The organism is Arthrobacter sp. 01L42 (assembly GCF_056400005.1).
This window is the reverse complement of the sequence record NZ_JBFTSL010000015.1, coordinates 1-114,871: the sequence shown is the minus strand read 5'-3', so window position 1 is coordinate 114,871 and position 114,871 is coordinate 1. Positions and strand designations below refer to the sequence as shown.

General features: G+C 68.1%; 97 protein-coding genes, 1 tRNA gene and 2 riboswitches. Of the genes, 49 read left to right on the top strand and 49 right to left on the bottom strand.

Going from position 1 to position 114,871, the window contains the following annotated elements:
• Positions 1-496 precede the first annotated feature (496 nt).
• The 4 genes from AC1DN2_RS14260 to AC1DN2_RS14245 all read left to right on the top strand — a co-directional run bounded on the left by AC1DN2_RS14260 (position 497) and on the right by AC1DN2_RS14245 (position 6,042).
• Positions 497-979: a hypothetical protein gene (locus AC1DN2_RS14260; protein ID WP_476850797.1), complete on the top strand. Its 483-nt coding sequence runs from the start codon at positions 497-499 to the stop codon at positions 977-979.
• Between the two features lie 425 nt (positions 980-1,404).
• Complete coding sequence (locus AC1DN2_RS14255; protein WP_011776355.1) at positions 1,405-1,692, top strand: HU family DNA-binding protein; 288 nt, start codon at positions 1,405-1,407, stop codon at positions 1,690-1,692.
• Between the two features lie 220 nt (positions 1,693-1,912).
• On the top strand, positions 1,913-4,087 hold the full coding sequence (locus AC1DN2_RS14250) for a bifunctional copper resistance protein CopD/cytochrome c oxidase assembly protein (protein WP_476850796.1): 2,175 nt from the start codon (positions 1,913-1,915) through the stop codon (positions 4,085-4,087).
• Entirely contained in the window at positions 4,084-6,042 is a 1,959-nt protein-coding gene (locus tag AC1DN2_RS14245; RefSeq protein ID WP_476850795.1) for an NHL domain-containing thioredoxin family protein, read from the top strand. Before AC1DN2_RS14250 ends, AC1DN2_RS14245 begins: the two co-directional genes overlap by 4 nt.
• Positions 6,043-6,148: 106 nt before the next feature.
• Here AC1DN2_RS14245 and AC1DN2_RS14240 read toward each other — a convergent pair whose 3' ends face one another.
• The 4 genes from AC1DN2_RS14240 to AC1DN2_RS14225 form a co-directional block, all read right to left on the bottom strand.
• Positions 6,149-7,141 (bottom strand): hypothetical protein, encoded by a 993-nt coding sequence (locus AC1DN2_RS14240; RefSeq protein ID WP_476850794.1) that lies wholly within the window; start codon positions 7,139-7,141, stop codon positions 6,149-6,151.
• A 134-nt stretch (positions 7,142-7,275) separates the two neighbouring features.
• Positions 7,276-9,021, bottom strand: coding sequence for a helicase HerA-like domain-containing protein (locus AC1DN2_RS14235; protein ID WP_476850793.1), 1,746 nt, complete (start codon positions 9,019-9,021; stop codon positions 7,276-7,278).
• A 49-nt stretch (positions 9,022-9,070) separates the two neighbouring features.
• The gene (locus tag AC1DN2_RS14230; protein WP_476850792.1) at positions 9,071-9,775 is read right to left on the bottom strand and encodes a type 1 glutamine amidotransferase domain-containing protein; all 705 of its coding nucleotides are present in this window, start codon (positions 9,773-9,775) and stop codon (positions 9,071-9,073) included.
• Positions 9,776-9,845: 70 nt separating this feature from the next.
• On the bottom strand, positions 9,846-10,715 hold the full coding sequence (locus tag AC1DN2_RS14225) for an aldo/keto reductase (protein ID WP_476850791.1): 870 nt from the start codon (positions 10,713-10,715) through the stop codon (positions 9,846-9,848).
• 178 nt (positions 10,716-10,893) lie between these two features.
• Between AC1DN2_RS14225 and AC1DN2_RS14220 the strand changes: the two genes are divergently transcribed.
• Entirely contained in the window at positions 10,894-11,694 is an 801-nt protein-coding gene (locus AC1DN2_RS14220; RefSeq protein ID WP_476850790.1) for a glycoside hydrolase family 25 domain-containing protein, read from the top strand.
• A gap of 133 nt (positions 11,695-11,827) precedes the next feature.
• A complete protein-coding gene (locus AC1DN2_RS14215) occupies positions 11,828-12,817 on the top strand; it encodes an LLM class flavin-dependent oxidoreductase (protein WP_223915098.1) in 990 nt (329 codons plus the stop codon).
• Positions 12,818-12,836: 19 nt separating this feature from the next.
• Here the strand turns inward: AC1DN2_RS14215 and galK are convergent, their stop codons facing one another.
• The 8 genes from galK to AC1DN2_RS14175 all read right to left on the bottom strand — a co-directional run bounded on the left by galK (position 12,837) and on the right by AC1DN2_RS14175 (position 23,875).
• Complete coding sequence (galK, locus tag AC1DN2_RS14210; RefSeq protein WP_476850789.1) at positions 12,837-14,075, bottom strand: galactokinase; 1,239 nt, start codon at positions 14,073-14,075, stop codon at positions 12,837-12,839.
• Positions 14,072-15,253: a galactose-1-phosphate uridylyltransferase gene (gene galT / locus AC1DN2_RS14205; RefSeq protein ID WP_476850788.1), complete on the bottom strand. Its 1,182-nt coding sequence runs from the start codon at positions 15,251-15,253 to the stop codon at positions 14,072-14,074. The genes galK and galT overlap by 4 nt, the downstream gene beginning before the upstream one ends.
• 1 nt (position 15,254) lies before the next feature.
• The gene (locus AC1DN2_RS14200; RefSeq protein ID WP_476850800.1) at positions 15,255-17,480 is read right to left on the bottom strand and encodes an alpha-galactosidase; all 2,226 of its coding nucleotides are present in this window, start codon (positions 17,478-17,480) and stop codon (positions 15,255-15,257) included.
• 104 nt (positions 17,481-17,584) lie between these two features.
• Positions 17,585-18,403, bottom strand: a complete 819-nt coding sequence (locus AC1DN2_RS14195) for a DeoR/GlpR family DNA-binding transcription regulator (protein WP_079550600.1) — start codon at positions 18,401-18,403, stop codon at positions 17,585-17,587.
• Positions 18,404-18,412: 9 nt separating this feature from the next.
• On the bottom strand, positions 18,413-20,533 hold the full coding sequence (locus AC1DN2_RS14190) for a beta-galactosidase (RefSeq protein ID WP_476850787.1): 2,121 nt from the start codon (positions 20,531-20,533) through the stop codon (positions 18,413-18,415).
• A gap of 2 nt (positions 20,534-20,535) precedes the next feature.
• Complete coding sequence (locus AC1DN2_RS14185; RefSeq protein WP_476850786.1) at positions 20,536-21,504, bottom strand: carbohydrate ABC transporter permease; 969 nt, start codon at positions 21,502-21,504, stop codon at positions 20,536-20,538.
• Positions 21,501-22,451 (bottom strand): carbohydrate ABC transporter permease, encoded by a 951-nt coding sequence (locus tag AC1DN2_RS14180; RefSeq protein ID WP_476850785.1) that lies wholly within the window; start codon positions 22,449-22,451, stop codon positions 21,501-21,503. The genes AC1DN2_RS14185 and AC1DN2_RS14180 overlap by 4 nt, the downstream gene beginning before the upstream one ends.
• Positions 22,452-22,558: 107 nt before the next feature.
• The gene (locus AC1DN2_RS14175) at positions 22,559-23,875 is read right to left on the bottom strand and encodes an ABC transporter substrate-binding protein (RefSeq protein ID WP_476850784.1); all 1,317 of its coding nucleotides are present in this window, start codon (positions 23,873-23,875) and stop codon (positions 22,559-22,561) included.
• Positions 23,876-24,114: 239 nt separating this feature from the next.
• Here AC1DN2_RS14175 and AC1DN2_RS14170 point away from each other — a divergent pair, with 239 nt between their 5' ends.
• On the top strand, positions 24,115-25,446 hold the full coding sequence (locus AC1DN2_RS14170) for a hypothetical protein (protein ID WP_476850783.1): 1,332 nt from the start codon (positions 24,115-24,117) through the stop codon (positions 25,444-25,446).
• A gap of 200 nt (positions 25,447-25,646) precedes the next feature.
• A complete protein-coding gene (locus AC1DN2_RS14165; protein ID WP_476850782.1) occupies positions 25,647-28,274 on the top strand; it encodes a trehalase-like domain-containing protein in 2,628 nt (875 codons plus the stop codon).
• 30 nt (positions 28,275-28,304) lie between these two features.
• Here the strand turns inward: AC1DN2_RS14165 and AC1DN2_RS14160 are convergent, their stop codons facing one another.
• The 5 genes from AC1DN2_RS14160 to AC1DN2_RS14140 form a co-directional block, all read right to left on the bottom strand.
• Positions 28,305-29,447, bottom strand: coding sequence for a GmrSD restriction endonuclease domain-containing protein (locus AC1DN2_RS14160; protein WP_476850781.1), 1,143 nt, complete (start codon positions 29,445-29,447; stop codon positions 28,305-28,307).
• A gap of 151 nt (positions 29,448-29,598) precedes the next feature.
• Positions 29,599-30,729 carry an FAD-dependent oxidoreductase gene (locus AC1DN2_RS14155; RefSeq protein ID WP_476850780.1) on the bottom strand — a complete coding sequence of 377 codons (1,131 nt, stop codon included), beginning with the start codon at positions 30,727-30,729 and terminating at the stop codon, positions 29,599-29,601.
• A 67-nt stretch (positions 30,730-30,796) separates the two neighbouring features.
• Complete coding sequence (locus AC1DN2_RS14150) at positions 30,797-31,723, bottom strand: AEC family transporter (protein WP_018774009.1); 927 nt, start codon at positions 31,721-31,723, stop codon at positions 30,797-30,799.
• Between the two features lie 106 nt (positions 31,724-31,829).
• A complete protein-coding gene (panD, locus tag AC1DN2_RS14145; protein WP_028275366.1) occupies positions 31,830-32,258 on the bottom strand; it encodes an aspartate 1-decarboxylase in 429 nt (142 codons plus the stop codon).
• A 92-nt stretch (positions 32,259-32,350) separates the two neighbouring features.
• On the bottom strand, positions 32,351-33,301 hold the full coding sequence (locus AC1DN2_RS14140; protein WP_476850779.1) for a LysR family transcriptional regulator: 951 nt from the start codon (positions 33,299-33,301) through the stop codon (positions 32,351-32,353).
• Between the two features lie 142 nt (positions 33,302-33,443).
• Between AC1DN2_RS14140 and AC1DN2_RS14135 the strand changes: the two genes are divergently transcribed.
• Positions 33,444-34,907: an amino acid permease gene (locus AC1DN2_RS14135; RefSeq protein WP_476850778.1), complete on the top strand. Its 1,464-nt coding sequence runs from the start codon at positions 33,444-33,446 to the stop codon at positions 34,905-34,907.
• A gap of 255 nt (positions 34,908-35,162) precedes the next feature.
• Entirely contained in the window at positions 35,163-38,717 is a 3,555-nt protein-coding gene (locus tag AC1DN2_RS14130; protein ID WP_476850777.1) for a proline dehydrogenase family protein, read from the top strand.
• Between the two features lie 132 nt (positions 38,718-38,849).
• On the opposite strand, the gene AC1DN2_RS14125 is transcribed toward AC1DN2_RS14130, so the two are convergent.
• A complete protein-coding gene (locus AC1DN2_RS14125; RefSeq protein WP_476850776.1) occupies positions 38,850-39,245 on the bottom strand; it encodes a hypothetical protein in 396 nt (131 codons plus the stop codon).
• Positions 39,246-39,485: 240 nt separating this feature from the next.
• Positions 39,486-40,340, bottom strand: coding sequence for a LysR substrate-binding domain-containing protein (locus tag AC1DN2_RS14120; RefSeq protein WP_476850775.1), 855 nt, complete (start codon positions 40,338-40,340; stop codon positions 39,486-39,488).
• A gap of 140 nt (positions 40,341-40,480) precedes the next feature.
• Here AC1DN2_RS14120 and AC1DN2_RS14115 point away from each other — a divergent pair, with 140 nt between their 5' ends.
• Positions 40,481-41,878 (top strand): MFS transporter, encoded by a 1,398-nt coding sequence (locus AC1DN2_RS14115; RefSeq protein WP_476850774.1) that lies wholly within the window; start codon positions 40,481-40,483, stop codon positions 41,876-41,878.
• A gap of 16 nt (positions 41,879-41,894) precedes the next feature.
• Here the strand turns inward: AC1DN2_RS14115 and AC1DN2_RS14110 are convergent, their stop codons facing one another.
• From AC1DN2_RS14110 to AC1DN2_RS14100, 3 genes are all read right to left on the bottom strand, one after another.
• Positions 41,895-43,055 (bottom strand): N(5)-(carboxyethyl)ornithine synthase, encoded by a 1,161-nt coding sequence (locus tag AC1DN2_RS14110; RefSeq protein ID WP_476850773.1) that lies wholly within the window; start codon positions 43,053-43,055, stop codon positions 41,895-41,897.
• Complete coding sequence (locus AC1DN2_RS14105; RefSeq protein ID WP_018774018.1) at positions 43,052-43,201, bottom strand: hypothetical protein; 150 nt, start codon at positions 43,199-43,201, stop codon at positions 43,052-43,054. Before AC1DN2_RS14105 ends, AC1DN2_RS14110 begins: the two co-directional genes overlap by 4 nt.
• A 90-nt stretch (positions 43,202-43,291) precedes the next feature.
• A tRNA-Gly gene (locus tag AC1DN2_RS14100) sits at positions 43,292-43,365 on the bottom strand.
• A gap of 415 nt (positions 43,366-43,780) precedes the next feature.
• Between AC1DN2_RS14100 and AC1DN2_RS14095 the strand changes: the two genes are divergently transcribed.
• Both AC1DN2_RS14095 and dcd read left to right on the top strand, forming a co-directional pair.
• Positions 43,781-44,227: an SRPBCC family protein gene (locus tag AC1DN2_RS14095; protein ID WP_476850772.1), complete on the top strand. Its 447-nt coding sequence runs from the start codon at positions 43,781-43,783 to the stop codon at positions 44,225-44,227.
• 78 nt (positions 44,228-44,305) lie between these two features.
• Entirely contained in the window at positions 44,306-44,881 is a 576-nt protein-coding gene (gene dcd, locus AC1DN2_RS14090; RefSeq protein WP_026538211.1) for a dCTP deaminase, read from the top strand.
• 88 nt (positions 44,882-44,969) lie between these two features.
• On the opposite strand, the gene AC1DN2_RS14085 is transcribed toward dcd, so the two are convergent.
• The 3 genes from AC1DN2_RS14085 to AC1DN2_RS14075 are packed head-to-tail and all read right to left on the bottom strand — an operon-like array spanning position 44,970 to position 48,093.
• Positions 44,970-46,166, bottom strand: a complete 1,197-nt coding sequence (locus AC1DN2_RS14085; RefSeq protein WP_028275381.1) for a cation:proton antiporter — start codon at positions 46,164-46,166, stop codon at positions 44,970-44,972.
• Between the two features lie 5 nt (positions 46,167-46,171).
• Complete coding sequence (locus AC1DN2_RS14080; RefSeq protein ID WP_028275382.1) at positions 46,172-46,654, bottom strand: cation:proton antiporter regulatory subunit; 483 nt, start codon at positions 46,652-46,654, stop codon at positions 46,172-46,174.
• Between the two features lie 38 nt (positions 46,655-46,692).
• Entirely contained in the window at positions 46,693-48,093 is a 1,401-nt protein-coding gene (locus AC1DN2_RS14075; RefSeq protein WP_223915192.1) for an MFS transporter, read from the bottom strand.
• A 225-nt stretch (positions 48,094-48,318) separates the two neighbouring features.
• On the opposite strand from AC1DN2_RS14075, the gene AC1DN2_RS14070 reads away from it, so the two are divergent.
• Genes AC1DN2_RS14070 through mnhG form a run of 6 tightly spaced genes read left to right on the top strand, consistent with a single transcriptional unit; the run spans position 48,319 to position 54,714 of the window.
• Complete coding sequence (locus tag AC1DN2_RS14070) at positions 48,319-51,375, top strand: Na+/H+ antiporter subunit A (protein WP_476850771.1); 3,057 nt, start codon at positions 48,319-48,321, stop codon at positions 51,373-51,375.
• Positions 51,372-51,893 carry a Na(+)/H(+) antiporter subunit C gene (locus tag AC1DN2_RS14065; protein WP_230009245.1) on the top strand — a complete coding sequence of 174 codons (522 nt, stop codon included), beginning with the start codon at positions 51,372-51,374 and terminating at the stop codon, positions 51,891-51,893. Before AC1DN2_RS14070 ends, AC1DN2_RS14065 begins: the two co-directional genes overlap by 4 nt.
• Positions 51,890-53,518: a Na+/H+ antiporter subunit D gene (locus AC1DN2_RS14060; protein ID WP_476850770.1), complete on the top strand. Its 1,629-nt coding sequence runs from the start codon at positions 51,890-51,892 to the stop codon at positions 53,516-53,518. The genes AC1DN2_RS14065 and AC1DN2_RS14060 overlap by 4 nt, the downstream gene beginning before the upstream one ends.
• On the top strand, positions 53,515-54,060 hold the full coding sequence (locus AC1DN2_RS14055) for a Na+/H+ antiporter subunit E (protein ID WP_028275387.1): 546 nt from the start codon (positions 53,515-53,517) through the stop codon (positions 54,058-54,060). The genes AC1DN2_RS14060 and AC1DN2_RS14055 overlap by 4 nt, the downstream gene beginning before the upstream one ends.
• On the top strand, positions 54,057-54,335 hold the full coding sequence (locus tag AC1DN2_RS14050; RefSeq protein ID WP_018774043.1) for an MrpF/PhaF family protein: 279 nt from the start codon (positions 54,057-54,059) through the stop codon (positions 54,333-54,335). The genes AC1DN2_RS14055 and AC1DN2_RS14050 overlap by 4 nt, the downstream gene beginning before the upstream one ends.
• 31 nt (positions 54,336-54,366) lie before the next feature.
• Positions 54,367-54,714 carry a monovalent cation/H(+) antiporter subunit G gene (gene mnhG / locus AC1DN2_RS14045; RefSeq protein WP_476850799.1) on the top strand — a complete coding sequence of 116 codons (348 nt, stop codon included), beginning with the start codon at positions 54,367-54,369 and terminating at the stop codon, positions 54,712-54,714.
• 73 nt (positions 54,715-54,787) lie between these two features.
• Here the strand turns inward: mnhG and AC1DN2_RS14040 are convergent, their stop codons facing one another.
• Complete coding sequence (locus AC1DN2_RS14040; protein WP_223915203.1) at positions 54,788-55,051, bottom strand: DUF4235 domain-containing protein; 264 nt, start codon at positions 55,049-55,051, stop codon at positions 54,788-54,790.
• A 39-nt stretch (positions 55,052-55,090) separates the two neighbouring features.
• Positions 55,091-55,636, bottom strand: a complete 546-nt coding sequence (locus AC1DN2_RS14035) for a heme-degrading domain-containing protein (RefSeq protein ID WP_476850769.1) — start codon at positions 55,634-55,636, stop codon at positions 55,091-55,093.
• Positions 55,637-55,823: 187 nt separating this feature from the next.
• Positions 55,824-55,967: riboswitch (TPP riboswitch) on the top strand.
• A gap of 66 nt (positions 55,968-56,033) precedes the next feature.
• On the opposite strand from AC1DN2_RS14035, the gene AC1DN2_RS14030 reads away from it, so the two are divergent.
• The 5 genes from AC1DN2_RS14030 (at position 56,034) to AC1DN2_RS14010 (ending at position 62,094) form a co-directional block, all read left to right on the top strand.
• Positions 56,034-56,681: an ECF transporter S component gene (locus AC1DN2_RS14030; RefSeq protein WP_028275391.1), complete on the top strand. Its 648-nt coding sequence runs from the start codon at positions 56,034-56,036 to the stop codon at positions 56,679-56,681.
• A gap of 28 nt (positions 56,682-56,709) precedes the next feature.
• Positions 56,710-58,374: an ABC transporter ATP-binding protein gene (locus tag AC1DN2_RS14025; RefSeq protein ID WP_476850768.1), complete on the top strand. Its 1,665-nt coding sequence runs from the start codon at positions 56,710-56,712 to the stop codon at positions 58,372-58,374.
• Positions 58,371-59,174 carry an energy-coupling factor transporter transmembrane component T family protein gene (locus tag AC1DN2_RS14020; RefSeq protein WP_476850767.1) on the top strand — a complete coding sequence of 268 codons (804 nt, stop codon included), beginning with the start codon at positions 58,371-58,373 and terminating at the stop codon, positions 59,172-59,174. The genes AC1DN2_RS14025 and AC1DN2_RS14020 overlap by 4 nt, the downstream gene beginning before the upstream one ends.
• Before the next feature lie 160 nt (positions 59,175-59,334).
• Positions 59,335-60,858 carry a UDP-N-acetylglucosamine 1-carboxyvinyltransferase gene (locus AC1DN2_RS14015; RefSeq protein ID WP_028275394.1) on the top strand — a complete coding sequence of 508 codons (1,524 nt, stop codon included), beginning with the start codon at positions 59,335-59,337 and terminating at the stop codon, positions 60,856-60,858.
• 51 nt (positions 60,859-60,909) lie between these two features.
• Positions 60,910-62,094: a glutamate--cysteine ligase 2 gene (locus tag AC1DN2_RS14010; RefSeq protein ID WP_476850766.1), complete on the top strand. Its 1,185-nt coding sequence runs from the start codon at positions 60,910-60,912 to the stop codon at positions 62,092-62,094.
• Between the two features lie 37 nt (positions 62,095-62,131).
• On the opposite strand, the gene AC1DN2_RS14005 is transcribed toward AC1DN2_RS14010, so the two are convergent.
• From AC1DN2_RS14005 to AC1DN2_RS13995, 3 genes are read right to left on the bottom strand one after another with little or no spacing between them, the layout of a single operon-like run.
• On the bottom strand, positions 62,132-63,340 hold the full coding sequence (locus tag AC1DN2_RS14005; RefSeq protein ID WP_476850765.1) for an O-succinylhomoserine sulfhydrylase: 1,209 nt from the start codon (positions 63,338-63,340) through the stop codon (positions 62,132-62,134).
• Positions 63,341-63,760 (bottom strand): rhodanese-like domain-containing protein, encoded by a 420-nt coding sequence (locus AC1DN2_RS14000; RefSeq protein ID WP_476850764.1) that lies wholly within the window; start codon positions 63,758-63,760, stop codon positions 63,341-63,343. It abuts the gene before it with no gap.
• Positions 63,757-64,065: a DUF1737 domain-containing protein gene (locus AC1DN2_RS13995; RefSeq protein ID WP_230008543.1), complete on the bottom strand. Its 309-nt coding sequence runs from the start codon at positions 64,063-64,065 to the stop codon at positions 63,757-63,759. Before AC1DN2_RS13995 ends, AC1DN2_RS14000 begins: the two co-directional genes overlap by 4 nt.
• A 27-nt stretch (positions 64,066-64,092) precedes the next feature.
• A riboswitch (SAM riboswitch) is annotated at positions 64,093-64,206 on the bottom strand.
• Positions 64,207-64,524: 318 nt separating this feature from the next.
• Between AC1DN2_RS13995 and AC1DN2_RS13990 the strand changes: the two genes are divergently transcribed.
• Positions 64,525-65,478: an ATP-grasp domain-containing protein gene (locus AC1DN2_RS13990; RefSeq protein ID WP_476850763.1), complete on the top strand. Its 954-nt coding sequence runs from the start codon at positions 64,525-64,527 to the stop codon at positions 65,476-65,478.
• 72 nt (positions 65,479-65,550) lie between these two features.
• On the opposite strand, the gene AC1DN2_RS13985 is transcribed toward AC1DN2_RS13990, so the two are convergent.
• Positions 65,551-66,519, bottom strand: a complete 969-nt coding sequence (locus tag AC1DN2_RS13985) for an aminodeoxychorismate lyase (protein WP_476850762.1) — start codon at positions 66,517-66,519, stop codon at positions 65,551-65,553.
• Between the two features lie 93 nt (positions 66,520-66,612).
• Here AC1DN2_RS13985 and cls point away from each other — a divergent pair, with 93 nt between their 5' ends.
• The gene (gene cls, locus AC1DN2_RS13980; protein WP_374706716.1) at positions 66,613-68,088 is read left to right on the top strand and encodes a cardiolipin synthase; all 1,476 of its coding nucleotides are present in this window, start codon (positions 66,613-66,615) and stop codon (positions 68,086-68,088) included.
• A gap of 23 nt (positions 68,089-68,111) precedes the next feature.
• Here cls and pabB read toward each other — a convergent pair whose 3' ends face one another.
• The 4 genes from pabB to AC1DN2_RS13960 all read right to left on the bottom strand — a co-directional run bounded on the left by pabB (position 68,112) and on the right by AC1DN2_RS13960 (position 71,891).
• Positions 68,112-70,178, bottom strand: a complete 2,067-nt coding sequence (gene pabB, locus AC1DN2_RS13975) for an aminodeoxychorismate synthase component I (RefSeq protein WP_476850761.1) — start codon at positions 70,176-70,178, stop codon at positions 68,112-68,114.
• Positions 70,175-70,747 carry a low molecular weight protein-tyrosine-phosphatase gene (locus AC1DN2_RS13970; RefSeq protein ID WP_476850760.1) on the bottom strand — a complete coding sequence of 191 codons (573 nt, stop codon included), beginning with the start codon at positions 70,745-70,747 and terminating at the stop codon, positions 70,175-70,177. The genes pabB and AC1DN2_RS13970 overlap by 4 nt, the downstream gene beginning before the upstream one ends.
• A 75-nt stretch (positions 70,748-70,822) precedes the next feature.
• Positions 70,823-71,362, bottom strand: a complete 540-nt coding sequence (locus tag AC1DN2_RS13965; protein ID WP_476850759.1) for an NUDIX hydrolase — start codon at positions 71,360-71,362, stop codon at positions 70,823-70,825.
• A 49-nt stretch (positions 71,363-71,411) separates the two neighbouring features.
• Positions 71,412-71,891 carry a MarR family winged helix-turn-helix transcriptional regulator gene (locus tag AC1DN2_RS13960; RefSeq protein WP_476850758.1) on the bottom strand — a complete coding sequence of 160 codons (480 nt, stop codon included), beginning with the start codon at positions 71,889-71,891 and terminating at the stop codon, positions 71,412-71,414.
• 124 nt (positions 71,892-72,015) lie between these two features.
• Between AC1DN2_RS13960 and AC1DN2_RS13955 the strand changes: the two genes are divergently transcribed.
• The 6 genes from AC1DN2_RS13955 to AC1DN2_RS13930 all read left to right on the top strand — a co-directional run bounded on the left by AC1DN2_RS13955 (position 72,016) and on the right by AC1DN2_RS13930 (position 78,708).
• Positions 72,016-72,951 (top strand): SDR family NAD(P)-dependent oxidoreductase, encoded by a 936-nt coding sequence (locus AC1DN2_RS13955; protein WP_476850757.1) that lies wholly within the window; start codon positions 72,016-72,018, stop codon positions 72,949-72,951.
• A gap of 1 nt (position 72,952) precedes the next feature.
• The gene (locus tag AC1DN2_RS13950) at positions 72,953-73,846 is read left to right on the top strand and encodes an amidohydrolase family protein (protein ID WP_476850756.1); all 894 of its coding nucleotides are present in this window, start codon (positions 72,953-72,955) and stop codon (positions 73,844-73,846) included.
• Positions 73,847-73,853: 7 nt separating this feature from the next.
• Positions 73,854-75,098 carry an acyl-CoA dehydrogenase family protein gene (locus tag AC1DN2_RS13945; protein ID WP_476850755.1) on the top strand — a complete coding sequence of 415 codons (1,245 nt, stop codon included), beginning with the start codon at positions 73,854-73,856 and terminating at the stop codon, positions 75,096-75,098.
• A 69-nt stretch (positions 75,099-75,167) separates the two neighbouring features.
• On the top strand, positions 75,168-75,623 hold the full coding sequence (locus tag AC1DN2_RS13940) for a MaoC family dehydratase (RefSeq protein WP_090952699.1): 456 nt from the start codon (positions 75,168-75,170) through the stop codon (positions 75,621-75,623).
• Positions 75,624-75,669: 46 nt separating this feature from the next.
• Positions 75,670-77,049: an MFS transporter gene (locus AC1DN2_RS13935; RefSeq protein ID WP_476850754.1), complete on the top strand. Its 1,380-nt coding sequence runs from the start codon at positions 75,670-75,672 to the stop codon at positions 77,047-77,049.
• 42 nt (positions 77,050-77,091) lie between these two features.
• Complete coding sequence (locus AC1DN2_RS13930; protein WP_476850753.1) at positions 77,092-78,708, top strand: acyl-CoA synthetase; 1,617 nt, start codon at positions 77,092-77,094, stop codon at positions 78,706-78,708.
• Positions 78,709-78,770: 62 nt separating this feature from the next.
• On the opposite strand, the gene AC1DN2_RS13925 is transcribed toward AC1DN2_RS13930, so the two are convergent.
• The 4 genes from AC1DN2_RS13925 to AC1DN2_RS13910 form a co-directional block, all read right to left on the bottom strand.
• Entirely contained in the window at positions 78,771-79,394 is a 624-nt protein-coding gene (locus tag AC1DN2_RS13925; RefSeq protein ID WP_476850752.1) for a LysE family transporter, read from the bottom strand.
• 49 nt (positions 79,395-79,443) lie between these two features.
• On the bottom strand, positions 79,444-79,995 hold the full coding sequence (locus tag AC1DN2_RS13920; protein WP_476850751.1) for a dihydrofolate reductase family protein: 552 nt from the start codon (positions 79,993-79,995) through the stop codon (positions 79,444-79,446).
• 173 nt (positions 79,996-80,168) lie between these two features.
• Complete coding sequence (locus tag AC1DN2_RS13915) at positions 80,169-80,600, bottom strand: hypothetical protein (RefSeq protein ID WP_476850750.1); 432 nt, start codon at positions 80,598-80,600, stop codon at positions 80,169-80,171.
• Between the two features lie 129 nt (positions 80,601-80,729).
• Positions 80,730-81,545, bottom strand: a complete 816-nt coding sequence (locus AC1DN2_RS13910; RefSeq protein ID WP_243180592.1) for a methyltransferase domain-containing protein — start codon at positions 81,543-81,545, stop codon at positions 80,730-80,732.
• A 141-nt stretch (positions 81,546-81,686) separates the two neighbouring features.
• Between AC1DN2_RS13910 and AC1DN2_RS13905 the strand changes: the two genes are divergently transcribed.
• A complete protein-coding gene (locus AC1DN2_RS13905; protein WP_476850749.1) occupies positions 81,687-83,075 on the top strand; it encodes an APC family permease in 1,389 nt (462 codons plus the stop codon).
• Between the two features lie 15 nt (positions 83,076-83,090).
• Here the strand turns inward: AC1DN2_RS13905 and AC1DN2_RS13900 are convergent, their stop codons facing one another.
• Positions 83,091-83,651 (bottom strand): MarR family winged helix-turn-helix transcriptional regulator, encoded by a 561-nt coding sequence (locus AC1DN2_RS13900; RefSeq protein WP_230010948.1) that lies wholly within the window; start codon positions 83,649-83,651, stop codon positions 83,091-83,093.
• A gap of 229 nt (positions 83,652-83,880) precedes the next feature.
• On the opposite strand from AC1DN2_RS13900, the gene AC1DN2_RS13895 reads away from it, so the two are divergent.
• Entirely contained in the window at positions 83,881-86,103 is a 2,223-nt protein-coding gene (locus AC1DN2_RS13895; RefSeq protein ID WP_476850748.1) for an MMPL family transporter, read from the top strand.
• 25 nt (positions 86,104-86,128) lie between these two features.
• Here the strand turns inward: AC1DN2_RS13895 and AC1DN2_RS13890 are convergent, their stop codons facing one another.
• Positions 86,129-87,091, bottom strand: coding sequence for an NAD-dependent epimerase/dehydratase family protein (locus tag AC1DN2_RS13890; protein WP_476850747.1), 963 nt, complete (start codon positions 87,089-87,091; stop codon positions 86,129-86,131).
• Positions 87,092-87,216: 125 nt separating this feature from the next.
• Between AC1DN2_RS13890 and AC1DN2_RS13885 the strand changes: the two genes are divergently transcribed.
• The 8 genes from AC1DN2_RS13885 to AC1DN2_RS13850 all read left to right on the top strand — a co-directional run bounded on the left by AC1DN2_RS13885 (position 87,217) and on the right by AC1DN2_RS13850 (position 96,277).
• Positions 87,217-88,023: a TetR/AcrR family transcriptional regulator gene (locus AC1DN2_RS13885; RefSeq protein ID WP_476850746.1), complete on the top strand. Its 807-nt coding sequence runs from the start codon at positions 87,217-87,219 to the stop codon at positions 88,021-88,023.
• A 91-nt stretch (positions 88,024-88,114) separates the two neighbouring features.
• Positions 88,115-88,570 carry a hypothetical protein gene (locus AC1DN2_RS13880; protein WP_476850745.1) on the top strand — a complete coding sequence of 152 codons (456 nt, stop codon included), beginning with the start codon at positions 88,115-88,117 and terminating at the stop codon, positions 88,568-88,570.
• A 375-nt stretch (positions 88,571-88,945) separates the two neighbouring features.
• Complete coding sequence (dnaK, locus tag AC1DN2_RS13875; protein ID WP_079550752.1) at positions 88,946-90,808, top strand: molecular chaperone DnaK; 1,863 nt, start codon at positions 88,946-88,948, stop codon at positions 90,806-90,808.
• Between the two features lie 2 nt (positions 90,809-90,810).
• Positions 90,811-91,482, top strand: coding sequence for a nucleotide exchange factor GrpE (locus AC1DN2_RS13870; RefSeq protein ID WP_476850744.1), 672 nt, complete (start codon positions 90,811-90,813; stop codon positions 91,480-91,482).
• 264 nt (positions 91,483-91,746) lie between these two features.
• Positions 91,747-92,730, top strand: a complete 984-nt coding sequence (locus AC1DN2_RS13865; RefSeq protein WP_476850743.1) for a DnaJ C-terminal domain-containing protein — start codon at positions 91,747-91,749, stop codon at positions 92,728-92,730.
• 15 nt (positions 92,731-92,745) lie between these two features.
• On the top strand, positions 92,746-93,168 hold the full coding sequence (locus AC1DN2_RS13860; RefSeq protein ID WP_028275425.1) for a heat shock protein transcriptional repressor HspR: 423 nt from the start codon (positions 92,746-92,748) through the stop codon (positions 93,166-93,168).
• Between the two features lie 441 nt (positions 93,169-93,609).
• Positions 93,610-94,008 carry a hypothetical protein gene (locus tag AC1DN2_RS13855; RefSeq protein ID WP_476850742.1) on the top strand — a complete coding sequence of 133 codons (399 nt, stop codon included), beginning with the start codon at positions 93,610-93,612 and terminating at the stop codon, positions 94,006-94,008.
• Positions 94,009-94,114: 106 nt separating this feature from the next.
• The gene (locus AC1DN2_RS13850) at positions 94,115-96,277 is read left to right on the top strand and encodes an elongation factor G-like protein EF-G2 (RefSeq protein WP_476850741.1); all 2,163 of its coding nucleotides are present in this window, start codon (positions 94,115-94,117) and stop codon (positions 96,275-96,277) included.
• Between the two features lie 21 nt (positions 96,278-96,298).
• Here AC1DN2_RS13850 and AC1DN2_RS13845 read toward each other — a convergent pair whose 3' ends face one another.
• Positions 96,299-97,708, bottom strand: a complete 1,410-nt coding sequence (locus AC1DN2_RS13845; protein ID WP_476850740.1) for an aldehyde dehydrogenase family protein — start codon at positions 97,706-97,708, stop codon at positions 96,299-96,301.
• 332 nt (positions 97,709-98,040) lie between these two features.
• Between AC1DN2_RS13845 and AC1DN2_RS13840 the strand changes: the two genes are divergently transcribed.
• Positions 98,041-99,510 (top strand): APC family permease, encoded by a 1,470-nt coding sequence (locus AC1DN2_RS13840; protein ID WP_476850739.1) that lies wholly within the window; start codon positions 98,041-98,043, stop codon positions 99,508-99,510.
• A gap of 147 nt (positions 99,511-99,657) precedes the next feature.
• Here AC1DN2_RS13840 and AC1DN2_RS13835 read toward each other — a convergent pair whose 3' ends face one another.
• From AC1DN2_RS13835 to AC1DN2_RS13825, 3 genes are all read right to left on the bottom strand, one after another.
• The gene (locus AC1DN2_RS13835; protein ID WP_476850738.1) at positions 99,658-100,134 is read right to left on the bottom strand and encodes a hypothetical protein; all 477 of its coding nucleotides are present in this window, start codon (positions 100,132-100,134) and stop codon (positions 99,658-99,660) included.
• Between the two features lie 331 nt (positions 100,135-100,465).
• Positions 100,466-101,437, bottom strand: coding sequence for an AraC-like ligand-binding domain-containing protein (locus tag AC1DN2_RS13830; protein ID WP_476850737.1), 972 nt, complete (start codon positions 101,435-101,437; stop codon positions 100,466-100,468).
• 123 nt (positions 101,438-101,560) lie between these two features.
• Complete coding sequence (locus AC1DN2_RS13825) at positions 101,561-102,151, bottom strand: TetR/AcrR family transcriptional regulator (RefSeq protein ID WP_223917200.1); 591 nt, start codon at positions 102,149-102,151, stop codon at positions 101,561-101,563.
• 118 nt (positions 102,152-102,269) lie between these two features.
• Between AC1DN2_RS13825 and AC1DN2_RS13820 the strand changes: the two genes are divergently transcribed.
• Positions 102,270-104,222: a primary-amine oxidase gene (locus AC1DN2_RS13820; RefSeq protein ID WP_476850736.1), complete on the top strand. Its 1,953-nt coding sequence runs from the start codon at positions 102,270-102,272 to the stop codon at positions 104,220-104,222.
• Positions 104,223-104,231: 9 nt separating this feature from the next.
• Positions 104,232-104,708 carry a hypothetical protein gene (locus tag AC1DN2_RS13815; protein ID WP_476850735.1) on the top strand — a complete coding sequence of 159 codons (477 nt, stop codon included), beginning with the start codon at positions 104,232-104,234 and terminating at the stop codon, positions 104,706-104,708.
• A gap of 36 nt (positions 104,709-104,744) precedes the next feature.
• Here the strand turns inward: AC1DN2_RS13815 and AC1DN2_RS13810 are convergent, their stop codons facing one another.
• Complete coding sequence (locus AC1DN2_RS13810) at positions 104,745-108,149, bottom strand: DEAD/DEAH box helicase (protein ID WP_476850734.1); 3,405 nt, start codon at positions 108,147-108,149, stop codon at positions 104,745-104,747.
• Between the two features lie 196 nt (positions 108,150-108,345).
• On the opposite strand from AC1DN2_RS13810, the gene AC1DN2_RS13805 reads away from it, so the two are divergent.
• Positions 108,346-109,290: a DMP19 family protein gene (locus tag AC1DN2_RS13805; protein WP_476850733.1), complete on the top strand. Its 945-nt coding sequence runs from the start codon at positions 108,346-108,348 to the stop codon at positions 109,288-109,290.
• Between the two features lie 165 nt (positions 109,291-109,455).
• Here the strand turns inward: AC1DN2_RS13805 and AC1DN2_RS13800 are convergent, their stop codons facing one another.
• Positions 109,456-109,983, bottom strand: coding sequence for a COG4315 family predicted lipoprotein (locus tag AC1DN2_RS13800; RefSeq protein WP_476850732.1), 528 nt, complete (start codon positions 109,981-109,983; stop codon positions 109,456-109,458).
• A gap of 186 nt (positions 109,984-110,169) precedes the next feature.
• On the opposite strand from AC1DN2_RS13800, the gene AC1DN2_RS13795 reads away from it, so the two are divergent.
• Both AC1DN2_RS13795 and AC1DN2_RS13790 read left to right on the top strand, forming a co-directional pair.
• Positions 110,170-110,679 (top strand): sigma-70 family RNA polymerase sigma factor, encoded by a 510-nt coding sequence (locus AC1DN2_RS13795; RefSeq protein WP_026538160.1) that lies wholly within the window; start codon positions 110,170-110,172, stop codon positions 110,677-110,679.
• Positions 110,676-111,359: an anti-sigma factor family protein gene (locus tag AC1DN2_RS13790; RefSeq protein ID WP_476850731.1), complete on the top strand. Its 684-nt coding sequence runs from the start codon at positions 110,676-110,678 to the stop codon at positions 111,357-111,359. Before AC1DN2_RS13795 ends, AC1DN2_RS13790 begins: the two co-directional genes overlap by 4 nt.
• A 56-nt stretch (positions 111,360-111,415) precedes the next feature.
• Here the strand turns inward: AC1DN2_RS13790 and AC1DN2_RS13785 are convergent, their stop codons facing one another.
• Together AC1DN2_RS13785 and trmB are read right to left on the bottom strand one after the other, a co-directional pair.
• Positions 111,416-112,222 (bottom strand): DUF1206 domain-containing protein, encoded by an 807-nt coding sequence (locus tag AC1DN2_RS13785; RefSeq protein WP_476850730.1) that lies wholly within the window; start codon positions 112,220-112,222, stop codon positions 111,416-111,418.
• A 102-nt stretch (positions 112,223-112,324) separates the two neighbouring features.
• Positions 112,325-113,281, bottom strand: a complete 957-nt coding sequence (trmB, locus tag AC1DN2_RS13780) for a tRNA (guanosine(46)-N7)-methyltransferase TrmB (RefSeq protein WP_476850729.1) — start codon at positions 113,279-113,281, stop codon at positions 112,325-112,327.
• A gap of 154 nt (positions 113,282-113,435) precedes the next feature.
• On the opposite strand from trmB, the gene AC1DN2_RS13775 reads away from it, so the two are divergent.
• A complete protein-coding gene (locus AC1DN2_RS13775; protein ID WP_476850798.1) occupies positions 113,436-114,671 on the top strand; it encodes an MFS transporter in 1,236 nt (411 codons plus the stop codon).
• Positions 114,672-114,871: the final 200 nt, after the last annotated feature.

The following is a 114,871-nucleotide window of genomic DNA, read 5'->3' as shown; positions in this document are numbered from 1 at the left end:
GGAGGGTGTGGGAGAGTAGGTCACCGCCGGAACACCATTAACGGTCGAGGACCCCCACCACCAGGTGGGGGTCCTCCCGCATTTAACCCCCCTCTCCGGCAGGGCCGGGCCCCCGGCCCCGGAGCCCGGGCCCACGGCCGGCTGCCCCCCGGAGCCCGGGCCCACGGCCGGCTGCCCCCAGGCCGGTCCGGTACACGGCCAGCTGCCCCCGGGCCGGGCCGGTACACGGCCTGCCATAACAGCGGCACCGGGGCCCGCCACGAGCGCCCCACATCCCCGGGCAGCCGGCAGGGCATCCAAGGCCGGTGCCGGCGTCGCCCCCGCCAAGGCATCCCCTCACTGCCCGCCAGGATGCTTCTAAATTCGTCAAGCCGGGTTCTGATAGCGCACCAGCGCAGCGAAAGGACAAACCAGCTCCTTGGAACTGGCCCCTACTTATTAAGTTCCTGGCGTTGTGCAAGTATTAGTCCACTGACCTTGGGGGGGGTGTCCGGTGATGATCACAGGCAAGTTCAAGTACGCCGCTACTACCACAATGCTGGGGCTGATCTGCGTCCTAACAGCCTGTGGCATGGAGGCGCAGCAGTCCTCCAATGCCCAGTCCTCGCAGTCCCCGCAGCATACGGAATTCGGCTCTATCGAGGAAGCCCGCCGAGCCGTTGCCGATGTCATTGGCTGCGAGGAAGCGCCCAAAACGGCCCCAATCATCAATCCGGAGCTGGCCGGTTACACGGCCGAATACGCCGTCTGTTCAAAACGTGTCCAGGTCGAGTGGTTCAAGACCGAAGAGGCCCGAAATGCTGAGCAGCAGCTGTACGCGGACAGCACCCAGCCTTTAGCCATCGTGGAGGGTAAAAACTGGATGGTCGTGGACATGTCCGAGGCACTTCAGGAGTCTCCGAGCGGTAAGGACCTAAAGGGCCTGGCGCAAGAGCTCGGCGGCCAGTTCAAATCCTTGAATGGTGCCAAGCCGTCTTAGAACGCCAAGAGTTAGGCCTCATAAGTACGTGGGAGATTCCCCTCGGAGGCAATACCATGGGTGAGCCACGCCCAAGCCAGGCCACAGCACCAGACTGCCAGCCACTCACAGAGCAGCCGGGTAAAGACTTACAGACCATGGGACGGGTCAGCAGCGGGCAGCGCCCGGGGTGGCTACCTGGCGGCACAAAGTACGCCGGCGGGGACCGCGGCGGAACTCGGTGAAACGGCGCCGACGAGGGGGCTTCCGCTCTCGGCGCAATTTGACGGCGATCGGCGCCCGATTCCAGTGATTTTCCCCAAAAAAGGCCGAAAACACGCGGAATTTGCCACCTCTGAGGCGCCAAGCTGGTAAGTTTTCGAACAGTGGTTTGTACGCATGCCGTGTGCAGGCTCCAAAAATCGTGACCGTCCAGGAGGACATAAATGGCTAAGAACCGTAGTGAACTTGTTGCAGAGGTAGCAGGCAAGGCCGGCACCAGCCAGGCAGCAGTCAACTCCGTGCTCGACGCACTGTTCGAGGTCTTCGAGACCTCCGTCGCCGCGGGCGAGAAGATCACCATCCCGGGCTGGCTCGCCGTAGAGCGCACCGACCGTGCAGCTCGCACCGGCCGCAACCCGCAGACCGGCGAGACCATCCAGATTGCCGCTGGCCACAGCGTCAAGCTGACCGCCGGCTCCAAGCTGAAGGCTGCAGTCGCCAAGAAGAAGTAGTCTTCTTCGCAGGCTTGAAAGGAGCGGCAACCCTCGGGTTGCCGCTCCTTTTGCGTCCCCGGCCAGTCCCCGGCCAGTCCCTAATCGGTCTTAGCCCGGCCGGGCGGCCTTCCCGACCAATCCGCAGTCCTTTGAAGGCCGGGCCGGCCTGGCGGATCCCCAGAGGCCCAGCCGCCGGGGCCGATTCGCTGAGCTAGGCGGCGTAGCGGACAATGGAGGTGTGCCTTCCGCAGTAAATCCCACGCCCACAACCGCAGCGCCCGTTCCCCCCGGGGACGCACGCGGCCCTGGCTCCGGTCCCGCCGGGATTGCCCGGCCTTGGCTGATCGCAGGCCTTGGCGCGTTGTTTATTGGCCTGGTAGCGGCACTTATCTTCTCCGGCGCAGCAGCGGCCCGCGAGGTCTCAGATCCCGGGGCGCTGGTGCGCTGGGGGCTTCCGGTGAGCAAAGCGATCCACAACGTCGCTGTCGCCACCGTGATCGGCGGCCTGATCTTCGCCGTCGGCATCCTGCCGCGAAACAGGAACGGCTCCCGGTCCAAGGAGCAGGACGCCCCGGAACATCCGGCCTTCACCCGGGCGCTGGCCGTGGCAGCGGCCGCCGGCGCCGTCTGGACGCTGTCCGCGATCACCGTGCTGGTCCTGGGCTACGCGGACATTGCGGGGCAGGGCATCTCCGGGGATCCGGAATTCACCCGCTCCCTCGTTTACTTCATGACGGACATCGAAACCGGACGCGCGTGGCTGGCTGTCGTAATCATCGCCGCCGTCGTTACCACCGCCCTGTTCGGAGTGCGCTCCCGCGGCGGCCTGGCACTGACACTGGTCCTTTCGCTGATCGGTCTGGTTCCCGCTGCCCTGATCGGGCACTCCTCCAGCTCCAGCGACCACGAGGGCGCCATCAATTCGCTCGGCCTGCACCTGGTCGGCGTATCGGCCTGGGTGGGCGGCATCATCATGCTCGCGGTCCTCTCCGGGGTCCTGGAGGGCACGGGCGCCGGCGGCCGCACCTCGGGGGCAGCTTCGGGGACTGCAGACATCACCGAGCCAACCCTGCGCCGGTTCTCATCCCTGGCCGGCTTTGCCTTCGCGCTGGTCTTCGCCTCAGGCGTGATCAACGCCAGCATCCGCCTCACCACATGGGCAGACCTCTTCGGCTCGGCCTACGGGCAACTGATCCTGGCCAAGACGGCAGCGGTCCTGGTGTTGGGCGGCATCGGGCTCATGCACCGCCGCTGGGTCATCCCGCAGCTGGGCAACCGCGCCATGGGCAGGTCCGCGCGCCGGGTGCTGTGGCAGTTGGTGATCGTGGAGCTGATCATCATGGGAGCGACGTCCGGGATCGCCGTCGCGCTGGGGCGTTCCGCCCCGCCGCAGCCCACCACTTTCGCCCCCGACGCTTCGCCGGCCTTCATCCTCTCGGGCTACGAGCTGCCGCCGGAACTGACCCCGGACCGATGGCTCACTGAGTGGCGGCTCGACTGGCTCTGGATCGCCGTCGTCGTATTTGGCCTGGTGTCCTACCTCCTCGGCGTACGAAGGGTGCTGAAGCGGGGCGACTCGTGGCCCTGGTTCCGGACGGTCAACTGGGTGATCGGACTCATGGTCCTCACCTACGTGACCTCGGGGCCGCCGTCGGTCTATGGCAGGGTGCTGTTTTCGGCGCACATGATGGACCACATGGCCCTGACCATGGTGGCCCCCATCTTCCTGGTCCTCGGCGCCCCCGTGACGCTGGCACTGCGGGCGCTGACCCCCCGGCGCGACAGCTCCCGCGGCCCGCGCGAGTGGCTCATGATCTTCATCCACTCCAAGTTCTCGCAACTGGTGACCCACCCGCTGTTCGCGGCCGCCAACTTCGCCGGCTCGATCGTGCTTTTCTACTACTCGGACGCGTTCGGCTACGCGATGCGGGACCACGTGGGCCACGAACTCATGAACCTGCACTTCGCCCTCACCGGCTACATCTTCGTGCTCACCATGATCGGCACCGATCCTTTGCCGCGCCGCGCACCGTACCCCATGCGGCTGCTGCTCCTGTTGGCCACCATGGGCTTCCACGCGTTCTTCGGCGTCGCCATCATGGGCGGCACCGGACTGCTGGCCGCCGACTACTTCGGCAACCTGGGGCGGACCTGGGGCCCCGCGGCCCTGCTGGACCAGCAGATGGGCGGTGCCGTGGCGTGGGGGATCGGCGAAGTGCCAACCCTGCTGGTAGCGATCGGAGTCGCCGTGATGTGGTCCCGCTCCGACGCGCGCGAGTCCAAACGCACCGACCGGGCGGCGGACAGGAATAACGACGCCGATCTCACCGCTTACAACGATATGTTTGCCAAGCTGGCCGAGCGCGACGCCAGGCTTGCCGAACGCAATTCAAAGCTGGAAGGACGCTCATGACCGAAACCGTACGCACCCACCTCCGGGTCCGGGCCTCCGAACTGGTGGGCCGCAACTGGCTTAACACCGGTGGCAAGTCCCTGGACCTTGAATCCCTGCGCGGCAAGATCGTGCTGCTGGACTTCTGGACGTTCTGCTGCATCAACTGCCTGCACGTCCTGGACGAACTCCGCCCGCTCGAGCAGCAGTACTCGGATGTCCTCGTGACGGTCGGCGTGCATTCGCCCAAGTTCGAGCACGAGGCCGATCCCGTGGCGCTGGCGGCCGCCGTCGAACGCTACGAGATCCGCCACCCTGTCCTTGACGACCCCGAACTGGACACCTGGAAGGCCTATACGGCCCGGGCCTGGCCGACCCTGGTGGTCATCGATCCCGAGGGCTACATCGTGGCGCACCTCTCCGGCGAGGGCCACGCGGACGGCCTCGCCGTGCTGATCCCCGAGCTGATCGCCGAACACGAAGCCAGGGGCACCCTGCACCGGGGCGACGGCCCCTATGTGGCGCCGGAACCGACGTCGGGAACACTGCGCTTCCCGGGCAAGGCCTTGTTCCTGCCCGCCGGCCGCGGCGTCGGAGGCGCCGGCGACGGCTCGTGGCTGGTGACCGACACCGGCCATCACCGGCTCGTGGAACTCTCTACCGACTTTCAGACCGTGCTGGCCACGTACGGCTCGGGCGAAAAGGGCCACGCCGACGGCAACGCCGCCACCGCCCGGTTCAACGAACCGCAGGGCCTGGTGCTGCTGCCCGAGCATGTCGCCGCGGACGCCGGTTACGACGTCGTCATTGCCGACTCCGTGAATCACCGGCTCCGCGGGCTGTCCCTCGCGGACGGCACCGTCCGGACGCTGGCCGGCAACGGCGTGCAGCGGCTGCTGGAAACCGGCCCGGCCCGCGTGGACGAGGAAGGCGCCGCCTACGGTACCCGGCTCGAGGCGGACCCGCTCGCGGTGTCCCTGAGCTCGCCGTGGGACGTCGTCTGGTCCACCAAGCTCAACGCCGTGGTGGTCGCGATGGCGGGAGTGCACCAGATCTTCAGCTTCGACCCGACCTCCGGGGCCGTAAAGATCATCGCCGGCAACGGCCTCGAAGGGCTCCTGGACGGCCCGGCCGCTGAAGCCTGGTTCGCCCAGTCCTCCGGCCTCGCCGAAGACGCGGACGGCAACATCTGGGTGGCTGACTCCGAGACCTCCGCCCTGCGCAAACTCGTGATTGATGACGCGGGCAGCATCACCGTCGAGTCGGCGGTGGGCAAGGGCCTGTTCGACTTCGGCTTCCGCGACGGACCCGCCGCGGAGGCGCGGCTGCAGCACCCGCTCGGCGTCACGGTGCTCCCTGACGGTTCGGTGGCCATCGCGGACACGTACAACGGCGCAGTCCGCCGCTACGACCCCGCAACGGGCACGGTCTCCACGCTGGCCCGCGGACTGTCCGAGCCCTCGGACGTGATTGTGGACCACACCCAGGTCGCCGGATCCGAGCCGTTGCTGGTGGTGGTCGAGGCCAACAAGCACCAGCTCGTGTACGTGCCCATCCCGAAGGAAGCCCAGCAGGTGGACGAGGGTGCGGCGCAGACCCACCGGCCCAAGAGCCCTGTGGCGCCTGGGCCGCTCGAACTGGCGGTCCGCTTCACGGCGCCCACCGGCCAGAAGCTGGACGACCGCTGGGGCGATCCCACCCAGTTGAAGATCTCGTCCACACCCCCCGAACTGCTGGTCTCCGGAGGCGGGACGTCCGTGGGGCTCCTGCGCACACTGGAGCTTTCCTCCGACGTCCCCGAGGGCGTCTTGCACATCACCGCCCGCGCGGCCGCGTGTGACGGGCCCGAAGACGCCGACGGCGAGATCCCGGACCATGCGGCCTGCCACCTCTACCAGCAGGACTGGGGAATCCCCGTGCTCCTGCAGGCCGACGGAGACACCGAGCTGGTCCTGGACCTGCGCGGAATGGACTGAGCCGCTGCGCCAAGGCTGAGCAGAAGGCTGCCGTCCGTGACCCTGAATCACGGACAGCAGCCTTTTGGCTTTCATCGGGCCTCCGGCCGCGGAGCCCCGGCGGGTACTAGTAGTCCAGCTGCGGCGTGAGCTTGACGGTGTCGCCGTCGATGTCCAGACGGGTCGTGAAGCTGAAATCGTGGACGGAGTCGATGTCGGACACGGCGCCCGAGAACAGATCCTGTTGGCGGGCCTTGATCCGGGCCTTGCCGTCGAGGGGCGCCACCACCCAGCGGCCGCCGAACGGCTCGATGCTGACGCTCGGGTAGTCCGTGATGCTCCAGTCGATGGTCCCGTCCATCACGCGGTTGTTGGTGGCGTGGTAGAACGGGCAGTTGGGCTGCAGCTTCTGCTGCTTGTCGGCCTCGTCCGCGCAGGAGTCCAGGAACTCCTTGACCTTGCCGCTCACGGCCTCCTTCAGGGCGCCCGTGGCCTCGGTCAGCAGGTTCAGCGGGGCCGGAGGCGCGTCCGCGGCCGACACGGTGGCGCGGGTGGCCGGGGCGGAGAAATACTGGCCGTTCAGGGTCGCCTCGTACTCGCCCGGGTAGAAGACTGCGAAGGAGTTGCGGCCGTTGGGCATGTTCACCGGCACGCCGTTGAGGGTGGCCTCGCTGGAGTTGACCACGGTGACGTCCAGGACGGGCAGCTCAGAGGGGACGAAAGACCATTTGTGGAAGAACAGCCACTCGGTGCCGGAGCGCTCCAACAGGAACTCGGTCCGCAACTTGTTGCCGTCGACGGTGTACTCCATGGGCACCATGACCTGATTGGCACCGCGCTCTTCCGCGGCGCCAAGCTTGACGTCGGAGACGCGTGCCGCCGCGGTTTGCAGGGCCGTGCCGTCGAGCATCCCCGGGTTGCTTTGTGGCACGGAGGCGCGCAACAGGCCCAGCGCCTTTTCGCCATCGCCCTTTTGCAGGGCACTCAAATATTCGCGGACTGGCTGCTGGGGCCCGGCAATGGAGTCGTTCACCAGGTTAATCGACACGATGGCCCCGGCGACGGCAAGCATCAGTCCCAGCAGCCACACTGCTGCGATTTTGACCAACGCCTGACTCATCTGCACCATTCTTACGTTACCTGTACCCCACAGGAATCCCGGTGTCACAGTCCGCATCTGTGACGCGGAGCATGGCTGAAGGCCGCCCGGCCCGCGGGCAGGGAACGTTCGGTTGGATGCCGCCGCGGTGATCCCTAGCGGCGGCGGCGTTTGGAGGAAGTGCCGAAGACGCCGCGGAGCAGTTCCCGGCCAAGCTGGGTCCCCAGCGAGCGGGCCATGCTCTGAAGGCCACCGCCCAGGGCCCCCGCGAGTTCGCCGCCAATGCCCCCGCCACCGCCGGCCGGCGGCCGCGCCGGCCGGGGGGCACGCCGCTCGGCCACGTTGTCATCGTCGGGCATCCTGGGCGCCGGCGCGGGGCGGCTGCTGGGGCGGCCAAGGATTTCCTCCTCGATCCGCCGGGCTTCGGCGTCGATGGCGCGGGGGTCCAAACCGCCGCCCTGGGCGGATTCCTGGCTGCCGCCGTCCCGGGCGCCGCCGTGGTGTGCGGTCCCGGCCGCCGGCCCGGTGGCAGCGCCTGTGCGGTCACCGCCTTCGGCGGCGATCTTCTCGTACGCCGAGATGTTGTCGACGGCGGTGCCGTACTTGGGCAGCAGGGCGGAAGCGGCGACGGTGCTGGAGATCAGCTCGTCGGTGCTGGGACCCATCACGGACTCCGGGGCGCGGAGCCGGGTCAGCGCCACCGGGGTCGGCGCGCCCTTCTCATTCAGGACTGTGATGACGGCCTCGCCGATGCCGGCGGTAGTGAGGGTCTCCTCGAGGTCGTAGTCGCTGGTCGGAAAGGTCGAGACGGTGGCCCTGAGGGCCTTGGCGTCCTCCGGGGTATAGGCGCGGAGGGCGTGCTGCACGCGGTTTGCCAGCTGGCCGAGGACGTCGGCGGGGACGTCCTTGGGGGTCTGCGTCACGAAGAAAATTCCGACACCTTTGGACCTGATGAGCCGGACGGTGGTGGTGATCGCATCCAGGAAGGCTTTCGAGGCGCCGTTGAACAGCAAGTGGGCCTCATCGAGGAAGAAGACGAGCTTGGGCTTGTCGAGGTCCCCGGCCTCGGGCAGGTCCTCGAAGAGGTCGGCCAGCAGCCACATGAGGAACGTTGAGAAGAGCATGGGCTTGGTCTGCAGCGTCGGAAGCTCCAGGCAGCTCACCACACCGCGGCCGTCCGGCGCGGTACGCAGCAGTTCGGCGGTGTCGAACTCGGGTTCGCCGAAGAACTTCTCCATGCCCTGCGCCTCGAGCGTGATCAGTTCGCGCAGGATCACGCCGGCGGTTGCCTTGGAGAGGCCGCCGAGTTCCTCAAGTTCGTCCTTGCCCTCGGCCGAGGTCAGGAATTGGATCACGGCCCGCAGGTCCTTGAGGTCGATCAGCTCCAGGTCTTTCTTGTCCGCGAAATGGAAGACGAGCTGCAGGCTGGATTCCTGGGTCTCGTTCAGGTCCATGATGCGGGAGAGCAGGATGGGGCCGAAGGAGGTGATGGTGGCGCGGACCGGTATGCCCTTGCCGTCGCCGCCGAGGGCCAGGAACTCCACCGGAAAAGTCTTGCCGGACCAGGCCTGGCCGATGCTCTCCGTGCGGGCCAGGAGTTTTTCGGTGCCCGTGGCGGCGGTGGCCAGGCCCGAGAGGTCGCCCTTGATGTCGGCCAGGAACACGGGCACGCCGGCGGTGGAAAGCTGTTCGGCCATCATGTGCAGTGTGACGGTCTTGCCCGTCCCTGTCGCCCCGGCCACGAGGCCGTGCCGGTTCATCATCGCGAGCGGCAGCCGGACGGAGGCTTCCTTATGGAGTTCGCCGTCGACGATCGCCGCACCGAGCTCGATCGTCGGGCCGTCCAACGTGTAGCCCTGGACGATCGTGGCGACTTTGTCTGCAGTGGATTTGATGGCCATGCGGTTAGCTTAGCCGGGTCCGGGGTTCCCGGACCCGGCTAGGAGTGGCTTATTCGGCGAGGGCCTTGAGGACCTCCTTGGCCACGTCCTCGCTGGACTGCGGGTTCTGCCCGGTGATGAGGTTTCCGTCCCGCACAACATGAGACGTCCAGGCCGCGCCGTTCTCCACTACCGCGCCCTTCTCCTTCAGGACGTCCTCCACGAACCACGGTGTATTGGGTCCCGTGCCGCCACCCAGCTCCTCCTCATTGGTGAAGACGGTGAGGCGGCGTCCGGCGAAGGTGAACGCGCAGTCGTCGTCCGTGGCGCTCAACAGCCCGGCCGGGCCGTGGCAGAACGGCGCGATGATCTTGCCGGCCGTGTTGACGGCCGTCAGCAGGCTGCCAAGGTCGGCATCCTGGTACAGGTCGGCCATCGGCCCGTGGCCGCCCGGCATCACGACGGCGTCGTAGGCGGAGGCGTCGACGTCGGCCAGCACCAGCGGGTTGGACAGTTCGGCGTCGAGGGAATCGATGTAGCGGCGGAAGCTATCCGCACGGTCCTGCCCACCGGCGGACTCGGCCGCGAGGCTCACCTCATCCACCGTCGGCTTCTTGCCGCCCGGAGTGGCGATGTGCACGGTGTGGCCCGCGTCGAGAAGGGTCCGGTGGGAGACGACGAGCTCCTCGGCCCAGTACCCGGTGGGGTGTTCGCTGCCGTCGCGCATCGTCAGGGAATCGGCTGCCGAGACAACCATCAGAATATTTTTAGCCATGGTGCTGCTCCTGTTCTGCCGGCAGGGCCGGCGGACGGTGGATAAGGTGAAATATGGGAAGCGGCGCGGTTCAGCGGGTCGCTTCGAGTTCCGCATAGGTGGCGTCGTCGAGGACGACGCCGGCGGCGGCCAGGTTCTCTTCAAGGTGCTTGACGGAGCCGGTGCCGGGGATCGGCATCATGACGGGGGACCGGCGCAGAAGCCAGGCCAGCGCCACCTGGGAAGTCGTGGCGCCCAGCCGCTTCGCCGCCTCGTCGAGCGGTCCGCCCGGCCGGGCCAGCTCGCCAGCGGAGATCGGCGCCCACGGAATGAAGCCGATGCCGTTCTCCTCGGCGTACTCGAGGACGTCCTCGGAGCTGCGGTCGGTGAGGTTGTAGCGGTTCTGCACCGTGGAGACGGTGAAGTACTTCCCGGCTTCCTCCAGGTCCTCGACGCTGACCTGGGAGAGGCCGAGTGCCTTGACCTTGCCTTCCTTTTGCAGATCGCGAAGCACGGTGAACTGCTCGTCGCGGTCCACCGTGGGGTCGATCCGGTGCAGCTGCAGGAGGTCGAGGGAGTCGACCTTGAGTTTGCGCAGGCTCAGTTCCGTCTGCTGGCGCAGGTATTCGGGCCGGCCGACCGGAACCCAGACGTTGGGGCCGGTGCGGGTGAACCCCACCTTGGTGGCGATCTTGAGGCCGTCCCGGTAGGGATGCAGCGCCTCGGCGAGGATTTCCTCGCTGATGTTGGGGCCGTAAGAGTCTGCGGTGTCAATGAAGTCGACGCCGAGCTCCACGGCGCGGCGCACGACGGCGACCGCGGCGGCGCGGTCTGCAGGCTCGCCCCAGACGCCGTCGCCGACGATCCGCATGGCGCCAAAGCCCAGCCGGTGGACGGTTCCCAGATCCTTGAGGGCGATCGTGGCGGATTTTTCCGGGTGCTGTGAATTGTCGTGGCTCATAGGAAAGTGAACATCCTCAGTTTGCTGACTATTCCAAGGCTCCCTAACGGGGCATCCCCGCCCGGCGATGCGGGGGCGCCCGCAGGCGTGCGTTCCGGGCATTCCGGCGGCAAAACCTGCGCCGTGGCGGAATTACGCCACCGATTAGCGTTTCTGCGATTTTGCCTTAGACTGTGGCATGCCCAACTCGTTCCCGCGCATCGTGCTGGCCTTTGCCGTGACCCTCGGCCTTGTCCTGCTGGGCGGAAGCCCCGCTTCGGCCGCTACGGCCAGTACCTCGGGACCCGGAATCGATGTGTCCTGGCCGCAATGCGGGAAGACCCTCCCAAAGCAGCCGGCCTTCGCGATCGTCGGCGTCAACCATGGCCTGGCCAACAACACGAACCCGTGCCTGGCAAGCCAGCTGGCCTGGGCCAAGACCGCAAAGTCCCCGGCAGCGACGGCGCAGCCGAGGGTGGCGCTGTACGTCAACACGGCCAACCCCGCCCGGCAGGGGTCCTGGTGGCCCACGTTGAACACCTACAACGGGGTGAAGGTCACGAACCCCTACGGCAACTGCGCCTTGGGGTCGCTCAAAGCCTGCTCCTATATGTATGGGTGGGCCAAGGCGTCCGACGACGCCAAGCGCCGCGGGGTCGGCAACCCGCAGTCCTACCTCTGGTGGCTGGATGTGGAAACGGAAAACACCTGGCAGGCTGACAAAGCCGCCAACGTCGCCGTCCTGGAAGGCATGGCCGCCTACTTCAAGAAGATCGGCGCCCGCGTGGGCCTCTACTCCACCGCCTACCAGTGGGGGGAGATCGCCGGAACCGTGAAGTTCGCCAGCCCGCTGGCAGGTCTGCCGAGCTGGCTCGCTGGAGCGGGATCGGCGGCCGGGGCCAAGGCGAACTGCGCCCGCCCCGGGCTCACCCCGAACAGCCGCGTCTCGATGACGCAGTACATCTCCGGGGGCCTTGACTACAACTACTCGTGCCCCTGAGCCGCCTGCAGAAATATCCCGGGGGCCGCCGTCGTTGACCCCAGTGTGCCCGCGCCGGAAACCCGGTGCCGCCCAGGACCGCAGTCCAAACTCCGGCCCGCACACTGCTCCGCTACGAAAGGCCGGCTTTTCCGTGACTGTTCCGCTTTCCATTCTTGATCTCGCTACCATCGGCCCGGGCCAGACGGCGGCGGAAAGCTTCGCCGGCAGCGTGGCCATGGCGCAGCTCGCCGAGGACCGGGGTTACCGGCGGATCTGGTACGCCGAGCACCACAACATGTCCGCGATCGCCTCGTCCGCCACGAGTGTGCTGATCGCCCACGTCGCGGCCCACACCTCCAGCATCCGGCTCGGCGCCGGCGGCGTGATGCTGCCCAACCACTCGCCGCTGACCATCGCCGAACAGTTCGGCACGCTTGAGACCCTGCACCCGGGCAGGATCGACCTCGGCCTGGGCCGGGCGCCGGGCAGCGACCAGAACACCATGCGCGCCCTGCGCCGCGATCCGATGTCGGCAGACAGCTTCCCGCAGGACGTCCTGGAGCTCCAGGGCTACCTGAGCGGCCCCACCCGCATCCAGGGCGTCGAGGCCACCCCGGGCAAGGGCACCAACGTGCCGCTGTACATCCTGGGTTCCTCCCTGTTCGGCGCCAGGCTGGCCGCCCAGCTGGGCCTGCCCTATGCGTTCGCCTCGCACTTCGCGCCCAACGCGCTGCAGGATGCGGTGGCGGTCTACCGCCGCGAATTCCGGCCCTCCGCGCAGCTCGAGGCCCCGCACGTGATCGCCGGAGTCAATGTCATTGCCGCCGATTCCGCCGCTGAGGCGCAGGCGATGTTCCAGGCCACCAAGCGGGCCAGGGTCTCCCTGTTCTTCGGCAATGGCCGCGTGTTCAGCGACGACGAGGCGGACATGATCCTGGACTCGCCCCAGGGCCAGCACATGGCGCAGATGATGAAGTACTCCGCGGTGGGCACCCCCGAGGCCGTCCTGGCGTACCTCGAGGAGTTCACGGCGCACGCCGACGCCGACGAACTGATCGTGGCGCACCAGAGCACCGGGACCGAACCCCGGCTCCGTTCCGTGGAACTTCTGGCCGACGCCGCCCGCCTCGTGCGGGCATAACGACCTGGGGCCTTCCGGGCTACAGTTCCCGGCGGGCGCCCTCGGACGCGGTGACGGGGAAGATGTGCGGGGCCGCGTATCCGGCCCGGGAGAAGTCGCGGGTAACTCCCGCGGCCACCGTCGCGGCGCCGTCGTTGCGGACCAGAGCAATGGCTGCGCCACCGAAACCGCCGCCGGTCATGCGCGCGCCGATGGCGCCCAATCCCTGCGCGCTGGCCACGGCGAGGTCGAGCTCAGGGGTGGAGATCTCGAAGTCGTCGCGCATGGACTCGTGCGATTCGTTGAGGAACGGCCCGATCGCGGTGGGGCCGGAGGTCCGCAGTGCCGTCACGGTGTCGAGCACCCGCTGGTTTTCCGTGATGATGTGGCGGACTCGGCGGTAGGTCTGTCCGTCGAGCTGTGCCGCGGCGCGGGGAAGATCGTCCGGGCCCAGCGCCCGCAGGCTGCCGACGCCCAGGCGGCGGGCGCCGTCCTCGCAGGAACGGCGGCGGCTGGCGTAGCCGCCGTCGGCATGGGAATGGCTGGTGCGGGTGTCGATCACGAGCAGTCCCACCCCGGCACCGGCGAAGCCGAGGGCAACCGGCTCGGTCGACAGGTTCTGGCAATCGAGCAGGATGCCATGATCGGGCTCGCCAAGGAGCGAGGCCGACTGGTCCATGATGCCGGTGGGCGCGCCGACCACCCGGTTCTCGGCCAGCTGGCCGATCCGTGCCAGTTCAGGCCTGCCCAGCCCCAAGTCCCAGAGATCGTTCAGGGCCAGGGCCACCGCGCATTCGATTGCGGCGGAGGAGGACAGCCCGGCGCCGGCCGGGACATCCGAGGTCAGCGCCAGGTCCAGGCCGGACATCCGGGACGGGACGCCGGAACCGGCTGCTGAACCGGACGCGACGCCGGAACCGGCTGCTGAACCGGACGCGACGCCGGAACCGTCGCCGGCTGCTGCCGCCCGGGACATCGCCCAGGCCACGCCGAGGGGGTACGCGGCCCAGCCGGTGAGGCTATCCGGGTCCAGGCGGTCGAGGCTTACCTCTATGACACCGGGGAAAGAGCTGCTGGTGACCCGGAGCAGACGGTCTGCGCGGACGCGGGCCGCCACCGTGGTGCGCTTGTCGATCGCGATCGGAAACGCGAAGCCCTCGTTGTAATCCGTGTGCTCACCGATCAGGTTGACCCGCCCGGGCGCCGACCACAAGCCGTCCGGCGCGCCCCCAAACTCGCTGGAAAAGTACCCACTTTCCCGTTCAAGGACCTCGTTCATGGCTGGGCTGCTTCCTGTTCTGTTGCTGGGAGTTCTGTACGGAATGGCTCGAGCCCTGGTGTACGCGGTGGCGGCGATGCTGCCTCCATGGCGTCCCGGAGCCGGGCGGCGGCCGTCTCCGGCGGGATGTCCGCGATGAATGCCCCCATCGCGGCTTCCGACCCTGCCAGGTACTTGAGCTTGTCCTCCTCCCGGCGGGGCGAGGTCAGCTGCAGCATGAGCCGGATGTCGTCCCGGTGGGCGTGGACGGGAGCCTGGTGCCACGCCGAAATGTACGGCGTGGGGCTGTCGTAGAGGGCATCGACGCCACGCAGGAGCTGGCGGTACAGCAGGGAGAACTCATCGCGTTCCTCGTCGGTCGTGGCGGCGAGGTCCGGGACGTGCCGGTGCGGGAGGATATGCACTTCCAGCGGCCAGCGCGCGGCAAACGGGACAAACGCCGTCCAGTGCTCGCCCTGGAGCAGCACCCGCTCGGATTTCTGCTCGAAGCTCAGGATGTCCTCGAACAGCGCGCCGCCGTAACTTTCGATCGTGCGGACCAGCTGGGCCGTGCGCGGCGTGATGTACGGGTAGGCGTAGATCTGTCCGTGCGGGTGGTGCAGCGTCACGCCGATCGCTTCGCCGCGGTTCTCGAACGGAAAGACCTGTTCGACGCCGGGCAGCGCGGACAGCGCGGCCGTCCGGTCCGCCCAGGCTTCCACGACCGTGCGCATCCGGGACAGGGGCAGGCCCGCCAGGGAGCCGGTGTGTTCCGGGGAGAAGCACACCACTTCGCACCGGCCCACGGACTGCCGGCTGCGCCCCAGCCCCACCCGGGCGAGGTCATCCAGGCCTTCCGGCGCGGCGGCCCCCGCCAGGTCCGGCCCGAAGGAGGGGGACTTGTTTTCGAAGACGGCGACGTCGTAGAGGCTCGGAATCTCCGACGGATTCTCCGGCGACGCCGGGGCCAGCGGGTCCAGGTGCGAGGGCGGCAGGACCACCCGGTTCTGCCGGGCGGCCGCGATCGAGATCCACTCCCCGGTCAGGGCGTCCTGGCGCATGGTGGCCGTGGGCGGCCGGACCGCCGGCGCGCGGAGATCCTCGCCCCGGTGCGGGGGCAGGGCGGTATCGGCATCATCGAAGTAGATGATGTCCCGGCCGTCGGAGAGCTTGTGGGAGCGTTTCGTAATCTGGCCCATGCTAGGGGTTCCTCACGGGGTGTGCGCTGGTTGCGGCTGGATAGGCGGCCGGAGCGGCGGCGGTGGCGCGGCGGACTGCCAGGAGCAGCCCGTGTTCCGGGTTCAGGACCGGCATTGGGAGCCCGGATTCGGCCAGGAAGCGTCCCGAGGCCTCGACGCCGCCCGCAAGCCACGCCGGTGGCGCCGCCTGCAGGAACGCCCGCCGGTCCCCGGCCGCCGGGTAGACCGCTTCCACCCGGTACGCGGTGTCCGGGAGCAGCCCGGGCAGGCAGACCTTCCCCGGGACTTCGGCGAACGACGTCGCCACCGAGACCAGGGCGTAGAGGGCCTCGCCGCCGTCGTGGGACACGACCCCGTGCAGCCGGAGGGCGGGATCGGGCTCGTCGGCCCGCACCATGCGCCCGCTGTGCAGGAGCGGCCGGTACTGCTTGAACAGTGCGATGGCTCGGGCAAGCTCGGTCCGTTCGGCATCGTCGAGGCGCCGGACATCCCATTCGAGGCCGAAGTGGCCGAACATCGCGGTGATCGCCCGGAACGAGAGATCGTGCGTTCGCGCCGTGGTGTGGCTCGTGGTGGGGCCAATGTGCGATCCGACGAGCTCCGGCGGCACCACCACGCCGGTCCAGCGCTGGATGGTCTGCCGTTCCAGGGCATCGTTGCAGTCCGAGGCCCAGATCCGGTCGGTGCGCTCCAGGATGCCGAGATCCACGCGGGCCCCGCCGGAGGAGCAGCTTTCAATCTCGACGCCGGGGTGGGCCTTGCGGAGCTCGTCCAGGAGCCGGTAGACGGCCTGAGTCTGGGCGTACACGGACGGCCGGCCGGCGTGGCCCATCTCGGCCAGGTCCCGGTTCTGGTCCCATTTGAGGTAACTGATCCGGTATTCGCTCAACAGGGCATCGAGCCTGTCGAAGATGTATTGCCAGGCCGCCGGATTGACCAGGTCAAGGACCTGCTGGTGCCGCCATTGCATGGGCAGCCGGCCAGTCAGCCGGCCGGCCGGGCCGGCGATCCAGTCCGGGTGGGCGCGGGCCAGGTCCGAGTCTTCGTTGACCATTTCGGGTTCGACCCAGAGCCCGAATTCCATGCCGTGGCCGGTAACGGCGTCGATCAGCGGCGTCAGGCCCTCGGGCCACAGGCCCTCGTCGACGTACCAGTCGCCAAGGCCCGCGTGATCATCGCGGCGGCCGCGGAACCAGCCGTCGTCGAGGACGAAGCGTTCCACGCCGAGCCCGGCGGCCGCTTCGGCGAGTTCGAGCAGCGGCTCGAGGCTGTGGTCGAAGTAGACGGCTTCCCAGACGTTGAGCACCACGGGACGGGCTTTGCCGGACCGCACGCCGGGGTGGTGCGGGCGCCCGCGGAACCAGCTGTAGAAGGCATCGCTGATGCCGTCCAGGCCCGCGGCGGAGTAGGCAGCGTACAGCCACGGGGTCTCGTAGCTGGCGTTCGCTTCCACGCTGATCTCGCCGGCGCCGAGCAGTTCCGAGGCGCCCAGGACGGTCCGGCCGTCCGCGGCGGCGTCAACGAAGCTCTCGTGGTTGCCGCTCCAGCCCAGATGCACGGCCCAGACCTGCCCGTGGCGGTTCCCGAATCCGGGGGTTCCGGCCGCGAGCAGGAGCGAGGCGTCGTGGCCGGTCCGGCCGTGCCGGCCCGAGCGGACCCATGTGCCTTGGCGCAGCGGCAGGCGCTGGGGGTGGGACTCCCGGCACCAGCGGCCGGTCAGGTCCAGGATTTCTGTGGCGGCGCGGCCCACGGGCAGCACGGCGGCGAGTTCGTCGAGGCTGTACGGGCCGGCGCCGTCGTTGTCGAGCCGGTGCCGGAGCTGGAGCAGGCCGCCGTCGTTGATCCTGATCTCCGTGCGGACGCTGACACCGGCCTCGGGGTCGGCCTGGGTGATGACGGCCGAGCAGTCCGCCCCGCGGGACCGCTCGCCGCTGGACAGCTCAGCACTGGAACGTTCAACACTGACAACACGCAGACGGGCCGAGAACGCCTGGCCGTTCCGGTGGCCGCGGAGGCCGGGGCGCCCGCGCCAGCCGGAGGACGCCTGCGGGATCAGTCCCAGCGCCACCGGGACGTCGAGGGCCGAGTGCGGCACGGCCTGGCCCAACAGCGAAAGATCTGGCAGGGCCGGGCCGAGGTCGGCGCCGAAGTGCAGCATGGCGGCCTCGCCCGTGCTGAAGTCGATCAGCAGGGACGTTCCGGAGCGGCGCAGGTACAACGGCTCCACCGGCGGGACGCCCACGGGGGAGCGGATCTCGGCGGCAAGGGTGAGGTCCGGGTTGTTCACGGCAGCTCCAGGCGTAGTGGTTTGGGTGGGCGGGGGCCGGGCGGTCAGCCTGTGGCTGCTGCGGGGCTGGCTGCGCTGATGCTTCGGGCGTCGCCGGTATGGGCCAGGCGGAGGCGGCCGACGCGCTCGCCGAGGATGCGCCGGGCCTCGCTGCCCAGAAGGTCATCGCTGATGAGTTCGTCAGCGTCCTCCAGGCCGGCGATCGTGCTGATGCCGAGGGTGCCCCACTTGGTGTGGTCCGCCAGCACCACCACCCGCCGGGCCGCGGTGACGAACGCCCGGTCGGTTTCGGCCTCGAGCACGTTGGGGGTGGTGAAGCCGGCATCGGCGTCGACACCGTGGACGCCGAGGAACAATACGTCAAGGTGCAGCTGTTTGAGCGAGGAAGTGGCCAGCGGCCCGACGAGGGCGTCCGAGGGTGTGCGCTCGCCGCCGGTCAGGATCACGGTGGACGGGGAGGCGCTCTGGTGGAAGACGTCCGCGATCCGCACCGAGTTGGTGACCACCGTGATGCGCGGGCCGGCGGACAGCAGCTGGGCCAGCGCCCACGTGGTGGTGCCGGCGCTGAGCCCCACAGCCATGCCCTCGCGCACCTGCGCGGCCGCCTCCTGCGCAATTGCCATCTTCTCGTCCTTGAGCTGGGTCACCTTCAGCTCGAAGCCTGGCTCGTGGGTGCCGGCGCCGCCGGGCAACTTGGCCCCGCCGTGGATCTTCTCCACGGCGCCCGCCGCGTCCAGGGCCTCGATGTCCCGCCGCACGGTCATCAGCGAGACGCCGAGCATCTTGGCGAGGTCCGCGACACGGACGATCCGCTCACGCTGGACCTCCGCGAGGATGGCGGAATGGCGGGCTGCGGCTAGCATGTGGAGTCCTTACAGGTTTGAGTGGCTTGACTGGTTTGAGTGGCTGGCGGAGGTGCCGACCAATCGGGCGGCAGCCGAACGGACGACGGCGGCACCGCCGGCCGCGAGGCCGAGCCCGCCGTCGAGTTCGGCGCCGGTGAGCAGGTCCACGCCTTCCAGCGGCAGCCGGACGTCGTGGGCGCCGTGGTTGATGCAGAACGTCCAGTCCGTCCCGTCCTTGCTGCGCCGGACCACTTCGACGTCGGCCGGCAGGTCCGGGACGAGCGGCTGCACCCTGGCATCGGCGCAGACGACGGCGAGCAGTTCGCCCAGGCCCTCCGGCGCGAGTGACGTGGCGACATAGTAGGAGCGGCCGCTTCCGGCACGGTTACGGGTCACGGCGGGAGAACCGGCGGCCGGTCCCTCTTCCACGGCCGCGAGGACCTCGGCGGTGGTGGCATGCCCCAATTCGTTCCAGCAGGTACCCGCCCCGAAGCTGCTGAGCCGGATGCTTTCGCCGCCGCGCAGCGGGAAAAACTCTTCCATCTTCACGCCCAGCAGTCCGCTGAACGCGCCGGGGTAGCTGCCAAGCCTGATGTGGTCATTTTCGTCCACGATACCGGAGAAATAGGTCACCACGAGGTGGCCGCCGGAGCGCACGTACGCGTCCAGATTCGCGGCCCCGGCATCGCTCACGAGGTACTGCATCGGCGCGACGACGAGCCGGTAGCCGGATAGGTCATCGGTGCCCTGGCGGAAGTCGGTGGGGATGCCGGCGCGGTAGAAGGCATCGTGCCAGCGCCGGGTTTCGGCGATGTTGGAGGCGTCCACGCTCGGGTGCGAGTCCAGTTCCGAGGCCCAGCGGGCGTCAGTGTCGTGGAGGATCGCGACGTCCACCCGGCCGGACGGGCCCGTAACCACCGAGCCGCTGACTTCGGCCAGGCTCCGCAGCGCCTGGCCCAGCTGGACCACTTCGCGCCAAACCTTCGTGTCCGTGCCGGCGTGCGGCAGCAGCCCGGAATGGAACTTTTCGGCGCCGGCCCGCGAGGCCCGCCACTGGAAGAAGAGCGCGCCGTCGGCGCCGCGGGCAACATGCTGCAGGGAGTTGCGCAGCATCTCGCCGGGCGCTTTGGCGATGTTGCGCGGCTGCCAGTTCACGGCAGAGGTCGAATGCTCCATGAGCAGCCACGGCTTGCCCTTGGCCCAGCCGCGGGTGAGGTCTGCGGTTGCCGCCAGTTCCTGGAAGTTCCGCGGATCCTCGGCAATCAGGTAGTGGTCGTTGGAGACCACATCCATCTCCTCGGACCAGCGCCAGTAGTCCACGGGCTGGTGCAGGCCCATGTTGAACCCCATGAAGTTGGTGGTCACGGGATGTCCCGAGTGCGTGCGGATGATCGCGGCCTCGGCCTTGTAGCATTCGAGCAGCTCATCGGAAGAGTAGCGGGCGAAGTCCAGCTGCTGGGTCGGGTTCACCCAGGTACCGGAGGTGCGCGGCGGCAGGATCTGCTCCCAGGCCGAGTAGCGCTGGGACCAGAAGGCGGTGCCCCACGCGGCATTGAGGGCCTCCAGGCTGCCGTACCGGCGTTCGAGCCAGCGCCGGAAACCCGCGGCGGCACCGTCCGAGAAATCAGGCTGGTTGTGGCAGCCGTACTCGTTGTGGACATGCCACATCACGACGGCGGGGTGGTCCTTGTACCGGGTGGCGATCTGCTCGGTCAGGGCCGCGGCGGCCCGGCGGTATTCGGCACTCGACGCCGCGAAGGCCTGCCGGGAACCGTAGCTGTGCCGCACGCCGTCGGCGGTCACGGGCAGGGACTCGGGGTACTTGTGGCTGAACCAGGGCGGCGGCGACGCCGTGGCGTTCGCCAGGTCCACCCGGATGCCGTTGGCGTGCAGCAGGTCCAGGACCCGGTCCAGCCAGCCGAATTCGTAGACGCCCTCGGACGGCTCAAGCAGGGACCAGCTGAAGATGCCCACGCTGACCAGGTTGACGCCGGCCTCGCGCATCAGCCGGACGTCCTCGTCCCAGATCTCCTCGGGCCACTGTTCCGGGTTGTAGTCTCCGCCGAATGCCAGCATCGGGGAGCCTTCGGAGCCGAGGCGGGCGGTGATGTAGTCCATGGCGTTGTTGTGGTTGGAGCTGTTGTCCACGTTTATCCTTTGCTGGAGCCGAGGGTCAGGCCCGCCACGAAGTGGCGCTGCAGGAGCAGGTAGATGATCAGGGCCGGAACGGCCGTGATCATGGCGCCGGCGGCGATCAGGTTGTAGTTGGAGAGGAACTGGCCCTGGAGGTTGTTGATCGCGGTGGTGACCGGGAGCCGGTCTCCGCTTTGGATGAAGAGCAGGGGCCAGAAGAAGTCGTTGTAAATGAAGATCACCTCGAGCGTGCCCATGGCGGCCAGGGCCGGGCGGCACAGCGGCAGGATGATGTCCCAGTACTGGCGCCAGACGCCGGCACCGTCAACCAGGGCCGCCTCGGTCAGCTCGGGGGACAGGGCCTTCATGTAGTTCGAGAGGACGAACGTCACGAAGCCGATCTGGAAGGCGGTGTCCACGGCGATCACGCTGATGTAGGTGTTGAGCAGGTTCCCGGAATCGCTGATGGCGTAGGGAAGCTCGAAGTGCTTGAACATTTCAAAGAGCGGCGCCGCGAGCACCTGCGGCGGCAGGAGGTTTCCGGCGGTGAACATGATCAGCAGGGTGATGTTGAACTTCCAGCTCACCCGGCTCACGGCGAACGCCATCATGGAGGCGAAGAAGAGGATCAGGAACACCGAGGGGACCGTGATGAGCACGGAGTTCCAGAACAGCTGGGAAAAGCCGCCCTGTGTCCAGGCCTGGGCGAAGTTGTCGAAGTTGAAGGCGCCGCCGGTGCTGAAGTAGCCGTATTTGTCGGTGTCGGCTTTGGGCCGCAGGGCAGTGAAAATGGCCCAGGCCAGGGGTACGAGCCAGATCGCCGCCATGACGATGAGGAAGACGTGGGTGCCGTAGTGCTTCTTGCCCTGCTTGTTGTTGGCCGGGCGGCCGGGGCGGGGGCCGGTCCTGCCTGGGCCGGAGCTGCGCTGCCGGGCGTCTGCCGGGCTGCCGGCCGCGGCGGCATCGGTTGGATGGGCGATGCTCATGCCTCTTTGTCCTTTCCGAATGCGCGGGAGAGGTAAAACGTGATGGGGATCAGCGAGATGACGAGCAGGATGACGGCCAGCGCCGAGCCGATGCCGATCACCTGCCCTTCGCCCACCAGGTTCTGGATGACCAGGGCGCTGATCAGTTCCAGCCCGTTGGTGCCGCGGTTGATCACGTAGACGATGTCGAACGCCCGGAGGGATTCGATGACGGTGATGACGATGATGATGACGTTCACCGGGCGCATGGCCGGGAAGACCACCTGGAAGAAGGTCTGGACCGCGTTGGCGCCGTCGATCTGGGCCGCCTCGCGCAGGGTCGGATCCACGCCCTTGAGCCCGGCCAGGTACAGGATCATGACGTAGCCGGCGTGCCGCCAGGTGGCGGCGAAGAGGGCTGCCCAGATGTTGACGCTCGAATCCCCGAACCAGTCGACGGCCTGGGGCGTGCCGGCGGTGCCAAGCAAGAAGTTCAGGAGGCCGCTGTCCCGGTTGTAGAACAGCTGCCAGATGATCCCGATCAGGGCCAGGGAGAGCATCACCGGGGCGAAGAAGATGCTCTGGTAGATCCGCGTGCCGCGGATGTTCTGGTCCAGGAGCACGGCCAGGAGCAGCCCCAGCGGGGTGGCGACGAGTGCCAGGAACGCCAGCCACAGCACGTTGTGCTGCATGGCCGGCCAAAACGGCGGGTAATCCTGGGCGATGAACTGGTAGTTCTCGCCGCCGGCGGGCTTGATGTCGGTCAGCTCCAGCCCGTTCCAGCGGGTGAAGGACAGTCCGACCGACATGAGGGTGGGGATCCAGACCAGTACGAGCTGGATCAGCGTAGGGACGCCCACCATCAAGCCGAGCACCACTTTGTCGCGGCCGGACAGCCGCCGAACCCGCCGCGCGGGGGCTGCGGCTGCTTTGCGCCCCCGCGCCGACGGGTTGGTAGAGACACTCATGGAGATTCCTTGCCTTGTGAAATTCAGAGCGAAATGCAGAGAGCAGAGCGAAATGCAGAGGAAAGAGCCGTGCTGACCGCGCGGTCACCCGCGCGGTCGGCACGCCGCTACTGGGCGGCGTACAGGGACTTCGCCTGGGCTTCCAGGTTCTTCACATCGACGTTGCCGTCCTTGATGAACGACTGGAGCGCCGGGATCATCACGTTGTTGGCCATGGCGGGAAGGGCATCGCGGTCGAAGAACTGGCTGATGTTCTTGGCGCCGCTGATGGCCTCGGCCAGCTTCTTGTTCAGCGGAGTGAACTTGGAGGTATCGGCGCCCTTGGCGGTGGCGATGTTGGACGAGTCGACCGAGGCGTACACATCCTGTCCTTCCGGGGTGCCGACGTAGGCCAGGAAGTCCCGGGCGGCCTGGTTCTGGCCGCCCTTCTTGGAGAGCAGCAGGCCGTCGATGGGCGCCTCGATGGCGTCCTGGCCTTCCACCGCGACCTCGGGGAACGGGAAGAAGTCGATGTCGTCGGCGATTGCCTTGTCCGTGAATTGCTGGGTGAGGAAGGAGCCGAGCAGGTACATGCCGGATTTCTTGTCCGCGAGGGACTTCGCCGAGTCCTGCCAGGTCATGCCCAGGGCGTTCGGGTTCTGGAACGGGAGCAGGGCCTTCCAGGTGTCGAAGACGTCGCTGACCTTCTTCTGGTCCCAGCTTTCCCGGTGCGCGGTGAGGTCCATGTGGAACTGGTAGCCGTTCAGGCGCATGTTCAGGTAGTCGAACGTGCCCATGGCGGGCCAGCCGTCCTTGTCCGCGAATTCAATCGGGATCAGGCCGTCGGCCTTCATCTTGGTGGCGAGGGCCTTCAGCTCATCGAACGTCGTGGGGACGGTGTACCCCTTTTCCGTCCAGAGGCTCTTGCGGTAGAAGAAGCCCCAGGGGTAGTTGTAGTTCGGGATCAGGTACATCTTGCCGTCGGCTCCGGTCGAGGCCTTTTTCAGGGCATCGGAGTAGTTTCCGCCGACCTTTTCCCAGACGTCATCGATCGGGGCGAGCAGTCCCTTGCCGGCGTAATACTGCATGCGGTACCCGGCGAACCAGGTGAACGAATCGTCGGGGCTGCCCTGGAGGTAGGTGTTGATCTTGTTCTGGAAGTCGTTGTGCGCCACCACGTTGGTGGTGACCGCGATGCCGGACTTCTTCTGGAAAGCGTCGGTCACCGCCTTGTAGGCAGCCTTGGGGACCTCGTCGGAGGACCCGGAACCGAACGTGGCCGTCTTGGCGCCGCCGCTGGCAGGTGCGCTGCCGCCCGTGCAGGCCGAGAGCAGGGGAATGCCGGCCATCGCGACTGCTCCGGCGCCGAAGGTTTTCAGCAGCGTCCTCCGGTCCCACCCGCCTCGGCTGGAGGCCCGGAGCAGTGCGTCTTCATGCATGGTCATAATTTCTCCTTTGAAATAACGCGGGTGGAGTGAAGCAGCTCACATCATTAGCTATCATAATCGCACAATAAGGAACGTCAAGTAGCAAAAAAGAACATTTTGATGCGCATGGCCGGACTCGTCCGTTGACTTAGGGCGGGGCCGCTCTTAGCGTTAAGCCCCTCAGGGTGCCGATGTGGTCCGCCGGTTGGCGGTGGCGCCCGGAACCGCGGATACATGGCGAAAACCCAGGTGCACCCATGAAGATCAAGTCCACAGCCGCCGCCACGCTGCTCGTCCTGCTGTTCCTGGGAGGATTGCTCGGCGGCCCGTCCGCGTCCGCGCCGGCGTCGTCCGAGGGCGCCACGTATTACGTGAGCGCCGACGGCAGTGACGCCAACGACGGGACGTCGCCGCAATCAGCCTGGGCGACGCTCGACAAGGTCAATGCCACTGCGCTTCGGCCCGGGGACTCGGTCAGCTTTCGCCGCGGAGACATCTTCTCCGGCGGCCTTGTGGTCGGCCAGAGCGGCACCAGCCGGCTCAAGGTCACGCTGAATGCCTATGGAAGCGGCGATCCGCCTGCTGTTACGGGCGGACTGGCAGGTACGTGCGTCAGGCTCGACGGCGACTACATCGCCGTTGACGGCCTGCGGGCGGAGTCGTGCGGCTATGCGGGCTTCAGTATCTACGGCGACCACGGCACCGTGCGGAACTCCGCCGCCAGGAACAATGCCGCGGGCATCAAAGTGAGCGAGGGCTCCGACTTCGGCACCTATACCAACAACACGCTTGCCGACAACAACATCATGAACGTCAATACGCCGGGGGAGCTGTGCGGCACCGCCACGGCCCTGAAGTGCGATGACGACTCGGGCGCCTTTGGCTTCCTGATCAACGGCAGCGACAACGAGTTCGCCGGCAATACCGTCACCGGCTCCACCGCTTTGTCCTACGACTTTGGCCACGACGGCAGCGCGTTCGAGATATTCAACGGCAACCGGAACAGGATCCATCACAACGTGGCCGTGGATAACAACGTCTTCTCCGAACTGGGGCGCGGGAAGGGCGGAACTGCCGACGGCAACACGTACAGCTACAACCTGGTCCGGTCCACCTGCGGCCCCAACTGCTCCCAGGCCATGGGGCTGATCGCGCGCGGCAGGACGTCCTCCTTCGGCCCGACCAACGGCACCACGTTCGAATACAACACCGTGTGGCTGGACGGCGCGGACTCCCAGGGTCTGGTCTGCCACGCGTCGTGCCCGGCCTCCACCGTCGTCAGGGGAAACATCCTGGTGGCCGCCCGCAACGCGCTGTGGATGGACGGCGCCGGCTGGACCGAGCAGGAAAACGTCCTCAACGGCCCCACGAACATCATTCCCAATGCCACCTCCACCACCGAGCCGGCCGACTTTGTCAACGCACCCGCCGATCTCCACCTCTCCGGCGCGAGCCCGGCCATTGACCGGGCCGGGGTCAGCCCCTTCCCCCTGGATCTGGACGGGCGGCCGGCCAACCAGAAGGGCGACTGCCAGGGCGGCGGCGCGGCCGATGCGGGGACCTACGAATACAGGCCAGCCGGCTGCTGAAACGCAACGCCATGGCGGTGCAGCAAGGAACCAGCACTGGTGCCATCGCTGGTCACGGGGCGTCATGGCGGCCCGGGGATGTTACATAGTTGCAACTGCCGGGACACCCATGCGAAATCGTCCCGGGAGGATACTTGAATTGCGTCCTCCCGGGGACGATTCGCATGCAGGCATTGGGGACTACTCGAAGGACCGCGCCGATGCCCACACCGCTCAACCAGGCCCTGGCCGACTCTGCGCTTCTCACCAAATCCCTCCCGCTGGGCCTGCTCCGCGCTTTCGTGCAGACCAACGCGGCCGACGACGGGCTCACGCCGCAACTGCTGGCTGAGCTCAAGATCCTGGCCCGCACTCCTGGGCTGCTCGTGGCCTGCAACTACGGCGGCACGCTGTGCGCGGCAGAAGGCATTTCCACCGAGACCCTGCCACTGGGCAGCGCGGCGATCGCGTTGAGGGCGCTGGCAGCCCTCCCGAACACGCACGCGGCCGTCATCTCCGGGCGGTCGCTGCGGGATCTGGCCGCCGTCTCACGGCTCCCCGCGGAGGTGCACCTGGTCGGCTCGCACGGCGCGGAGTTCGACATGGGCTACGCCCACGGGCTGTCCCTCGCCACCGAATCAGTGCTGCAGCAGGCCAGCCAGGCACTCGCCGAAACCGTGGGCGCCTACCGGGGCATCAGCATTGAGCGCAAGCCGGTCGCCGTATCGGTGCACACCCGCCCGGCCGGCCCGGACATCGTCGCACTGGCCACCTCGAAGGCGGAGGAGATCGCCCGGGCGCACGGGCTGCATTTCGTCGTGGACGGCTCGGTGCTGGATCTCTCCGTGGTGGAACCGTCCAAGGCCTCCGCGCTGGAGCACCTGCGCTCCATGCTAGGCGTGAGTGCCGCCCTCTACGCAGGCGACGCCTCCAGCGATGAGCTGGCCATGGCGACGCTGCGCGGACCGGACATGGCGCTGCGCGTGGGGGAGGGGCCCACCGTGGCAGCCCACACGCTCCGGGACCCGGAGTCGTTCGCCCGCGTCCTGGCGATCCTGTTCGAACTGCGGCGGGCGTGGCTGTTCGGCGAGGATGCCGTGGGGCTGGAGCGGCACTCCATGATCGGCAACGGCTCGTCCACCGCCCTGATCACCCCGGACGCGAAGATCTGCTGGATGAGCCACCCGCTGCCGGACAGCGGGTCGCTGTTTGCCCATCTGCTCGGCGGCGATGCGGCGGGGCACTTCTCCGTGGAACCGGCGAAGGCCTCGCAGGTCCTGGGCCAGCGCTACGTGGACAGCACCATGATCGTCGAAACCCGCTGGGCCGACGTCACCGTGACGGACTACCTGGAGCCGGCCCCGGACGGCATCACCAGCCTGGTCCGGGTGCTGTCCGGCACCGGCACGGCCCGGGTCGTCTTCGCCCCGCGGCCGGACTACGCGAATGCCCCGTTCAGCATGGAGGCGCGAGGAACTGAACTGCACGTCGTGGGAACCGCGGATCCGATCATTCTCCGGGCTCCCGGCGTGGCCTTTGCCATCACCTCCGACGGCCGGCACGCCACGGCCACAGGCGACGTCGATCTGCGGGACGGACCGGTGGTCCTCAACCTGCGCTGCGGCGACACGGAACCTCAGCCCGCGATGCCGGATGATGAGACCCGGCGCCGCGCCGCCGTCGCCCATCACTCCCGGCGCTGGGTCAACGAACTGCAACTGCCCGGCGTGAAGCCGTCGCTGGTCCGTCGGTCCGCGCTGGTGCTCCGGGCGCTGGTCCATGAACCCACCGGCGCTGTGCTGGCCGCGCCCACCACCTCACTGCCGGAGGGAATCGGCGGCACCCGCAACTGGGACTACCGGTACTGCTGGCTGCGGGACGGGTCCATGACCGTCAACGCGCTCGTGGACCTGGGCTCCACGGCCGAGGCCGAGGGATTCCTGGCGTGGCTGGGCCGGATCCTGGCCCACGCCCCGGGTCCGGAGTGGCTCCATCCGCTCTACTCCGTGACCGGGGCGCCGCTGTCCACCGAGGCCATCATCGAGAGCCTGCCCGGCTACGCGGGATCCCGCCCGGTGCGGATCGGGAACGCCGCCGACCACCAGGTGCAGCTGGACGTGTTCGGCCCGATCGCCGAGCTGATCCACGCCCTCAGCGCCCGACAGGGCATGCTCTCCGACGGGCACTGGGACCTGCTGGTCCAGATGGCCGCCGCCGTGCTGGCCCGCTGGCACGAGGCCGACCATGGCATCTGGGAGGCCAGGCGGGCGCCGCGGCACCATGTCTACACGAAGGTGATGTGCTGGGTGGCGCTCGACCGGGCGCTGCGCACGGCCGTCCGGCATGGCCGGGAACCGCTGCCGGCCTGGGAGCCCACGGCGGCGAAGATCCGGGAGGAAGTCCTGCGCGAGGGCTGGGACGAGTCGGCGTCCTCCTACACCGTGGCGTACGACAGCCCGGACCTGGACGCAGCCGTGCTGCACATCGGTCTCTCCGGCCTGCTGGACGTCAACGACCCCCGGTTCCTGGCCACCGTCACGGCGGTGGAGCGGGAACTGCGGGTGGGGCCCACCGTTTTCCGCTACAGGTACGACGACGGACTGCCGGGCCTGGAGGGCGGCTTCCACATCTGCACCACCTGGCTGATCGAGGCTTACATCGCCGTGGGCCGGATCGAGGAGGCCTGGGACCTCTTTGACCAGCTGGTGAACCTGTTCGGTCCCACGGGGCTGCTGCCCGAGGAATACGACCCCGGCACGGAAACCCACCTGGGCAACCATCCCCAGGCGTATTCGCACCTGGGCTTCATCCGCTGCGCCCGGCTCCTGCACGGGCACCAGAAGAACTGACCACCCGGCCCGGGGACGGGCCGGTCGCCGCTACTCGCAGCCGACGCCGTCCCCGTCCCGGTCCAGCCTGCGGCTGTACCCCGGCTGGCCGACGCGGATGGGCGCCGCGCCGGCCGCACGGACCGCGGCACAGTTCGCGTACGCCACGCCGGCCGCCGGTGCCCGTGCCGGTGCGGGCGCGGGTGCTGGCGCAGGCGCGGCTTGGGCTGGAACGGCGGCCGGCTGGGTGGCGGGGGCCAGGGCGTTCGGGCAGTTCGACAGGACCCGGGCCATGGCGTCGTGCTCGGCCTGGGTCACCCAGAGCCCATAGCTGGATTTCACCGAAATCTGGCGGGCGACATAGTTGCAGCGGTAGGACTTGTTCGGCGGCAGCCAGGTGGCGGCGTCGCCGTCGCTCTTGCTCTGGTTGGCCGGGCCGTCCACCGCCAGCAGGTTCAGGGGATCGTTGGCGAAGGCCAGCCGCCGTGCCGGGCTGAGCTGCTGCGCGCCCTTCTGCCAGGCGTCGCTGAGGGCCACGACGTGGTCGATCTGGACGGCGGTGCTGGTGGCATTGCCGCGCAGGAAGTGGATGGCGACGGCCGTGTAGGGGTCGGCCAGGACGCCGGAGAGCACCACGCAGTCCCGCGTCCCGGGCCGGAGCGCGACAGAAGTAAGGTCGCGGCGGAGCACGTCGTTGCGGGTATCGCAGCCATTGTGATCAACGTCGGACCAGGCCGGGCCGAACTGGTCGCGGGAATAGCCCGTCTTGGGGGCGCGGCCCTTGACGGGCAGCGTGGCCAGTACCGCGAGGGCCTTGCCCGCCAATGCCGGCTGCCGGGGCGCGGCGGCCGCAACATCGGCGCCGGCAACTTCGATGCCTGAAGCTTCGGCACTGGGAACTTCGGCACCGGGAACTTCGACGCCGGGGGTGGCGTCCGGATCCAGCGGAGCGCTGTCCGTGCCGGCTGACGCAGCGGCGGGGGTAGCCGTGACGACGGGGAGGACGCCGTTGCCGGCGGCCGGGGGAACAGTACCCGGGCCGGAGCACGCTGACGTCGCCACCAGTAGCAGGCCCGCCACCCCACGCACGATCCAGTCGACCGCACCGATCCTTGGGCTGCGGGCGCTCATACCTTGGGCGCCGCTGGACTGGATGTCGTTGGACTGGATGCTGCCTGATCGCGTGCTGAGCAATTTACCCCCACCTCATGCTGGCGCGACGGGTATCCGGGCGCATAAGACCGGCCCCAGCCTACCGGCCCACACAGCAACGCGGGGTCACATCACGCCCATGCCGGGCCCCACCATGGGCGCCATGTGACCCCGCGTTGGCTCTCCGACGGCGTCAGCGGACCCCGGGGCGGGAGGCCGAGAAGACAGCCGGCGCTCCGCCGTCGCCGGTCGCGAGGTCGGCCAGGATCCTGCCCACGACCGGCGTGAACTTGAAGCCGTGCCCGGAGAAGCCGGCGCCGATGACAACCGGCCCGATCCGGTCCAGGACAAAGTTCTCATCAACGGTGGTCGTGTAGGTGCAGCTGATGTCGGTGAGGGAGTCGGCGTCGACCCCGGGCAGCCAGTCCCGGGCGTAGCGCTGCAGGGCCGCCCGCTGCTCGGGCTCCGGCGCGAAGCTCCGCCGGTCCGGGTCCACCACCGGGCCCACCCCGTGCCATCCGGCCTTGATCCCCTCGCCCGGTGTTTGCATGCCGTAAACCGGCGAACGCCAGTACGCGTACGCGTCCCCGTGGCCGGGCATGTGGTTGAACCCCGGCCACTGGGCGCCCTCATCGGTGATGGCGAAGTGTGCGGGTTGTTCCTGCGTGACCGTCAGCCGGGGCAGGGGCGCGACCCCGGAGAGCAGTTTCGTGGTCCAGCCGCCGGCGGTGACCACTGCTTGCCTTGCGGTGAGCACCTCGCTGCGGCCCCCGGCCTCGAGCGTGAGCCGGACGCCGTCGTCGAGGACATTCAACTCGAGGACCTTCACATGATGGCGGATCTCGGCGCCGAGCCCGGCGGCGAGCCGCTGCAGGGCCGGCAGTGCGGCGTCCGGGTTCAACTGGCCGCCATCCGCCATGTGCAGCACGCGCGTATCGAAACGGATGCCCCGCCAGCGCTCGGAGGCTTCCCCGGCGGAGAGGAATTCCGCCCGGAGCCCGGCGGCAAGCAGCGCATTTTGGATCTCGGGCAACCGCGGATCGGGGCCGTGGTTTACGACGCCGGTGCGCGCCAGCAGGCGCTCGCCGGCGTCCGCTTCGAGCTCGCGCCACAGCCTGGCCGCCTCTGCCAGCATGGCGACATAGTCCGGATCCGCGTAGCCGGGGTTGAAGTTCCGGGTTGTGCCGTGGGAGGCGCCGTTGCGGTGGCCGGGACCGAACTGCTCCAGCAGGGTCACCTCCCGGCCGCGCCGGGCCAGCGCCCACGCGGCGGCCGAGCCCATCGCGCCGCCGCCGATGACCACAGTGTCCAGGGTTGTTTTCAAGGGTCCTCCTCCGGGTTTGGTGCCGGTCCGCCGATCCCGGGCAGCCGAGCCCGGCTGCCCGGCGAGGTCAGGCCAGCAGCAGGGCCACGCCGATCATGGCGGGCACAGCTACCACCGTAGTGATCAGCACGGTGTCCCGGGCTACCGTTACGCCGGTGCGGTAACGGCTGGCCGCGACAAACACGTTTTGGGCGGTGGGCAGGGCGGCCGTGACGACGGCGGCAAAGAGCGCCTGTTCCTGCATGCCGAGGACAAAATGGGCAAACAGGTAGGCCACCAGCGGGTGGACAACGAGCTTGAAGAAGCTCGCCAGCAGGGCGTCCAGCCGGCGTCCGGCGGCCGCCTGCAGCGGCTTGGAACCGTTCAGGCTCATGCCGAAGGCGATCAGCATGGCCGGGATCGCGGCCCCCCCAATCAAGTGAATGGGCTCCAGGATCAGCGGCGGCACCGTCCAGCCGGTTGCGGCCACCAGGAGCCCGAGTCCGGTGCCCACGATCATCGGGTTGCGCAGGATCATGAGCACGAAACTCAGGGGGGTAGTGCGGTGCGAGCTGGTGGTGGCGTCCAACGCCATGAGGAACAACGGGGTGAAGAAAGCCAGCTGGAAGATCAGCAGGGGTGCCACATAACTGGCATCACCGAGCACGAAGACGGCTATGGGAATGCCGAGGTTGGCCGAGTTGGCCAGCGACGAGCTCATGGAGGAAATGAGGGCTTCCGGCAGGGACCGCTTGAGCGCGAAGCGCACAATGCCAAAGAACAGGACCGCCGTGGTCACCGCCCCGACTGCCGTCACGAGCAGCGGCGCGGCAAAGACGTCGTGGAGTTTCGCCTTGCTGAGGGTCTCGAACAGCAGGGCGGGGCTGGCCACAAAAAACGTCAGGGCGCTCAGGACGGGGCGGGCGTTCTCGCCCAGGATATTGCGCCGGCCCACGAACATGCCGACCAGGATGATGGCCCAGACGACAAAGAATCCCGCCAGAACCCCTAGCACGCGGTTCTCCGCAGCGGGGCGGGTGGGCGGCGGGTGATGGTCACCCGTCCAGAGTAATCAGCTTTATTCCGCGGGCTGTCCTATTACGCCCGACGGCGTGCTGCCGCTAGTTGAGCGCGGCGTTGTTCAGCGAGTGCGGCGGACGCATGAGCCCGGGTGTCATGCCCTCGGCGGGGTCGTTGCCGATCTGGACAATCTTGTTGTCCTGGTCAACGTGGACCACCTTGGGGTTGTACGCCTTGGCCTCTTCCGTGGTCATCTGGGCGTAGGTGATGAGGATGACGATGTCGTTCTCATGCATCAGGTGGGCGGCGGCGCCGTTGATGCCGATCACGCCGGAACCGCGTTCGCCGGCAATCGTGTAGGTCTCGAGCCGGGCGCCGTTGGTGACATCGACAATCGCCACGAGCTCCCCGGGCAGGATGTCGGCCGCCTCCAGCAGATCCAGGTCCACGGTGACGGATCCGACATAGTGCAGGTCCGCGTGCGTGACCGTCGCGCGGTGGATCTTGGATTTGAATATTGTGCGATTCATAACGACATCAGTCTAACGCGGGGCCACCGCCCGCGCTGTGGCCCACTGCACATGCCGCGGGCCGTTACGGGCGCGGTTCCACGTGCCGGAAGTCACGCGGGCCGGTCCGCGGGGGCCGGACCGAGGACGCCCGCGGCCGCCGCCGGCACGATGGATGCCGCCGTCACCGCCAGGATTTCCCGGGCCGCCAGCAGTGCGGGCCGCCTGGCGCTCGAGCGCCGCACCGAGGTGAACACCGTACGGTGCGGATCCCCGGGCAGGTCCAGGAGTTGCGCGCTGGTGCCGCGGCCGGTCCACACGAGGTCGGGCATCAGGGCCACCGCATTTCCGGATTCGATCAGCCGGATCTGGGCCTGCAGGTCGGCGGTTTCAAAGCGGACGTCGGGCTCAAACCCGGCGCTCCGGCAGGCCTGCTCGGCCCAGTGCCGGGAGGCCGCTCCGCGGGGTTCCATCACCCAGGCCAGCCCGGCGGTATCGGCCAGCGTCCTGATGGGGCCGCGGTCCGGCGAGGGGGGCGGAACGGCGAGTCGGATGGCGTCGCGGGTCAGGGCCACGCGGTCCAGTTCGGCGTAGTGCGGGGCGGCGTGGCCCGGGTACTGCTCGGCGATCACGAGGTCGAAGTCGCGGGCCCACGTCTCGTGCAGGGCCGTCTCCGGTTCCCGCTGGGTCATTTCGACGCGGACTTCCGGGTAGCTGGCGGTCATTCTGGTCAGGGTGTCCGGCATGAGCGCCAGCGCGGCAGACTGGAACACCGCAATCCGCACGGTGCCGGTGACCGTGGTCAGCGACGCGGCCAGGTCCGCCTCCGCCTGCTCGAGGGTCTCCAGGAGCTGGGAGGTGTGGGCCACCAGGACTTCGGCCTGCGGGGTCAGCTGCACCCGGCGCCCGGTCTTGCGGAGGAGCTCCACCCCGGCCTCCTTCTCAAGGAGGGCCAGTTGTTGCGAGACTGACGACGGGCTGTACTGAAGCGCTTCGGCCACTTCGGCCAAAGTGCCCCGGATCTTCAGTTCGCGCAACAGTCGCAAACGCCGGACGTCGAGCATCTCTATTCCTTTGTGAATCCTGACGGTTATTCATTAAGAGAATTCACTTTATCTAATGCAATCGGGCTTGCATACTGTTGTCACTCGGTAACGCCCATCACAGGGTGGAATGATGGGCATCACACCTAAGCAGGAGGCCCTGATGGCTACACAGGATTCGGCGCAGTCGGTCATGCGGCGCAAGCCCATCGACGACATTGAAGAAGAAAACAAGCACAGCGGATTGCACAGGAGCCTGGGGCTCTGGCAGCTGACGGCCATCGGCGTCGGCGGCATTATTGGCGTCGGCATCTTCTCTCTGGCGGGCCTTGTGGCCCACGGCAGCGAGACCGAGCCCGGAGTCGGCCCGGCCGTGCTCATCTCGTTCCTGATCGCCGGCCTGGCATCCGCCGCCGCGGCGCTGTCCTACGCGGAGTTCGCAGGAATGATCCCGCGGGCGGGCTCGGCCTACACCTACGGCTACGTTGCCCTCGGCGAGATCATCGGCTGGTTCATCGGCTGGGACCTGCTGCTGGAGTACATCGCCATCGTGGCCGTGGTGGCCATCGGCATCTCGGGCTACTTCGATGCTGCTCTTTCCGGCATCGGCATCCATATGCCCGACTGGATGACCTCGACGCCGGACGAGGGCACGGGAGGCATCATCAACCTTCCTGCGATCCTCGTCTGCCTGCTCGTGACCTGGATCCTCTCCCGCGGCACCAAGACCTTCGGCCGCTTCGAGCTGATCGCCGTCGGCATCAAGGTGGTGCTGATCCTGTTCATCATCGGCCTGGGCATCTTCTACATCAACACCAACAACTACAACCCGTTCTTCCCCAGCGGCTTCGGTCCCGTGGTGGCCGGCTCCGCCACAGTGTTCTTCGCGGTGTTCGGCTATGACGCCATGAGTACCGCGGCGGAGGAGGCCACTGACGGCAAGAAGCACATGCCGAAGGCGATCATCCTCTCGCTGGTCATTGCCATGCTGCTCTATGCGGCCGCCACCCTGGTGCTCACCGGAATGCAGAACTTCACGGAGATCGACCCCAAGGCCGGCTTCGCCTCCGCCTTCAACAGCGTCGGGCTGCCGGTGATCGCGACGATCATCTCCGTGTTCGCTGTCCTGTCCATCCTCACGGTGATGCTGACCTTCCTCCTCGGCGTCACCCGCGTCTGGTTCTCGATGAGCCGCGACGGGCTGCTGCCCGGCTGGTTCTCGAAGACGGACAAGAACGGCACGCCGCAGCGCGTGACCTGGATCGCCGGCGCCGGGGCCGCAGTCCTGGCCGGCATTCTCCCGATCAAGGCCGTGGCAGACCTGACCAACATCGGCATCCTGGCTGCGTTCGTCGTCGTGTGCCTGTCGGTGATCGTGTTCCGCTACAAGAAGCCGGACGCCCCGCGGACCTTCCGGCTGCCGCTGATGCCCTTGGTTCCGGCATTCGGAGTGTTTGCCTCCCTCTTCCTGATGTTCCAGCTGCACTGGGAGACCTGGCTGCGGTTCGTCGTCTGGCTCATCGTCGGCCTGATTATCTACTTCACGTACGGCCGCAGGCACTCGCTGATGAACCCGGACAGCCCGCGGCACGAGGAGATCGTGGAGATGCACCGCCCCCTGACCTAGCCGCCCCACCCCCCGTTGCGCTATCACTTCCGGCTCCCATTCCCGGCTCTTCCCGGGTTTTAAGGCCCGGAAGTGATAGCGCAACGGGTTTTTAAGCGGCAGGGGTGGGGGTGGTTCCCGAACGTTCGGGCGGGAACCGGAAGCGTCGGTTTTTCTAACCGGTATTGCTCAGAAAACTTCGCTTTATCTTATGAAAATCCGGTCGCATACTGTTTCGTAAGAGGTCCACATTTTGAGAAAGAACGTGTTTCAGCCATGACCAACATCTCCACGGAGCCCGGCGCCACCACCGGAAACGCCGCAGGCAACGACGCCACGCACGCCGCCGTTTCGGAAGGCTCCACGGTCCTTGAGGCCGCAGCCCTCGCCGAGGACACCATCGCGCTGGTGCGCCGCTGGCTCACCGAGGCCGCAAAGGTGCCCGTCGACGCCTCGGCCGAGCAGCTCGCCGGGGTCCTGAAGGACCCCAACGGCCTGGACTTCACCGTCGGGTTCGTCGACGGCGTCGTCCGTCCCGAAGACCTGCAAGTCGCCGCCCGCAACCTTGCCGCACTGGCCCCCAAGGTCCCGGCCTTCCTGCCCTGGTACATGCGCAGCGCGGTCCGCCTCGGCGGCACCATGGCCCCGGTCCTGCCCCAGGTGGTCATCCCGGTTGCCCGCCGGGTGCTGCGTGAAATGGTCGGCCACCTCATTGTCGACGCCACCGACGCCAAGCTCGGCCCGGCCATCGCCAAGATCCGCAAAGACGGCATCAAGCTCAACGTCAACCTCCTCGGCGAGGCCGTGCTCGGCGAACACGAGGCCTCCCGCCGGCTCGAGGGCACGCACACCCTGCTGTCCCGGCCCGACGTCGACTACGTCTCGATCAAGGTCTCCTCCACGGTGGCCCCGCACTCCGCCTGGGCCTTCGACGAGGCCGTGGAGCATGTCGTGGAGAAGCTCACTCCGCTCTTCGCCCGCGCCGCCTCCTATGCGTCCACTGGCCAGAAGGCCAAGTTCATCAACCTGGACATGGAGGAATACAAGGACCTGGACCTGACCATCGCGGTCTTCACCCGGATCCTGGACAAGCCCGAGTTCAAGAACCTGGAGGCCGGCATCGTGCTCCAGGCCTACCTCCCGGATGCCCTGTCCGCCATGATCCGCCTGCAGGACTGGGCCGCCGCCCGCCGCGCCGATGGCGGCGCTGCCATCAAGGTCCGCGTCGTCAAGGGCGCCAACCTGCCGATGGAGCAGGTCGAGGCCTCCCTGCATGACTGGCCGCTCGCCACCTGGGGCACCAAGCAGGACTCGGACACCAACTACAAGCGCGTCATCAACTACTCGCTGCACCCGGACCGGATCCGCAACATCCGGATCGGCGTCGCCGGCCACAACCTCTTCGACATCGCCTTCGCGTGGCTCCTGGCCAAGCAGCGCGGCATCGCGGATAGCGCAGAGCAGAGCATCGAATTCGAGATGCTGCTCGGCATGGCCCAGGGCCAGGCCGAAGCCGTCAGACAGGACGTCGGCTCCCTCCTGCTCTACACCCCCGTGGTCCACCCTGCCGAGTTCGACGTCGCGATCGCCTACCTGATCCGCCGCCTCGAAGAGGGCGCCAGCCAGGACAACTTCATGTCCGCCGTGTTCGAACTCAGCGAAAACGAAACGTTGTTTGAGCGCGAGAAGCAGCGCTTCCTCGCCTCGCTGGCCAAGCTCGACGACGAGGTCCCGGGCCCGAACCGGCTGCAGAACCGCGCCCTTCCGGCCGCGCCGCTGCCGCACGATTCGTTCGAGAACACTGCCGACACAGATCCGTCGCTGCCCGCGAACCGCGACTGGGGCCGCGCCATCCTGGGCCGCGTCACGACGTCGACACTGGGCAACGCCTCCGTCGAGGCCGCCACGATCAACGATGCCGCGACTCTGAATGCTGTGATCGATACCGCCGTCGAGAAGGGCAAGGCCTGGGGTGCGCTCTCCGGCGCCGAGCGCGCCGAAATCCTGCACCGCGCCGGCGACGTCCTCGAGGCCCGCCGCGCGGACCTTCTGGAGGTCATGGCCTCCGAGACCGGCAAGACGATCGACCAGGGCGATCCGGAAATCAGCGAGGCGGTCGACTTCGCGCACTACTACGCCGAGTCCGCCCGCAAGCTCGACGACGTCGACGGCGCCACCTTCGTCCCGGCCAAGCTCACCGTTGTGACGCCGCCGTGGAACTTCCCGGTCGCCATCCCGGCCGGCTCCACCCTTGCGGCCCTCGCCGCCGGCTCCGCCGTCGTGATCAAGCCCGCCAAGCAGGCCCGCCGCAGCGGGGCCGTCATGATCGAGGCCCTCTGGGAGGCCGGCGTTCCGCGCGATGTGCTCACCATGGTCCAGTTGGGCGAGCGGGAACTGGGCCAGCAGCTCATTTCCCACCCGGCCGTGGACCGCGTCATCCTGACCGGCGGCTACGAGACCGCCGAGCTGTTCCGCTCGTTCCGCAAGGACCTGCCCCTGCTGGCCGAGACCAGCGGCAAGAACGCCATCATCGTCACCCCGAGCGCGGACCTGGACCTCGCGGCCAAGGACGTCGCGTACTCCGCGTTCGGCCACGCCGGCCAGAAGTGCTCCGCCGCCTCGCTGGTGATCCTCGTCGGCTCCGTGGCGAAGTCGAAGCGCTTCCACAACCAGCTGATCGACGCCGTCACCTCGCTGAAGGTCGGCTACCCGCAGGACCCGGCGAGCCAGATGGGCCCGATCATCGAGCCCGCCAACGGCAAGCTCCTGAACGCCCTCACCACCCTCGGCGAGGGCGAGACCTGGGCCGTCGAGCCGCGGAAGCTCGATGATTTGGGCAAACTCTGGAGCCCCGGCGTGCGCTCCGGTGTCCGCCGCGGATCCTACTTCCACCTCACCGAGTTCTTCGGCCCGGTCCTGGGCGTTATGACCGCAGAGACCCTCGAGGAGGCCATCGCGATCCAGAACCAGATCGAATACGGCCTCACCGCGGGCCTGCACTCGCTGAACAGCGAGGAACTGGGGATCTGGCTGGACACCATCCAGGCCGGCAACCTCTACGTCAACCGCGGCATCACCGGCGCGATTGTCCAGCGCCAGCCCTTCGGCGGCTGGAAGAAATCCGCCGTCGGCGCCGGCACCAAGGCCGGCGGCCCGAACTACCTCGTCGGCCTCGGCGAATGGGTCAGCAAGCCCAGCACCGCCGCCGGCACCCCGGGCGCTGCTCCCGCCCACGCCGGCGTCCGCCGGATCGAGGACGCCGCCAAGGGCTTCCTGACCGCCGACGAACTCGCGCCGCTGCAGCGCGCGCTCGCCTCCGACGCCCGCGCCTGGGCCGACGAGTTCGGCACCGCGAAGGACGTCTCCGGCCTGAGTGCGGAACGCAACGTCTTCCGCTACCGTGCTCTGCCCGTCACGGTCCGCCTCGCGGAAGGCGAGCCGCTTGCCGGCCTCGTCCGGACCGTCGCCGCCGGCGTCCTGGCCGGGTCCGTCCTGACGGTCTCCACCGCCGTCGAACTGCCCGCCCAGCTGCGCGCCGTCCTGTCCGGGCTTGGCATCGCCGCGACTGTTGAGAACGACGCCGAATGGCTCGCTTCCGCCGGCACCCTCGCCGCGGCGGGCAAGCTCTCCGGTGCCCGGATCCGGCTGATTGGCGGGGACGCCAAGGCGCTGGCCGAGGCCACGGGCGGACGCCCGGACCTGGCGGTGTATGTCCACCCCGTCACGGAAGCCGGACGCGTGGAACTGCTGCCGTTCCTGCATGAGCAGGCCATCAGCATCACGGCGCACCGCTTCGGCACGCCCAACCACATCTCGGACGCCCTGATCTAGCCCGGGGCTGCTAGAACCCCGGCTCGGGCGTGCTAAAACCCTGAAACCCAAAAAACACCGCCGCTGTGCAGGCACCATAAGGTGCGGCACGGCGGCGGCGTTTAACGGCGAAGGCGCTAAGCAGAGCCGGGGCTAGCCGAAGTACCAGCCCGGCGGGACCCAGGAAGCGGGGACCGCGTGGGCGGAGAAATCGTCGCAGCCCGAGCAGAAGTAGGTGACCTCGCCGAGCTTGCTGACCGAGCCGTCCCTCCGGTGCGTGGCCGGGACGAAGGTCTCCAGGTAAATGAACTCGTCCGTGCCGCAGCGTTCGCAGTACGGACTGGCCACATAATCGGACTCTGCGAGGGTAGTCGGGCGGATTCCCCGTTGGCCCTGGGTGGCCGCGTGCTGGGCCCCGGCTGAGTGCTGCATTCCGGCGGTCGAGTGGTGCATGGCCGCTGCGGGGTGGGCCGGCGCGGTTACCTGACGGGCGGACTTTGTCGCGTGGGCGGCGGGGGCGGGCAATCGGGGGTGATTAATGGCTGGCATCAATGGCGGCCTATCCCGAACGTTCCGACGCCAGCTACAGGCGCCAGCGACGGACAGCGTTCGTTTTTCGAATCGTTGTCGTGGGCCACTGCTTGACCTCGAACGGTGGATCTTAAGTAGTGTCAGGATAGATGAAGTACGTGTACCGTTCAATGGTCAAGTAAGTACTGCTCGGGTCCGGGTAGTCCGCCCCGTAGGTACCGTGGCAGGATCAGCGCTTGCTGCGGGACCGCCCGCGCGTCAGCCCGGTCGCTTCAGGGTCCGGCCCACGATCGCCTGCGTGAGGGCATCGATCACCTCGGTATTGGCCAGCGGATTGCGGATGAGCGTGAAATCGACGTCGCCCACCGGCGGCAGATCGAAGCGGCGGGTGATGATTTTCAGATCCTCCGGCACCAGGGAGGCCGGCATTACCGCCACACCGATGCCGGCCCGGACGGCGGCCAGTACGCCGCTGATCTGGCGCGTGGTGCAGGTGATCCGCCAGGTGCGCCCGGTGGCCTCCAGGGCGTCGATCGCAAGCTTCCGGCTCAGGCTGGGGGAGGGGTAGGCGATCAGCGGGACAGGATCAGCCGGTTCCAGCACGGTCTGCTCCAGGCCGACCCAGGCGAAGGCGTCCTGCTGGACCACGGTTCCGTCCTTGGCCCCGGCCACCCATTTCACAAAGACCAGATCCAGTTGCCCGGCGTTCAGGCGCTTGTAGAGCTGGTCGCTTTGCCCGACCGTCAGCTCGAGGTTGATCTGGGGATAGATCTGCCGGAACTCCCGGAGGATGCGTGGCAGCCCGGTGATGGCGAGATCATCGGCCGTGCCGAAGCGCAGGCGGCCGCGCATGGCGGAGCCGGAGAAATAGCGGGCGGCGGAGTCGTGCGCGGCGAGGATGCTGCGGGCGAAGCCGGCCATGGCATCGCCGTTGTCGGTCAGGCGTACATCCCGGGTATCCCGGGCAATCAACACCCGCTTGGCGGCGGTCTCCAGCTTGCGGACGTGCTGGCTGACGGTGGGTTGGGCCAGGCCGAGGCGCTCGGCGGCCTTGGTGAAACTCAAGGTTTCGGCCACGGCCAGGAACGAGCGGAGCTGGGCGGGTTCGAACATGGCGGTCTCCGGATCGGGTGCCGCATACCCTGCATTGCGTTTTGTAATGCGAGTTATGCGTGGAATAGGCTTCCATAATCTCTTGGGGCCAGCCTAGCGTTAAGTCCATCCCACTCACCCGCTCTTTTGAGGACTTTTCCGTGGCACCCCCTCCGCCGCTAGAGGCGAACGCAGCTTCCCTGCCGGACACCATCACCCAACCACTCGCCGTCGTCAGCCAGCCTCTGCCTTGGCGCCACACTTTCATTTCGCTCAAGGTCCGCAACTTCCGCATCTTCGCGATCGGGCACTTCGTCGCCGTCATCGCGCTCTGGATGCAGCGGATCGCCCAGGACTGGCTGGTGCTCCAGCTCTCCGGTTCCGTCACCGCCGTCGGCATCACCGTGGCCCTGCAGTTCCTGCCGTCCCTGTTCCTCGGCCCGTGGGCCGGCATGATGGCGGACCGCTTCGCGAAGCGGAAGATCCTCATGCTGTGCCAGTCGGTGGCAGCCGCGTTGGCCGCGGTCCTTGCCGTCCTGGCGCTCAGCCAGCGGATCGAGGTGGGGCACGTCTACGCGATCGCGCTGGTTCTGGGCCTCGTGACCGTGCTGGACCAGCCGGCCCGCCAGGTGTTCGTCAACGAGCTCGTGGGCCCCGGCTATCTGCGAAACGCGATCAGCGTGAATTCCACGATCTTCCAGCTGGGCGGCCTGATCGGTCCTGCGATCGCCGGGATCCTGCTGACCGCCGTGGGGGCCGGCTGGGCCTTTGCCGCCAATGCGGTGGCCTGCTGCTTCACGGTGGCCATGCTCCTGAGCCTGCGCAAGGACCAGCTGCATGTCAGCACCCCGGCCGCCAAGCGCCCGGGCATGTTGCGGGAAGGGCTGGACTATGCGCTCAGCAAGCCCACCATCTACTGGCCCTGGCTGATGGCCGGGTTCATCGCGGTGTTCGCGATGAGCCTGCCGGTGCTGCTGGCCGCGTTCGCGGACCACGTGTACGACGCCGGTGCCGGCGGCTACGGGCTGCTCAACACGCTCGTGGCCCTCGGCGCCCTGGCCGGCGCCATCACGTCGGCCCGGCGGCGCGCCCTGCGGCTGCGCTCCGTGGTGCTGGGCGCCGGGATGTACGGGCTCATGCTGTGCCTGGCTTCCCTGGCACCGTCCATGGCCTGGTTCGGCGCGGCCATGGTGCTGGCCGGATTCTGGTGCCTGATGTTCCTGACCGCCGCGAACCAGCTGGTCCAGGTCAGCGCCAACCTGGCGATCCGCGGGCGGGTCATGAGCCTGTACATCATGGTGCTGATCGGCGGCCAGTCGATCGGCGGCCCGATGATGGGCTGGCTGGCCGAGCACGCGGACCCGCACACCGCCGTCCTCGTCTCCGGCGGCGTCCCGGTGCTGGCTGCCGCGACCGTCGCCGTCGTCCTCGCCCGGCGCGGGCAGCTCATGCTCAAAGTGGACCTGAAGGACCGGCGCCGGCTGCTGCGGATCGTCCCGACCGATTTCCACACCGAAGAAGGACAGCCGCTGCGTGGATCCACGCAGCGGCTGTCCTAATTCGTCGCGGAAACCCCTAGAGCTCCAAGGGGCGGTGCGGGAACTCGGCCTCCCGCTGCTGGAACTGCAGCACATCCGGGTTCAGGACCACGCCGTCGCGGATTTCGATCGCGCGGCGGATGGTCTCGTTTCCCGCCCAGGCTTCGGGGCCGGACACCACGGTCTCGAGGAACGGCAGCAGCGCCTCGCTGATTTCCCAGCTGGCGGAATTCCACAGATAGGACGGGCTGTGGTCCACGGCGTAGTAGTCGATGTGGTCACCCACTTTGAACATCGGCTCGGCGAAGGTGGTGGTTTTCGCCCAGCTGAAGCCCATGCCCTCGTCGCAGGAGACGTCCACGATCAGGCTGCCGGGCCGGAAGGCGGCCAGGTCCCCGGTGCGCAGGTAGGTCAGCGGCGCGTTGGGGTCCTGCAGCGTGCAGTTGACCACGATGTCGCTCGCGGCCAGGAACGGCGCCAGCGGCACGCGCCCGCGCTCGGTGATGACCTCGCTCAGGAACGGCGCCTCGCTGTCATGGTCGAACTGCGCGATGCGTACCGAGTGGATGGGAGAGCCAACGGCGGCAACACCGCGGTTGGTCAGCACCTGCACGTCATGGACACCGTGGGCATTCAGCGCCGTCACGGCGCCGCGGGCGGTAGCCCCGAAGCCGATCACGACGGCGCTCAGCCGGCGGCCGTAGTCCCCGGTGGAACCGGTCAGCGCCAGGGCATGCAGCACGGAACAGTAGCCGGCGAGCTCGTTGTTCTTGTGGAAGACATGCAGGCCGAAGCCGCCGTCGCTGGCCCAGTGGTTCATGGCCTCGAAGGCGATCAGCGTGAGTTTCTTGTCGATCGCCAGCTGGGTGATGGCCCGGTCCTGGACGCAGTGCGGCCAGCCCCAAAGGACCTGCCCGTCCCGGAGTTCGGCCAGGTCCTCGGGCTGCGGCTTGGGCAGGAGGACGACGTCGGCTTCCGCCAGCAGTTGCTGTCGCGGCGCGATGCGCCCCACGAGGGGTGCGAGCTCGGCGTCGGACCGGCCGAAGCGCTCGCCGTAGCCTTCCTCGAGGATCAACCGGTCCCGGATCTCCGGCGCGATGCGGTCCAGGTGCAGGGGGTGGATCGGGAGGCGCCGCTCGTCCGGTTTGCGTGTGCCGGCGAGGATGCCGAGCGTGAGGTAATTCGGTGAACGGGTCACTTCTTTTTGGGGCTCGCCGTCTTTGCGGCGGTCACTTTATCGAGGGAGCTGGCCGGCGCTGAAGCGGCCCTCTTGTCAGCGCGCTTTTCCTTAATGGATTTGCCGGATTTCTTGGATGCTGCTTGACGGGGGGATTTGTCAGCCATGATTGCTCCTGTAGCGGAACCGAAGAGGTTCCTGACTTCCGACGATACAGGTAGCAACCTAATAGGAGCCCGGGATGCTGTGGGGGCATTTGGAGCGGCTGACGGGAATCGAACCCGCGTATCAAGCTTGGGAAGCTAGCGCTCTACCATTGAGCTACAGCCGCAGTGGGACCGGCCTGAATTCCAGCCGTGAGTCCCGATCAACGAGGTTTACATTACCTCAGCCGCGGGCGTTCTCCGAACAGGTCACTCGGGTGAAATCGAGGGCAGCGCACCCTCCGTTGCCACAGATGGCCGCTATGCCGCTCCGCAGAGCGGCCATCTCCGTCAAACGGGCGACCCGGCCGCCCTCGGTGCCCCGAGGGCGGCAAGCCCAATCTCGAGGCGACCGAGACTGACCAATGAGTACCGCTGTGCCGTAGCCGCGGAGCCGATTACGGTCCGGGAAACTCGTAACTCTTCGGTAAAGGACCTGGAGCCGCCGCGGTACTGGCGGCCCGGGCGAATATCCTGAATTGGTTAGCTGCAGTGTGGGGGAAGCGGGCTACGCCCATTGCCGTCCGCCAAGCAAGGATTTTCGTGGCATTCGCAGAGTACGACGTCGTCATCCACCGTGACGCCATGAGCGTGTACAACTTCCTCCTGGACCCGGGCCACCTGCCACTCTGGCGGGAGGGGGTCCGGAGCGTGGAACTACACTCCGGTGCCGCCGGCGCCAAAGGTGCCGTGTACCGGCAGACGGTCGCCGGACCGGGCGGACGACCCGTGGCCGCAGACTTCGAAATCGTCGAAGCCCGGACGGGGGCTGAGATCCAGTACCAGGTCATCGTCGGGCCGGCCCGGCCGCACGGCGGCTACTACCTGAGCACCGAGGGTCCCAGCACCCGCGTCCGATTCGCCCTGAACTACGAGCCCAGGGGGTTCATTGCCCGCCTGACTAAACCCTTCCGCCGGCGGATGAAGGCCGAGGTCGGCCAACTCGAGCGGCTCAAGTCCCTCCTCGAAGATATGCCCGCTACGGAATAGACGCCCCGTTGGAGTAACACTTGGCGGCTGCACCCGATCATGAAGCCGGGCAGGGCCCCGTGCGGTATTTTTGAACCTGTGCTGATCTCTGACCGCGACATTCGAACCGAAATTGACTCCCAGCGGATTGTCCTCGAACCCTTCGACCCCGACATGGTCCAGCCGTCCTCGGTGGACGTCAGGATCGACAAGTTCTTCCGGCTGTTCGACAACCACAAATACGCCCACATTGACCCGGCCGAGGAACAGCCCGAGCTGACCCGCCTGGTGGAAGTTGAGTCCGGCGAGCCGTTCATCCTGCACCCGGGGGAGTTCGTCCTTGGCTCCACGTACGAGACCGTGACGCTGCCGGATGACATCGCGGCCCGCCTCGAGGGCAAGTCCTCGCTCGGCCGGCTCGGCCTGCTGACGCACTCGACGGCGGGTTTCATCGATCCCGGATTCTCCGGCCACGTCACGCTGGAACTGTCCAACATGGCCACGCTGCCCATCAAGCTCTGGCCCGGTATGAAGATCGGCCAGCTGTGCTTCTTCCGGCTGTCCTCGGCCGCGGAGCACCCGTACGGTTCGGGGGAATACGGCAACCGCTACCAGGGCCAGCGCGGGCCCACGGCCAGCCGCAGCCACCTGAATTTCCACCTCACCAACATCTAGGCGGGACGGCTGCCAGGCCGGACGGCCGCGCCAGCCAAGCCGGCCTCCTGGCGGGGCACCCAGTGCGCTGAGTCGCAGGGCGGCAGCGTTACGCCGGGCCCGAGGTCCGGAACGCAGGCCGCCGTGCCGGACGGCGCAGGAGCCGGACCAGCGGCTCCACAAAGCGGGCGGCCAGCGGCCCCACGATCGCCATGATCAGAACGTAGGCGGTGGCGAGGGCTGCCAGATCGGCGGGCACCACGCCGGAGGCAACGGCCAGGCCGGCGATGACAATCGAGAACTCGCCGCGTGCGATCAGGGCCGCGCCCGCGCGGTAGCGGCCGGGAATGCCAATCCCGGCCCGCTTGGCCGCCCAGTACCCGGTGACCACCTTGGTGGCTGCCGTCACCAGGGCCAGCAGCAGGGCCCAGCCCAGGACCGGGGGGATGGACCGGGGGTCGGTGTTGAGGCCAAAAACCACAAAGAAGATGGCCGCGAAGAGGTCACGGAGCGGTTCCAGGACGCGGGTGGCGCTGTGTGCCGTGGCGCCGGAAATCGCGATGCCGAGCATGAAGGCGCCCACTGCTGCGGAAACCTGCATCGCGGCCGCGAGCCCCGCGACCAGAAGTGCAGCGCCCAGCAGGTTGAGCAGGAAAACCTCGGAGTTTTCGCTGTGCACGGCCTTGGACACGTGGTGTCCGTGCCGCAGGGCCACCACCAGGACCAGGCTGACGACGGCCAGGGAGATCCCCACCGTCTGCAGCCCCAGTAGGATGCTGACGCCGGCCAGCGTGGCGGTCAGGACCGGCAGGTACACGGCCATGGCGAGGTCCTCGAACACCAGGATGGACAGGACCACCGGGGTTTCCCGGTTGCCGATCCGGCCAAGATCCGTGATGACCTTGGCGGCGATCCCGGAGGATGAAATGTAGGTGACGCCGCCCATCACCATGGCCCCCACGACGCCCCATCCCAGCATCACCGCGAGCCCGGCGCCGGGCAGGAAATTGAGCAGCAGGTCCAGGACGCCGGCCTGCCAGGACCGCCGCAGGCCGGTGACGAGCTCGGACGCCGTATATTCCAGCCCAAGCATAAGCAGCAGGAGAATTACGCCGATCTCGCCGGAAAGGTGCGCGAACTCGTGCATGCCTTCGAGCTTGACCAGGCCCCCGGCCCCGAAGAACAGCCCGCCCACCAGATAGAGCGGGATGGGGGACATGCCGATCCGCCCGGCCAACCTGGCCAGCAGGCCGAGGCAGAAGACGACGGCCCCCAGCTCGATCAGGGTCAGCGCGAGCGGATCCATCCGGCTTATCCGTTGCGCAGGATGCCGGCCGCCGTGTCCAGGCCTTCTTGCGTACCCACCGCAACGAGGAGGTCACCGGGGTGGAGAACGACGTCGGGTCCCGGGGAGGGCACGACCTCGCCTTCGCGCATGATAGCCACGATCGAGACCCCGCTCCGGGTCCGGATGCACGCCTTCCCCATCGGCTGGTTCTGGAAGGGTGACTCAGCGCTGATCGAAAACTGGCGCGTGACAATACCCGGGATTTCCCGGTGGGCTTCCGAGAGTTGCATGGCGATGCGCTGGCCGCCCAGGAGGTTGCCCAGGGCGGCGGCCTCATCCGCAGTCAGCGGGACAGAGGCCTGGCAGGTGTCAGGATCGTCCCAGGTCGAGACGATGAGTTCCGTCTGGCCCTCGCGGTATTCGACAACGCCGATCCGGCGTCCGGAGGCAGTCATGAAGTCCTTGCGCCGGCCGAGGCCGGGGAGGTCCGTCTCATCCACGTTCATACCCTCAGCCTAGTGCGCGAACCGTTGATTCGGCCGCCTCAGGACTCGGGGACCACCGCGATTTCGGTCTGATCGGGGGCCTTGACCGGCAGGAGCACGAGCAGGCCCACGAGCAGCACCACCATGATGCCGAGGATGCCCCAGCGCTGGGCCTCGCCCTCCGCTACGAAGGGTGCGGCGACGGCGATGCACAGCGTGAAGAGCGCGGGGGCGAGGAAGCTTACGGCCCGGCCCGTGGTGGCGTAGAGGCCGAAGAGCTCGCCGGATTCGCCGTGCGGGGCGAGCCTGGCGAGGTAGGCGCGGGAGGACGACTGGGCCGGCCCCACGAAGAGGCACAGCAGCAGGCCGAAGACCCAGAACGTGGTGGTCCCTGCCCAGGCCATGCCAAAGAACTTGTAACTGCCGTTGCCGAGGACCAGGATCGCGGTACCCGCGACCAGCAGGCCGGCCAGAGACGCGATAATCACGGTCTTCGGCCCGATCCTGTCATCCAGGAAGCCGCCGAGGATGGCGCCGGCGGCCGCCACGACATTCCCGAAGATCGCGAAGAAGATGACGTCCTTGAGCTCGAAGCCAAAGGTGCCGGCCGCGATCACCCCGCCGAAGGTGAAGACAGCTGCCAGCCCGTCCCGGAAGATGGCGCTCGCGAGGAGGAAGTAGATGGTGTGCGGGCTGGTCCGGTAGATCGCCTTGATGCGCCGGACGAGCAGGCCGTAGGAGGCGAGGAACCCCAGTCCGGCGCCCCGGTCCGAGCGCGGCAGCTCCGGGACCGCGAACAGCACGGGCAGTGCGAAGACGAGGAACCACAGGGCCGAAAACACCGCCACCAGCCGGATGTTCAGGCTGTCCGCGGTGGAGGCACCAAACCAGTTCACGCTGGGCTGGACAAAAAGCTGGAGCACAACCAGCAGCGCGACGATGCCGCCGAGATACCCCATTCCCCAGCCGAAGCCGCTCACTTTGCCGATGTTCCGCGGGGTGGAGATCTGGGTGAGCATGGCGTTGTAGTTGACCCCGGCAAACTCGAAGAAGACGTTGCCCAGTGCTATGAGCGTGACGCCCAGGATCAGGAAGTCCGGCCGCGGGAAGACAAAGAAGCACAACCCGGTCAGGACGACGACGGCGGCCGTGTTGACCCCCAGCCACAGCTTCCGCCGGCCACCCGTGTCGGAGCGCTGCCCGGTGACCGGGGCCAGGAGGGCAACGGCCACGCCGGCGACGGCCAGCGCGGCGCCCAGGACTGCCGAGGCCTGGTCCTCCCCGCCGAATGCCTTGGAGGTCAGGTAGACGGTGAAAACGAACGTTGTCATGACGGCATTGAAGGCTGACGAACCCCAGTCCCACGAGGCCCACGCGAGGATCCGGCCACGGTGCGGGACGGGACTTCCCGATTCCAGTTCCGAGGGGCGCATGGCCTCTGGGGCGGCGGCAGTGTTCATAGCCAGAATCGTAGCCGCCCCGGGCGTCCTCCGAGGGGGAGCGGCAGGGGGTTTTGCCAGGCAGGGTTTAGCCCCGGCTTCACATTTGCGTCGAATTGTTCAGTGACCGGTGTCCCGGCCAAAAGAATTTGTACACGCTTGGTAAACTGACGGCACCGAACCTAACAAATGACCCGCCTGCTCCAACTTGCTGACAATCGACTTTCTGACGTTGCGGAGATACCAGTGATCACAGTCCTTGCCGTGCACTTTGCGGTGGCTGCTGTGGCCCCGCTGCTGTTCCGAAAGTTTGGCAGGAATTCGTTCTTCGCCCTGGCCGCGGTCCCCGCGGCCTCCTTTATCTGGCTGCCGCTGCAGCACGACGCAGTCTATTCAGGCACAGTCTATTCAGGTTCTGACGGGGCGATTACCGAAGTCATCCCCTGGATTCCCGGGCTGCAGCTCGAACTCGCGTTCCGGATGGACGCCCTGGCCTGGGTCATGTCCCTGCTGGTGCTGGGGGTGGGTGCGCTGGTGCTGGTCTATTGCGCCCGCTACTTCAAGGACAAGGACGACTACCTCGGCGGATTCGGCGCCCAGCTCCTGGCCTTCGCCGGGGCGATGTTCGGCCTCGTTACCGCTGATGACCTTCTGCTGCTGTTCATCTTCTGGGAACTGACCACAGTGCTGTCCTACCTGCTGATCGGCTACGCCCGCACCCGGCTGTCCGCGCGGCGCTCGGCGTTGCAGGCACTCGTGGTGACCACCGCCGGCGGCCTGGCCATGCTCGTGGGGCTCATCATGCTCGGTTCGACGGCCGGAACCTACCGGATCCAGGCCATCATGGACCTGGCTCCCACCCTGGTCGCCGGCCCCGCAGGCGGGGTCGTGAACGCCGCCGTCGTCCTCATCCTGATCGGTGCGATCACCAAATCCGCCCTGGTGCCGTTCCACTTCTGGCTCCCCGGCGCAATGGCTGCCCCCACTCCCGTGAGCGCCTACCTGCACGCCGCGGCCATGGTGAAGGCCGGGATCTACCTTGTGGCCCGGCTGGCCCCCGGATTCGCGGACACCGCGGCCTGGCTGCCGATCGTGCTCGGCCTGGGCCTGGCCACCATGCTGGTGGGCGGCTACCGGGCCCTCCGGCAGACAGATATCAAGCTCATCCTCGCCTACGGCACCGTGAGCCAGCTGGGCTTCATGACCATGGTGGTGGGCCTCGGCACCCCCGACGCGGCACTCGCCGGAATAGCCCTGCTCCTGGCGCACGGGCTGTTCAAGGCCACGCTCTTCCTGGTGGTGGGCATCATCGACCACCAGTCCGGGACCCGGGACATCCGCGAGCTCTCCGGCGTCTACGGATCGGCCAGGGCACTGGCGGTCGTCGCGGCGATCGGCGCGGCCTCGATGGCGGGCGTGCCCCCGCTGGCCGGATTCGTCGCCAAGGAATCGGTGTTCGAGGCCTTCCTCCAGTACAAGTCGGAGACCGGGACCGGACCCTGGCTCCTGGCCGGTGTGGTCCTGGGCTCCATCCTGACCTTCGCCTACAGCGCCAGGTTCATGTGGGGAGCCTTCGCCCTCAAGCCCGGCGTGGAGCCCACGGCCTTCAAACCGGTCAAACCGGCGTTCCTCGCCGCACCGGCGATCCTGAGCCTCCTCACAATCCTTTACGGGCTGTGGCCTGCCACCGTTGACGCCTGGATCCAGCCCTACGCGGAGCTTTTTGTGCACGGCTCCGAGGCCCCGCCCGGGCACCTGGCGCTGTGGCACGGCATCACCCCGGCCCTGGGCCTGACCGCAGTGACGTTCGTCCTGGGCCTGGCGATGTTCTACGGCCGCAACGCCGTGGCCCGGCTGCAGGCGCTGGTGCCGGGCTGGATCGACAGCGACCGTGCCTACCAGCTGACGATCGGCGCCCTGGACGACACCGCGGTATGGATCACCGGCCGGACCCAGCGAGGTTCGCTCTTCTTCTACCTGTCCGTCATCCTGACCGTGGCGTTCGTCCTGCCGCTGACGGCGCTGCTGCTGGCCAACAAACCGCTGCCGCCCGGTCTCTATGTCATCGATCCCGGCTCGCCGCTGCAGTTGGTGGCCGGCGCCGGAATCGTGATCGGGGCGCTGGCCGCGGTGCGCGCCAACAAACGGTTCCTGGCCGTCCTGATGGTGTCCGTCACCGGCTACGGGATTGCCATGATGTTCGCCCTGCAGGGAGCCCCGGACCTCGCCCTGACCCAGATGCTGGTCGAAACCATGATCCTGGTGGCGTTCGTGCTGGCCATGCGGAGCCTTCCGCCGGGGCTGCGGGACCGCACCGGCGGCAAGTACAGGGTCATCCGCGTGGTGATCGGCCTGGCATTCGGCGTCACCATGATTTTCGTGGCCATCCACGCCCTCGGCGCCCGGGTGGCGCCGCCGGTCTCCCTGCAGTTCCCGCAACTGGCCTATGAGGGCGGCGGCGGACTCAACGTCGTCAACGTGACCCTTGTGGACATCCGGGCCTGGGACACCTTTGGCGAGATCTCGGTCCTGGCCCTGGCCGCCACCGGCGTGGCCAGCCTCATCTTCGTCCGCGGCCGCGGTGACCGCATCCGGACATCCGCGAGCGTCGCGGAAGGGACCGTGGGCCGGCGGACCGGGGCCAGGGGCAGCACCAGGGAAGACGCCGCCCTGGCGATGAACCGGCGGTTCGCTGCCGCCACTCGCGACGCCTGGCTGGTGGCCGGCCGGACCCTGGCACCCGAACGCCGCTCGATCATTTTCGAGGTGGTCACCCGCCTCATCTTCCACTCGATGATCGTGTTCTCCATCTATCTGCTCCTCGCCGGCCATAACCTGCCCGGCGGCGGCTTCGCCGGCGGCCTCACCGCCGGCCTCGCCCTGACCATCCGCTACCTGGCCGGCGGCCGCTTCGAACTGCGCGAAGCGACACCCGTCGGCGCCGGCACCCTGCTGGGGATCGGCCTGGCCACGGCGGCTGCCGCCGGAATGACGCCGCTGCTGCTGGGCGGCGAAGTGTTCCAGAGCGCCATCGTGGAGCTGTGGCTGCCCGTCTTCGGCGACATCAAGTTCGTCACCTCGACCATTTTCGACATCGGTGTCTACGTCGTGGTCGTCGGACTGGCCCTGGATGTGCTGCGCAGCCTCGGCGCGGAGATCGACGAGCACTTCGAAGAGCAACCCGAGACGACCGAAGAGGGGGCCGCCGAAGACCAGGACAGCGGAGGATTCCCGGGCGGGGTCCCCGCCGACTCCGCCGACGAGTCCGCCGACGCGGAAACCACTGCCAAGGGGAGAACATGAGCGTCAACCTGACCCTGCTGACGGTCATGGGCGCCCTCTACGCCTGTGGCATCTACCTGCTCCTCGAACGCAGCCTCACCCGGGTCCTGCTGGGCCTCATGCTGCTGGCCAACGCCACGAACCTGCTGATCCTCGCCACCGGCGGCTACGCCGGGCTGGCGCCGCTCTTCGACAAGGACACCCCGGCGGGGGACTACAACGACCCCCTGCCGCAGGCCCTGATCCTGACCTCGATCGTGATCTCCTTCGCCGTCACGGCGTTCATGCTGGGCATCATCTACCGCACCTGGGTCCTGGCCCGCCAGGATGAAATCCAGGACGACGCCGAGGACCGCCGCGTCGCGGAAACGCCAAGCTTCGATGCCGAGGACGACTCCGTGATCCCGGTCGAGACGTCGGAGTTCCCGCTGGCCACGGTCATGTCCGGTGACCGCCCCGTGCGGGCCGACAAGGCCGCCTCTGAAGAACAGCCCGGTTCCCTCAACGTTGACCCTAGCCCGGAAGGAGGCGGAGAGTGAACATCACCAGCCTTGCCCCGCTCGCCGTCGTACTCCCCATCCTGGGCGCCGCCCTGACCTTTCTGCTCATCCATCACCCCAGGGTCCAGCGCGCGGTCAGCATCGCCGTGCTGACGCTGACACTGCTGCTGGAATGCTGGCTGCTGGCCTCCGTCTGGGATGGCGGCACGGCCGCGGTGAACATCGGCGGCTGGCTGCCGCCGTGGGGCGTCGTGCTGGTGGTGGACCAGTTCTCCTCCCTCATGCTCGTGGTGTCCTCGGCCGTGAGCCTTGCGGTGCTGATCTACGCAACGGGACAGGGCATGGCCGACGGCGACCGCGACGCGCCGGTCTCGATCTTCCACCCGACCTACCTGATCCTCGTGGCCGGGGTGTCCAACGCCTTCCTCACCGGAGACCTCTTCAACCTCTACGTGGGCTTCGAGATCCTGCTGACGGCCAGCTACGTGCTCATCACACTCGGCGGGACAGGCCCGCGCATCCGGGCCGGCGTGACCTACGTGGTGGTCTCCGTCGTGTCCTCGGTGCTGTTCCTGATCGCGATCGCCATGATCTACGGCGCCACCGGAACCATCAACATGGCGGACCTCGCCATCAAGCTCGGCGACCTCGACCAGGGCACCCGGACGCTGCTGCACGTCATGCTGCTGGTGGCCTTCGGCATCAAGGCCGCCGTCTTCCCGCTGTCCTTCTGGCTCCCTGACTCCTACCCCACCGCCCCGGCCCCGGTCACCGCGGTGTTTGCCGGGCTGCTGACCAAGGTGGGCGTCTATGCGATGGTCCGCACGGAAACGCTGCTATTCCCGGGGGATGCGCTCAACGCCCCGCTCATGGTCGCGGCGCTGCTGACCATGGTGGTGGGCATCCTCGGCGCCCTGGCCCAAAGTGACATCAAGAGGCTCCTGTCCTTCACCCTGGTCAGCCATATTGGCTACATGGTGTTCGGCCTGGCCATGTCCACCGTGGCCGGTCTGGGCGCCGCGGTGTTCTACGTGGCCCACCACATCACTGTCCAGACCAGCCTGTTCCTGGTGACCGGCCTGATTGAACGCCGCGGCGGCAGCTCGTCCATGGACCGCGTGGCAGGACTGGCCAAGCTCTCCCCGGTATTGGGGGTCCTGTTCTTCATTCCCGCCATGAACCTCGCCGGAATCCCGCCGTTCTCGGGTTTCCTGGGCAAGCTGGGGCTGCTTCAGGCAGGCGTGGAACTGGGGACGCCGCTGGCCTACGCCCTGGTGATCGGCGGCGTGCTGACGAGCCTGCTGACCCTGCTGGCGATCGCGAGGGTCTGGAACCGGGCGTTCTGGCGCAAGCCCGGGGACGCCGAACACCCCGATCCGGTGCTCCTGGCAGCGCCGGCCGACTCCGCCACGGGTGACCGGGCCGGCAAGACGAATGTGACCCTGCTGCCCCGCACCATGGTGGGCTCCACCCTGGGCCTGGTGGTCTTTGGCGTGGCCCTGACGGTCTTTGCCGGGCCGCTGTTCAGGGTGGCCGACCAGTCCGCCCAGGAGATGCTGGACCGGACCTCCTACATCCAGGCCGTGCTCGGCCCGGACGCGCCCGTGCCGCCGGTGCCCCCGTCGCTCCACCCGGTGCAGGTCCGGGAGGGCGGCGGAAAATGAACCGGAAAAGGATCTCGCTGCGCCAGGAACTGCCGCTGCTGGTCTGGCTCGTCTTTGTCTGGGGCGCGCTCTGGCAGAACTTCAGCCCGGGCAATCTCCTCTTCGGCGCCCTCATCGCGGTGCTCGTGGCGCGCATTTTCTATCTGCCCCCGGTGGAACTCGGCGGCCGCTTCAACGTGCTCCGCGCCGTGCCGTTCGCCCTCATCTTCCTCGGAAAAGTCGTCGCGGCAAGCTTCCAGGTCCTGTACCTGGCCGTGGTCCGCGGCCCCAACGTGGTCAGCGCAGTCGTAGCCGTGCCGCTCCGAAGCCATTCGGACCTCCTGGTCACGGCCACCGGGCACGTGATCTCGCTGATTCCCGGGTCCCTCGTGGTGGAGGTGGACAGGTCGACGTCCACGCTCTACATCCACGGCATCAACGTCCGCAATGCCGAGGACGCGGCCAAGCTGCGCAAAGAGGTCCGGGACACCGAGGCCGGGCTGATCCGGATCATGGGGACCAAAGCCGAACTTTCCGCCCTGACACAGGAGACCGCCGCATGATGCAGACCGTCCTGACGGTGACCGCCGTCGTACTGTCCCTGGCCGCCGCGGGGGCGATCGTCCGGATCGCGCGGGGGCCCTCGCTGCTGGACCGGGTTCTGGCCGCCGACGTGCTGCTGGCCATCTTCGGCGCGGCCCTGTGCATCGACATGGCCGCCAACCGGCACCTGAACAACCTGATGCTGCTCGTTGCGATTTCCCTGATCGGATTCGTCGGCTCGGTCACCGTGGCCCGGTTCGTGGCCGACAGGCGGGAGGGCGTCCGTGAATCCTGACACAGTGATCGACGCCGTCTCTGCCGTGTTCATGGTGACCGGAGCCCTGATGTCCCTCGCGGCCGCCATCGGGCTGCTGCGAATCCCGGACCTCATGAGCAGGATGCACGCGGCCACCAAACCGCAGGTCCTCGGCCTGTTCCTGCTGCTGGCGGCCCTTGGCCTGCAGATGCGCACCTGGTCGGTGTGGCCCGTCCTGCTGGTGGCCTGGCTCTTCCAGCTGCTCACCGTCCCCGTGTCCGCTCACATGGTGGGTCGGGCCGGCTACCGGACCAAGCACCTGCACCCGGAGCTGCTGAGCTCCGACGAGCTCGAGGCGGTAGTCCAGAAGGCCGCCCAGCAGGCGGCCACGCACGGAGCGGACGACGACGACCGCTGAGCCCCGTCCGGCCAGGCGGACCCGTCCGGGGCATTCGACGGCCGCGGCGGGCGCCGCGGCCGGTCGGGTCAGGTCAGACGACGTCCTGGGTCTTGGCGAAGCGGGTGATCGCGCGCTGGGTGCCGCGGTTGGCGAGCACCTGGATGATGGCGCTGACCGAGGCGGAGATCAGGGCGAATGTCAGGGCCGAGCGCAGGGTGGTGGGAACGTCGTCCTCCTGGCCCTTGGGCGGCTTGTTGCCCGTGGACTTTTCCCACATGGTGTCCACCAGCTTGGTGCCGGCAAAGCCGGCCAGGAGGCTGACGCCGGTGCCGAGCAGCTTGATGAGGATGTTCATTCTTCGGTCTCCTTGGGACGGGAACGGTTTTCCCCTAGCCTAGCGTTCCGGGGTGAGGACCATCCGCAGGGCCTCGACCACGAGTTCGTGATCCGCCTTCTGGGGCAGGCCGGAGACGGTGACGACGGCGACGGCGCCCGTGCCGCGCACGTAGATGGGAAACGCCCCGCCGTGGGCGGCGAACTCCGACTGATCCCACCAGGCGTTGTCCTCGATCCTTCCGCCGGCGGCGCGGGCCCGGAGGCCCACCAGCAGGGACGGGACCTCGTACCGCATGGCGGTGCGCTTTTTGGCGTTGATCCAGCGCTCATTGTCCGGTGTGGCGCCGTCCAGCGCGGCGTGGAAGAGCACCTGCTCGCCTTTGGTGATGTCGACGGCGATGGGCAGCGAGCGTTGCCTGCCCAGCTCGACAAGGAGGAGCCCGAGGTCCAGGGCGTCATCCTTGCTGAACGACGCGAACTGGAGCGCCTCTATCTCGGCCAGCACGCGGCCAATGAGCGCCGCCAGGGAACCCCGCGGCTGCGGCTCATTGGAGTCGGGATCGTATTCCCCGGAGGGATCTTGGGTGACCGGTGTGTGCGACAAAATATTCCAGCTTTCCGGTGGGTGACGAGGCCGCCCGCTGGCGGGTCCGGGGGTCCGGCACGACGACTCTACCAAGAGGGTTTTCCGGGCCGCCGGGACTGCCGCCGTCCGGTCCACGATTGTGACGGCACACCACTGAAATCCCGGCCGTCCGGGTGTAAACTGAGCCAGCCCACAAGGGCGAAAATAATTACGACAGGGGAGCGCCGCCGTCGGGCATCGCCGGAACAATCCGGGGAAACCTTTGGTGGGCGCTGAGAGTGCGGACAGCCGCAGACCCTCGAACCTGATCCGGTTAGTACCGGCGCAAGGGAGTCGAGTTCTCAGGATGCGCGGAGGGCGGCGGAAGCCGAGACCGGCCGGCGCACCCTCCCCTCCTGTTCCTCAGGAGGACGACATGACAGATATTTCAGCACAGCATGGTTCCGCCAGCCGTTCATCCGCCCGGCGCAACTACAGCTGGCGCGTGGTGGACATTGTGGTGGCCGCGTTGATCGCCGTTGCCGGCGGCGTCATTTTCTGGGCCTGGTCCCAGGGCGCGAACCTGATCTCGACTCCGGTCAACGCGGTCTACCCGCCGTTGAGCGGACTCTACGCCGGCGGCTGGATGATCCCGGCAGTGCTGGGCATGCTCATCATCCGCAAGCCGGGCGCCGCGCTCTTCTGCGAAACCGTCGCGGCCACCGGCGAGCTCATCATGGGTTCGCAGTACGGCACCACGGTGCTGATCTCCGGCATCCTGCAGGGCCTCGGCGCCGAACTGGTCTTCGCGGCCTTCCTCTACAAGAAGTTCAACCTGCCCGTCTCCGTGCTGGCCGGCGCCGGCGCGGGCCTCTTCTGCGGCCTGAACGATTCCTTCCTGCCGTGGGGTTGGAACATCGCCTACGAAGCCGGCGACAAGCTCGCCTACATCGTCTTCACCACGATCTCCGGCGCAGTGATTGCCGGCGGACTGGCCTGGCTCGCCACCCGCGGCCTGGCGAAAACCGGAGTGCTGGGCTCCTTTGCCTCCCGCAAGGCCGCCACGGAGCCCGTCTTCTCCTGAGCCCCGTCGCTGAATCCTGCAGAGAATCATGAGATCTTCACCGGGCGTCCGGCCGGCCGCCGTCACGGCCCGCGGCTGGGGCTGGCGGCATGCCGGACGAACCAGGCCCGCCGTCAGCGGCCTTGACCTGGACATCCAGCCGGGGGAGCGCGTGCTCCTGCTGGGGCCCTCCGGCGCCGGCAAGTCGACGCTGCTCCACGCCCTGGCCGGCGTTCTGGGCGACGGCGCGGCCGGCGCCGGCGCGGCTGGCGACTCCGGCGACTCCGGCGACGCCGAAGATGCAGACGAGACCGGCAGCCTCCTGATCGACGGTGCCGCGCCACGGGCGCAGCGCGGCCGCGCCGGGCTGGTGCAGCAGGACCCGGAAACGCAGGTGGTGCTCTCCCGCCTCGGCGACGACGTCGCCTTCGGGGCGGAGAACCTCGCCGTCCCGGCGGCGGAGATCTGGCCGCGCGTGCGAGAGGCCCTCGACGACGTCGGGCTGGGACAGCTGCCGCTGGACCACCCGACGGCGGCCCTCTCCGGCGGCCAAAAGCAACGGCTGGCGCTCGCCGGGATCCTCGCGATGCGGCCAGGGCTGCTGCTGCTCGACGAGCCGACCGCCAACCTCGACCCCGCGGGCGTCCTGGAGGTCCGCGACGCTGTGGGCCGCTGCCTGGACAAGACAGGCGCCACGCTGGTGGTCGTGGAGCACCGGGTGGGGGTCTGGAAAGACCTGGTGGACAGGATCGTGGTGCTGCAGCCAGAGTCCGCCACGGACTCCGCGGTCTTGATTGACGGACCGCCGGACCGGGTCCTGGCCGAGGCGCGGGACATGCTCATCTGTGCGGGCGTCTGGGTGCCGGGCTACGTCCCGGCGACGCGGATGCGGACACCGGCGCGGGGCGCGGGACAGACTCTGCTCGCGGCCGACGCGCTCGCGGTGTCCCGCGAACGGCCGCGGCGGGCCGGGCTGCGCGACGGCTTCCGCACCATCGCGCCGCGTCCGGTCCAGTCCGGGGTCTCGGTCCGGGTCCGCGCCGGCGAGGCGCTGACCATCACCGGACAGAACGGCACAGGGAAGTCCACCCTGGCGCTGACGCTGGCCGGTCTCCTGCGGCCCGTCGCGGGAACAGTCTCGGCCACGGCGGAGCTGAGCAGCCCCGCCACCGGTCACTCCAGCGGTCGCTCCAGTGGCCGCGTACGCGACGGCGCCGGACCCGATCCCTACCGGTGGAAGGCCCAGCAGCTGATCGCCAGGATCGGAACCGTCTTCCAGGAACCCGAGCACCAGTTCGTTACCGGCAAGGTCCTCGACGAGCTCATGTTCGGCCCGCGCCACCTCGGCTACGGCGAAGACCGCGTGGACGAACTGCTGGAGCGGCTGCGGCTGACGGAGCTTGTGGACGCCAACCCCTACACGCTCTCCGGCGGCGAGAAGCGGCGACTTTCGGTAGCCACTGTGCTGGCGGCGCACCCCCAGGTGCTGGTCCTGGACGAGCCCACCTTCGGCCAGGATGCCAATACCTGGGCCGAACTCGCCTCGTTCCTCTCCGAGCTCCTCGACGCCGGCACCGCCGTCGTGTCCGTGACGCACGACGCCGAATTCAGCGCCGTCCTCGGCGGTGCCGAACTCCGCCTCCGGCCACGGGAAACCGCCGCCGCGGACGCTCCCGGCCCGGATCTTGAGCTGCAGGAGGGGGCCTCGCCTTGAGGGACGCTCTGAGCCTGCGCGGCAACCATGCGCTGCTGACCCGAGCCAACCCACTCGCCAAGTTCACGGCGGTCACCCTGATCACCATGGTCCTGGCGCTCTCCATTGACTGGGTGTCGGCGTCGGTGGCGCTGGCGTTCGAACTGCTGCTCCTGCCGCTGGCGGGCCTGACTGTGGCCTTGCTGTGGCAGCGCGGCTGGCCGCTGATCCTCGCGGCGGCGTTGGGCGGCTGGAGCACGGCCATCCTGGCGCCCGATTCCGGACCCGTCCTGCTCGATGCGGGGATCTGGTCCGTCAGCGCCGGTTCCCTGCAGCTGGGGATCGGCTTCATGCTCCGCGGGCTCGCGATCGCATTGCCCGCGGTGCTGCTGATGAGCTGCACCGACCCCACGGACCTGGCCGACGCCCTGGCCCAGAACGCGAAACTGCCGCACCGGTTCGTCCTGGGCACCCTGGCCGCGATGCGGCTCGTCGGAATCATGGCCGAGCAATGGCAGACCATCGGTATGGCCCGGCGGGCCCGCGGCGTGGGCTCGAGCGGCAACCCCTATCAGCGGTTCCGCGCCACGCTGGGCCAGAGTTTCGGCCTGCTGGTGCAGGCGATCCGGAGCGCCTCGCGGCTCGCGGTAACCATGGAGGCCCGCGGCTTCGGCGGTGCCGCCCGGACCTGGGCCCGGCCCTCCACGTTCAGCGGACTCGATGCCTGGGTGCTGCTGGGCGGGCTCGGCATCGCCGCCGCCGCCGTCGCCGCGGCCCTCGGCGCGGGCACCTGGAACCTCGTCTTCCTCACCCGCCAGTAGACCGGCGCCGCCGGCCGGGCAGCCCGGGAGTTCCGGCGGGGCGGCCCGGGAGTTCCGGCGGCCTGCCGGTTATCGCATGGCGTGGGTATCCGTGTGAGATTGGCGCCATTCCGGCCGGAATTGCCGTGGTTTATAAATCATGCGTGATATTTTCGGGAGCATGACTCAACCGACTGCTGAACACGTAGGCATCCTGCTTCGCGAGGCGCGCGGCGCCAAGGGCTGGACCCAGGGGCAACTCGCCGCCGAGCTGGGCACCAGCCAGAGCGCCATCGCCCGGATGGAACAGGGCAAGCAGAACCTGAGCCTGAAGATGATCCAGCGCCTGGAGGCGATCGTCGGGCACAGCATCGTCAAGGTGGGCCGGCCCCAGATGACCCACCTGCGCGTCGAGGGCGGCCGCACCCTCGCCGGCGCGGTGGACGTCAACAGCAGCAAGAATGCCGGCGTCGCGCTGTTGTGCGCCAGCCTCATCAACCGCGGCACCACCACGCTGCGCAGGCTTGCCCGGATCGAGGAAGTCAACCGGATCGTGGAGGTGCTGACCAGCATCGGCGTCGAGTGCACCTGGCTCAACGCGAACGACCTCCAGATCCGCCGCCCCGCCGTCCTGGACCTGGCCTCCATGGATGTGGAGGCGGCCCGACGGACCCGCAGCGTCATCATGCTCCTGGGCCCGCTGCTGGACGAGGCCGACACCTACCGGCTGCCCTACGCCGGCGGCTGCGACCTCGGCACCCGCACCGTGCAGCCGCACATGCAGGCACTGCGCCAGTTCGGCCTTAGCGTGGAGGCGAAGTCCGGGTTCTACGCGGTGCAGGCGCCGCCGTCGGACGGTCACGACCGCTCCTTCGTGCTCAGCGAACGCGGCGACACCGTCACCGAGAACGCCATCATGGCCGCAGCCCACCGCCGTGGCACCACCATCATCCGCAATGCCAGCCCGAACTACATGGTGCAGGATCTGTGCTTCTACCTGCAGATGCTCGGCGTGGACATCGCCGGGGTTGGCACCACCACGCTGAAGATCACCGGCCGCCCGTCGATCGACGCCGACATCGAATACTTCCCGTCCGAGGACCCCATCGAGGCGATGAGCCTCATCACCGCCGGCATCGTGACGAACTCGGAAGTCACCATCCGCCGCGTCCCGATCGAGTTCATGGAAATCGAACTCGCCACGCTCGAGCAGATGGGCCAGCGGCTCGAAGTTTCCGGGGAGTACTTTGCCCGCAACGGCCGCACCCGCCTGGTGGACGTCACCACCAAGCCTTCGGAGCTGCGGGCGCCGGAGGACAAGATCCACCCCATGCCCTTCCCCGGGCTGAACATCGACAACCTGCCCTTCTTCGCGGTGATCGCCGCCAACGCCCACGGCCAGACCATGATCCATGACTGGGTCTACGAGAACCGGGCCATCTACCTGACCGAGCTCAACAAGCTCGGCGCCCAGGTCCAGCTGCTCGATCCGCACCGCATCTACGTCAACGGGCCCAGCAAGTGGCGTGCGGCCGAGGTGGGCTGCCCGCCGGCCCTCCGCCCCGCCGCCTGCCTGCTGCTGGCCATGCTGGCGGCCCGCGGCGTCTCGGAGCTGCGGAACATCTATGTCATTGAACGCGGCTATGAGGACCTGGCCGAGCGGCTGAACACCATCGGGGCGAAGATCGAGTATTTCCAAGACTGAGCCCCGCGTTGGTGTGGGGCGTTTCGGCGGATCCTGACGCACAATAGATTCATGCGCACCTTCGGCGTGGAGGAAGAACTGCTGATAGTGGACCCCGAATCGGGGATGCTGCTTGCCCTCGCTGACCTCATGCTGCCGAGTCTGGTGCCGCCGCAACAGGGAGCCGCCAGGGTTCTCCCGGCACAGAAACCGGTCCACGAAGGCGCCGACTTCAGCTACGAGCTCAAGCTCGAACAGATCGAGACCCAGACGCATCCGTGCCTGGAGTACACGGAATTGCTCCGGCAGCTCAGGCGTGGCCGGTCCCTTGCGGACCAGGCCGCCCGGGCGCACGGCGGGCGCGTCGCGGCCCTGGCCACGTCGCCCCAAGGCTCCGCCACCCACCTGACGCCGAATCCGCGCTATATGACCATGCAGCAGCGCTTCGGGCTCACCGTCCGGAACCAACTGACCTGCGGCCTCCACGTCCACACCTTTGTGGAGTCCCCGGAGGAGGGCGTGGCGGTAATGGACCGGATCCGCGACAAGCTGGCCGTGCTGATAGCACTCAGCGCGAATTCCCCCTACTGGAATGGGGCCGAGACCGGATTCGAAAGCTACCGCACCCAGGCCTGGAACCGCTGGCCGGGCTCGGGTCCCACGATGATCTTCGGCAGCCTGCCCATCTACCGCCGCGTGGTCACCCGGCTGGTCGAAAGCGGCGTCCTGATGGATGAGGGGATGGTCTATTTCGACGCGCGGCTGGCCCGGCAGCATCCCACCGTGGAGATCCGGGTCGCGGATGTCTGCCTGCGGGCCGAGGATGCTGCCCTGATTGCCGTACTGGTGCGCGCCCTCGTGGAGTCGGCCGCCCGGGAATGGAACGACGGCGTCGATCCCGCCCCGGTGCCCACGCTGCTGCTGCGGATGGCCGCCTGGCAGGCCAGCAATTGCGGACTGCGCGGGGAGCTCCTGGACTTCGGAACCTTCACCCCGGCCCCGGCCGCGGACGTGGTCAGGGCGCTCGTGGACTTCGTGGCCCCGGTGCTTGAGGAACAGGGCGAGCTGGAGCTGGCGCGCGAGGGCGTCGAGCGGATTCTGGCAGAGGGTACCGGTTCGCAGCTGCAGCGCGGCCCGTTCCGGGCCGGCGGCCTGCCCGCCGTCGTCGAGCGGGCCATCGAACTGACCACCGAGGGGCCCGCCACCGAGGGGCCGGCAGACAATCGTTCGGCCCTGGGCCGGTTGCGCCCGGCCTGACCGGGAGCCCGCAACAGTTGCGGGTGCGGCGGAAGCCCTAGACCTGCTTGAGCGCCTGGCCGAGGTCGCGGATCAAGTCATCGACGTCCTCCAGGCCCACCGAGAGCCGGACCACGCCGTCGCTGAGCCCGATCGCCGCGCGGCCTTCCGGGCCCATCGCGCGGTGCGTGGTGGTGGCCGGGTGCGTGATGAGCGTCTTGGCATCGCCCAGGTTGTTGGAGATGTCGATGATCCGCAGCGCGTCCAGGAGTGCGAACGCGGCCTGCTTCGCCGTGCGCCCGGGGGAGGGCTGCAGCTCCAGGGTGAGCACGGTCCCGCCGGCCTTCATCTGCTGCACTGCGAGCGGGTACTGCGGGTGGGACGGCAGCAGCGGGTACTTTACCCAGCCGACCGCAGGCTGTCCCTCGAGCCATTCGGCCAGCCGCAGCGCGGAGGCCGAGGAATGGTTGACGCGCAGGGCCATGGTCTCCAGGCCCTTGGTGAGCACCCAGGCGTTGAACGCCGAAAGGGCCGGACCGGTGTGCCGCATGAGCTGCTTGACGGGCCCGTCGATGAATTCCTTGGTGCCCAGGATGGCCCCGCCCAGGACGCGGCCCTGGCCGTCGATGTGCTTGGTGCCGGAGTAGACCACCACGTCCGCGCCGAGGTCGCCGCAGCGCTGGAGCAGCGGGGTGGCGAAGACGTTGTCAACCACCACCGTGGCGCCGGCCGCGTGCGCCAGTTTGCTCACGGCGGCGATGTCCACGATTTCCTGCATCGGGTTCGACGGCGACTCGAAGAACACCGCCGTGGTCGGCTCGGACAGCGCGGATTTCCACTGCTCCAGGTCCGGGCCGTCCACGAAGACCGTCTCGACACCCCAGCGCGGCAGGATTTCGTTCAGGATCACGAAGCACGAGCCGAACAGCGAGCGGGCCGCGACCACCCGGTCGCCGGCCGCCAACAGCGCGCCCAGGGCGGTGAAGACGGCGGACATGCCGGACGCCGTCGCGAAACACGCCTCCGTTCCCTCGAGCAGCCGGAGCCGCTCCTGGAAGGTGGCGACGGAGGGGTTGCCGTAGCGGGAGTAGACGAAGCGCTCGTCCTCACCGGTGAAGGCGCGCTCGGCGGCGGCCGCGGACTCGTAGACGAATCCTGAATTGAGGAAGATCGGCTCGGTGGTTTCCTGGAAGCCGGTGCGGTCAAGGCCGCCACGGACGGCCTGGGTGTCGGCCGCCCAGCCGGCGGCGTCGGGATTGAAAGTCACTTAGATCTTTCCGAGGTTGGTGGGCAGGCCGCGGTTCTTCCAGCCATTGACGGTGCGTTCGCCAAAGCGGTCGGTCTCGCCTTCGAAGCCCTCAAGGACGTTGTACGAGGTGTAGCCGGCGGCCGTCGCGGCCGTCGCGGCCGCGATCGACCGGGCCCCGGAACGGCAAAGGAACACCAGTTCGACGGCGGTGTCCTCCGGCGCCTGCTGCCTTAGCTGTTCCACGAAGTGCGGGTTCGGCGTGCCGCCGGCGAGGTTCCACTGGATGAAGAGCGGATCGTTGCGGCTCTCGCCCGCGGCCGCGGTGTCCGGGATGCCGATGTGGGCCCATTCGCCCTCGGTCCGGACATCCACCAGGATGGCTCCGGCCTCCAGCTTGGCCCACGCCTCCTGCGGGCTGAGGTCTCCGGCGTAGCTCATGCGTGGCCCGCGAAGGCCCCGTCGGCGCCAAATTCGTCGGCGTCGAGCTCATCAACCGCATTGGCCACGGCGGCGTCCGCACTGGCAATCGCGGCCGGCAGGACCAGCGCCTGCGCCACGATCACGGTGCTTCCGTTGAAGCTGGCGGCGGGGCTTCCATGCAGCACGTAACCCTCGGCCAGGGCGGCTGACACCCGCTCGCAAAAGGCGCGGTCATCCGCCCCGGTGAACAGGCGGTAGGCCAGCCTCTCCTCGCCCCCGGGTGCGGTACCGGGTGCTGTGCCGGGTGCGGCTGTTGTGGGTATTGACGTGTCGGTCACGACGGATCTCCTCTTTCACGCTTGCAGCTCGAATTCTCGATTGCCGAGTATTCACCTGAGGCACCCCGCCGCGAAAGGGAGGGTTGCCGACCGGCCAGTCAGGGCTTGGCACCGGTTCTCATTACTCCCCAAAAACGTAACACCTGCGACGCCGGCCCGCACCGCCGCCGTCGTCATGTTCCGTAACCGGACCGCGGCCCGGGCGAGTAGTGGCGGGCTCCAGTTTCGGGTACAGCCCACTCGTGTCTGCCGGGACGTTTCTCCGTTTACTGGGGGGATTAGGTCCGACGAGTCGGCCGGAGCTGCAGGTGATTCGAGCAATGTGTGAATCAAGCAGTCCCGGAATCGACTCGTCTGTCCATCAACAAGCTGTCTGGGAATCGGTGGCTGGAACGGTCGGAGCCGCAGCCGCGGTCCGGCCGGTGACGGCGGAATGGAGCAATCGTGGGCCCGCGCATACTCGTTACCGGGATTACAAGCGCCGCCGGACGGGCCGTCGCGGCCCAGCTCGAAGCCCGGGGCCTCCCGTACCTCGGCTCCGACGCCCGTGCCGACACCCGCCAGGCCGGGGAGGCTCCCGCCGCCGCGGTCAGGCTCCTGCCGGCGACGAACCCGGACATGGTCCTGGACCTGCGCCGGGTGGTGGACCGCGAAGCCATCAACGTCATCATTCCGACCCTCACCGTGGAACTCCCGGTCCTGGCCGCGGCCCGCGCCGGATTCGCCCAGGATGTGCGGATCATCGTGGCCGACCCCGCCGCGGTGGCCCTCGCCAACGACCACCTGTTCACCACCTGGGCGCTGCAAGCGGCCGGCATCCCGGTGCCCCGGTTCGCGGTTCCGGGCGACCTCGCCGCCGCGCCGGCTTCCCTCGCCGGCCTCAGCGGCCCCGTGGTGGTCAAGCCGCGGGTCTTCAAAGGCTCCCATGGTGTCCACCTGCTGGCCGGAACCGACTCCGTTAGCTGGAAGAACATGCCGGCGGGGCAACTGGTCCAGGAATTTATCCCGGGCGCCGACTATGTGTGCCTGGTGTTCGGCACCCCGGCACGCAACGCGATGGCGCCGGTGGCGGTGGTCCTCGAGAAGACCAGGACTCCGTATGGACGCGCCGGCAGCGACGAGGTCAGCCGCAGGGTGCCGGCGAACCAGGCCGGCGATGTGCGCAAGCTGGGCCTGGCCGCCGTCCGCACGCTCGGGCTGACCGGGCCGGTCCAGGTCCAGATCCGCCGCCGCACCGACGGAACGCCCGTGGTGCTGGGTGTCTGCGCGGCCCTGGGGGAGAACAGCACCTGGGCCCCGGAAATGCTCGACGCCGTGCTCGCAACGTTCATGCTCCCGGCGTTCAACCCGGCCTCGTTCCGCCTGTGCCCGGCAGTGCCCGCTGACGCCCTGGGGTGAGCGCAACACCAACGCGGGGTCACTTACGGCCCATCCGGGGACATGGGATGGGCCGTAGCTGACCCCGCGTTGCTATTCGATGGTCGCGAAGAGGGCGTTGAGTTCGGCCGTGAGCTGGCGCCGCAGTTCCGGGGTGCCGATTTCCTGCCCGTCGATGTGGTTCACCGGGGCCAGGAGCCGGATGCTGGAGATCAGCCAGACCGCGTCGGCGTCCAGCAGGTCCTTCGGCTCCAGCGGGCCGTAACCCAGCTCCCAGCCGGCGGCCTTGGCGGCGGTGAACAGGGCGCCCTGTGACGTGCCGGGCAGGATGCCGCTGTCCAGCTGGGGCGTGATGAGCCGCCGGATGGTGCGGACGCCGCCGGCGCCGTCGTCCGAGGTTTCCAGGTGGGCCAGCAGAACGGTCGACGTCGGACCTTCCAGCACCCGGCCGTCCGCGGACGTGAAGATGACGTCGTCGGCGCCCTGCCGGTGGGCGTAGCGCAGCGCCGCCATGTTCACGGCGTAGGAAAGGGTCTTGGCGCCGAGCAGGAGCCACGGGGCGCGCTCGCCGACTTCACTGTCGTAGCCGCGGTCGAGCAGGATGACGTCGATCCCGGTCTCGCGCTGCCGCCGTCCCGCGGCCGCCGGGGCGGAGGCCTGGACCCAGCATGTGGGGGCAGCCGCGCCCTCCGGCCCGCGGGTGACAATCAGCTTCACCACCACCTCGTCCTGCTCCGCGCCGCCCGTTGCAGCCGCGGCGGGTTCCTGCCCCCGGAACTCGCGGATGGCGGTTTCCACCGCCCGCCGCCATGCGTCCTCGGCGGGGATGTCCAGCTCCAGAAGCCGGGCAGAGCCGGCCAGCCGGGTCAGGTGTGCCTGGATCTTGCGGGGCCGGCCGCCGACGGCCAGGAGGGATTCGAAAACACCGTCGCCGCGGGTGGCGCCCAGGTCCGTGGCCATCAGCTGCGGCTGCGACGCGTCGGCAACGCGGCCGCCGTCGAACGCCGGGTCGAGGAAGACCAGAACGGTCGCGGGCGCGGGAACAGGGGCAGGAGTGGTCATGGCTAAAGCTTAGTCTCGGTGGTCCCGGGATAGGATTTGGTCACTGCCCGTTCGGAACTGTTCCGCGTGGCTTGTACGTTGAGGGGTTCGCCTGTGTTTTGGCCATTTCCGCTGGCGGAGACTTTACCGTCCTGGGCGATTCTGATTTTGACCGTGATCGACTTCGCCATCCGAGTGCTGGCACTGGGCATCATCCCCGGAAACCGGCGGCCCACCACCGCGATGGCCTGGCTGCTGGGCATCTTCATCGTGCCGACCATCGGCCTGCTCCTGTTCCTGCTGTTCGGCAACTTCCGGCTCTCCCGCAAGCGCCGCGCGCAGCAGGACGCGGTCAATACCCGAGTGCGCGCCGGGACCTCAGAACTGGCGATGCTGGAAAGCCGCTACGCCGGACCCGAATGGGTGGCTTCCGCCGCGGAACTGAACAAGACGCTGGGCTCGCTGCCGATGGTGGACGGTAACCAAGTGGAGCTGCTGCCCGGCTACCCCGACTCCATTAAGGCGATGGCCGAGGCGGTCCGCGGCGCAAAGTCCTTCGTCAACGCCGAGTTCTACATCATGAGCTCGGACCACGTCACGGACGATCTGCTGACTGCGCTGGAAGAGGCCGCCGAGCGCGGCGTCGAGGTCCGTGTCCTGTTCGATCACCTTGGCACGCTTCGCATCAAGGGCTATCGCAAGCTGATCGCCCGGCTCAAGGCCAGCAAGATCCGCTGGCGGCCCATGCTGCCGCTCAACCCGCTGCAGGGGCAGTGGCGCCGACCGGACCTGCGCAACCACCGCAAGATCATGGTGATCGACGGCGAGATCGCCTTCACCGGATCGCAGAACCTGATCGAGCCCTCCTACAACAACCCCAAGCACCGCAAGATCGGCCGCGAATGGGTCGAGCTGATGGCCTGCCTGCGTGGACCGATCGTCACCACGCTCAACGTCGTCTTCGCCACGGACTGGCTCAGCGAGACCGACGAATCCATTGAGGAACAGCTCGCGCACCGGCCCGAACTGCACGCCGGCAACATCACCGCCCAGGTTGTGCCCAGCGGCCCCGGCTTCATCACCGAAAACAATCTGCGGCTCTTCAACACGCTGATTTACTCGGCTCAGCGCAAGATCTCGATCTGCAGCCCGTACTTCGTCCCTGATGACTCGCTGCTGTATGCGGTGACGACGGCGGCGCAGCGCGGCGTCGACGTCGAGCTCTTCGTCTCGGAAAAAGGCGACCAGTTCCTGGTCCACCACGCCCAGCAGTCCTACTATGAGGCGCTGCTTGAAGCCGGGGTGCGGATCTACCTCTACAAGGCCCCCTTCGTGCTGCACGCCAAGCACTTCACGATCGACGACGACGTTGCCGTGCTGGGTTCCAGCAACATGGACATGCGCTCCTTCTCGCTGAACCTGGAGGTCTCGGTGATGCTCCTGGGGGAGGACATCGTGCGGCGGATCAGCGCCGTGGAGGACACCTACCGGGGCATTTCGCGCGAACTTACGCTCGAGGACTGGATGAAACGTCCGATGGGCGTCAAATACGTGGACAACGTCGCGCGGCTGACGGCCACCCTGCAGTAGCCGCGGCCGGCGGGACAGCCGACTCAGCCCGTGGGAAACCCGGCGCCGAGCGTCGAGAGGACGCCGAACGCTTTGGTCCGGATTTCGTCGTACTCCTCCTGCGGGGTCGAGTCGGCGGTGACAGCGCCGCCGACGCCGAGACTCAGTTCCGCGGCACCCTCGCCGAGGGCGCTGACCACGAGGGTCCGGATTGCCACGGCGAGGTCGGCGGCCCCGTTCAGGGAGAAGTAGCCGATCGCCCCGGAGTACACGCCGCGCGGCGCGGCCTCCAGCCGGTCCAGGATGGCCATGGTGCTGACCTTCGGGGCGCCGGTCATCGAACCCGCGGGGAAGCAGGCCGCAACCGCCTCGGCCCGCGGCATCCCGGGCCGCAGCCGGGCATCGATGGTGCTCACCATCTGGTGCACGGTGGCGTAGCTCTCGATCGCGCACAGCCGGCTGACGGCCACCGAACCCGGGACGGCGAAATGGCTCAAGTCGTTGCGCAACAGGTCCACGATCATGATGTTTTCCGCCCGGTCCTTGGCCGAAGACTCCAGCTCCTGGCGCAGGGCGGCATCCGTGCCTGGATCTGTGTCCCGGCGGCGCGTGCCCTTGATCGGCTCGGCCCGCATCCTGCCGTCCGCGGCAATCTGCAGGAACCGCTCCGGCGACGTGCTCGCCACGGCGAGCCCGCCGAACCGCAGGAAGCTGGCGAACGGGGCCGGGTTCCGGTGCCGCAGGTCCAGGTAGGCCGGCCACGGATCCACACCGTGAGGCCCCGCGGGCGAGGCAGCCGTGAGCACCGTGGTCAGGCAGACCTCGTAGGTGTTTCCTTCCGCGATCTCCCGCTGGGCCTCGGTGACCTTCGCCTTGTAGCCGGCTTCCGAGTCCCGGGCGGCGAAGCGCGGGGCGGAGGGTTGCGGGGCGCTGGCACGCTGGACCGGGGAGGCGTGCGCTGCCCCGGGCGCCGACGCGGCCGCGGTGACGGCCGTGCGTGCCGTCTCAAGCCAGTCCCCGGCGTCGGGTGCGTCCAGGGTCAGCAGCCAGGCAGTGCCCTCGGCATGGTCAAGGACCACGGCACGGCCGGCGAAGATCAGGCAGGCGTCCGGGGTGGCGGCGGTGACGTCGTTCCCGCCGGTTTCGCGCTTGAGCTCGTAGCCGAGGTACCCGAGCCAGCCCAGGGTGAACTCGCACGGGTAGGCTTCGGGTGCGCGGAGCGCGCGGCGGCCCCACACGCCGTCGAGCCAGCGGAAGAACGGGCCATCGGTAGTCACGGTGGCCTGGCCCGTGCTGACGCGGGTCCGTCCGGAACTGTGCCGGACGGCCTGGCCGAAGCGGCCGCCGTCGTCGGCCAAAATGCTGAAGCGGCTCCGCTCCGCTGCCTCCGGGGCCAGTCCTGCCGGGTCCAGGGAGGAGTCGAGCCATACGGCGTTGGGTGAACCGCCAAAGAGCGCCGCAAACAGCTGCCCGGCCTCGGGCCAGGCCTCGATCCGTTCTGCCAGCAACTGCAGCCCGCGCCGGGCGGCGAGTTCGGGCAGCAGGGCAGGGGCGACGGCGGGAAGGTACTGAAGGGCCTGCAGGACGTCGTCCGGGGCGGTGCCGTCCGCCAGGTTGAGCACGTGCAGATCCGCGCGGGACGGGACGTCATCGGCCGCCAGCCACTCCGCTTCCTGCGCAGCCCACTGGTCCCAAAACGGTTCGTAGGTGTCGCCGTCCCGGGCCAGCGCCCGGGCCCGGCGGTCCGCGTCGGAGGAGTCCGCCCAGATCACGGCGTCCAGCAGGGGCACTGCGGCCGCCGCGGCGGCACCGACGCCCTCCACCAGGACGATTTCGGCCGGGCGTGTGGTGCGGGCCTCGCCGTCGTAGTGCCGTGCCCAGTCCCAGCTGACCCATTCCGCGTTCTCCCCGCGCCGCAAGGGCGAAAGCACGGTGGTGACGTAGCGTTCGATCCCCGCCGCCAGCCCGTTCCAGCCGGGATAGATGTCCTCGAGGTGGAAGAGGGAGACCTTGTGGTGTTCCCTCAACCGCGCCGCCAGTTCGATGGCCAGGGTGGTCTTGCCGGAGCCGGAGCGCCCGTCGATTGCGATGATGACGGGTGCGGGGCTCATGAAATAGAGCGTACCGGCTGCTGTGCATTGGCTTGATCACTGCCGTGATGTTGCCCGTCCTGCCGCCCAAGCTCGGTGCGTACGTGCTGCACAATCCCCGGAAGGGAGGCCCGGATGAGGTTCCAGGTGGTGTCGAAGTCGGTGTGGCCGCCGTACCACGGGTCCTCGATGCCCTGCTCCAGCGGGTCCTCGTCGGCCACGGCGGGGTCGAAGCTGCGGAGCATGCGGATCTTGGCCAGCGAGACCCGGTCCGGTGCTGCCTGCCGGAGCCAGCCGTAGTGGTCGACGTCGAGGGCCAGGATCAGATCCCGGCTCGCGAACCATTCGGGCCGCCATTCGCGCGCCACGTGGCGGTCCGAAGCGATGTTCTGCGCCGTGAGTTTGCGCGCTGCCCGGGGATCGATGGGCCGGCCGGCCTCATACGCAGTGGTGCCGGCGGAATCGACCACGGCCCCCGTGAGGCGCTCGGCCCGGAATGCCTCCGCCAGCATAAGTTCCGCCATCGGGGACCGGCAGATGTTTCCGGTGCAGACCGCGATGATCCGGTACTGGCTCGACATTGAGGTCATAGCTAAGCATGAACGATCCCGGGCCTCTTGGCTAGCTGGCCCCCGCGAAGTATTACAAAAGATGTCAACTGACCTTTAGTTTTTGTCATGCCCGGGCCCGGGTGCGGCCGGCTCCAGCCCAAGGTGCCGGACCAGCGCGTCGAGGACCGGCAGCTGGCCCTTGACCAGCCTGGACCGGGCTGCGGGCTCGGCGGTCCATTCCGCGCGGTCGATCTCGGGGAAGCTGCCGATCGTGCCGGATCCCCTCGGCCACTCCAGCTCGAAGGTGTTGCTCACGATGCGTTCGGGCTGGAAGTCCGTTTCCGCCGTGAAGACCGTGATGATCTTGCCGGAGGGCTGGCGGAAGTCGCCGAGCCGGTGGTAGTCGGCGGCGGGTGCCGGTGTGCCGATTTCCTCCGCGAACTCGCGGTGCGCGGCCGCCAGGGGGTCCTCGTCGGCGAGGTATTCCCCCTTGGGGATGGACCAGCCGCGGGAGTCCTTGCGGGCCCAGAACGGTCCGCCCATGTGGGCTATCCAGAGCTCAACCTGCGGTGTGCTGCCGGATGGCGGCGCCCCGCCGGGCGGTGATGCACCCCTTAGCCGGTACAGCAGAAGGCCGGCGCTGCGAACGGTCATGGCTCCCTCCTGCCCCAAGGGTATTCCCCCAGTGCTTGAGCGGCCGCGATCAGGCCGCCGGCCCCCACAGCGCCTTGCGGAGCAACCCCTTGAGGGTTTCGATCTCCGGGGCACTGAGGCCGGCCAGGGCGGCGGATTCCGCGTCCCGCGCCGCGGCCTCGGCCCGCCGGAAGAGGGCTTCCCCCTCCGGGGTCGAGGAAACAATCTTGGCGCGCCGGTCCAGCTTCCCGGGCGCCCGGATCACCAGCCCGCGCTTCTCCAGCTCGTCGATCAGGGCGACAATCTGGCTCGGGTCCAGGCTGAGGAACTCGGCCATCTCCCGCTGGGTTGGTTCCAGCCCGCTGTTGGCCAGGGCCAGCACCGAATAGGAGCGCTCCTTGAGATCGAACGCGGCCAGGGCGCGGTTGTTCAGGACCGACCCGCCGGCATGCAGCTTGGCCAGCAGGAAACCCGCGTCCACGCTGATGGTTGCCGCCGTGAGCTTCTCCGCAGGCTCGGTGCCCGGCTCGTCGTCAACTTCGGTCGCCATGCCCAACTCCAATAGTCCAAAAAATAAATCGTTGACTTTTTCAACTATCCATATTTTCATGGATACAGAACAGCATCCCATGCCGCGGGGCCGGATGCACAAGGCAGCTAGCAAAGGAGCGGCAATGAGCCTGTCAGGAAAAGTAGCAATCGTCACCGGAAGCGGACGGGGCCTCGGCCTGGCCTACGCCCGGGAACTGGCCCGCCAGGGCGCCGCCGTCGTCGTCAACGATGTGGACGCCGAGGTCGCCGCCGACGCTGTCCGGACGATTCAGTCCGACGGCGGCCGCGCAGCCGCCGTCGTCGCCCCGGTGGGCAGCTCCGACGTCGCCAAGAAGCTCGTGCAGGCGGCCGTCACGGAGTTCGGCCGGCTGGACATCCTGGTCACCAACGCCGGCATCCTGCGGGACAAGAGCCTGCTGAAGATGACGGACGAGGACTTCGACGCCGTGATCAACGTCCACCTCCGCGGCACCTTCACCTGCGCCCGGGAGGCCTTCGGCTACTTCAAGGAGCACGGCATTCCCGGCCGCATCATCACCATCGGCTCCCCGACGGGCCAGCGCGGCAACTTCGGCCAGACCAACTACGCCGCCGCGAAGGCCGGAATCGTGGGCATGGTGCGCACCTGGGCGCTGGAAATGAAGAAAGCCGGCGTCACCGCCAACGCCGTCATTCCCGTGGCCGCCACCGCCATGACCAAGACCGTCCCGTACTTCCAGAAGGCCGTCGGGGCCGACGAGCGCGGAGAGGCCATGCCGGCCTTCTTCCGCCACGACCTCGGGTTTGGCACGGCCGGCGACGTCGCCGGGCTGGTGGCCTTCCTGGCCTCCGACGCTGCCGCCGGCGTCACCGGCCAGGCAATCGGGGCGGGCGGTGACCGGCTGCAACTCTGGACGCACCCCGAGGCAGCCGCCACCGAATACCGCGAGGGCGGCTGGGGCTACCAGGATCTCGTGGACAACTTCGGCGCGCTCTTCGGGGACAAGCTGCAAAGCGTCGGCGAGGACTTCCTGCCCCTGCCGGCGGAACTGCAGCCCGAACCGGCGGAGGTCCGCTGACATGGCTGCCCAGCGCTACGAACCCGGCATCGACGCCGCCTCACTCGATGCGATCGACATGCACGTCCACCTCGAAGTGGACGGCCACGGCCACGAGTCCCTTCCGGCGGCCCTGACCGAGGCCTCCGCCAAGTACTTCAAGGCCGAGGACCGCAGCCCTTCGCTGGACCGGATCGCCGAGGTCTACCGTGAACTGAACATGGCCGCCGTCGTCTTCACCGTCGACGCCCGGACCCAGCTCAAGCACGAGCCCAACAGCATCCCGGACCTCATTGCCGGGGCGGCGCGGAACAACGACGTCCTGATCCCCTTCGGGAGCGTGGACCCCCGCACCGGCGCCGAGGCGATCCAGGGCGCCAAGTACCAGGCAATCGACCTCGGCGTGCGCGGGTTCAAGTTCCACCCGAGCCTGCAGGGCTTCGACCCCTCCAACGAGCAGTTCTACCCGCTCTGGGAAACCCTGCAGGAACTGCGCCTGCCGGCCATCTTCCACACGGGACAGAACGGCATGGGGGCCGGGCTCCCGGGCGGGTACGGCATCAAACTGGCCTACTCCAACCCGCTCCTGCTCGACGCCGTGGCCGCGGACTTCCCGGAGCTGCAAATCATCATGGCCCACCCCTCGGTGCCGTGGCAGGACGAGGCCAACTCGATCGCCACGCACAAGGCCAACGTGTTCATCGACCTCTCCGGCTGGTCCCCGAAGTACTTCCCGGAGTCCCTGGTCCGGATGGCCAACTCGGTCCTGCAGGACAAGGTCCTGTTCGGCACCGACTTCCCGCTCATCACCCCGCAGAAATGGCTGGGCGCCTTCGCGGACCTGCCGCTGAAGGACGAGGTCCGGCCCAAGATCCTCAAGCACAACGCCGTCCGCCTGCTCGGGCTCGGTGGCTGAGGTGTCCGTGGAAACCGCGCCCCAGACAACAGCCCAGGAGCGCCTCTACGGCGTCTGCGACTACTACGACGCCGAATCCCTCCTCACCGACGCGGAGCGGAAAGTGCTGGGGCGGCTGCGGGAGTTCCTGGACACCCAGGCCCGGCCGCTCCTGGCCGACTACTGGGAGCGCGGCGAGTTCCCGGACCAGCTCGCGCGGCCGCTGATCGATCTGGACCTCATGGAACCGGCGGAACTGACCGGCGCCCCGGGTGCGGGTCAGACACCGGCCCGGGGCATCTACCAGGGCTTCCGGATCTTCGAACTCGCCCGCACGGACGCCTCGCTGGCCACCTGGTACACGGCCCAGGCCGGGCTGTTCCGGACCGCCATCCGGGTCGGGGCCTCCGCGGAACAGCAGGCCGAATGGATGCCCAGGGTCATCGACTTCTCGCTCAAGGGCGTCTTCTCGCTGACCGAGCCGGAATCCGGCTCCGACATCGCCGGCGGACTCGCGACGACGGCCCGCAGGGAAAAGGGGCGTGAGACCGGCCCGGACGGCGACACCTGGGTCCTGGACGGCGCCAAGCGCTGGATCGGCGGCGCGGCAACGGCCGACGTCCTTGCCGTCTTCGCCCGCGACGTCGCCGACGGCCAGGTCAAGGCTTTCCTCGTGGACCGCGAGGCGGCCGGCGTGACCCTGGAGAAGATCCACGGCAAGACCGCGCTGCGGATGATGCAGAACGCCCACATCACCCTCAACGGCGTCCGCGTCCCCGAGGCCAGGCGGCTCCACAACGTGAACTCGTTCCGGGACGTGGCGGCGATGCTGCGGGCCATGCGCTCGGACGTCGCGTGGATCGCCGCCGGCATCGCGGCAGGAGCTTTCGAAGCCGCGCTGCGCTACGTCTCCGGGCGCCGGCAGTTCGGCCGCCCGCTCGCGTCCTTCCAGCTCGTCCAGGAAAAGCTCGCCCGGATGCTCGGCAACGTCACCTCGGCGCTGTCCCTGGTGGTCCGGCTGACCGAACAGCAGGAGAAGGGCATCTACCGGGACCAGCACTCGGCCCTGGCCAAGATGCAGACCTCCCTGCTGATGCGCGAGACCGTGGCGCTGGCCCGCGAAGTGGTGGGCGGCAACGGCATCACGCTCGCGGCCGACGTCGCACGGTTCCATGCCGATGCAGAGGCCGTCTACTCCTATGAGGGGACCCACGAGATCAATGCCCTGATCGTCGGCCGGGCCCTCACCGGCCACAGCGCCTTCACCCACTGACGCTCTTTACCCGCTGACGGTGTTCCGCCGTCGTCGTACAACCAAACCCAACCGCTCCAGGAGCCAAAGATGCCCAACCTCGTCGTCGACTTCGACAAACTCCTCACCCTCGCCGGCACCGACCTCGGCGCCACCGACTACCGCGAAATCACCCAGGAACAGATCAACAAGTTCGCCGACGCCACGGGCGACGACCAGTGGATCCACGTGGACCCGGAACGCGCCAAGGACGGCCCGTTCGGCGCCCCGATCGCCCACGGCTTCCTCACCCTCTCGCTCATCATCCCGTTCTGGGGCGAGCTGTTCGACGTCGACGGCGTCACCACCAAGGTCAACTACGGCCTCGATAAGGTCCGCTTCACCTCCCCCGTCAAGGTGGGTTCGCGCATCCGCATGCGGGCCACCATCGCGGAAGTCACCGAGGTCAAGGGCGGCGCCCAGATCAAGGTGGCCAACACGATCGAGATCGAAGGCCAGGAACGCCCGGCCGTCGTGGCCGAGTTCCTCGCCCGCTTCTACAAGTAAACCGCCACACCCCTTCACCATCCCCCCTCTGCCATAAGGAACAACGATGTCCCAAATTTCGCAGTTGCAGGCCATGGACGCGGGTACGCGTCGCCGTGAAGCACGGACCGTCATTGCCTCCAGCTATCTCGGCAGCACCATCGAGTACTACGACTTCCTGCTCTATGCCACGGCCGCCGCGGTGGTCTTTCCCAAGGTGTTCTTCTCCGGCGCGGACGAATGGGTGGGGGTGGTGGCCGCGTACGGGACGTTCGCCGCCGGCTACGTGGCACGGCCCCTCGGCGGCATCATCTTCGGCCACTTCGGCGACCGGCTGGGACGCAAGAACATGCTGATTGTCTCGATGCTGGTCATGGGCATCGCCTCCACCCTGATCGGACTGGTGCCCGGCGCCGCGGTGGCCGGAGCCTGGGGTGCCGTGATGCTCGTGATCCTCCGGGTCTGCCAGGGCATTGCCGTCGGAGGGGAGTGGGGCGGCGCCGCCCTCATGGCGCTGGAGCATTCGGAATCGGGCAAGCGCGGCTTCGCGGCTTCGTTCGTCAACGCCGGCGCCCCCACCGGCGCGGTGCTGGGCACCCTGGTGATGGGCGCGTTCGCGGCCCTGCCCAACGAGCAGTTCCTGGCCTGGGGCTGGCGCGTGCCGTTCCTGCTGTCCTTCGTCCTGCTGGGCATCGGCATGTTCGTCCGGCTCAAGGTCTCCGAAAGCCCCATCTTCAAGGCGGCACTGGAACAAGAGAAAGCCGAGCGGGAACAGGCCGAACGGGACAACACCCAGCGGACGGTGCCGGGCAGCGCGCCGGTGCGCCGCGAGATTCCCCTCCTGCAGGTCCTGCGCCGGCCCAAGACCCTGATCTTCACCATGCTGGCCGGCGCGGCCGGGTTTGCGCTCCAGGTGGTGCTGGCCACGTTCTCCGTGACCTACGCCGTGTCCAAGGGTGCGGACCGGCAGGGCGTTCTCTACGCCTTCGCGGCCGCCTCCTTCGTGTCCATCGCCTTCGTGATCATGGGCGGCCGGCTCTCCGACAAGCTGGGACGGCGGCCCGTCATGATCGGCGGCCTGGTGCTCTTCATCCTGTACCTCACGCCGATGTTCCAGCTCCTGTCCTCCAACAACATCGGGCTGATCTTCGTGGCCTTCGCCGTGGGCCTCATGATCCATTCCACCCTGTTCGGCCCGCTCGCGGCGTTCGTGTCCGAGCAGTTCGGCACCACCTCGCGCTACACCGGCGCCTCGCTGGGCTACCAGCTCGCCACGCTCCTCGGCGCGGGATTCACGCCGGGCATTGTGGCGCAGATCTTCAAGGATTCCGGACAGGACACCGCCGCCGTGGTCTGGTACCTGGCCATCATGTCCGTCGTGTCGATCGTCTTCATCCTGCTGACGCGAGAGCCCAAGAACAACGATCTGCAGACTGTCCGGTCCTAACCAGGCCCGCCGGCGCTACCGTCTAACTAGAAAGGATTTTCCGTGGAGAATTTTGGCATCGGCTCGTGGCTGCAACGGCGCCGCCCGAAGTCGGGCACCAAGACCGCAATCATCGCCGGGGAACGCAGTCTCAGCTACAGCGAGCTCGCGGGACGCTCCACCCGGCTCGCCAACGCCCTCCGGGACCGCGGCGTAATCAAAGGCGACAGGGTGGCCTACCTGGGCGAAAACGATCCCTCCTTCCTGGAGACCCTCTTCGCCGCCGGCCTGGCAGGTGCCGTCTTCGTCCCGCTGAACACCCGGCTCGCGCCGCCCGAGATCCAGTTCCAGCTCCGGGACAGCGGCGCTGTCGTGCTGGTCCACTCGGCGTCGCTCGCGGTGCTCGCCGAACGCGGCTCGGCGGAGACGGCCGTGGGTTCGCGGATCGTCGTCGACGAGTCGACAGCGCCAGCCGAAACAGTGCCCGATCCAACGCTGCCCGACGGCGGGGCCGACGGCGGCGGCGACGGCGGCGCTGGCCGGGGAACCGCCGTGGAGGCGTATGAGGCCGTCATTGCGTCCGGTGCGGCGCTGGCGCCGGACGAGCCCGTGGGCCTGGACGACGCCGCCATGATCCTCTACACCTCCGGAACCACCGGAAACCCCAAAGGCGCGCTCCTGACCCACGGCAACATCACGTGGAACTGCATCAACGTGCTGGTCGATTTCGACTTTGCCTCCACCGACGTGGCTCTCATGATCTCCCCGATGTTCCACGTCGCCTCCCTGGACATGGGCGTCCTGCCCACGCTCCTCAAAGGTGGCACCGTGATATTGGAGGCCAAGTTCGATCCCCGCCGGACGCTCGAGCTGATCCAGCAGCACCGCGCAACGACTATCAGCGGGGTGCCCACGACCTACCAGATGCTGTGCGAGCACCCGGACTGGGACGCCACGGACCTCAGCTCGCTGAACAAACTGACATGCGGCGGGTCCGCGGTGCCGATGCGGGTCCTGGAAGCCTACGAGCGGAGGGGGCTGCGCTTCTCCAACGGCTACGGCATGACCGAGACGGCCCCGGGCGCCACCACGCTGCCGGCGGCGAGGTCCCGGGACAAGGCCGGGTCCTCCGGACTGCCGCATTTCTTCACCGATGTCCGGGTGGCCGATCCCCTCGACCCGGCGTCCGGGCCCGCTGCGCCCGGAATGGTGGGGGAGATCCAGATCAAGGGTCCCAACGTCATCCACCAGTACTGGAACCGGCCCGAGGCCTCGTCGGACTCCTACACAGGGGACGGCTGGTTCAAGTCCGGCGACATGGGCTACAAGGACCCGGACGGTTTCGTGTTCATCTCCGACAGGCTCAAGGACATGATCATCTCCGGCGGGGAGAACATCTATCCCGCCGAGGTGGAGCAGGCGATCGCCGAGCTCGACGCCGTCGGAAGCGTCGCGGTGATCGGGGTGCCGGACGAGAAATGGGGCGAGGTGCCGCGGGCCGTGGTGCTGTTGCGGGAGGGCGCCCGGCTCACGGAAGAACAGCTGCGCTCCCACCTGGAGGGCCGGCTGGCGAGGTACAAGATCCCCAAATCAGTCGTCTTCGTGGACGAGATGCCCCGGACAGCGAGCGGCAAGATCCGGAAAGCGGACCTCCGAAAGCTGGCGCCCGGCCACGTCTGACAGAGGAGCGGTCCCGGACGGTGAGCCGGCCGCCGGTGCCGGGACGCCGGCGGCCGCGGTGCCTAGTGGATTGCGGCCAGCAGGACGCCGACGCCGACGAAGAGCCCGCCGAACGTCCGGTTCAGGACCTTTTGTCCGCGGGCGTCGCGGGTGAAGCGCTGGAAGGACCGGGCCGCAGCCGCGAAGAAGAACCACATGACCGCCACGTCGATCACGATCACGGTAGCGGCCAGGACCAAGTACTGCGGCAGCAGCGGCTGCTCCGGCCGGATGAACTGCGGCATGAAGGCCAGGAAGAAGACCACGGCTTTGGGGTTGAGCAGATTGACCCAGAGGCCACGGCGGAACATGGACAGGCCCGGCTCGTTGCGCAGGGCCGCGGCCTTCTCCTGGTCCAGGTCCGGCTTGTGCAGGAACTGCCGGATGCCCAGGTAGACCAGGTAGGCGGCGCCGGCGTAGCGGATCACGTTGAAGGCAACCGGTGAGCTCGCCACGAGCACCCCGACGCCGAGGGCCACGATCAGGATGTGCACAACGAGGGCGGCCTGCTGGCCCAGGATGCCCCAAAGGGACCGGCGGAATCCCGAGTTCAGGGAGTTGCTCATGGTGTTGATGGCGCCCGCGCCGGGAGTGAAGCTGATCAGGACGCCGGCGCCGGCCAGGGCCAGCCAAAGGGAGGGTTGCACCAGGTAAGTTTACGGTCCCGGCCGTGGCGGGTCCGATTGATGACGGGAGTCAGTCGCGGCGGAGGCCGTAGCTGAGAATCATGTTGCCTTTGCTGGTCTGCTGGGACGACTGCAGCTCCAGCCGGGTGAGGGCATCGCCGTCGTTGAACAGCCGCCGCCCGCTGCCGGCGATCACGGGATGGACGATCAGCATCAAGGTGTCGAGCAGCCCGGCGAACAGTAACTGGTGGACCAGCGAAATGCTGCTGAAGATCCCGATTTCGCCGCCGTCGCTGTTCTTCAGGGCCGCGACGAAGTCTTCCAGCGGGCCCTCGATCAGGCGTGAATTTTGCCAATCCAGCTCGCCTGTCAGGGTCCTGGACGCGACAAATTTCGGCAGCGGATTGATGAATCCGGCAAAGTCCGCGTCGCTTTCGGCGTTGGGCCAGTATTCTGCCCATTGCTGGTAGCCCACGCGGCCGAGGAGCGCGGTGTCGATCCGGCCCATCATCTCGCCCATCCCGGCGCCGAGCTCTTCGTCGAAGCTGTCGAATTGCCACTTGAACGGGTCTTCAACCACGCCGTCCACAGAGCAGAAAAGGCCGGCCGTCAATTTGCGCATGGGTTTCTCCTTGCCGTGGGTCTCCAGTGCAGATATCTAATGCACCCTATCCGCAGACCCGGAAGCAGGGAATGGCTGCAGACAACTCGACGGCGAACGCCCCGGAGGCCGGCCGTGCCGCCAGCATCGCGGGCCTTGGGCGTGCAAGGAGCGCGCCCAAGACCCGCTAAGGGTTAGCCGTTGGACGTGTAGCCATCCGTGGCGGTGTCCCCGGGGCCGCCCTGGCCTTCCTGGGTTGCGGTCACCGTGAAGTTCGCATCCAGCAGGACGGTGGCGCGCGTGCCGTCCGCCTTCGTGATGTGGGCTTCGTAGGTGGCGCCGTCGGCGTCGGTCTCCATCCGCTCGATCGTCGCATCCGGCTGGGCGGCCTTTACCGCCGCCTCGACCTTCGTGGCGGTGTCGCCGGTGAGAACCTCCTCCGTCTTTCCGTTGGCCTGGTGCGGGCCGCGCTGGCCCCCGGTGCCGTAGCCGTCGGTGGCCTGGGTCGAGGACGAGCTGCCGGTGGAATCGGCAGCCATCGCGGGGATGGCCGATGCGCCGATGGCGCCGCCGCCGATCACCGCAGCGAGCATGATGCCCGCGGTGGTCTTGTTGATCTTTGCCATGGTGAAACTCCTTTGCTGGGGCCCGGGCTTCCGGGCCGGCCGAGGATTCGGCCTGTACCCAGCCTCAGGCGCGGAGTTATGGCTGCACTTTCGGCGGGCTGTGCCGGTGCTGTGACCGCTGGCCGCCGCTCACGCCCGGGCGATGACCTCGCCGTTGGGAATCAGAAACCAGCCGTCGTCGGTGGAGCCCCACCGGTGCCAGCCCGCGGAAATCCGGGCCAGGTCCGCCTCGCTGGCCAGGCCGTACTCGAGCGCTTGGTCGGCAAAGGACGAATGCAGCACCCGCTCGCCCCACACCCGGGCCTGCCAGCGCCGCTCATGCCCAGTGGCGTAGAGCCAGTTGCTGCTGGACGGCGCCACATCCGTGAAGCCGGCGGCCTGCGCCCAGGACACGAGCCGGCGGCCGGCGTCGGGCTCGGCGCCATTGCGGCGGGCGATCCGCTGGTAGAGCTCCATCCAGTCGTCGAGTTCGGGTATGGCCGGGTACCAGCTCATGCCGTGGAAGTCGGCGTCGCGCACCGCCACTATCCCGCCTGCCTTGGCCGCCCGCCGCATCTCCCGCAGCGCCGCGACGGGGTCCGTGAGGTGCTGGAGGACCTGATGGGCGTGGACGACGTCGAAGGATTCGTCCGGGAAATCGAGGTCGTAGATGTTGCCGGCGGCAAAGCCGACATTGTCCACGCCGCGCTCGACGGCGAGGGCCGCGGCCTGGGCGATGATGTCGGGGGAGCGGTCCAAGCCTGTGACCCTGCCCGGCGCCACCAGCTCCGCGAAGTCGCAGGTGATGCTGCCAGGCCCACAGCCGACGTCGAGGACGGAGGTCCCGGGCATCAGATGCGGGAGCACGAACGCTGCCGAGTTTTCCGCCGTGCGGGAGGCATGGGCACGGACCACCGACTCGTGGTGGCCGTGCGTGTACACATCGTCAGGCTGCTGCGCACTCATAATGGAACGCTACCCTCCCTCGCCCGGAAAAGGGTGGACCCCCAACTGCGGGTCAGCAAGCGCGCGCCGCAGGCAGTTTTTTGCGGGTGGCCGTCAGTTTTGCCGCTTCCGGCGCCGGCGATTCTACGGATGAATGGAGGAGTGAAGATCAGCAACAGCAACAGCAACAGCAACAGCAACAGCAACAGCAACAGCAACAGCGGCAGCGGCAGCGGCGCCGGCAACGGACTGGGCCTGTTCCGGGCCACCGGAATCTATGTCGGCGCGATCCTGGGCTCGGGTGTCCTGGTGCTTCCCGCCATCGCAGCCAAGGAGGCAGGCCCGGCGTCGCTCCTGGCCTGGGCTGTCCTGCTGGTGTTCTGCATTCCCGTTGCCTTCAGCTTCGCCGAAATGAGCCGCCAGCAGCCCGACGCCGGAGGGATCGCCCACTTCGTCAAGCGTGCCTTTGGTCGCCGCGCCTCGGTGGTGGCCGGGTACCTCTTCTACTTTTCGATCCCCTTCGGTGCCCCGGCAACGGCCGTGATCGGCGGCAACTACATCGCCCACGCCGTCGGCGGCGGCCGGGACACCGCAGTCCTCGCGGCGGCGGTGATCCTGCTGGCCGCCTTCGCGAGCAACGCCGTCGGCATCAGGGTTTCCAGCCGCATGCAACTGGTGCTCATGGTGCTGCTGGTGGCACTGCTCGCGCTCGCCGTCGTCCTCGCGGTACCGCACGCCAAGGCGGAAAATTTCCAGCCCTTCGCCCCGCACGGCTACTGGGCGGTCGGCGGTGCCGCGAGCCTGCTGTTCTTCTGCTTCGCCGGCTGGGAAGCCGTCTCGCACCTGGCCGGTGAGTTCCGGAACCCCGGGCGCGATCTCCGGCGGGCCACGTGGCTCACGCTGATTGTGGTGGGCGCGGTCTACATTGGCGTTGTCGCCGCCTCGGTGGCCGTCCTCGGCCCGGAACTGCCCGCTACGGCGGTGCCCGTCGCGGCGTTGCTGGAGAAAGGGCTGGGTTCATTGGCGGCCCCGCTCACCGCGGTTGCGGCGGCGGTTTTGACGTTCGGCCCCATCAACACCTTCGTGGCCGGGGCCAGCCGGCTCGGGGCCGCCCTGGCATCCGACGGCGTGCTGCCGCCCGCCCTTGCACGCGGTGCCGGGCGGGGACAGATACCCGCCGGAAGCCTGGCAACTCTGGCCGTCCTGACGTTGCTGTCCTTCGCTGCCGCCGTCGCCGGACTCATCGACATGCAGTTCCAGATCGGCGCCGCCTCGGCGTGTTTTACGGCCGTCACCGCGTTTGGGCTGGCGGCCGGCATCCGGCTGCTGCAGCCGCGGACCGTTGCCTGGTACGGCGTGATCGTGGCGGCCGGGGTCATGGTGGCCGTCCTAATCTTCAGCGGCTGGGCGCTGGGGGTTCCGCTGGCCCTGGTAGCGGCCGCCGTCGGCGTCGGCAGGCGCTTTGGCGGGACCCCAGAACAGGAAACGGCGCCTTCTGCACTCGGGGAGGCGCTCCCTGGTGGCCGGCCGCAAACCGCCGCCCATCCGTGACGCCCGGGCCGCGAGTCAGCCGGGGCGCTGCCCCGGCGCTTGCTCCGGCCCGGGGCCGCGGGCCGCTTCCTCACCGGCCCGGACAGTGGCATCGATCATGGAGTTCATGAAGCGGGTGGCGATCTCCAGTTCTTCGGGCGTGAAGGTCGCCATGGCCGCACCCATGTGGCGGGCCAGCGGCAGGAACATTGCGCCGCCGTCCCGGTAGGCCTTGGGCGTCATGCGCAGCTGCACCTGGCGGCGGTCCGCGCCCTCGCGCTCACGGACCACGTGGCCGGAACTGTGGAGCCGGTCGATCAGTGCGGTGGTGGCCGGGGAGCTGAGGTTCAGCTCTTTCCTCAGCACCCCTGGAGTGACAATCTGGTCCCGCGCCGCGTGCCGCATGATGACGGCGAGGGCGTTGAGGTCCGTGCGGTGCATGTCGTTGCGGCCGCCGGCGGAGTCCACGTAGCGGTTGGCTTCGAGGGTGAATTCCTGCAGGAGCCGGACGAGGGGCGGCGGACCGGCGGCTTCGGGCGGGACTGTGTTCTTGGGCGAGACCGCGTCTTCGGATAGGCCCGGGGATTCGGCTGACACGGCGGACCTCCTTCGTCCCTTGATCCTGCCCCGGTGGTCTGACCGCGGCAGGTCGGCGCTGTCGACGGCGCCTTCGGGAGTCTACTGCAGGGTCTGCGGAGAGGCCTGACGCCGGCTGTCTTTCCATTCTCCTCCGGTGCCCCCGGCAAATGGGTTATCTCTATGATGGAGATAGTCTACTATGGAGTTGATCTCTGCTCCCACTCCGAGGCGCACCCTGGAAGGAAACATGAAAACGACTTCGTCCGCGGCGACCCGTGTCCCGTTCTGGCTGCGCTGGCTGGTCCCCGCAGTGCTCGTCCTGGCCTGGCTGGCGATCGCCGGCGTCGGCGGCCCTACATTCGGCCGCCTGAGCGAGGTGTCATCGAATGACCAGGCATCGTTCCTTCCCGCCGGGGCCGAGGCCACCGAGGCTGCGGACTGGCAGGCCAAGTTCAGGGACTCCAAGGAGATCCCGGCAGTGATCGTGGTTGAGAGCGACTCCGCCTTCACCCCGGCCCAGCTCCGCGAGACCGCGGCCCTCAAGGGCAAGCTGGAGGCCCTGCAGGCCGGGAGCACGGTGATCGGTCCCATCCCCTCCGAGGACGCCAAGGCAGTCCAGTTCGTGGTGCCCATTGCTTCCTCGGCGGAAGTGAAAACGGTCGTCAAGGAACTGCGCAACGAGGTCCGGGCGTCCGCGCCGGCCGGAATGCAGACCTTCGTCACCGGACCGGCCGGCCTCACCGCGGACCTTGTGAGTGCCTTTGCCGGCATTGACGGCATCCTGCTGCTCGTGGCCCTGGGCGCCGTGTTCCTGATCCTGCTGATTGTCTACCGTTCCCTGCTGCTGCCCGTCATGGTGCTGTTCACGTCGGTCTTCGCGCTGTGCGCCGCGATCCTGCTGGTGTTTGGCATGGCTAAGGCCGGCTGGATCCAATTGAACGGCCAGAGCCAGGGCATCCTGTCCATCCTGGTGATCGGCGCAGCTACCGACTACGCCCTGCTGTATGTGGCCCGGTTCCGCGAAGCCCTGACCCACACCACCAACCGGACGGCCGCCGCCGTCACCGCATGGAAGGCGGCCTGGGAACCGATCCTGGCCTCCGGCGCCACCGTAATCATCGCGCTGCTCTGCCTGCTGTTCTCCGACCTCAACTCCAACAAGGCCCTCGGCCCGGTGGCGGCGGCGGGCATCCTCTGCGCGCTCTTCGCCGCCCTGACCCTGCTGCCGGCCCTGATGGCACTGCTGGGCCGGGCAGCGTTCTGGCCGTTCCGGCCCAAACTGCTCCCGGAAACCGATCGGGAACCGGAACTGGTCACCGGCCTCGAGGGCCAGAAGGGACTCTGGCGGGCCACCGGTTCGCTCGTATCCCGCCGGCCGCGCACGGTCTGGGTCGCCTCGGTGCTGCTGCTCCTGGTAGCCGCTACAGGCCTCCTGCAGCTTAAAGCCAACGGCGTCGCCCAGACCGACGTCATCCTCACCTCCTCCAATGCCGTCGACGGGCAGGATGCCCTGGGCCGGCACTTCGACGCCGGGTCCGGCAGCCCCGCGGTGATCGTGGCCGACGAGGCAAACGCCCAGGACGTTCTGGCGAAGCTGCAGACCAGCGACGGCGTCGGAGACGCCTACCTGCTGGCCGAAGGCGGCGCCCCGGTCATCACCGGCGCCCCGGGCGCGCCGGCTGCCCCCGCAATCAGGGACGGGAAGGTCCTGATCAACGCGACGCTGAACCACGCCGCGGACTCCGCCGAGGCCGAAAACGCCGTGGTGTCGCTCCGCCAGGACCTGAAGAAGATAGACAGCGGTGTGCTGGTCGGCGGTGTGACGGCCACGGCGCTGGATACCAACACCACTGCCCAGCGCGACCTCGTCACCATCATCCCGGTGGTCCTGGGCGTCATCCTGGTCATCCTCATGCTGCTGCTGCGCTCGGTGCTCGCGCCGGTCCTGCTGGTCGCCTCCGTGGTCCTGTCCTATGCCGCGGCGATGGGCGTCTCCGCCTTCGTGTTCAACAATGTCTTCGGCTTCCCGGGCGCGGACGCGACGGTGCCCCTGTTCGGCTTCGTCTTCCTCGTGGCACTGGGCGTCGACTACAACATCTTCCTGATGAGCCGGGTCCGGGAGGAATCCCTCAAGCACGGCACCCGGGCCGGCATCCTGCGCGGCCTCGTAGTGACAGGCGGGGTCATCACCTCTGCCGGGGTGGTCCTGGCGGCCACCTTCGCCGCCCTCGGCGTCATCCCGATCATGTTCCTGGTCCAGCTCGCCTTCATCGTCGCGTTCGGCGTCCTGCTGGACACGGTGCTGGTCCGCTCCCTGCTGGTGCCCGCGCTGGCCTACGACATCGGCCCGCGGCTTTGGTGGCCCGGCAAGCTCGGCCGGCCCGGGAACGGGGCCGTGGCCCGGGCCACGCTGTCCGCCGAAAATCCGAAGGCAGATCCGGCTGAAAACGAGGAGGCCGGGGTCCGCTAGGCGGAACCGAAAACCGCAGCCGCCGTCACAGTCCCTGGTCCCCCCACCAGGCGACGGTGGCGGCGGCTGCCTCGTGCAGCGGGGTCGGTGTCAGCCCCAGCGCGGCCTGGCTCGCCGTGGAATCCATGACGAAGGGGTGCTCGAACTGGTACAGGGTCTCGGCCAGGTCCCGCATATCCGGAGAAAACACTCCCATTGCCCTCACCGCCCACCCGGGAACGCCGGTGACACGCGGTGCCCGGGCGCCGGCCGCCTTGGCGAATGCCCCCGCGATCTCGCGCTGGGTCAGTGCAGGTCCAGTGGGCGCATGCCATACCCGGTTCCACACCTGGGGCCTGTCAGCCGCCGCAATCATGGCGGCCGCGAGGTCCGGGACATACGTGAAGGAATGCGGCTGGTCCGCCCGCCCGATCACCTGCATTGGCTTGCCGGCCGCGACGGGCCGGACCATGCGCTCGCCGGCGTGCGAGTTGCGGACCCGCGGCCCGAAGAAATCGCCGGCCACCATGCTCACGGTGGCGGTGGGGGAGGCCGCCCGGGCCGCGAGCAGCGCGGTCCGGACTCCGCGCTTGCCGCCCTGCGCCTGCCGGGGGCTGTCCTCGGTCATGATGTTTTCCGGGGTGCTGTAGGAGTACAGGCTTTCCGGGAAGACCACGACGGCGCCCGCCGCGCCCGCCGCGGCGAGCACATTCAGCTCGGCGGCCGGGAGCTCCCTGGCCCACACCTCGGCGTTGTAGCGCGAGCCGTGGATGCAATGAAAAACGGCCGCGGCGCCCTGGACGGCCTCGCCGAGCCGGGCGGGCTCGGACACGTCGATCGACACTCGTTCCACCAGCGGGTGGGCGGGTCCGCTGCCGGACCTCGTCAGGAGGCGCACCCGTTGGCCCGCCGCTGCCAACTGTTCGGCGACGGTCCAGCCCACCGGGCCGGCCCCTGTGACGACATAGAGCCTGGACGGTTGGTGCCCGGAGGCTGCAGGTTGGGACATTCCGATCTCCTTTTTGAAATAACGAGAGCAGTGCTCTCCCATTCAGGATGCGACGCCGTGGCCGGCAAGTCAAGAGCGGTGCTCACATTTGTTGACAGTGCTCTTGGATGTGGAATGCTGGACTCATGCCAGAGGACAGGATTGCGGGCGCGATAGACGCCGGCGTTGCGGCAGGCCCGGCCGGAGCGGCCGGAGCGGCCCCGGCGGCGGTGCGGCTGCGCACCCCGCGCGAGCGTGCCCGGGCCCAAACGGTGGCCGATATCGTCCGCCTGGGCCGGGAGCATCTGGTGCTGCACGGTGCCGCCGCACTGTCCCTCCGTGCCGTGGCCCGTGATCTCGGGGTCGTCTCTTCGGCGGTCTACCGCTACGTGGAGAGCCGCGAGGAGCTGCTGACCCTTCTGCTGATTGATGCGTACAACGAACTTGGCGATGCGGTGGATGCCGCCGTCGGGGCAGTGCCGGAGGATGACTTCGGCGGGCGCTTCGCGGCGCTGGGCTGCGCGGTGCGGGACTGGGCGCTGCGCGAGCCCTCCCGCTACGCCCTGCTCTTCGGCAGTCCGGTGCCCGGTTACCAGGCCCCGGCGGGGCGGACCACCGGCCCCGGGACGAGGGTGATTACTGCCCTCATGGGAATCCTCGACGGCGCTTTCCGGGCCGGGCGGCTCGCCGCGACCGGCCGGCGGAGTCCTGCCGTGTCCGCCGGGCTGGCGGGGGACCTGGCGAAAATCCGCGCCGAGTTCGGCCTGGCGGTGCCGGATGACCTCCTGGCCCGCGGCGCACTGGCCTGGACCTCGCTTTTCGGTGCCGTCAGTTTCGAGGTTTTCGGCCAGTATGGCCCAGACACGTTCACAGCCCGGGAGGAGCTCTTCGGCCACCACCTCGCGGTGCTGGCCGACGTGGCGGGCCTGCCGGCGGCCGGCGCTGCCCGGTAAACCAGGTTCCCCTGTTGCCTTGCCGTGGCGCTCGATAGACTGCCCCTGCGCCCGCACGGGCGCGCCAGATGCGTCCAGGAAGGATCCATCCATGTCTGAAGAGACCAGGCCTGAAGAGAACAGGCCTGCAGAGAACACGCCTGTAGAGAATGTCCCCGGAAAAGCGGCGCCGCGGAACGTCGATGCCGGTCCCGCGGAAGATGAGGCAGAGGCCGCGGCACCTGAGGGGCAATACGTTGAGGGCGACTACGGCTCCGCCGGCACGGCAGGCCAAGTCCCGCCCACCGCCGTCGAGGGGGAGTACGCCGCGGGGGACTACGGCGAGGCCGGCGTGGCCGGAGCCGCCGTCGTCGGCGACGTGGAAGGCGACTATCCCGAGGGCGACTACGGCGAGGGCGGGGTCTCCGGTGAGCCCGCCGGCGTCGCCGAGGAAGGTGAATACCCCGAAGGTGACTACGGGAGCGCCGGTACGTCCCGTCCCGAGCGATCCGCCCGGCCGGCAGCGGGAGAGCCTGCCGACGGCGACGCCGCTCGGGGCGACAACTAACGGGATCAAAGCTGGCGGGACCAGCCGGCGCGGGCGCCGGCTGGTCCCCTGCCCAGGTCTGCGCCCCTGCGCCCAGCGGGCAGGTTCGCGCAGGGCGAAACGCCGCCCGGGACGCGCCGGAAGGGCTGGATTGAGGGGAATTTAGGCGGCGAGGAGCTGCCGCGGGCGGGACGGGAGTGCAAAGTTGAGTCGACTTCGCTCAACTTTAAATTGACTTATGTCCCCCTCTGGGTAAAGTTGAGTGTAGATCGCTCAATAACGGTCGGACCCACTGCGGTTAGAGCAATTGCGGTTAGAGCCACAGTCACTGTGGTTGGAGCCACTGCGGGTCCGCGGCCATCTCCGCAAGATTCCAAGGAAGTAAGGAAACAATCCATGTCACGTGCAGTAGGTATTGACCTCGGAACCACTAACTCCGTCGTCTCCGTTCTCGAAGGTGGCGAGCCCACCGTCATTGCCAACGCCGAGGGTGGCCGCACCACGCCGTCGGTTGTTGCCTTCTCCAAGTCCGGCGAGGTCCTGGTCGGCGAGATCGCCAAGCGCCAGGCCGTCAACAACATTGACCGCACCATCGCGTCCGTCAAGCGCCACATGGGCACTGACTGGACCGTCGCCATTGACGACAAGAAGTACACGGCGCAGGAAATTTCCGCCCGTATCCTCATGAAGCTTAAGAACGACGCCGAGTCCTACCTCGGTGAAAAGGTCACCGACGCCGTCGTCACCGTGCCGGCCTACTTCAACGACGCCCAGCGCCAGGCCACCAAGGAGGCCGGAGAAATCGCCGGCCTGAACGTCCTGCGCATCGTCAACGAGCCCACAGCGGCCGCCCTGGCCTACGGCCTGGACAAGGGCAAGGAAGACGAACTCATCCTGGTCTTCGACCTCGGCGGCGGAACCTTCGACGTCTCCCTCCTGGAGGTCGGCAAGGATGAGGACAACTTCTCCACCATCCAGGTCCGCGCCACCGCCGGTGACAACCACCTCGGCGGCGACGACTGGGACCAGCGCGTCGTGGAATACCTGCTGAACCAGCTCAAGGTCAAGGGCATCGACCTCACGAAGGACAAGATTGCCCTGCAGCGTCTCCGTGAAGCCGCGGAGCAGGCCAAGAAGGAACTCTCCTCCTCCTCCAGCACCAACGTTTCCCTCCAGTACCTGTCCGTCACCCCCGACGGCCCGGTCCACCTGGACGAGCAGCTGACCCGCGCCAAGTTCCAGGACCTCACCAAGGACCTGCTGGACCGCACCAAGAAGCCGTTCCAGGACGTCATCAAGGAAGCCGGCATCAAGCTCTCCGAGATCGACCACATCGTGCTCGTCGGCGGCTCCACCCGCATGCCGGCCGTCTACGACCTCGTCAAGGAACTGGCCGGCGGCAAGGAGCCCAACAAGGGCGTCAACCCCGATGAGGTCGTCGCCGTCGGCGCCGCCCTGCAGGCCGGTGTCCTCAAGGGCGAGCGCAAGGACGTGCTCCTGATCGACGTCACCCCGTTGTCCCTTGGCATCGAAACCAAGGGCGGCATCATGACGCACCTGATCGAGCGCAACACCGCCATCCCGACCAAGCGGAGCGAAACCTTCACCACCGCGGATGACAACCAGCCGTCCGTGGCCATCCAGGTCTTCCAGGGCGAGCGTGAGTTCACCCGCGACAACAAGCCGCTGGGCACCTTCGAACTGACCGGCATCGCGCCGGCCCCCCGCGGCGTTCCGCAGGTCGAGGTCACCTTCGACATCGACGCCAACGGCATCGTGCACGTTTCGGCGAAGGACAAGGGCACCGGCAAGGAACAGTCCATGACCATCACCGGCGGCACCGCGCTGTCCAAGGAAGACATCGACCGCATGGTCCACGACGCCGAAGAGCACGCGGCCGAGGACAAGGCCCGCCGCGAGGCAACCGACACCCGCAACACGGCCGAGCAGCTCGCCTACTCCGTGGACAAGCTGATCGCCGACAACGCCGACAAGCTGCCCGAAGAGGTCAAGACCGAGGTCAAGGCCGACGTCGACGCCCTCAAGAAGGCCCTCGAAGGCACCGATGACGCCGCCGTGAAGACCGCGTTCGAGAAGCTGCAGGCTTCCCAGACCAAGCTCGGCGAAGCCATCTACGCCCAGGCCGGTTCCCCCGACGGCCACGCCGGTGCGCAGGGTGCCCCCGCAGGCGAGCCGGCAGCCGGCTCCGACGAGGACATCGTCGACGCCGAAATCGTTGACGAAGACGAGAAGAAGTAATCATGCCGCATCACGGTAACGAAGAAGAGCACGGTTCTTCCGAGAGCCGGCGCGACGCGGAACAGCAGGAGAGCGAGCCGCAGAAGCCGGTGATCCACGACAACCGCAAGGTTGATCCGAAGACCGGCCAGGCCCGCCACCCCGGCCAGGAGCACGCAGCTGCCGCGGCAGACTCCGGGGACGCACTGTCCCAGGCGGAGGACATCCTCAACAGTGTTGAGGTGCCCCCCGCGGAATCTGTGGCCCAGGGCGTTGACGCGGCCGCGGCGGAGGAGCTCAGGAATGACCTCCGCCGCCTGCAGGCCGAGTACGTCAACTACCGCAAGCGGGTCGAGCGCGACCGGGCCGTGGCGGGCGAGATGGCCGTCATCGGCGTCCTGAACGCGCTGCTGCCGGTACTGGACGACGTCGACGCCGCCCGCCAGCACGGCGACCTCGCGGACGGCCCTTTCGCCGCGATCGCCGCCAAACTGGAGGCTGCGCTGAAGACGTACGGGCTGGTCCGCATCGATGAGACCGGCGTGGAGTTCGATCCGACCATCCACGAGGCCCTCATCCAGCAGCCCGGCACGGATATCGAAATCGACACCGTCAGCCAGGTGCTGCGCTCGGGCTACAAGTCCGGCGACCGCGTCCTCCGCGCGGCCCAGGTGATCGTGGCGGTACCGGCGTAGTCACCTATCGCGAAGCGAGACAAGGGGCCCCGCCCCTACGCGTGGCGGCCTAGGGTCCTGCGGACCCAAGCCGCCACGCTCCGATAGGCCCGATGCCACTCCCGGGCCCCTTGTCTCGCTCCGCTCAGCGGTTGTCTCGCCTAAGGTGAGATGAACGCAGCGCAGCTGGATAGGGGGCCGCGGCGTGGTGGGCACCGCGAAGCGGGCACGGCCCCCTATCCAGCGGAGCTCGAACCGCAATACAGACTTTGAAAGGAAACGCCATTGGCTAGCCAGGACTGGGTGGACAAGGACTTCTACAAGATCCTTGGTGTCGCCAAGGACGCTTCCGACGCCGACATCAAGAAGGCCTACCGCAAACTTGCCCGGCAGCACCACCCGGACACCAATGCGGGGAACGTCGCGTCGGAGAAGAAGTTCAAGGACATCTCCGAGGCCTATTCCGTGCTCTCGGATCCCGATGAGCGCCAGCAGTACGACGCCATCCGGGCCATGGGCGGCGGCGCACGCTTTGCCCCTGGCGGAAGCGGCGGGGCCGGCGGCGGAGCTGGCTTCGAGGACCTCTTCGGCGGGCTCTTTACCGGCGGCGGAGGCCGCCACTCCGGCGGCTACAGCACGGCCGGCGGCATGCCGCCCGAGTTTGCAGATCTCTTCGGCGGCGGCGGATTCGGCGGCGGGGGCCAGTCCTTCCAGCGGGCTCCGCAGAAGGGCTCGGACCGCACCGCGTCGACCTCGATCTCGTTCGGCGGGTCCATCCGCGGCACCACGATCGGCCTGCGTGAACCGGACGGTGAGGTCATCGACGTCCGCATCCCGGCCGGCATCAAGGACGGACAAAAGGTCCGCGTCCGCGGCAAGGGGCAGTACGCCCCCGCCGGCAACGGCGACCTCATGGTCACCGTCTCGGTAAAGCCGCACGAATTCTACGTCCGCGACGGCGACAACCTCCGGATCCACGTCCCGGTCTCCTTCCCGGAGGCGGCCCTGGGCGCAGACATCGAGGTTCCGACGGTCGACGGCGACACGGTCAAGGTCAGGGTTCCGGCAGGGACGCCCTCGGGCAGGACCCTGCGCGTCAAGGGCCGCGGCGTCAAGCACGCCAAAGCCACCGGCGATCTGCTGGTGACGATCGACGTCGCTGTTCCGCGGAAGCTGAACAAGGAAGCGGAGGAGGCCGTGAAGGCCTTCGCCGCGGCCACCGCCAATGAGGACGTCCGCGCGGGCCTGGCAGCCAAGGCCCGGCTCTAGGAACGGGATCCAGCCATGGCCATCGACTTCGACCAGCCGATCTTCGTCATCTCCGTTGCCGCGGAACTGGCGGACATGCACCCGCAGACGCTGCGCCAGTACGACCGGCTGGGCATCGTCTCGCCCAGCCGTGCCCCGGGCAAGTCGCGGCGTTACTCGCAGCGGGATGTGAATATGCTTCGCGAGGTCCAGCGGCTCTCCCAGGAGGGGGTCTCGCTGGAGGGCATCAAGCGGATCCTCCAGCTGGAGAACCAGGTGGCCGCCCTGCAGCGCCGGGTCGGAGAACTGACTGAGGAACTGGGCCGGCGCCGCCAAGGGGCCGATTCGCGGATCTTCGCCGCAGGAACTGCCGGCGACGTCGTCAGCCTGGCCCGCGGCAAGCGTCCGCAGGCGCGGTCGCAGGCGCTGGTGGTGTGGCGGCCGAGGGGCATGGGCTAGGACTCATCTCGCGGTTTCCCCAGGTTTCCCTGGTGAGCAGGGCGGCGATGACACGGCCACGGGGAATGTGTCAACCATCACGTTTTTCAGTTACGTCGCAATGCCGGGGCAAGTAGCGGCAGGAGTAAACCGAGTACACCGGAACGCAATCAGGTACCCGACCATCCGATAGTCGGGTACCTGATTTGCGTGACTTCATGCCCATTCCGCGCGTTGAATTGGAGTGTCAGAAAAGGCTGGCATGACACGCCTACAGCTCCTACGGGAAGCCCGGGCGCGGAGCCAGCGCAGGAGCAGCGTAGACGCCGGGGGGCATCGCATGCATGATTCAACCGAGTTTGATCCGTCCAGGTGTGATTCGCCCAGGTTTGATTCGCCCAGGTTTGATTCGCCCCTACGGGGCGGGTCCCGGCTGCGGCCAGTTGCGTTGACGGGCACGCCGTGAGCCCGGGGCTCCAGGCGGCCGTCCTGTTTGCCGGTTCCCTGCCGGGGCACATCCTGATGTCCCTGGGGCAGGCCCTGGTGGTCGTCTGCCTGTGCTTCGACTTCGTCCGCGCGGTCTCCGTGCCGCGATCCCGCAGCCGGTTCGTCGCCAACACGTGGTTCCGGACACTTGCACTGCCTTCCATCGTGGTCATGGCGTTCAGCGTGCTCCTCGATGCCGCCTCCGGCTCTTGGCCCGAGGTCGCCGCTGGAGTGTTCGTCATGGTCGCCGTGATCTTCAGGTGGCACCATGGCAGCGACGAGGACAGCTGGTGGACGGGCAAAGGCAAGGCCCTGGGCCGTTGGCTCCGGAACCGGGCAGCCTCCGGGTCCCTGGTTGCTCCGGCCACGGCCTGAAAAACTACGGCCTGAAAAAGACCTTGCTGTCCGGGCGTCCCAGGGTGTCCAATCCTTAACACAAGGCCCTGCAGGGCACGAGTGGATGCGACGCCGGGAGGTTCTCATGCCGTCGAAAGGCGCCAAGACGCCGTCAAGAGGACCGGTCCGGGGTACGTCTGACCTCCGGCGGGCAGACGCCAACGGCGTCGCGCCGCCGGAACAGCCGGACAAGGTCCGCAATGTGGCACTCGTGGGGCATTCCGGTTCCGGAAAAACGATGCTCACCGAGGCACTGCTTGCCGCCACCGGAGCCATCACCCGCAAGGGCTCGATCGCCGAGGGCACTACGGTGAGCGACTCGGATCCTTCCGCCATCGCGCAGCAGCGCTCCGTGGCGCTCGCGGTGGTGCCGGTGATGGTGGGGGACATCAAGGTCAACCTGCTGGACACTCCGGGCTATACGGATTTCATCGGCGAGCTGAGGGCAGGGCTCCGGGCGGCGGATGCGGTGCTGTTCGTCGTCTCGGCCACCGACGACGTCGACGCAGCGACCACGGCGCTTTGGAGCGAGTGCCAGCGGCTCGGGATGCCGCGGGCCGTGGTCATCAGCCGCCTGGACCATCCGCGCGCGGACTTCGACGCCGCCATCGCCCGCTGCCGCCTGGCATTCGGCGACTCCATCCTTCCGCTCTACCTGCCGGTCCCCGCGGACGGTCCCGTCACCGGGCTGCTGGGACTGCTGACCGGCACGGTCTCCGACTACAGTGATGCGGAACCGGCGCCGGCCACCCGGGCCGCGACCGGCGTCGAACTCGCCGCCGCGGAGTCCGCACGGGGCGCGCTGATCGAAGGGATCATTGCCGAGAGCGAAGACGAGACGCTCATGGACCGCTACCTCGGAGGCGAGGAAATCGCCCCCGACGTCCTGATCACCGATCTGGAGACGGCCGTGGCCCGCGGGTCCTTCCACCCGGTGCTGCCGGCGTCGGCGGAGTCCGGGCTCGGCCTGGCGGAACTGCTCGAGGTCCTGGTGCGTGCGTTTCCGACGCCGGCGGAGCGCGGCGTCCCCGCAGCGACCGACCTCGACGGGGTGCCCGCCGGCGCGCTCGGCTGCGACCCCGACGGTCCGCTGCTCGGTGAAGTGGTCCGTACGACGATCGACCCGTTCCTTGGCCGCGTCTGCCTGGTGCGCGTTTTCTCCGGCGTGGTGCGGGAGGACGCCGCCATCCATGTGGGCGGCCGCGGAATGGCCGACCGCGGCCACGAGGACCACGACAGCGACGAGCGGGTCACCCACCTGTACTCGCCACTGGGATCAGGTCTGCGGCCAGTGCCGTTCTGCGTCGCGGGGGATATCTGCGCGCTGACCAAGCTGGGCACCGCCGAGACCGGCGACACGATTTCGGCCAAGGAGCTGCCGCTGCTGGTGGCCGCCTGGGACATGCCGGACCCGCTCATGCCGGTCGCCATCGAAGCCGCCACGCACGGCGACGAGGACGCCCTGGCCAGGAACCTGGGGAAGGTCACTGCCGGGGACCCGACGCTGCGGGTGGAACGCAACTCCGAAACCCACCAGCTGATCCTGTGGTGCATGGGCGAGGCGCACGCCGACGTCGTCCTGGGCAGGCTGCGGGACCAAGGGGTGAACCTGCAGAGCGTCCCGGTCATCACGCCGCTGCGGGAGACGTTTGCCGCGCCGGCCGCCGGGCACGGGCGCTATGTCAAACAATCCGGCGGCCACGGCCAGTACGCGGTGTGCGACATCGAGGTGGAACCGCTTGACCGCGGCGGCGGGTTCGAGTTTGTCGACAAGACCGTTGGCGGCGTGATTCCCGGGCCGTTCATTACCTCGGTGGAAAAGGGCGTCCGGGCCCAGATGCAGAAAGGCGTCTCGGCCGGGTTCCCGGTAGTGGATATCAAGGTAACGCTGATCGGCGGCAAGACGCACAGCGTGGATTCCTCCGATGCTGCCTTCCAGGCGGCCGGGGCGCTGGCCCTCCGGGAGGCGGCCGGGGCAACCCGCATCCAGTTCCTGGAGCCGGTCTCGTCCGTGACCATCAGCGTTTCGGAGGACCACGTGGGCGCCGTGATGAGCGACTTGTCCTCCCGGCGGGCACGCCTGACCGGAACCACCTCCGCCGGCGCCGACGGCACCGAGATCAGCGCCGAGGTGCCGGACCAGGAACTGTTGCGGTACGCGGTGGAGTTGCGGGCCCTGACCGCCGGCAGCGGCCGGTTCCGGCGCAGCTACCTGCGGCACGAACCCGTGCCGCAGGCGCTGCGCTGATGGCCCCTGCCAAGTGCAGCGTCAGCCGTTGATGACCTGCGGAACCCCGAGGGCCTTGAGGCCTTCGACACCGAATTCGAGTCCGTAGCCGGACTGCTTCGCGCCACCGAACGGGATGCGGGGGTCCACGGCCCCGTGCTTGTTGATCCAGACAGTGCCGGCCTCGAGCCGGGCCGCCACCTTGCGGGCTTCGGCGGGGTCGGAGGACCAGACCGAGGCGCCGAGTCCGACGTCGACGGCGTTGGCCATGGCGATGGCCTCGTCCACGGTGCCGTAGCGGATGATCGGCAGGGCGGGGCCGAACTGCTCCTCGGCGACCAGCGGGTTGCTGTTGGCGATGTCCGCGACGAGGGTGGTGGGGTAGAAGTTCCCGGGCTGGTCGTTCTCCGGGTTGCCGCCGAGCAGGATCCTGGCGCCGGAGTCGCGGGCTGCCTCGACGAGCCTGGCGACGATGTCGAACTGCTGGCGGTTCTGCAGCGGGCCCAGGACGTTGGCCTCGTCGAGTCCGTTGCCCATGGGCATGGCACGGGCCACGCTGGCGAGTTCCTCGCAGACGGCGTCGTAAATGGCGTCGTGGACGTAGAGGCGCTTGAGCGCCGCGCAGGTCTGGCCGGTGTTGATGAAGGCGCCCCAGAACAGGCCCTCGGCGATCGCCTTGGGGTCGGCGTCGGGCAGGACGATGCCGGCGTCGTTGCCGCCGAGCTCCAGGGTGAGGCGCTTGACGGTGTCGGCGGAGGATTTGATGATGGCCTTGCCGGTGGCGGTGGAGCCGGTGAACATGATCTTGCCGACCGCGGGGTGTCCGGCCAGGGCCTCGCCGACGTCGCGGCCGCCGGAGACCGCCGTGAGGAGGCCTTCGGGGAGTTCCTGGTTGAGGATTTCGACGAGGGCAAGAACGGACAGCGGGGTGTATTCGGACGGCTTGACGACGACGGCGTTGCCCATGCGCAGGGCTGGGGCGAGCTGCCAGACGGTGATCATCATGGGCCAATTCCAGGGGCCGATCGCGCCGACGACGCCGATGGGCCGGTAGTGCAGTTCGGCGCGGGTTTCGCCGTCGTCCACCACGGTTTCGGGGTCCAGGGGCGTGCCGGCGGCGACGCGGAGCCAGGCGGCGCAGGCGCCGACCTCAAAGCGGGCGTTCGGGCCGTTCAGCGGTTTCCCCTGCTCGCGGGAGAGCAGGCGGGCGAGTTCCTCGGCGGAGCGTTCGACGGCGTCGGCGGCCCTGAGCAGCGCGGCGGACCGGGCGTCGTGGCCCAGCGCGGCCCAGGCCGGCTGCGCGGCGGCTGCGGCGGCGATGGCGGCTTCGAGGTCCTGAACGGTGTGGACCGGTGCTTCGCCGACCGGCTGTCCGGTGGCCGGGTCAAAGATCGTGCGGGTTTCCCCGGCCACCGGGGTGATCGAGGCGAGCAGGGCGTCGTAGGTTTCCATGGGGGTACTCCACATCGAGTAGGTCAGAGAACGCGGCCGGTGCGGCCTAAGAGTGCTGTTTCAAGCGTGCTCCGGCGAGGGCCGAGGGGCTTGTCTATCCGCGAAGAGCTGTTGTGCGGGAGCGAACGGAACACCGAAAGCTATTTCCTGAGGCTGCGGACCCGAGGGCGTCCGGCCCGCCGTGCAGGCGGCACGGGGCCCGGTGCTGACTACGCTCAGGAACAACAACCGGTCGCTAATCGACAAAAGCGTGACGGGCGCCACCTGCCATGCTGGATTTCACGGTGCAACGCACCCCATCTCCCAGACTCATGACCGTTAAGAAGGATCCGATGAGTATTTCAAATTCAGATTCCCGGACCGCAGAATCCAGCCCCCGCACGGAGCACTCCACCGCGCTGCGTGCCGGCAGCGTCGGCGTCATGGGCATTCTCTTCTTTGTTTTGTCAGCCCAGGCGCCGTTGACCGGAATCGTCGGGGCATCACCCCTGGCCGCAGCGCTCGGCAACGGCGCCGGCGCCCCCGGCGCGTATCTGGTGGTGGGCATCGTCATCGTGATCTTCGCGGTCGGCTTCGTGGCCATGAGCCGGAAGATCCAGGCCAACGGCGCCTTCTACGCCTATGTCACCGCCGCCTTCGGACGGAAGGTTGGCGCGGGAGCGGCGTGGCTCGCGCTCCTCGCGTACAGCACGGTCCAGGCCGCGATGTATGGGCTGTACGGCGCGGCGTTCTCGGGCCTCCTCGGATCTGCCGGGATCGTGGTCCCTTGGTGGCTTCTAGCCGCCATCACCATGGCGGGCGTGCAGGTGCTGGGCTCCCTCAACATCGAACTCGGGGCGCGGGTCCTGGCGGTGCTGGTGGGCCTGGAGGTCGCTATCCTGCTCATGTTCGGCTTCACCGTACTGTTGCGGGGCGGCGGGCCGGAGGGGATCAGCCTGGCGGCGTCCTTCTCTCCCGCGGCGATCGGCGCAGGCGCCCCGGGCGTTGCCATCATGTTCGCAGTCGCCTCCATGTTCGGCTTCGAATCAACGGCCATCTACTCGGCCGAGGCCAAGGACGCCCACCGCACCGTCGCCCGGGCCACGTACCTTTCGGTAGTCGTCATCGCGGTCTTCTTCTCCTTCATTTCTTGGATGCTGGTCAGCTACTACGGACCCTCGCATGTCATCGACGCCGCGGGCGCGGCCCTCGAATCGGGCGATTCCACCGCGTTCGTGCTGACGCCGATGGTGGAGCTGTTCGGGCCGTGGGCCGGAACGGTCACCGGCATGCTGCTCGTGACCTCCCTGCTGGCCGGCATCATCGCCTTCCACAACGGCATCAACCGCTACCTCCATTCGCTGGCCCTGCGCGGGTCGATGCCCCGCGGAGTGGCCCGGACCAACCGGCACAAGGCGCCCGCCGTCGCTGCGCGGATCCAGACCGTGGTCGCCTTCCTGCTCGTGGCGCCGTTCGCGGTGCTGTCCCTGGATCCTGTCCTCACCCTCTTTTCCTGGTTCAGCGGGCTGGCCGTGGCCGCGCTCCTGGTGCTGTACATGCTCTGCTCGCTGGCCGTCGTCGCCTACTTCCGGCGGGAAAGGGTGTCCGGCCAGCTCTGGCAGACCGCGGTGGCACCGGTGCTCGCCACCCTGCTGCTTGGCTGGGTCCTGTCCCTCGTCATCATCAACTTCACCGCTCTGATCGGCGGCAGTGCCGAAACGGCCGTGGGCCTGCTGCTGACCGTACCCATTGTGTTTACCGCCGGTGTGCTGGTGGAAATTGCCGTGGAGCGCAGGGCCGCGCGCGCAGGGGTCACTGCCTGACGATCAGCCTTGGGCACAGAGTTGCGGTATCGCGTTTCTGGACTGCAGAGAGGCTCCGCCCGGCTTCCCCGGCGGAGCCTCTCCCGTCTCTTAGTGTCAGTCTCAGAGCCCTCGACGTCGGGCTGGCACAGATAGTCCAGGCCCTGATTAGGGGCTCGCCGTCCATTTCCAGTCCACGGTCGAGTCGGTCAAATTTACCCGGCAGAATTTCGTGGCGGTTTTGGAATCATCGTGTCCGATCTTGTAGACGAATTCGACGCCGAGTTCGTAACCGGAGGCACTGTCCGGAAGCGAGATCTGTTTGATCTCTCCAAGATATTTGACGCTCACCAGCGTGACTTTCGGGGCGGGGCGCAGCTGGCCCGGCGCGGGGGTTGCACCGGAGGCCTGGGCCTTGAGTTGATCCATGCACAGATTCTTGACCCGCTGTTGCGCGCCCGCATCGACGGTTCCCACGGACGACGCAGCCGGGTCGGCGGACGCGGATGGATTTGCGGATGCGGCTGCACCAGCGGGTGCTGCCGTCTCCGCTGAAGAGAGTCGCGTCTCCGGCGGGCCGCAGGCCACCAAGGCCAGACAGGTAAACAGCACGGCGCAGATCATTGACTTGGCAGATCGATTCATAGCGCCCCCGTTGGTCGTCACCTGTTCCCTGACATCAGCCCTGGTAAGGCCATGCCTTGCGTACCGAACCTGGCTTGGACGTGTTCGCATAGTGGGAGCCGCGAACGCCGTCCGAGCACCTCGTATTGTCCGGAATAGCCCTTGGAAAAAACTGGACTGAGATGTTGTGGCTGGCGTCAACCGGCATGACCCGGTCCCGCCCGGCCGAAGGCGGGACGGCATGAGGACGAATCGCGCACTGACGACCGCTATTGATGACGGGGCGCCTCTGAGTCCCGGCTGGCGGGTGCTGACGACGGCAGGTGCTCTCGGCAGGGGGTGAAGGCCAGGCTCAGGCGCCGCGCCGCCAGTCGCTGGGGGACTCACCGAAGGCATCACGGAAGGTGCGGCTGAAATGGGCCGCATCCAGGAAGCCCCAGCGCGCGGCCACGGCTCCGACCGGCATTCCGGCCAGGAGCGGATCGCGCAGTTCGCGGCGCGCCCCCTCCAGCCGCTGGGTCCGGATCCAGCTCGCCACGGTGGTCCCGGATTCATGGAAGACGTTGTGCAGGTGCCGGGTGGAGATGAAATGGGCCGCCGCGATGGACGCCGGTGACAGCATTGGATCGGCCAGGTGGGCATCGATGTACTCGCGGACGGATGCCGCCAACAGGGCCTGGGGCCTCATACGGTCGGGGGACATGTCCAGTTCTGAATGCAGCATCGTGGAGACGAGATCGAGGGCGTTGGTGGCCAGCCGCGATCCGCTGGGGCCGCTCAGCGCCTCCAGGTTCTCCGCGAGATGGGCGATGAAGGGACCGACGATCGCGGCGAGGCCCCCGTCGGCGGCCATCCGCAGCGCCGAAAGCTGCGCGATGCAGTCCGGCGGCAGGGACAGCGCGTCCCCGGGAAACATCAGCACCATGAGCCGGGCGTCGCCCTCGAAGGCAAGCGTGTACGGGCGGCTGGTGTCATAGATGGAGAGATCCCCCGGATGCAGGACTGCCTCGCGGTTGTCCTGGATGAGGAGCCCGGTGCCCTGCAGCTGGAGATTGAGCTTGAAATAGCGCTGGTTGGACTGCGCAATCAGCGCCGGCGTGCGGTGGACCTCATGGCTCGAGGAGGAGACCTCGACGAGTGCCACACGGTCCAGCCTGCGGGCCCGCATGCGGCCGCGGAAGTTGTCCGTATCGGCGCTCGAGGCGGCCAGGGGAACGAAGGACTCGGCGACCAGGTGCCTCCAGTGGTCGAAAGATTCTGCTGTGCTGGTGAGGACATCCTGTCCGGCGGGGCTGGCCACTGGGCGGGTTGCAACTGCAGTCATCGAAGATCCTGACGCCGTCATAATTCTTGGAATGTGTCATGGGACACAGTCCTTTCAGGGTAGCGGCGCGGCCCGCCGATGTCATCTTTTTTCGACGCTCGGCGAATAAAGATTGCCTGGGGCTTAGCAGGCCAGCAGGGTCAGGAAGCCCTCCAGCTGCTCGTTCAGCCCGAGTTCCACCTGGCCTTCCGGGGTGAGTGCCGCCGTAATCTGCGCGCCGAGAAGGAGGTTAAGCAGCTGCCCGGCCAGGGCGGCGTCGTCGACGGCGGTGGTGACGGCGCCGGCCTGCCGCGCCTCGGCAAGGTACCGCCGCATCGCCGCAAGCCACTGCTCCATCGAATCCCGGTGGATCCGGGCCTTGCCGGGGTCATTGATGGCCTTCTGCCAGAACGGGATGACAATCCGGGCCTCGTTGATCCGCTCCTCATCCAGCGGCAGCACCTCGACGCAAAACGACCGCAGGGCCGCCAGCCCGGCCTGCCCGGCGGTGACTCCAGCGATGCGCTCGTTGGTGCGGTTGAAGACGTGCCCGAACGCGAAGGTCAGCAGGTCATCCTTGGTGGGGAAGTAGGGCTTGAGGGCGCCGTTCGCGAAGCCTGCCTCGAGGGCAATTTCCCGCATGGTGGCACTTTCAATCCCGAGCCGGGCGATGATCCGCCACGTGGCGTCGACGAGTTCAAGCCGCCGCTGGTCGTGGTCGACAATCTTTGGCACCGGACAGCTCCCCAAATATTTTGCGTCGGACTCTTGTGGCACAGCTTACATTTCCGTATTCTCTACAACTATAGAAAATAAAGTTCTGACCCGCCAGGGTCACCGAACGAAGGCCGTCATGATGACCGCACAAACTGACACCCGCACCCCTTACAGCCCCTACAGCCTGGCCACGGGCGCCGAAATCACCGCGGTCCAGGGCATCCTGCGTGCCGCGGGACTGCTGGGCGGGACCCGGCGCATCGCGTACCTCGGTCTGCTGGACCCCGCCCGGAACGCGCCGGCCGAAAGTGAGGACCGCCGGTTCCGGGTCTTCCTGCACGATGCCGCAGGGGGAAGGCCGGCCGATGTGACCGTTTCGGTCTCCAGTGGCACGGTGGTTTCCGCCGTCGAACTGGACACGGCGGCCACCGGCGAGCTCCCGGTGCTCGAGGAGGAATTCGAAGTCGTCGAACAGCTCCTGGCCACGGACGAGCGCTGGCTCAAGGCCCTCGCCAGCCGCGGTCTGGACGTCAGCAAGGTCCGCGTTGCCCCGCTGTCCGCCGGCGTCTTCGAGTACCCGGAGGAAAGGGGCCGCCGGATCCTGCGTGGTCTGGCCTTCGTGCAGGACTTCCCCGAGGACAGCGCCTGGGCGCACCCGGTGGACGGGCTCGTGGCCTATGTCGACGTCGTGAGCCAGGAAGTGACGCAGGTGCTGGACACCGGCGCCGTCCCGATTCCCGCGGAGCACGGCAACTACACCGATCCGGAGCTCACCGGCCCGCTGCGCACCACGCAGAAGCCCATCAACATCACGCAGCCGGACGGGCCCAGCTTCACGGTCACCGGCGGCAACCACGTCGAATGGGAAAAGTGGAGTGTCGACGTCGGCTTCGACGTCCGCGAGGGGGTGGTGCTGCACAACCTTGCCTTCCAGGACGGCGACCGCCTGCGGCCCATCATCAACCGTGCATCGATCGCCGAAATGGTGGTCCCGTACGGGGACCCGTCGCCGATCCGGTCGTGGCAGAACTACTTCGACACCGGCGAATACCTCGTGGGCCAGTACGCCAACTCCCTGGAACTGGGCTGCGACTGCCTCGGCGAGATCACCTACCTCAGCCCCGTCATCAGCGACGCCTTCGGCAACCCCCGCGAGATCCGCAACGGCATCTGCATGCACGAGGAAGACTGGGGGATCCTGGCCAAGCACAGCGACCTCTGGACGGGCATCAACTACACCCGCCGCAACCGCCGCCTGGTGATCTCGTTCTTCACCACCATCGGCAACTACGACTACGGCTTCTACTGGTACCTCTACCTCGACGGCACCATCGAGTTCGAGGCCAAGGCCACCGGCGTAGTCTTCACCTCCGCCTACCCCGAAGGCGGCTCGGCCAACATCTCCCAACTGGCTCCGGGCCTGGGCGCCCCGTACCACCAGCACCTGTTCAGCGCGCGGCTGGACATGGCGGTCGACGGCCTCACCAACCGGGTCGAAGAAGAGGACGTGGTCCGCCAGGGAATGGGCGAGGGCAACGAACGCGGCAACGCGTTCTCACGGAAGCGGACCGTCCTGGCGCGCGAGTCGGAAGCCGTCCGGGAAGCCGACGCGCGCAGCGGGCGGACCTGGATCATTTCCAACCCGGAATCACGCAACCGCTTGGGCGATCCCGTGGGATACAAGCTGCATGCCCAGGGCCAGCCCACTCTCCTGGCGGACCCGGAGTCCTCCATCGCCCGGCGCGCGGCCTTTGCCACGAAGGACCTGTGGGTCACCCGGTTCGCGGAGGAGGAGCGGTACCCCACGGGCGACTTCGTCAACCAGCACGCCGGGGGAGCAGGCCTGCCGGCCTACATTGCCCAGGACCGCGACATCGACGGCCAGGACATCGTGGTGTGGCACACCTTCGGCCTGACCCACTTCCCGCGTCCGGAGGACTGGCCCATCATGCCGGTGGACACGGTCGGCTTCAAGCTCCGGCCCGAGGGCTTCTTCGACCGCAGCCCCGTGCTGGACGTGCCGGCCAACGCTCAACCGTCCTCTGGCTGCCATGGCGATGGCGACGCCGGCGCACACTGCCACAGCTAGGCCGACGCCGTGAGTGTCGCAGCCAGCTTGGGCCGCCGGGCCGGCCCCGCCGGCGTCGTCTTCCATTCCCGGATCTGCGCCGCCGTGACCGCGGCGTCGTGCCTCGCGCATCTGTGGCTGGCCGCCGGGAACCAGCACGGGACCTGGCTGAACGTGCTCATGCTCGCCATGGTGGCAGTGTGCCTGCCGTGCGCCGTGCACATCTGGCGCCACGGCAGGCTCAGGGCCCTTCGTCAGGTGATGGCCGCGGCCCTGGCCATGACCGCGGTGCACGCGGTCCTGCTCCTCGGCACGGGAGCCGGCGGCACGGGCCACAGTCACCATGGAACCGCCGCAGTGGCCGCAGGGGCCGGCGGCGCCGGTGCGGCGCCGTCGGGTTCCGGGGCGCTGCTGGCAGTCATCGCGCTGGAAATGACGACGGCGCTAATCGCCGCGACGCTGCTGGCCCGGCTGCGGGCGGACCCCGGTCGGCCGTATCTTGGCTGAAGCGCGGCTGAAGCGCTGCTTCAGGGTTGGTCAGCGTCAGTCGTTGAACAGGCCCGCCAGGTCCTCCGCCGTCAGGGCGCCGCCGGTGAGTGCGTCGCCTTCCATGACGTCGGCGAAGAGCTGGGATTTTTTCGCCTTGAGCGCCATGACCTTCTCCTCGATCGTGTCCTTGGCGACCAGCCGGTAGACCATGACGTTCCGGGCCTGGCCGATCCGGTGGGTCCGGTCCACGGCCTGGGCCTCCGATGCCGGGTTCCACCACGGGTCCAGCAGGAACACGTAATCGGCCTCGGTGAGGTTCAGGCCGAAGCCGCCGGCCTTGAGGCTGATGAGGAATACCGGCGCGGCGCCGTTCTTGAACTCGTTCACGACGTCGGTGCGGTTGCGTGTGCCGCCGTCGAGGTAGCAGAACTCGATGTTCTCCTCGACCAGGCGCTCCCGGACCTTGCCCAGGAAACCGGTGAACTGGCTGAAGATCAGGGCCCGGTGCCCTTCGGCCACCAGGTCCGCGAGCTGCTCGAACAGGACATCGAGCTTGCTGGAACGCACCCCGGACAGGGAGGGATCGATCAGCGAGGGATCCAGGCTCAGCTGCCGGAGCAGGGTCAGCGACTGGAAGATGGTGAACCTGTTCTTGTTGACGTCCTCAATCAGGCCCAGGATCTTCTGGCGCTCCCGCTGCAGGTGGGTCTGGTAGACCTTCTGGTGCCGCGGGTTCAGCACGACTTCCAGGATCTGTTCCTGCTTGGGCGGCAGGTCACTGATGACCTGTTCCTTGGTGCGCCGCATCATGAGCGGCCGGACACGCCGCCGGAGCTTGTCCAGCTGCCCCTTGTCACCGTTCTTCTCCACCGGCTTCTGGTAATACTCGGCGAACCGTTTGGGGCTGGAAAAGAGCCCGGGAGCCACGATCGAGGTCAGTGCCCAGAACTCCATCAGGTTGTTCTCCAGCGGCGTGCCGGTGATGGCGAGTTTGAAGGCGGCGGGCAGTTTGCGGGCGCACTGGTAGGCCTTGGACTGGTGGTTCTTGACGAACTGCGCCTCGTCCAGGACCAGCCCGGCCCAGGTCTGGGAGGCGTAGGCCTCGTAGTCGATCCGGAACAGGGCGTAGGAGGTGATGATGATGTCCGCTCCGGCCATCGCCTCGGCCGGGTGCGAGCCGCTCTTGGCGAAGGTTTCGCCGATGGCGCGCACGCTGAGCCCGGTCGCGAACCGTGCCGTTTCCGCCTCCCAGTTGCCCACTACGGAGGTGGGGGCGACGACGAGGAACGGGGCGGCCCCGGACCCGGGCCCGGCTTCATCGCCTGCGGCGGCGTCTTTTGCGGCGCAGATCAGTGCGAGGGCCTGGACGGTCTTGCCCAGGCCCATGTCGTCGGCCAGCACGCCGCCGAGGCCGTGGCGGTACAGGAAGCTCAGCCAGTTGAAGCCTTCCAGCTGGTACGGGCGCAGCTCGGCGTTCAGCGACCCGGGCAGCGGAAGGCCCTTGATGCCACCTTCAAGCAGACCGCCCACGGACTCGCGCCACGCCGCGGCCTGTTCATCCACGATGCCCAGGTGTGCGAGCTCGTCCCACAGCCCGGCCTGGAAGCGGCTGATCTGCAGCGGGGCGTCCTTGTCGCCGGGGTTGTCCTGCAGGGAGCGGGCCTCGTCGATCAGGGCCCGCAGCTGGTGCAGCTCCGGCAGGTCCAGCGCGAAGTACGCCCCGCTGGGGAGCAGCATGCGGGTCTGGCCGGCGGCGAGGGCGGAAAACAGTGCCGCGAAGGAAACCGGCTGGCCCTCCAGGGTGATGACGATGCCCAGATCGAACCAGTCGCGGCTGTCCGTCGCCTTTGTGGAGATCGCCACCACCGGGGCCTCGTCGGCTTCGCGGTAGTCCGCAATCTCGCCGGAGGTATCCACGGAGACGTCGGGGAGGTCGCGGAGCCGGGGGAGCACGTCCTCGGTGAAGGCGAGGGTGTCCAGTCCGGCCAGCTCTGCCGTGGCCGCCAGGCGCGGCGTGCCCCAGCCGCCGGTCGCGGATTCGCCCAGGGCAGGCACGACGTCCCAGGGCTGCCCGACCGCCTCGAGGATGCGAGCCTCGGCCGGGTCGTCCCGGTAGCCGTGATCGCCCGGGTGCCGCCACAGCGGCTGCGCCGTGACGAGGTTTCCGGACGTGTAGTGCCATTCCCAATGCAGCCGGACCCGGTGGTCGGCCCCGTAATTGGCCAGCAGGGACAGTGTGGGGACGGCGAGCGTGGGCAGTTCCACCGACTCGTCGGAGGCGGTAACCCGGGCGGTTTGCTTGAGCTTGGGGTAGAACCCGGTCAGGAAGCGGCTTTCGTCCCGTGCGGGGATGTGCAGGGTGGTCCCGCCCGTGACGAAGGTCAGCAGTTCCTCGCTGAGACCGCTTTCCAGCGGGGCGAGGGTGATGACGGGGTCGGCGGGGGCGGTACCGGGCAGGGCGCCGCCGCCGGACGCCAGGAAGATTCCGTGGGCCGGGCGCCCGATGGTCCCGACCGACGCCGGATCCACCACCTCACCTTCGACCGTGATGGTCGGCGCGAGCTCCAGACCGCCGTCGTCCCCGCCGGTGCCGATGCGCGCCAGGTTCAGCCCGACGGCGGCAGGCTGCTCGACCAGGCGCACCGGCTCCGTGCCGCGGCTGTGCACCAGGGCGACGCCGATTTTCTGGGCCTGGGACAGCAGGCTCCAGAGGTTCTTGCCGGCATAGGTGTTCAGTCCCAGCCACAGTCCGGTGCCGGAGTGCTGGCGGTTTGCCACAGCGGTGTGCGAGGCGAGGAATTCCTGCATCCACTCGACGTGCGCCTCGTTGCATTCGCGCCGGTAGTTCAGGTAGCTCAGCGTGCTCCAGGAGACGTCGCCGCGGATCCACTTGCCCTTGGCGCCCATGATGACGGGGCGTGCCTTGAGCTGGCGGACGCTGCGGAGCGGGTCGCGGCGGCCCGTGTAGGAAAAGTGCGGGGCGGGTTCCTCGACGTCGAACTGGAGCGCCAGCGGGGTGCCGTTGGCGGACGGCGTGATCCCCGGGTGGGCGATCAGGGGGCTAAGGGCCTGCTCCCAGTCGGCCATTTCCGGTGGCGCGCTTTGGCGGGACAGCCGCGTGCCCTCGGCGGGGGCCAGCAGCTGCATCCTGGTGGCGGGGTTGTCTTCGGCCGCGAAGAGCAGGGCCGCCACGTGCTTGCAGTCCTTGCGGACCGGGCAGCTGCAGACGCCCACCGTGCAGCTCCAGCCGCCTGCCTTCCGGACCAGCTTCGCCGTCGTGGAATAGGGCACGTCGGAACCGCCCCGCACCTTGCCCAGCAGCAGGCCCGTGGCGGCGTCGAAGGAGATCCCGGAAACGCGGCTCCCCATGGCGTAGGCGAGCCCGGCCGCGAGGGAGCGGTCGTTGATCGCGGGAGTCTGTATTGCCAGTGCCGCACTCTCGTCCGGATGGGATGGCATGTGCGCGCTACTTTCGGCAGGTGGTCATCTGATCCATCTTACCGAGCCGGCCGGGACCCCGGAACTTCGCCGCCGCCAGCACAAGCGCCGCTTAAACTTCGCCTGACGTTCAACCGGGGCTCGGCCGCCCGCCGTGACGACGGCCCTACCGTGGAGAGGTCCGGAGTATCAGCAGCGCCAGCAGTAAGGATTCCGCATGACCCACAGTGAGCCCACCATCCAGTCCGCCCACAGCTACCCCACCGTGCTGACCACCGAAAGCCTCAAGAGCGGAAACGAGGACGTTGTCGACGCGAACGTCAACGTGGTCAACGCCATGTTCGAGGAGTTGCTGGACACGGAAGAGATCTCCCCGGCTGCGCTGCGCAGTTACTACGTGGACTTCTACCTGACGCAGGCGCTGGCCGGCGGCTTCGCGCAGTACGTGTTCACCGCGCCCGAACGCGAGGAAGTCGACCCCTACGTCCGGGAAGGCCTGGAAGCCATGGGTGCCGCCGCGCACCTGGAGCTCTTCAACCGCACGGTGGCCGCCTTCGGCGCCCTGACCGACACCGACGTCGACAGCTACCTCGACGGCGGCAGCGGCTGGGCCGCCGGAAGCACAGAGGAAGACGAACCGGGCGACGGGGTCTCCGACGCCGTTCGGCGCATCGAAGAACTGGACGGGGAATTCGAGTCGATCCTCGCAACAGAGGACATCGCTGCGCTGAATGCCGCGTGGCTGCGCGGCCAGGAGGACTTGCTGGTCCTTTCCGACGACGACCTCGACGCCCACATTGCCGGGCGGGTGGCCCGGCTTTCCGACCTCGCGGAGCGCCAGGCGGCAGCCGCGGAGGAGGCGCTCCTGGACGCGCCGGAGTTCGAGCAGATCATCCGCGAGCTGTGCGCCCTCGCGGGCCACAGCCTGGTGCGGATCACCATGGGCGATCCGAATTATGAGCACAACGGGGAGACCACCCTGGCCTGGCACTTCACCACGGAACAGGGCGAATTCCTCATGCTGGAGGACGACGACGAGGCCTTCATGCTCAATCCGCGGACCCAGGAAATCCTCGCGGCTGTGGAGTTCGAAGAGGCTGTTGACTTCGAAGGGGCTGTTGAGTTCGCAGGGTCAGCGGAGTTCGAAAAGGCCCGCCCGTAGGCGGCCTTCCGCGACAGTTTTCCGGTACGGCCGGCGTCTGCCCCCAAATGCAGGCGCCGGCCGTGCCGTGTTGAGCAACCCGTGCCGACTAACTCTGGCCCGGCCGTGCCGGGTTTAGTTTTCCTGCCCGGCGGACCGGGCCCGGCGGATCCGCGGCCGGCGAGCCTACCCGGCTGGCGGTGCCGTGATCATTTCCCCGGAGGGTGACACGAGGAACCAGACCCCGCCGACGCCCTGGCCGTTGATGTCCCCCGCGGCCTGGTCCTTGGAGTAGTAGTAGATCGGCATCCCGTTGATGGTCACCTGCATCTTTCCGTCAGCCGTGGGAATGGTTCCGACCTTGCCGGTGACGCCGTTAACTGTGGGAGTCGCCGTCGTCGACGTGACAGCGGGCCACGACGTCAGGCACGCGCCGGTGCAGACGCTGTTCCCGGAATCCTTCGTGTTCTTGGTGAAGAAATAGACGCTCAGTCCCTGGTCGGCCACCACGATCTGGCCCGCCTTGGACTCGCCCACCGAGAGCTCCGCCGCGGTCATGGACGCCGGCGCGGAACTCGCCGGCGCGCTGGACTCTGCGGGAGCCGACGTGGCCGGTGCCGCCGACGTCGGCGTCGTGGTCGTTCCGCCGCCGCAGCCGGACAGGAGGGCGGCCAGAGCGAACGCGGACAAGCCAATGCTGAGATGCTTCTTCATTTGCTGCTCCTAGACTCGAGCCAGCCCAACTCGGAGGCCGGCGCTACGAGATACGACGCCATGGAGAGCGGAATGGTTCATGGCGGAACCGACATGTTCGTGTCGGGCTGTCCTGGGGCACACTGAACTATTGGGCCTGCCCGTACGTCGTAGAGGGGCAGAGCACGAATTTCCGGGAGGTGGGCAATGCCGCTGGACGAAGACGTCGTGGCTGCGATTTACCGCGACCACGGAACGGCCCTGAAACGCTTTGTCCTCAGCGTCTCCCGGGATCCTCAGCTCGCCGACGACGTCGTCCAGGAGACGGTGCTGCGGGTCTGGCAGCAGGCGCCGCAGATCACAGGCAGCCTGCGCAGCTACCTGTTCCGGACGGCACGCAACATCATGATCGACAATTACCGCAAGGCCCAAAGGCGGCCGCAGGAAGCCGGCGACCGCGATGTCCAGGCCCTCCCGGAAGGCGGCGTCGGCGCGGGGCGCATTGACGAGCTGCTCAACAAGGTGCTGATGGAAGAGGCGTTGCTGCGGCTCAGCGCGGAACACCGCGAAGTCCTTGTTGCGCTCCACTACCGCCGCTACACAGTCCAGGAGGCATCCGCCCAATTGAAGATCCCCAGCGGCACGGTGAAGTCCCGGGCGTTCTACGCCGTCCGGGCCCTACGGACGATCCTCGACGAAATGGGGGTGCAGCAGTGAACGGGACCGAGTTGCATCACTACCTCGGCGCGTACCTGCTCGGCGGGCTGGAGCCGGCCGAAGCCGCGGCCTTCGAGCAGCATCTTGCGGTGTGCGCCCACTGCCGTCAGGAGCTGGACGAACTTGCCAGCCTCCCCGCGCTGCTGGACGCGATCCCGGTGTCCGACGCCGTCGCGCTCACCGCCGCGGCGGCGGCCGCCCGGGACCGCGCGCTGATCCCGCCGGAACGCGAACCTGTCCCAAGCCGGCTCCTGGACGAGCTCGCCGCCCGACGCCGGAAGGTGCGGCGCCGGTGGACGTCGGCGGTGGCCGCGGCGGCCGCCGCATGCCTGGGGCTGGGGATCCTGGCTGGTCCGCTGCTGAACCAACCCGCCAAACCGGACGCGAGCTATTCCGTTGCGGCCAGCAGCGGGTTGGAGGTCACTGTGGGGCTCGTCAAGAAGACCTGGGGCACCGAACTGGCGGTGGACGGCCGCAGCCTGCCCGTCGCCGGGACCCTCTCACTCTGGGTAAAGGACCGTGACGGCGGCGTGGACCGCGCCTGCGCGTGGACGGCGACGCCCACCGGCAGAGTCCGGATCACCGGGGCGACGCCGGTGCAGCTGGCCAGGATCGCCAGTGTCGAGATGCGCGATGAGCAGCAGCAGACCGTTGCTGTCATTGCCGTGCCCCAGGGGTAGCCCACTCGTGGGGCGCGGCGGTCCGTCCGGTCCGGGACATGGAAACCGACGCGGGCCTACATCTTCGCGAGCTTGGCCCGCATCGCCATGTAGATGCCGTAGCAGATCAGGCCTACGCCCACTGCGGCCAGCAGGTACACGCCGAACGGCTGCTCCCGCAGGGCCTTCAGGCTGCCGTCGAGCCCGGTTGACTCTTCGGGGTGTGCCTTCACCGTGGCGATGATGATGAGCAGGCCCACCAGCAGCAGGGCAAAGCCTTTGGCAACGTAGCCCACCATGCCGATCACCGTCACTGCGGTGCGCGCCTGCGGCTGGGACGGCATCCGCAGGTACTTGATGAAGGACTTCTTGAAGCCGCGGATCGCGTAGACGACCCCGGTGACGGCTACCGCGGCGCCGATAATCACCAGGAGTGCGACGCCGCCCGGTGCCTTCATGAGGTTTACGGTCATATCGGACGTCGACTCGCGGTTGTCGGAGCCGGCCCCGGTAGCGACCGACGCGAGCGTCAGGGCGAACGCGGTGTACACCACGGCCTGCAGGGCAGCCTTGAGTTTCTTGCCGACCTTTTTCTTGGTCGGCAGGTGCCCGAAATCAAAAATGGCGTCGGACGCCTGCCAGATGGCCAGCGCCACGCAGGCGGCAAACGACGTCCAGAGCAGCAACGGCCCCGCTGGCTGCCCGGCGAGCTCTTCCACCGCGCCGCTGACATCGGCCTGGCCCTGGCCGCCCATGGCAAGCCGGATCGCGACCAGCCCGATGAGGAAGTGCAGCAACCCCGACACGGCGAACCCGGCCCGCGCTGCGATTTCGAGGGGCTTCGAATTGGTGACGTCCTCGGCGACGTCAGCAGCGTCGTTCAATTCTCGTTTGATGATCGTTTCCTTAGTACTACCCAGCGTGGTTCGTTCCGTAATCGTGCCACGCGAAGCCGCTCAACAAAAGGTACCCGCGCGCCGTGGTGCCTAAATCCGGCGGTAGCTGAGGTCGAAGATCAGGCGGCCGGCTTCGTGCGCCTTGTTTTCGAAACTGGTCAGAATACGGCCCTCAAACCGCGGCGCCCACCCACCGGTCCCGTCGACGCCCTCGTTGGGTCCGGTGTGCTCGGTGCTGACCGGCGCCCGGCCTTCCTTGACCGGTGCTCCGCCCACGCGGGACTCGACGCCGGATTCCCACACCTGGGTCAGGGGGCTGTCCGCGCCGGCGCGCTCGCCCTCGTGCAGGTTCTCGAACTCCGCCGAGCCCGCCATGACCTCGCGGACGTGAACGGCGTAGTTGGACCAGTCGGTCGCGATCCGGAAGATGCCGCCGGGCTTGATGGCCCGGGCGGCGAGATCAGCGAACGCCGGTTGAATGAGGCGGCGCTTGTGATGCCGGGACTTGTGCCATGGATCCGGGAAGAACACCCATAGTTCCGTGACGGAGCCGGCCGGGAGCATGGTTGCGAGCACCTCAGGGGCGTTCGCCTCGACCACCCGCACGTTGCTCAGTCCGCGGCTGTTGATTTTGATCAAGGTGTTGGCCAAGCCGGGGGTGTAAACCTCCACGGCCAGGAAGTCCTTGTCCGGGTTTTGCTCCGCGGCGTGGCAAACGGCGTCGCCCAGTCCGGAGCCGATCTCGACAACCAGCGAAGCCGTGCGGCCGAATTCGGCCTCTGCGTCGAACACATAGTCCGGGTGGACGGAGGTGTTGGCGACATGGCGGGGGACCTCAACCGCCCAACGGTCTGCGTGTTCCTCCCAGGCCGCCTGGCGTCGGCCCTGAAGGCGCGTGCCGCGGCGCACGAAGCTGACCGGGCGGCCCCCATAGGTGCCGAACGAGGCCTGGCTGCCGGGGGTCACGGGGCGCGGCAACTGGCTCTGGTCCGGGACGCCGGACTCCGGGTTTGCCTGCAGGCCGGGGGATTCTGGGGATTCGCTCATCCCTTCCAGAATAGTTGAGTTCGCCGGGCCGGGCCGCCCGGGGATCCCGCGGCCGCCCCGGCGGGCCGGCCGCGGAGGAAGGATTGAAGGGAAGGGGTGAAGACGCGGGCCTGCAAGAATGGGGCGGGTGACCTCAGCTGGGAAAACTGACGAGTTGGACCATTCGGCCGGCGCCGTTCTCCGGGACGGCCCCGTCGGGCCGCCGCGCGCTGCCGGCCGCCGGCAGCTCGCGTATTTGGGGATCTGCCTGGTCCTGATCGGGCTGAACCTCCGCACAGTCTTTTCGAGCTTCGCTGCGGTACTGCCGGAGGTGACGGCCGACGCCGGGCTTCCGGCCTGGGCGGTCATGGTGCTCACCACCGTCCCGGTGACGCTGCTCGGGGTGTTCGCTCCGCTCGCCCCTGGGCTGGCACGCCGGTTCGGGGCCGAACGGGTGCTGCTCAGTGCCATGGCGGTGCTCACCGCCGGGCTGCTGCTGCGGCCCCTGGAGCTGCCGGCGGCCGGCCACCTTCCGGCTCTGCTCGCCGGGACCGCCGCGTGCGGGGCCGCGATTTCACTGTGCAACGTGCTGCTGCCGGGCGTGGTCAAGCGTGACTTCCCGCATCGCCTGGGCCTCATGGGCGGCCTCTACACCACGGCGATCTGTGCCTCGGCCGCGCTCGGTGCCGGCTTCACGTTCCCGGTCTTCCGCGCGAGCGGGGAATGGACGGCGGCGCTCTGGTTCTGGGCGTTGCCGGCCGGCGTCGTCCTTCTGCTGTTCCTGCCGCCGGCGCTCCGGGCCCGTCCCGGCGGGGCGGCGCGGCCGGCCGGCGGCGTCAACGTCTGGCGTTCCGCCGTGGCCTGGCAGGTGACCGGGTTCATGGTCCTGCAGGCCATGATGTCCTTCAGCGTCTTCGCCTGGTTGGCGCCGATCCTGCGCGAACGGGGGGTGGACGGCGGCACGGCCGGCCTGATCGTCTCGGCCTCGATTGCGCTGCAGATGCTGGGCTCGCTGTTCGCGCCGGCGCTGGCCACCAGGTTCCGGGACCAGCGTGCCCTCAACACGGCGGTGGCGCTCATGACCGGCGGTGGCTTCGCGCTGAGCATCTTCGGGCCTGTGGAACTCCTGTGGCTGTGGACCGGGCTGCTCGGCCTGGGGCAGGGAAGCCTGACCGCCGCCGCGCTGACGCTGATCATGGTCCGCACCCGGGACGGGCACACCGCGGCCCACCTTTCCGGGATGATGCAGGGCGTGGGCTACGGGATTGGCTCCAGCGGCACGCTCCTGGTCGGCCAGCTGCACCAGTCCACCGGATCCTTTGCAGCGGCGGGTGTGCTGTTCATGCTGGTGGGCTCTCTAGCAGCGGTGTTCGGGTACCGGGCCGGGCGCGACCGCTACATCGGCGACTGAGGTTTTAAATGCGATGGGCTATCAGTTGTGGCTGTCCTGGACCCTCCAGAACAGCTGTGGAGTCTCATGACTTAATGGACGTTTCTGTCTCAAGACATCGTGGACAGTGTGTCTCAGGACATCGTGGACACTCGGACCGGTTTTGCTCGGGTCATGAGCAAAATGCACCCCGATATCAAGATCCGGCATTTGGTGGCGAC

What these genes read in the sequence shown, in the direction of transcription:
- AC1DN2_RS14000 (WP_476850764.1), bottom strand. Translation starts at nt 63,760, where the DNA reads ATGAGCTACGCCGGAGACCTCAGCCCGCAGGAGGCGTGGGCCAAGCTG.
- AC1DN2_RS13910 (WP_243180592.1), bottom strand. Translation starts at nt 81,545, where the DNA reads ATGAGTGCGCAGCAGCCTGACGATGTGTACACGCACGGCCACCACGAG.
- pabB (WP_476850761.1), bottom strand. Translation starts at nt 70,178, where the DNA reads ATGAGCCCCGCACCCGTCATCATCGCAATCGACGGGCGCTCCGGCTCC.
- AC1DN2_RS13860 (WP_028275425.1), top strand. Translation starts at nt 92,746, where the DNA reads ATGGCCATCGACTTCGACCAGCCGATCTTCGTCATCTCCGTTGCCGCG.
- AC1DN2_RS14170 (WP_476850783.1), top strand. Translation starts at nt 24,115, where the DNA reads ATGAAGATCAAGTCCACAGCCGCCGCCACGCTGCTCGTCCTGCTGTTC.
- AC1DN2_RS14220 (WP_476850790.1), top strand. Translation starts at nt 10,894, where the DNA reads ATGCCCAACTCGTTCCCGCGCATCGTGCTGGCCTTTGCCGTGACCCTC.
- AC1DN2_RS14085 (WP_028275381.1), bottom strand. Translation starts at nt 46,166, where the DNA reads ATGGATCCGCTCGCGCTGACCCTGATCGAGCTGGGGGCCGTCGTCTTC.
- AC1DN2_RS13940 (WP_090952699.1), top strand. Translation starts at nt 75,168, where the DNA reads ATGCCCAACCTCGTCGTCGACTTCGACAAACTCCTCACCCTCGCCGGC.
- AC1DN2_RS14050 (WP_018774043.1), top strand. Translation starts at nt 54,057, where the DNA reads ATGATGCAGACCGTCCTGACGGTGACCGCCGTCGTACTGTCCCTGGCC.
- AC1DN2_RS13895 (WP_476850748.1), top strand. Translation starts at nt 83,881, where the DNA reads ATGAAAACGACTTCGTCCGCGGCGACCCGTGTCCCGTTCTGGCTGCGC.
- AC1DN2_RS14255 (WP_011776355.1), top strand. Translation starts at nt 1,405, where the DNA reads ATGGCTAAGAACCGTAGTGAACTTGTTGCAGAGGTAGCAGGCAAGGCC.
- AC1DN2_RS13955 (WP_476850757.1), top strand. Translation starts at nt 72,016, where the DNA reads ATGAGCCTGTCAGGAAAAGTAGCAATCGTCACCGGAAGCGGACGGGGC.
- AC1DN2_RS14030 (WP_028275391.1), top strand. Translation starts at nt 56,034, where the DNA reads ATGACAGATATTTCAGCACAGCATGGTTCCGCCAGCCGTTCATCCGCC.
- AC1DN2_RS13835 (WP_476850738.1), bottom strand. Translation starts at nt 100,134, where the DNA reads ATGAATCGATCTGCCAAGTCAATGATCTGCGCCGTGCTGTTTACCTGT.
- AC1DN2_RS14055 (WP_028275387.1), top strand. Translation starts at nt 53,515, where the DNA reads ATGAACCGGAAAAGGATCTCGCTGCGCCAGGAACTGCCGCTGCTGGTC.
- AC1DN2_RS13795 (WP_026538160.1), top strand. Translation starts at nt 110,170, where the DNA reads ATGCCGCTGGACGAAGACGTCGTGGCTGCGATTTACCGCGACCACGGA.
- AC1DN2_RS14080 (WP_028275382.1), bottom strand. Translation starts at nt 46,654, where the DNA reads ATGAACGTGGATGAGACGGACCTCCCCGGCCTCGGCCGGCGCAAGGAC.
- AC1DN2_RS14140 (WP_476850779.1), bottom strand. Translation starts at nt 33,301, where the DNA reads ATGCTCGACGTCCGGCGTTTGCGACTGTTGCGCGAACTGAAGATCCGG.
- AC1DN2_RS14010 (WP_476850766.1), top strand. Translation starts at nt 60,910, where the DNA reads ATGCGCACCTTCGGCGTGGAGGAAGAACTGCTGATAGTGGACCCCGAA.
- AC1DN2_RS14135 (WP_476850778.1), top strand. Translation starts at nt 33,444, where the DNA reads ATGGCTACACAGGATTCGGCGCAGTCGGTCATGCGGCGCAAGCCCATC.
- AC1DN2_RS13820 (WP_476850736.1), top strand. Translation starts at nt 102,270, where the DNA reads ATGATGACCGCACAAACTGACACCCGCACCCCTTACAGCCCCTACAGC.
- AC1DN2_RS14015 (WP_028275394.1), top strand. Translation starts at nt 59,335, where the DNA reads ATGACTCAACCGACTGCTGAACACGTAGGCATCCTGCTTCGCGAGGCG.
- AC1DN2_RS14185 (WP_476850786.1), bottom strand. Translation starts at nt 21,504, where the DNA reads ATGAGCATCGCCCATCCAACCGATGCCGCCGCGGCCGGCAGCCCGGCA.
- galT (WP_476850788.1), bottom strand. Translation starts at nt 15,253, where the DNA reads ATGGGCCAGATTACGAAACGCTCCCACAAGCTCTCCGACGGCCGGGAC.
- AC1DN2_RS13840 (WP_476850739.1), top strand. Translation starts at nt 98,041, where the DNA reads ATGAGTATTTCAAATTCAGATTCCCGGACCGCAGAATCCAGCCCCCGC.
- AC1DN2_RS14240 (WP_476850794.1), bottom strand. Translation starts at nt 7,141, where the DNA reads ATGAGTCAGGCGTTGGTCAAAATCGCAGCAGTGTGGCTGCTGGGACTG.
- galK (WP_476850789.1), bottom strand. Translation starts at nt 14,075, where the DNA reads ATGAACGAGGTCCTTGAACGGGAAAGTGGGTACTTTTCCAGCGAGTTT.
- AC1DN2_RS13805 (WP_476850733.1), top strand. Translation starts at nt 108,346, where the DNA reads ATGACCCACAGTGAGCCCACCATCCAGTCCGCCCACAGCTACCCCACC.
- AC1DN2_RS13960 (WP_476850758.1), bottom strand. Translation starts at nt 71,891, where the DNA reads ATGGCGACCGAAGTTGACGACGAGCCGGGCACCGAGCCTGCGGAGAAG.
- AC1DN2_RS13950 (WP_476850756.1), top strand. Translation starts at nt 72,953, where the DNA reads ATGGCTGCCCAGCGCTACGAACCCGGCATCGACGCCGCCTCACTCGAT.
- AC1DN2_RS13845 (WP_476850740.1), bottom strand. Translation starts at nt 97,708, where the DNA reads ATGGAAACCTACGACGCCCTGCTCGCCTCGATCACCCCGGTGGCCGGG.
- AC1DN2_RS14225 (WP_476850791.1), bottom strand. Translation starts at nt 10,715, where the DNA reads ATGAGCCACGACAATTCACAGCACCCGGAAAAATCCGCCACGATCGCC.
- AC1DN2_RS13935 (WP_476850754.1), top strand. Translation starts at nt 75,670, where the DNA reads ATGTCCCAAATTTCGCAGTTGCAGGCCATGGACGCGGGTACGCGTCGC.
- AC1DN2_RS14040 (WP_223915203.1), bottom strand. Translation starts at nt 55,051, where the DNA reads ATGAACATCCTCATCAAGCTGCTCGGCACCGGCGTCAGCCTCCTGGCC.
- AC1DN2_RS14065 (WP_230009245.1), top strand. Translation starts at nt 51,372, where the DNA reads ATGAGCGTCAACCTGACCCTGCTGACGGTCATGGGCGCCCTCTACGCC.
- AC1DN2_RS14260 (WP_476850797.1), top strand. Translation starts at nt 497, where the DNA reads ATGATCACAGGCAAGTTCAAGTACGCCGCTACTACCACAATGCTGGGG.
- AC1DN2_RS14125 (WP_476850776.1), bottom strand. Translation starts at nt 39,245, where the DNA reads ATGCCAGCCATTAATCACCCCCGATTGCCCGCCCCCGCCGCCCACGCG.
- AC1DN2_RS14165 (WP_476850782.1), top strand. Translation starts at nt 25,647, where the DNA reads ATGCCCACACCGCTCAACCAGGCCCTGGCCGACTCTGCGCTTCTCACC.
- AC1DN2_RS14130 (WP_476850777.1), top strand. Translation starts at nt 35,163, where the DNA reads ATGACCAACATCTCCACGGAGCCCGGCGCCACCACCGGAAACGCCGCA.
- AC1DN2_RS13970 (WP_476850760.1), bottom strand. Translation starts at nt 70,747, where the DNA reads ATGACCTCAATGTCGAGCCAGTACCGGATCATCGCGGTCTGCACCGGA.
- AC1DN2_RS14195 (WP_079550600.1), bottom strand. Translation starts at nt 18,403, where the DNA reads ATGCTAGCCGCAGCCCGCCATTCCGCCATCCTCGCGGAGGTCCAGCGT.
- AC1DN2_RS13915 (WP_476850750.1), bottom strand. Translation starts at nt 80,600, where the DNA reads ATGGCAAAGATCAACAAGACCACCGCGGGCATCATGCTCGCTGCGGTG.
- mnhG (WP_476850799.1), top strand. Translation starts at nt 54,367, where the DNA reads ATGGTGACCGGAGCCCTGATGTCCCTCGCGGCCGCCATCGGGCTGCTG.
- AC1DN2_RS14175 (WP_476850784.1), bottom strand. Translation starts at nt 23,875, where the DNA reads ATGACCATGCATGAAGACGCACTGCTCCGGGCCTCCAGCCGAGGCGGG.
- AC1DN2_RS14075 (WP_223915192.1), bottom strand. Translation starts at nt 48,093, where the DNA reads ATGAACACTGCCGCCGCCCCAGAGGCCATGCGCCCCTCGGAACTGGAA.
- AC1DN2_RS13920 (WP_476850751.1), bottom strand. Translation starts at nt 79,995, where the DNA reads ATGCGCAAATTGACGGCCGGCCTTTTCTGCTCTGTGGACGGCGTGGTT.
- panD (WP_028275366.1), bottom strand. Translation starts at nt 32,258, where the DNA reads ATGAATCGCACAATATTCAAATCCAAGATCCACCGCGCGACGGTCACG.
- AC1DN2_RS13985 (WP_476850762.1), bottom strand. Translation starts at nt 66,519, where the DNA reads ATGACCACTCCTGCCCCTGTTCCCGCGCCCGCGACCGTTCTGGTCTTC.
- AC1DN2_RS13850 (WP_476850741.1), top strand. Translation starts at nt 94,115, where the DNA reads ATGCCGTCGAAAGGCGCCAAGACGCCGTCAAGAGGACCGGTCCGGGGT.
- dnaK (WP_079550752.1), top strand. Translation starts at nt 88,946, where the DNA reads ATGTCACGTGCAGTAGGTATTGACCTCGGAACCACTAACTCCGTCGTC.
- AC1DN2_RS13880 (WP_476850745.1), top strand. Translation starts at nt 88,115, where the DNA reads ATGTCTGAAGAGACCAGGCCTGAAGAGAACAGGCCTGCAGAGAACACG.
- AC1DN2_RS13890 (WP_476850747.1), bottom strand. Translation starts at nt 87,091, where the DNA reads ATGTCCCAACCTGCAGCCTCCGGGCACCAACCGTCCAGGCTCTATGTC.
- AC1DN2_RS13885 (WP_476850746.1), top strand. Translation starts at nt 87,217, where the DNA reads ATGCCAGAGGACAGGATTGCGGGCGCGATAGACGCCGGCGTTGCGGCA.
- AC1DN2_RS14230 (WP_476850792.1), bottom strand. Translation starts at nt 9,775, where the DNA reads ATGGCTAAAAATATTCTGATGGTTGTCTCGGCAGCCGATTCCCTGACG.
- trmB (WP_476850729.1), bottom strand. Translation starts at nt 113,281, where the DNA reads ATGAGCGAATCCCCAGAATCCCCCGGCCTGCAGGCAAACCCGGAGTCC.
- AC1DN2_RS13810 (WP_476850734.1), bottom strand. Translation starts at nt 108,149, where the DNA reads ATGCCATCCCATCCGGACGAGAGTGCGGCACTGGCAATACAGACTCCC.
- AC1DN2_RS14105 (WP_018774018.1), bottom strand. Translation starts at nt 43,201, where the DNA reads ATGGCTGACAAATCCCCCCGTCAAGCAGCATCCAAGAAATCCGGCAAA.
- AC1DN2_RS13800 (WP_476850732.1), bottom strand. Translation starts at nt 109,983, where the DNA reads ATGAAGAAGCATCTCAGCATTGGCTTGTCCGCGTTCGCTCTGGCCGCC.
- AC1DN2_RS14245 (WP_476850795.1), top strand. Translation starts at nt 4,084, where the DNA reads ATGACCGAAACCGTACGCACCCACCTCCGGGTCCGGGCCTCCGAACTG.
- AC1DN2_RS14025 (WP_476850768.1), top strand. Translation starts at nt 56,710, where the DNA reads ATGAGATCTTCACCGGGCGTCCGGCCGGCCGCCGTCACGGCCCGCGGC.
- AC1DN2_RS13965 (WP_476850759.1), bottom strand. Translation starts at nt 71,362, where the DNA reads ATGACCGTTCGCAGCGCCGGCCTTCTGCTGTACCGGCTAAGGGGTGCA.
- AC1DN2_RS14180 (WP_476850785.1), bottom strand. Translation starts at nt 22,451, where the DNA reads ATGAGTGTCTCTACCAACCCGTCGGCGCGGGGGCGCAAAGCAGCCGCA.
- AC1DN2_RS14235 (WP_476850793.1), bottom strand. Translation starts at nt 9,021, where the DNA reads ATGGCCATCAAATCCACTGCAGACAAAGTCGCCACGATCGTCCAGGGC.
- AC1DN2_RS13870 (WP_476850744.1), top strand. Translation starts at nt 90,811, where the DNA reads ATGCCGCATCACGGTAACGAAGAAGAGCACGGTTCTTCCGAGAGCCGG.
- AC1DN2_RS13830 (WP_476850737.1), bottom strand. Translation starts at nt 101,437, where the DNA reads ATGACTGCAGTTGCAACCCGCCCAGTGGCCAGCCCCGCCGGACAGGAT.
- AC1DN2_RS14120 (WP_476850775.1), bottom strand. Translation starts at nt 40,340, where the DNA reads ATGTTCGAACCCGCCCAGCTCCGCTCGTTCCTGGCCGTGGCCGAAACC.